The sequence below is a fragment of the Kitasatospora sp. NPDC127067 genome (assembly GCF_042724755.1).
Taxonomy (GTDB): Bacteria; Actinomycetota; Actinomycetes; order Streptomycetales; family Streptomycetaceae; genus Kitasatospora; species Kitasatospora lactacystinica.
Genome location: NZ_JBHXEM010000009.1, coordinates 1 through 115,343, shown reverse-complemented (window position 1 = coordinate 115,343; position 115,343 = coordinate 1). Strand labels below are relative to the sequence as shown.

Below are 115,343 nucleotides of genomic sequence, written 5' to 3'. Positions count from 1 at the left end.
GAATACAGGAGTTCTGCGTTCCCACCATCCGGTCGTGAGCTCCCCGGCGGGCGCCGCACCACCCCGTACGGTGCCACACCGCACCGTACGATCCCGGTCGGCGCGCGCACGGCGAGAAACGCATCCTGATCAATTCCCTGAAATCCTCTCGACTTGCGTCCCGTCGGCAGTGATTTGAACATCGTATACGAACCTATATGCCGGACAGGAGAGCCGGTCCGGGCACCCGGATCCCCCTGTCGAACCCTCCGATCTCCCCTCGGTGTCTCCAATTCCTTGCCTTTCCGACTTGAACAACAGCAGGTCAGAGCCGTGAGACGGTCGTGAGACAGACGCCCGGACAGGTCGCCCCGGCCTGCCGACCGCCCGCGCCCCCTACAGTTCTGCCCTGGCGCCGAGGAAACGGCCTTCACGGGGCGCACACGACGGCGCGCTCGGGACATCGAGTGCGGACCCGATGCCCGACCAGGTCGGATGTCTCCGATTCCGGCCGCGTCCCCATCGGTTTCACCCGTTCCGTGGACCTCCCCGCAGGCCCGATTCGGTGCCGCCATTTCACAATGTCGGTCGATCTCGAATTGGTTAACAGTGCAAAGAAAAAGGTGGAGGCGATTCGCCCAGGGCTGGTTCGCCGCCGCGCTGACCGTGGGGGCGTTGCTCGGGGCGGGGGTCGTTCCGGCGACCGCCGCGGGCGGCGCGGGTGCCGTGGGAACCGGGCCCGGTCAGGGGGCGACAGCGGCCGGTGCGGTTTCCGCCGAGGGGCCGGAGGGCCTCGCGGTCGCCGAGGCACGGCGGACGGGCAAGCCGGTGGACGTCGCGCAGAAGCGGAGCGAGTCCAGTGACACGGTCGCGCAGCCGGACGGACAGCTGGTGACGACGACATACGTCCAGCCGCACTGGGTGCGCCGGGGCGGTACCTGGGTGGACATCGACCCGACCCTCACCGAGCGGCCGGGCGGCGTGGTGGCGGCCAAGGCGGCGACGGCCGAGGTGGAGTTCTCGGGCGGCGGCAGCGGCCGTCCGCTGGTGCGGATGGCCTCCGCGGGCCGGGAGCTGAAGCTCAGCTGGCCCAAGCCGCTGCCCAAGCCCGACCTGAAGGGCAGTACGGCCGAGTACCACTCGGTCCTGCCGGACGTGGACCTGCGGCTGACCGCGACCCGGACCGGGTTCACCCAGGTCCTCGTGGTGCACACCCCGCAGGCCGCGAAGAACCCCGAGCTCGGGCGGCTCCGGCTCGGCCTCCAGGGCGACGGCCTGACGGTCGCCCAGGCCGCGGACGGCTCGATGACGGCCGTCGACAAGGGCGCCGGCGGCACGGTCTTCGAGGCCCCGACCCCGGTGATGTGGGACTCCGCCACCAAGGCGGCGCCGGTCGCCGAGCCCGCGCAGACCTCCCGCCCGCAGGAGCGATCGCTCGCGGCGCAGGCACCCGCCGCCCAGGCACCCGCGGCCCAAGCGCCCGCGGCCCAAGCGCCCGAGGCCCCGTCCCTGGCCGCCCCCGGCGAAGGGGCGACGGTGGCCCGGATCGGCGTGGAGCTGCCGAAGACGCAGGACGGGATGGTCCTCACCCCGGACCGGTCCATGCTGGACGACCCGGGCACGGTCTACCCGGTCATGATCGACCCGGCCTGGAGCACGCCGCACGCCGGCGACTGGGCGGGCGTCTCGCAGTACTGGCACTCGCAGTCGTACTGGCACTTCACCTACAACGGCAAGTACGTCGGCGACTGGGGCGTCGGGTACTGCGGTGACACCTCGCGCTGTCAGCCGCGTGACGTGAAGCGGGCGTTCTTCCAGGTGCCGACCAGCCAGTTCGCCGGGAAGCACATCCTCAGCGCCGAGTTCGTCGCCAACGAGAGCTGGTCCTTCGACTGCACCCACCAGACGCCGGTCGAGCTCTGGAACACCGGCTACATCAGCTCGGGCCTCACCTGGGACAGCCAGAACGGCAGCGGGTTCTGGAACCGCTACCTGCAGACCATCTGGACGGCCAAGGGCTGGAGCGGTGACTGCCCGGCCGGCCAGCTGGAGTTCGGCGGCGACTCGGGCCCGGTCCGCGACCTGGTCCAGGACGCGGCCAACTGGGGCTGGTCGTCCACCACCTTCGGGCTGCGGGCCCGCGACGAGAGCGACCTCTACGGCTGGAAGAAGTTCACCGACGACGCCGCGCTGCGGGTCCGCTACAACGTGCCTCCGCGCCAGACCCCGATGAGCGACCTGACCATGTCGCCCGGCATGTGCGTGTCCACCGGGGTCAAGCTCAACAAGTGGCCCCAGCTCACCGCGAAGGCCGGTGACCCGGACGGCGAGGCGGTCGGCCTCCAGTTCGCCGCCGCCTGGGACGACGGCACCACCGGTTTCCGGCGCCGCTGGTGGTCCACCGGCGCGGAGGGCACCGCGCCCGGCTCCGACACCTTCAAGGCCTCCGGCTCGGCCTTCTCGATCACCCTGCCCGCGCTGCCGGCGCCCGCGAAGGGCCAGTACGGCTGGGAGGTGCGGGCCTGGGACGGCGCCGAGTGGGGGCCGTGGTCCTCGGACGGCGACCCGACCGACTGCTACTTCTCCGTCGACACCACCGCGCCCGACGGCCCCGCCATCACGTCCTCGTCCTACCCGGGCTCCTCGGACGCCACCGCCGCCCTGCCCTGGACCGACGGCGTCGGCCGCTACGGAAGCTTCACCGTCAGGTCGAAGGCCACCGACGTGGCCAAGTACCAGTGGGTGGTGGACGGCACGGCCCTGACCAACGAGGTGGCCGTCAGCGGCGGCGCGGCCGCCACGGTGAACCTTCTGCCGGAGAAACCCGGCCTGCACACCCTCACCGCCCGCGCGATCGACGGCTCGGGCAACGCCTCGCAGCCCGAGACGTACTACTTCAACGTCCTGGCCGGCCAGCCGCAGCGCGCCGGGTGGTCCATGGACGACGCCTCCGGCACCAGGCTGACCGGCACGGGCGGCGGGTCCGACGCCGCGCTGGGCTCCGGCGCGAGCCCGCAGTCCCCCGGGCACCTGGGCGACGCCCTGGCCTTCGACGCCACGGCCAACGGCTACGCGAGCACCCAGGGCGCGGTGCTCGACACCGCCAGGAGCTTCACCGTCTCGGCCTGGGTGAAGCTCGCCAACGCCGACCGCAACCGCTCGGCGGTCTCGCAGTCCGGGTCGTACATGCCCGGCTTCAGCCTCGGCGTGCGCAACGGCGGCTGGGCCTTCGAGACGGTCAGCACGGACGACGTCGGCTACGGCTACCAACTGGCCGGCGCCACCGGTCCGGCGGCGCTGAACCAGTGGACGCACCTGACCGGCGTGTACGACGCCGCGGCCAGGACCGTGATGCTGTACGTCAACGGCGTGCCGGCCGGTGCGCCGGTGGCCGCCCCGGCCTCCTGGTCGGCCCGGGGGTCGCTGGAGCTCGGCCGGATGCGCTACCGCGGCGGCTACAACGACCCGTGGTCGGGCGCGCTGGACGAGGTGAAGGTGTGGGACCGCGCGCTGTCCGCGAGCGAGGCCACCGACGTGGCGGCCGACCGGCAGCTCGCCACCGGCCTCCCGGCCAAGGCGGTCTGGCACCTCGACGGCAACGCCCGCACCGCACCCGGCGCGTCGGAGTCCGACGACCTCACGGTCTCCGGCGCGGCGCAGCTCGGCATCCCCGGCGTCGCCGACAAGGCGATCCGCCTGGACGGCACCAGCGGCTACGCCCGCACCGCGCGGCCGGTGGTCGACGGGACGAGGAGCTTCTCCGTCTCCAGCTGGGTGCGACTGCCCAAGCTCGCCGACGGCGACACCGCCGCGCGCGTGGTGCTCGACCAGATCGGGGCCCACAACAACGAGTTCTCGCTCTACTACTCGGCCTACAGCAAGAAGTGGATCTTCGGGCGCTACAAGGAGGACAGCGCCGCCGACACCCTGGTGCGCGCCGTCCAGCCGGTCTGCACGGGGCCGGTCAACGGCATCCCCTGCTTCGGCCCGAACGAGGGCCAGTGGACGCACCTGCTCGGCGTCTCCGACGCCACCGCGCAGAAGCTGCGCCTGTACATCAACGGGACGCTGGTCGGTGAGACGGACTACGTCCAGACCACGCCCTGGCCCGCCCCCGGCCCGGTGCAGATCGGCGCCATCAGCCGGGAAGGCAGGAACGGCGACTTCTTCGACGGCGACATCGACGACGTCCGCCTCTACGACCGGGTGGTGACCGCCACCGAGGCCGCCGACCTGGTCAAGCAGCGCCCACAGCTGGTGGGCCGCTGGCGACTCGACACCGCGGCCGGCTCTCCGCTCGTCTCGCCGGACGAGAACAGCACCGCCTCCGGAGCGCAGTTCGGCGACGGCGCGAGGACCAACCCGGGCGGCGGGCTCCTCCTCACGCCCGGCACACTCCAGCTGGACGGCGTCAAGGGCTACGCGCAGAGCGCCACCACCCCGCTGCACGCCGACCAGAGCTTCACCCTCGCCGCGTGGGCGGACACCGCCGGCGTCCCGACCCGGGACATGACGGTGCTCTCCCAGGCGGGCGCCAACGGCGACGCGGTCACCCTGCGCTGGCACTACCTGAAGGACGATCCGGCCACCGGCGCCCACCTGGGCGAGTGGCAGGCCGAGGTGAACACCGGCGACGGCGCCACCACCGGCCGCACCGTGGTCGCCCACTCCCCCGCCACGAGCGTGCTGGAGAACTGGACCCACCTCGCGGTGACGTACGACGCCCTGGCGGGACAGCTGTCGCTGTACGTCAACGGGCAGCCGGAGAACCAGCTCTGCACCAGCGGCGACTCCTGTGTCTCGCGGACCTCGTGGGGCCCGGCCAGGCGGCCCTTCGACGCGGGCCCGGGCCTGCAGTTCGGGCGGGCCAGGACGGGTGCCGGCACCTGGGGCGAGTACTTCTCCGGCGAGCTGGACGACGTCTGGTCCTACCAGGGGATCCTGAGTGCGGCTCAGATCGCCAGGCTCGCGGACTACAACACCGAGATCCCGACGACCACCGGTCCCTGACCGGTCCGGGAGCCCGGGCCGGGCGGCCGCACGGCCGCCCGGCCCGCGCCCTGCGTTCCACCGTGTTCCGACCACCGCTTCACCGAAAGGGGAACTCCGCCGTGAGGCAACACCTTCCGCGCGCCGTCATGGGCATCCTGCTCGTGGCGCTCGTGATCGCCTTCCTGCCCGGCACCCGGGCCACCGCCGCGAGCTGGACCAGCCACTGCGCCGTCGGCGGCTTCTGCCTCTACGACCAGAACGGCGGCCAGGGCGCCGAGCTCGCCAACGACCCCCGGGTCCCCGTCCAGGGCGTCGACCCCGCCTGGAACGACCGGGCCCGCTCGGTGGACAACCAGTCCGCCTACTGGGCCTGCCTCTACGCCGACAGCGCCTACGGCGGCACCCTCCAGGCCGTCCGGCCCGGCGGCCAGGCCGACCTCGCCGACCTCGGCACCCACCTGGACGGCAAGGTCACCTCCGTCAAGGGCGCCAAGTCCAAGGCCGGCTGCTTCACCGGCTACGAGCGCTGCGAGACCGGCCGGCTCTGCCTGTTCGCGGAGGAGGGCGGCCGCGGCGCGATGACCTCCCTCACGGAGGACGAGGTCCGCGACTACGGCGCCGAGTGGAACGACCGCACGGTCTCCGTCTTCAACCACACCGCCAAGCACGCCTGCTTCTACCCGGACAACGGGCTCACCGGCTCCTGGACCGCCAACGGCTCCACCTACCGGGCCTTCGTCGTCCTCAGCGGCGACAGCACCTTCGTCCCCGCGCCCTACGCCGGCACGCTCAGCTCCGACCGTCTGGTCGTCGCCGCCAACGGCCGCCCCGCCACCGACTTCTGCTGAACCGGGAGCCCCCTCATGAAGCACACCCTCGTCCGGCGGGCCGCCGCGATCCGGACCGCCACCGCCCTCGGCCTGGCGGCCTCCGTCCTCGCCGTCCCCGGCAGCGGCCTGGCCGGCGCGGCGACCGGCGACACCAACCCGGGCGACATCGTCCTGGGCGCCATCACCCTCGCCCAGGCCGCGGCCACCACGCCCTTCCCCGGGATCACCCGCACCGTCTACCAGGACGCCGACCGCACGTGGACGGTCAACGTCATGGACATCGACCCGAACCGGGCCCCGATCACCTTCGACGGCTCGATCGGGCAGGGCATGTACACCACGCAGACCGTCCAGGAGATGCTGGAGCAGACCACCGGCGTGACCAGCCGTCGCCCCTACCTCGGGGTCAACGGCGGCTACTTCGACGACGGCGTGGTCCTGGACCAGACCGACCGGATCTACCTCGGCGACCTCGGCGGCACCTCGATGCGGAACGGGCGGCTGCTCAGCGAGGCCGGTGGAGGCCGCTACGCCTACGACCCCGTCACCGGCAAGGCCGTCGGGCTGCGCCCCGCCAACTCCGTGCTGATGCTGCAGAACGGCCGCCCGTACATCACCGAGCTCGGCACCGCGCTCACCGTGCGGCTCTCCGACGACGCCACCGTCAGCCGCAAGGTCGACGGCGTCAACCGGCTCCCCGGCCGGGCCGGCCACTGCCTGCGCAACACCGACCCCGCCAACACGGACGTGACGGTCGCCGACGGCGTCTGCTTCGACCCGTCGGAGATCGTCGAGTTCACCCCCGAGTTCGGGGCGAGGACGCCGGCCGCCGACCTGCTCAAGCAGACCGCCACCACCACGGACGACGACCCGGGCGTCGAGGTGCTGTTCAACGCGGCGGGCGTCGCCACCGCCTGCTTCCGCCCCGGCGCCACCGCCGGCGGCATCGTCTCCGACGCCCCACGCGGCGGTCACGACGTGCCGCCCGGCGGACGGGCCCTGGAGGGCACCGGCGACGGCGCGGCCTGGCTCTGGGACAACGCCTGCGCCGGCAAGCCGGTCACCCTGCACACGGTGATCACCGACACCCGCTTCGGCGACACCGTCGCCGACACCTGGTTCGGCCGCGCCCCGGCCGGCGCCGTCGAGCGGCCGATCGACCCGGCGATGTACGCCACCCCCGTCGGCGACGTCCTGATCCGCGACGCCTCGGTCGTCTACCAGGTGCCCGGTGACACCGCACGGGCCTGGCGCACCGCCGGCGGCGCGGACGGCTTCGGCCACCTCTTCTTCGTCACCGTCGAGGGACAGAAGGGCGGCCCCGCGCCCCTCGCCGCCGGGGCCACCCGCAGCGAGCTCGCCCAGCTGCTCAAGGCGCTCAACCTGGTCGACGCCGTCAACATGGACGGCGGCGGCTCGACCACCCTCAACCTGCGCGACCAGAACGGCAGCGAACCGCCCGTCACCACCACCACGGACTCCGCGCCGCGTCACGTCGCCGACACCGTGTACGCCGCGGTCGGCGGCTACGGCCTCGCCAAGTAGGCCCGCACCCCGGCCCGCCCCGGCCCTCTCGTCGGCCCTGCCCTCTCGTCGGCCCGGCCGGCGGGAGGGCCACTCGCCACCCCGGCGCGCTGGTCTACGTGGTCGAGCAGAACACCGCCAACTACCCCCACTACTGCGACACCTCACAGCCCTACGGCTGCCCGGCCGGCCAGGCCGCGTACTACGGGCGCGGCCCCATCCAGCTGAGCTGGAACTTCAACTACAAGGCGGCCGGCGACGCCCTCCGCATCGACCTGCTGCGCAACCCCAACCTGGTGCAGACCGACCCGGCCATCGCCTGGAAGACCGCGCTCTGGTACTGGAACACCCAGAACGGGCCGGGCACCATGACCCCCCACAACGCGATCGTCAACGGCTACGGCTTCGGCGAGACCATCCGCAGCATCAACGGCTCACTGGAGTGCAACGGCGGCAACCCCGCACAGGTACAGAGCCGGATCAACGCCTACCAGCGCTTCACCCAACTGCTCGGCACCGTACCGGGCAACAACCTGAGCTGCTGAACACCGAGGCCCATCGGGGCCTGGCCGGTCCGCGGGAAGCGGCCGGGAGGCGGCCCACGGTCGGCGTCCTTCGTCCTGGGCTCTCTCAGGCTAACCCGACATAGCAGGATGTCTCACTCAAGGCTGGCATAGAGGGGAGCAGGAAGGGCGGCCGGGGAATGCTTCGCCCACCGCCCCAACTCACCGCTGCTTGGGCTTGAGCCCCGCCGGCGCCCAGTACCGCGCCCGCCGCGAACACGGAAACTGGCACGCCGCCGCCCAACACCATCTCTTCAACCGCCTGCTCGGACAGCTCCACCACTGCTGCCTCCAGCACCACGAACGGTTCGACGAGAACACTGTCTTTCCCGTACCAGCTCTCATCGCGGTCGCGGCTTGACCAGCTGCTTCGCCGAGAGTGGTCACAGCCTCGGTCGTTGACACCCCGGTGAGGCAGACTGCCCGCCATGACAACCGCTGATCCCGACGTCCCTACCTCCTGGAGCCGCATCGGCACCTGGCTCACTGTGCACACCCGACGAGGCCCAGCGAGACCAGCGCCGGATGCCGCCCGCCTGGACGCGTTCGAGGCAGACCTCGGCCTGCCCCTGCCCGCCGACCTGCGCGCCTGGTGGCTGCTGCCCGACGTCACCGCGAGCCACTGGATTCCGGACGCGTTCGCCCCGGTCTCGCTGGACGAGGCCCTGGAGACTCACGAGATCTGGCTCCTGGTCGCCGAGCAGGAAGGCGACTCGTTCGACGAGAACGGTCAGCCCGAGAGCCGTTACCAGCGGGAGTTCATGCCGATCGCGTTGAGCCCCGGCGGCGACGGACTGATTGTCGACCTCCGCCCCAGTGACACCCACGGCGCGGTACTCCTCTGGGACCACGAGACGTGGAATCTGGACGTTCCCCAGTGGGACTCGGTGACTTCGATGCTCAAGGACATCGCCCACGCGCTGGAGGCCGGGACGCCGGTGTTGGTGAGCCACGCAGCCCTCGGCGGCTCCCAAGAACCCGGTACCGCCACAATCGACGCCCCACTCGATCTCGCCTGGCTACCCACCACTCCAGACCGCTGATCAAACCCGTCCGCTTGACGCCTAACCACGTGCGACGTCTGCGGTGGCTCAGGTTGGGTGAGTCGGTCCTGGCGATTTCGCCTCACTCAACCTGCAGCAGGGGCTGGTGTCAGCATGGTTGGACCCAGCTACGCCAAGCGAATCCCACTCCGGCCAAGACCATCAGCACCAAGCACAGCCTGACCGTCCTGCCATTGCTGTTGATGGCGTGTCGGACGAGACCCCAGAAGTTCGCCACTGTCCTCACCTCTCCTGTCAGCCGAAAGTCGCTCAGGTGAACACGGTCGCGAACGATCTGTGACTTCCATGGTGTACACGTCCGACAGATTCTCGGCCGACTGGGGGCTGGACTGCGTCGATGGCTCAGGTCGAGTAGGACTGGATCGCCTTCGGCGAGACCAGACCACTGGCATGCGGTCACGCAGGGAGTTGGAGAGGGTGAGTCGGCCGCGGTTTCGAGCGGCACGACGCGGGGCCGCAGGGCCAGGGCGACCTGCCCCAGCAGCTTGCACCGGGTTCCCGCGACGATCTCGTCGTCCGCCGCTGCCACCAGATCCACCAGCGGGCCACTGGCCGCGCAGACACCACGACGTCGAGATCCGGCACTCCGACGAAGAGCGCGTCCGGCGAGGAGAGAGCCTCCGTATCCACCTTCACCGGGCCGCTCCGCGAAGCCTTCACGACCTGATGGGCGCCTTCAAAGCGCTGGCGAAAGCATTGCCGACCGGTTTCGGCCGCCCCGATCACCAGTACCTTCAAGTCCCCGGCCATGGCTGTGGCAGCACCTCGAGCGCCCCCGTTTTCGAACGCTGCCCAACCGGCCATCGCCGTACGAGCCATCACCTGGCCTCGTCACCGACGCCGTCCGAGAAGTGGACGGCGTCGGCAATGGCTGAGAACAGCGAGTTAGTGGTTGTTGTGACATCCTCCCCCGGCCGGCCGGGCCCGCGGGCTCAGGTGGCGTGTTCGTGCGACCGCCCGAGGGAGTTCCACCACGTGTCACGGCTATGCCGATGACGTGGCCCCGATCCGGATCGGGGCCACGTCACGGCCGACCCGGCCACCGCGCCCCGCCGGTCATGGCGCGGTCGGCCGCGGCCTGCACGGCGTCGAGGTCCTCGGCGATCTCCGCACCGGCGACGGCGTCCGGCAGTTCGTCCTCCATGTACCGCAGGGGGCGGTGGCGCAGGCCCAGGACGGCCCAGGCGATCAGCAGCAGTCCGCAGGTGACGAGGAGCAGGCCGGTGCCGCGGCCCGGCCCGGTGCCGAGGGCTCGGCCCACGGTGCCTGCCAGCGCCCCTCCCGGGTTCAGCAGGCCGGAGAAGTACCCGGCGAGGGGCGGGGCGGTGAGGAAGGCCAGCGGGGTCATGGCGACGGCGAGCATCTGGTTGGTGGCGAGCACCCGGCCCTGGAGCTCCGGGCCGACCTTGAGCTGGATGATGGCCAGCCAGTGCGCGTTGAGGATGCTCATGGACGCCCACCAGACGAACGCGCCCACGGCCGCCACCGTCACCGACGGACGCAGGCCGACCAGGACGACGCCCAGGCCGACGCCGCTCACGAACCCCACCATGCCGGTCGCCCGCCGCGCGGTGCCGCCCCAGAGCGCCACGATCAGGCTGCCCGCCACGGCACCCGCGCCGCCGACCGTGGTGACCACGCCCACCGCCGTGGTGCCGCTGAAGGAGAGCACGCTCGGGACCGTCAGCGTCACCGCGAGGGTGCCCAGGTAGTTCTCCACCATGAAGAACACGATCATGATCATCAGCGGACGCCGCCGGATCAGGAACCGCCAGCCGCCGACGACGGTCCGGGCGAAGGATTCCTTCTGCCGCCGGAAGAGCCGGTCGGGGAAGCGCACCCACAGCAGCGCGGCCACGCCGACGAGGAACGACGCGACGTCCACGGCCACCACCCAGGGCAGGCCGACCAGCCCGATCAGCGCGCCGCCGGCCAGCGGGGCGATCAGCGTCCCCAGTCCGGCACCGAGGTTGGCCAGCCCGTTGGCCTGCACCAGGTACGGCTTGGGGACGAGCTGGGCGACGGCGGCCAGGTAGGCCGGTCGCCGGAACGCGGTCACCAGCGACATGACGCCCACGATCAGACCGACCTGCCAGAGCGCCAGGCTGCCGCTCCACAGCGCGGCCACCAGGGACACCGTGGCGGTCGCGGAGACGGCGTCGCAGGTGAGCATGACCCGGCGGCGGTCGATCCGGTCCGCCACCGCGCCGCCCAGCGGCGCCGCGACGATCGCCGGGAGCATGGCGAGCATGCTGATCAGCGCGTAGTCGAGGACCCGCCCGCTGCGCTGGTAGGCCCAGACGCCGAGGGCGAACGAGGTCAGCGCGCTGCCGATCAGCGAGACGGTCTGGCCCGCGGCGACGACGTAGAACTTCCTGAGGTCGTGTCGCGCCGTCCGGCCGACGACCGTGACGTCGGCGATCGGCTCCGGCAGCAGGCCACCGGCCCAGGCACCGAGCCGCTCGCCGACCAGCGCGGCGAGCTGGGCGGCCTGGTGCTTGAGGAAGTAGTGGCCCGCTCTGGGGAGGGTGGCCAGCTCCACCCGGTCGGCGAAGGCTCCCCACTCCGTGAACCGCTCCTCGTAGAGCTCGGTGGACCGGTCGCGTTCGCCGATCACGCAGAGCACCGGGGCCCGTAGCCTGCGGGCGTCCGCCCTGGTCAGTTCACCGGTGAACCAGCCCTGCGCCTGGTCCACGTCGTGCCGCAGGGCGCGCAGCATGGTCCGCTGTGCCGCTTCGGCCGCTTCCCCGTCGCCGTCGCCGTCGTCCATGCCGCCGAGGGTGCGCAGGAAGTCCCGGTAGGCCCGGTCCGACGTCCAGCGGGTGGCCGGGAACCTGCTGCGCAGCCAGGTCGACAGACGCCCCGGCAGCCGCGCACCGGGAAAACTCCCGCCGACCAGCAGGCCCGTCACCGGGACACCTTCGGCTTCCAGACGCAGCGCCAGTTCGGTGGCCGCGGCCGAGCCGACGCAGTGGCCGTACACCGCCACCGGGCCGACCCGGCCGCCCGTCCCCGGGGCCGGGCGGGCCGCCTCGGCCAGCTCGGCGACGACCCGGTCGATCAGCACGGTGAGCGGGAGCAGCGGCTCGTCCGGCCGCGCCGGGTCGTGTCCCGGCGGTTCCACCGCCAGTACGGCCGCGCCGGGGATCGCCTTGGCCAGTTCCGTGGCGAGCGGACCGTAGGCGGCGGCCGAACCGCCGCCGTAGGGGAGGCACACCACGGTGACGGTCGGGAGCCGGCCGGGCGGGGGGCCCGCCAGCCGGTGCAGCAGGCGGCGCTCACCGTCGGGCCCGTCCGCCTGTGCCGCGTCGAGGAACGCGGCCAGCTCGCGCACGGTCGGCCGGGTGAACAGGTCGATCACCCGTAGCGTCGGGTCGATCGCCCGGACGGCGCGCACGGCCCGGAAGGAGTCCCCGCCCAGGGCGAAGAAGTCGTCGTCGATGCCGATGCCGTCGGGGGCGTCCAGGTCGAGGACCTGCGCCCAGGCCTGTGCGACGCGCAGCTCGGTCGGCGTGCCCGGGGCGATGTGCTCGGTACTCGCCGCCGGCTCGGGGGCGGGCAGGGCCGACCTGTCCACCTTTCCGTTGGGGTTGAGCGGCAGCGCGGGGAGCACGACGATCGCCGAGGGCACCATGTAGTCGGGCAGTCGCTCGCGCAACGCCGTGCGCACGAGCGCGACGTCCACGCCGGATGCCGGCGCCGCGGGGGTCACCCAGGCGGCGAGCCGCCTGGCATGGGCCTCGCCGACCGGCAGCACCACCGCTTCGGCGATCTCGGGCAGGTCGCGCAGCGCGGCGGCCACCTCGCCCGGTTCCACCCGGAAGCCGCGGATCTTGACCTGGTCGTCGATCCGGCCGAGGAACTCGAACAGTCCGGCCGTGGTCAGCCGGACCCGGTCCCCGGAGCGGTAGCACCGCGCGGTGCCGGTCACCGGGTCGGGGACGAAGCGCTCGTCGGTGAGGTCGGGGCGGCCGAAGTACCCGCGCGCCACGCTCGGCCCGCCGATCCACAGCTCGCCGGGCACCCCGGCGGGCAGCGGCCGGCCGCCGGAGTCGACCACATAGCAGTCCACGTCGGCCAGTGGGCGACCGATCGGAACCGTCCCCGAACGCCGGGCCGGCGGGGTCTCCTCCACGGCGCAGCCGAGCACGGACACCGTGGTCTCGGTGGGGCCGTAGTGCACCTGCACGGACAGCTCGGGCCGCGCGGCGCGGATCCTGGCCACCAGGTCCCAGGAGCAGGCCTCTCCCGCGAGGATGAGCAGCTTGCGGGGCAGCACGCGGCCGAGGTCCCCGTGGGCGGCGAGCAGTTCGAGGTGGCTCGGCACCATCTTGACCGCGTCGACCGGGTGCGCCTCCAGGTACTCCCCGTACGCCTCCGGGTCGGTGGCCACCTCGCGGTCCACCAGGTGCACCGTGCCGCCGGTGGCCAGCGCGCCGAAGAGGTTGGTCATGCCGAGGTCCGCCGCGTGGGTCGACACCAGGGCGAACGCGCCCCCCTCGACACCGCAGCCGGTCAGTCGCTCCGTCACCGCGTGCAGGTAGTGCACGATCTGCCGGTGCTCGACGGTGACGCCCTTGGGGCGGCCGGTCGAGCCCGAGGTGAAGACCAGGTAGGCCGGCGCGGTCGGATCGACGGCCACGCCCGGTGCTCCGCCGGGCTGTTCCGGTGGCGTACCCGGGGCGGGCGGATCGTCGAGGATCAGCAGCTCCGCGGGGGTGCCCGCAAGGTCCGTACCGCGCCCCGGGAGGCGCCGCGCGAACTCCCGTTCCGCGAGGACGACTCGCGCACCCGCCGGCGACAGGATGTCGGCCAGCCGGTCGTCCGGGTACGCGGGGTCGAGCGGCAGGTAGATGGCGCCGGCTTTGAGGGTGGCGAGCAGGGCGACCACGAGCGGTGTCCGGCGGTCGGCCAGGACGGCGACCGGTTCCCGCGGTCCGACTCCGGCCGCGAGCAGCCGGTGCGCGAGCCGGTTCGCCCGCCGGTCCAGCTGTCCGTAGGTGAGTTCACCGTCGGGGCCCACGACGGCCGTCGCGTCGGGCCGTTCGGCCGCCCAGCGCTCGACCAGACCGTGCAGCGGCTGCTCCAGGTCGAACTGCCGGCGCGGCCCGGACAGCAGCGGTCCGTCCACCGGTTCCACGGCCACCTCGCGCACGGGGCGGTCGAGATCGGACAGCACGCCGTCCAGCAGGACCGCGTACCACTCGGTGATCCGCTGCGCGGTGTGCCGCTCGAAGAGGTCGGTGCGGTAGATCAGCGACCCCTCGTAGGTGTCGCCGGTGCCGTTCGAGGAGGTGGCCGCGAACGCCAGGTTCAGTTCGTACTTGGCCGTTGTCGCCGGCGGTGCGAAGACCCTCGCCGTCAGGCCCGGGAAGCGCGGCGCCACCGCCGGGGTGTCGATCACGTTGAGGAGGACCTGGAAGATCGGCGTGGTGGAGAGGTCGCGAGCCGGGCGCAGCCGGTCCACGATCCGCTCGAACGGGACCTCGGTGCGGGCGAAGGCCTCCAGCGCCGCGTCGCGCACTCGGGTCAGCAGCTCCCGGCCGCTCGGCCCGCCCGACAGGTCGGTCCGCATGGTCAGGGTGTTGATGAAGAAGCCGATGGTGTGCTCGGTGTCGGGGTGCCGTCGTCCCGCCTCGGGCACGCCGACCGGCACGTCGTCGACGCCCGACAGCCGGGCCAGCAGCTCCTGCCAGACCGCGAGGAGCACCATGAACGGCGTGCAGCCGGTCTCGGCGGCCCGCCCGCGCACCTTGGCGGTCAGGGCGGCCGGAAGGATCACCGGCACTTCCGCGCCCGTCCGTTCCGCGATCGGTGGGCGGGGCAGGTCGGTGGGCAGGTCCAGGACCGGCTCCAGACCGGACAGCGCGTGGACCCACCAGGCCAGGTCGGTCTCCGCGCGGTCCCCGTCCTCCGGCCGCAGGGAGAGCCAGTGCGCGTAGTCCGCGTACTGGACCGGTGGCGGTGCGGGAGACTCGGCCAGCCCGAGCCGCGCCGAGTACAGTGCCGCCAGTTCCGCCACCGCCACCGTCCTCGACCAGGCGTCGAAGGCGATGTGGTGGACCGTCAGTGCCAGGACGTGCTCGTCGGTGCCGAGCCGGAGCAGCACCGCCCGCAGGGGCGGTTCCACTGCCAGGTCGAACGGCCTGCGCAGGTCCTCGATCAGGCGGCGGTCCAGCGACTCCCGCTCGCCCGGCCCGGTCAGATCGGCCTCGGCCAGCGGTACCGCGTCCGCCGGGCCTGCCACTGCCACCGGCTCGCCGTCGGTCTCGACGATCAGGCTCCGAAGGACCTGGTGCCTCTCGGCGAGATCCCGCACCGCCCCCAGCAGCGCCGCACGGTCCAGGGGTCCGTGCAGGTGCAGGGCGACCGGGATGTGGTACGCGGTGCTCTCCGGATCCAGCTGGGTGAGGAACCACAGCCGGGTCTGTGCGGCCGACAGCGGGGCCGGGGCGCCCGCGTCCGGCCGGGCGGGTATCGCCGGGGTGCCGCGGACCGCGGTGCGGCGGGCTGAGGCGAGCCGGGCACGCAGCGCGTTGGTGAGCCGGGGATCCCGCCGCTCGGCGGACACCTCGGTCATGCGGCACCGCCGCCGGTGACGGAGGCCGGGCGGGCGGATTCGGCATGGTCGGCAGGGTCGGCCCATTCGGCGAGGTCCGCCGATTCGGCGAGGTCGGCCAGCAGCAGGGCCTCCAGCGCGGCGGCGAAGTCGGCCAGGACCGGGTGCTCGAACAGCAGGCGCACCGGCAGCGCGAAGTCCAGCGCCGCCATCAGCCGCCCCGCGACCCGGGTGGCCGCCAGCGAATGCCCGCCGAGCGCGAAGAAGTCGTCGTGCGCACCGACCTCGGTGGCCCCGAGCACGGTCTCCCACACCTCGGCCACCAGCAGCTCGGCATCGGTGCGCGGGGCGATCCGTTCGCGGCCGGTTTCGCGACCGGGCGCCGGGAGGGCGCCCCGGTTCACCTTGCCCGAGGCCGTCAGGGGCAGGGCGTCGAGCACGACCCACCGCCGGGGCACCATGTGGTCCGGGAGACGGGTGTGCAGGCGCTCCTCCACCGCGGGCGTGCCGAAGGCGTCCGCGGTCGCCGCCGAGGGGCCCACCGCGAGGTAGCCGACCAGGTGGGCGTCGGCTCCGTCGCCGAGGACCACGACGGCCGCGTCCACGACCGCGGGCTCCGCGCGCAGGGCGGTCTCGATCTCGCCGAGTTCGATCCGGTGGCCGCGCAGCTTCACCTGCTGGTCGCGGCGGCCCAGGAAGTCGAGGGTGCCTCCGCCGGTCTCCGGCCGGGGGGACCCCCATGGCCGCCAGCGGGCCAGATCACCGGTCCGGTAGCGCCGTCCGCCCGGCGCGAACGGATCCGCGGTGAACGCCGCCGCGGTCGCCTCGGGCCGGTTCCGGTAGCCCCGGGCGACGCCCGCACCGCCGATCCACAGCTCTCCGGTGACTCCCGGCGGCACCAGCCGGCCCATGGCGTCCAGCACGTAGGCCGTCTCCCCGGCCAAGGGGCGGCCGATCGGCACCGCCTCGCCGACCGGCGTCCCCACCTGCGCCACGGTCGAGTAGACCGTGCTCTCGGTGGGCCCGTAGGCGTTCCACAATTCGCCTGTCCGCGCCAGGAGTTCGCGCGCCAGTCCGGGGTCCATCGGCTCGCCGATGCTGACGACGCGCACCCCTGGGGCCGACCACTCGGCGGCGACCAGCATCCGAAGCGTGGTCGGCGTGGCGGTCATCAACGTCACCCCGGCCCGGTCGATGAACCGCGCGACGGCATACCCGTCGACAGCGGCCTTGCGGTCCAGCATCGCCAGCCGGAGTCCGCAGGCCAGGCTGACCCAGAGTTCGAACCCGAACACGTCGAAGGCCGGTGACGTGAGACCCAGCATCACGTCGTCGGGCCGGACGCCCGGCCTGATCCGCATCGCGGCCACGAACGCCGCCAGGCTCGCGTGAGTGACCTCCACGCCCTTGGGCCGGCCGGTCGAACCGGAGGTGTACAGCACGTACGCCAGATCCTCGGGCGCCGCCTCGGGCAGCCTCGTGGGTCCGGGGTCGGGCAGGCCGCCCAGGTCGAGGACGCCGACGCCGACCGATTCGCCGAGCTCGCCGGCCAGCGCGAGGGTCTCCTCGGCGGCGACGACGACGGTTGCCCCGGAGTCGGCGAGTTGGCCGCGCAGCCGTTCGGTGGGCTGGTCCGGTTCCAGGGGAACGTAGGCCGCACCGGCTCGCAGGACGCCGAGCAGGGCGGCGGGCAGGTACCGGTCGCGGGGAAGGCAGACCCCCACGGTGAATGCCGCCGCCGGTCCTGCCGCGGGCTCGGCCGCTCTCCTCGCGAGCAGGGCCGCGGCCACTCGCCGGGACCGTTCGGCCAGTTCCGCGTAGGTGAGTTCGCCGGCCGAGTCGGAGGCGGCCACCGAGGTCGGCCGCTGGGCGGCCTGGTCGAGAACGGCCGCCACCACGGTCCGCGGACCGCCGGCCGGCAGCGGGACTCCGGTGCCGGCGGCGAGCAGAGCGGCCTTCTCCGCTCCGCTCACCAGCTCCAGGGCCGACAGCGGAAGGTCCGGATCGGCCGCCGCGGCGCGCAGGACCCGGAGCAGCCGGTCGGCGAACGCCTCGGCGTCGGCCGGGCCGAACCGGTCCACGTCGTACTCGATCTGGAGCTCGGGCCCCCGCGCCGTCTCGTTGACGAACACGGTCAGCGCCGCCTGCGTCCCGCCGCTGCTCACCTCGCCGAGCAGCTCCAGACGGACGCCGTCGTGCTCCACCGCCACCGGGAGGCCGGCCGGCTGGAGCGAGAGCACGACCGGGGTGCCGATCGTTCCCCGGGGGTGTTCGACGCCGGCCGCCTCGAAGGCGTCCTGCACGGTGAACCCCGGATGGTCCATGACGCGGGCAGTCGTGGCGGAGGCACGGCCGACGGCGCTCCGGAAGGACAGTCCCTCCGCCAGCCTCAGCCTGATCGGCATGATGCCGACCAGTGGCCCGACGACCGCCTCCAGCTCGGGGTGCGCCCGGTGCGCCACGGCTGCGCCCAGGACGACGTCGGACCGGCCGGTGAGGCCGGCGACCAGCACACCGAGCGCCGTCAGGAACGTCGAGAACGGAGTGGATCCGCAGTCGGCCGCGAGCTCGCGCAGCATCGCCGCCGTCTCGGCGTCGAGGGGACGGGCCAGCCGTTCGCCGACCAGTCGACCGGGGCCGGCGGGCTCGGCGCGCCCGGCGGGCCCGGCGGAGAGGAGGTCGTGCGGCGGGACGGCGTCCGCCAGCTCCCGGGCCCAGAAGGCCCGCAACCCCTCGACCCGGTCGGGCCTGGCGGCCAGCGCGCGCTCGTGCAGCGCGATGTCGCCGACCTGTACGGGCGGCGGCGTGATGTCCGGGCCGCTGCCCGACCCGTGGTCCGCCCCACCACCCGGGATGCCGACCAGCTCCGACATCAGGACGCCGATCGACCAGCCGTCGAACGCCACGTGGTCGGTCACGACGACCAGTTCGGCGGTGTCGTCGTCGAGCCGGAGCAGGGTGGCCCTGAGGAGCGGTGTCTCGGTGGCGAGGTCGAACGCGTGGCCCGCGGCCGCCCGAGTCAGCTCGGCCGCCCGGCTCACCCGCTCCGCCTCGGGCAATCCCCTGAGATCGTGCTCCTCGAACGGCACCGGGGCCGGCGGGCGGACCATCGCGACCGGTTCGTCGTCCGCTCCCTGACCCGAGGCGTCCACCACGACGCCGGCCGGCACGACGCTGCGCAACACCTCGTGCCGCTCGACCACCGCGTCCAGCGCGGCCCGTAGCCGCGCCGTGCCCGGCAGTCCGCGCAGGCCCAGTCGGAAGGCGATGGTCGTGGCGCGCTCGGCGGAACTGACCTGCCGCAGCAGCCACATCCCCTGCTGCGCGGACGTCAGCGGGTACGTGTCCCGCCCTGTGTGACGGACCAGCGCGGGCTCCGGCCCGGTGCCCGAGCCGTCGGCCGACCGGGCTCGCAGCAGCGAGGCGAGTCCGGCGACGGTGGGCGCGGCGAGGAAGCCCGCCAGCGGGACGGTCGTTCCGAAGTCGCGGCCCAGGACGGCACAGACGCGAGCGGCCGCCAGGGAGTGGCCGCCGAGCGCGCCGAAGTCGTCGTGGATGCCGACATCCGCCAGACCGAGGACACCGGCGACGACCTCCGCGATCCGCTGCTCGGTGTCGGAGCGCGGGGCCACGTACTCGGTGTCGACCCCGCGGCCGAACTCCACCGCGGCCAGTGCGGCGCGATCGGCCTTGCCGGTCGGACCGACGGGCAGGCGGTCGAGGACGGCGATCCGGGACGGCACCAGGTGGTCCGGCAGCCTGTCCCGGAGCCAGGCACGCAGCCGCGCCTCGGTGAGCGTCCGGTCGGCCGACTCCGCGTAGGCCAACAGCTGCCGGGTGCCGTCCGAGTCGGCCGGCGCCAGCACCACGGCGTGCTGGACGGCCGGGTGTCCCGCGAGCGTCGCCTGGACCTCGCCCGGCTCGATCCGGAAGCCGCGGACCTTCACCTGGTCGTCGACCCGCCCGGCGAAGTGGTGGAGCCCGTCCGCCCGCCGGACCAGGTCGCCGGTCCGGTAGTGCCGGACTCCGGCCGCATCCGTGACGAACCGTTCGGCCGTCAGCTCCGGCCGGGCCAGATAGCCCCTGCTGACCAGCGGACCGGACACCCAGAGTTCCCCGACCTCGCCGTCGCCGAGCGGGTTCCCGGCGCTGTCACGTATCGAGAGGCCGCTCTGCACGTAGGGCGACCCGATCGGCGGCTCCCCCCGCCCGGCCCTGGGCACCTCGTGGGTCACGCAGCTGACGGTGCATTCGGTCGGGCCGTAGCTCTGGACGACCCGTCGTACGCCGACGTTGGCGTAGATCCGGTCCGCCAGGGCCCGGGTGAGCGGTTCCCCGCCCGCGCGGACGGTGCGCACGCCCGGCGGCAGCGGCTCACGCACGAGCGCGGCCAGCACGGACGGCGTCCCGTAGACCATCGTGACCTGGTCCCGCGCGGGCAGGGCAGGCAGCGCGAGCAGGTTCTCGGCCAGGATCACCGTCCCGCCGCCGAGCAGCGGGAGGAACAACTGGGTCACCGACGGGTCGAAACAGACGGACGTCGCGGCCAGCATCCCGCGGAGTTCGCCGGCCGAGTACACGGACGACTCCCACCGCAGCAGGGCCGTCACGTTGCGGTGCTCGACCACCACGCCCTTGGGCCGGCCGGTCGAGCCCGAGGTGTACATCACGTACGCGGCGTCCGTCGGCTCGCCGGAAATGTCGAGGGCGGCGCGGTCGTCCGCGCCCGGGACCACCGTCTCGACGAGCAGCAGGTCGACGCCGGCGGCCCGGCGGACGTTCCCGTGGCGCCCGAGGACGGCCGACGAGGAGACCAGGTGGGAGATCCCGGCGTCCGTGGCGATGAACTCCAGGCGGTCCGCCGGGTGGGCCGGATCCAGCGGCACGTAGGCCGCACCGGCCTTCCAGACCCCCAGCAGCGCCGGGATCAGCCACTCGTCGCGGTCCAGGCAGACCCCCACCAGCGAACCCCGCCCGACGCCCAGGCGGCGCAGCTCGCGGGCCACGGCGGCGGCCCTGCGGTCGAGCTCCGAGTACGTGGTCCGGACCGACTGCGCCACCACGGCGATGTGGTCCGGGGTCCGTCTCGCCTGTTCCTCGAAAGCCCGATGAACCCGGCCGGTTTCGGACATGCTCGCCGACGTCACTGTCGATCCCCCTCATGAACGTGCCACTGCACCGGAGCCACGTCCGTCGGGTTTTCGGTGCAAACGCCTTTTGAGCGCTGGTCAGTTGTCATTGCCGATGCTGTGTGCGGGCTGATGCCGAGTACGGTCGGGCAGCCCAGGAAAGGTCGGCTCGAAGGCGTTTCGGGACGGGCCTCCAGCGACGCGCCCACCGTACTTGCCGTCTCCGGTGGGGTCCATAGCTGTGATCGGCTTGTCAGCCGGTCCCCCCTCGACCGGGACGCCGACCGCGATCCCGCCGGTGTCGATCCCGCACGCTTCACAAGGAGCGTGCGGGATCGACGGGTTGGCGTGGGATCAGCCGGCGAAACGCCAGATGTGGTCGTCGTAGCCGTCGTGGACGCCGCCGTGCCACGAACTGTCGTAGCAGGGGTAGACGGTCAGGGGCAGGTCGTTGGCCCGGTCACTTCCGTCGCCGGCCCAGCCGGCCACGTCCAGGCAGAGGCCGTTCCGGTAGTTGACGATCTCGTAGCCCCCGTTGCCGACCACGTCGACGAGGTACCACTCCTGGTTGTCGTTCGCGGGGTCGGAGTTGCAGGTGTAGACGGACACGGGGGCGCCGGCCGGGGCGGCGCCGTAGTCGGGCAGGTCGAGGCAGTAGCCGCTCTTGGAGTTGGCGAACCGGTACAGGGGCCGCCCGTCGACGGTGCGGGTCTGCTCCAGGTTCCACATCTGGTTGTCGTACACGCCGTAGCTGCAGTTGTACTGGCCGACCCGGGTGTCGAGCGGGTTCCAGCCGTAGCCCGGCAGGTCGGCGCACTTCCCCGTGGTGACGTTCTCGAGCGCAACGGTTTGCAGGTACGTGGCCGCATGCGCGTTGGACGCGAAGGAGAGCGGGAGCAGCGCCGCGACACCGGCGACGGCAAGAAAGCGGGCGGCTTTGGGCATCGGCATGAGGATTCCCCCATCGTGGGCGGTTTGGGCGGGAATTCCGTGCGTGTATCGCCTGGCTCCGACAGAGCTGCGATCGGGCACGAGGATAGGGGGGTCGAATGCGGCGCGAACCGTCAAGGATTCGATTACGGCCGAAAATGATTGCGCGACCGAAAGGCGCCGGTGATCCGGGTCAATAGAGGTGAGCGGCCCGGGCAGATCCTGACGGGGAATCAGGAGACGTCGTAGCCGGCGGCGTCCGCCCCTGACGCCGGTCCGGCGCCGGTCCGCGGACACGGGATACTTCCGGTGATCATCGAACTGGTGGTCACCGGTGGGACGAGGAGGGGGAGGCATGGCGGGGTTCGTCGAAGTGGATGTGGTCGAGGCACTGGCGCGCGGTGGGGCCGAGGCGCAGGACCGGGTCCTGGAGGAGCGGTCGGCGGAGGTGGCCGACGAGATGGCCAACGGGTTCGCCCGCCGGCATCCGGAGTTCGCGGCGAGGTCCGGATTCGCCCGCTGGCAGCTGGTGGCGCTCGCGGCCGGGGCGGTCTGCGTCCTGGCGGCGGTGGTGGTCGCGCCCATGGTCGCGCTCCTGCTGCTGACGACACTGGCGACGGCCTACAGCCTGCTGCACGCGGTGGTCGCGGTGGCCGGGCTGCTGAGCGGCGGACGCCGCGGGACCCCGGAGGAACCGCCGCTCGCGGACGCGGACCTCCCGTTCTACACCGTGGTGGTGCCCGCCTACCGGGAGGCCGGGGTGATCGGTGCCCTGGTCCGGCACCTGGCCGCGCTGGACTACCCGCCGGACCGGCTGGAGGTGCTCGTCCTGGTGGAACGGCACGACCCCGACACGATCCGGGCGGTGCTCGCCGCCGATCCGCCCGCCTTCGTCCGGATCGTGCGCCTGCCGCCCGGTCCTCCGCAGACGAAGCCCCGGGCCGTGAACCTGGGGCTGATGCTGGCCCGCGGCGAGCTTCTGGTGATCTTCGATGCCGAGGACCGGCCGGACCCCCTCCAACTGCGCCGCGTCGCCGCCCGGTTCGCCTCGGCCGACGACCGGCTGGCCTGCGTCCAGGCACAACTGCTCTTCCACAACGCCGAGGTGAACTGGCTGACCCGGCAGTTCGCCATGGAGTACGCCCTGCGTTTCCGGTTCTCGATGCCCGGGCTGGTGCGGCTCGGCATGCCGATCCCCCTCGGCGGCACCAGCAACCACTTCCGCACCGACACCCTCCGCACGCTCGGCGGCTGGGACGCCTGGAACGTCACCGAGGACGCCGACCTCGGCATGCGCTGCGCGGCGCTCGGCTACCGCACCGAGATGACCGAGACGGTGACCTGGGAGGAGGCCCTCGACGTGCCGGGGCCGTTCGTCCGCCAGCGCACCCGGTGGTTCAAGGGCTTCCTGATGACGGCGATCGTGCACACCCGCCGCCCACTCCGGACCCTGCGCCGGTTCCGCGCCTCGGGGCTGCTCGTGCTGCTCGGCGTGGTCGCGAGCGCCCCGGTGACCGCCCTGGTCCTGCCGGTGACGGCCGCCCTCACCGTGCTCGCCGTGTCGGGCCTGTTCGCGTCGTCGTTCGGTGCCGGGCTACTGGCACCGGTGCTGGTCGCCCAGGGGGTGTCGATCGTCGCGCGGGTCGGCATCACCTTCGCGGCCGCCCGGCGGGCCGACCTGAGCGGGTGGCCCGCGGTCTTCGCCCCGCTCTACTCGGTGCTGTGGTCGATCGCGGCCTGGCGGGCGGTCCACCAGCTGGCGTTCTCCCCGTTCAGCTGGGAGAAGACCCCGCACGTCGGCCAGGGGCACGCCGACGGCCGGCCGACCGGTGTCGCCGGCGAACCGGCCGACGGCGTCTCGTCGACGGCCTGACGGGTTCCGGGAACGCCCCGCTCGCCCGGTCGGCGCATTCGCCCCGCCGACCGGGCCCGCCGACCGGACCGGCCGGGGTCGCCGTCGACGCGCCCACCCCACGGGTGCCCGCGTCCGGCCGTGCCGGTCCGCCTCCGGAGGGCACCGGCACCGTAGGGTCCTCTCCCAGGAGACGGGGCCGACCGGTCGCGCGGACCGGGGCGCCACGACGGCGCCGGGCCACGGCACGGACGAGCAGGGACGAGACGAAGGGAAGCTCACGTGCGACAGCGCAGTCTGCGGGACCTCCGGGTGTCGGCCATCGGCCTCGGCTGCATGGGGATGTCCGCCTTCTACGGCACGGCCGACCAGGACGAGGCCACCGCGACCATCCGGCACGCCCTCGACCTCGGCATCACCTTCCTCGACACGGCACAGGTCTACGGACCGCTCACCAACGAGTCCCTGGTCGGCGAGGCCGTGCGGGGACACCGCGACGAGTACGTGATCGCCACGAAGTTCAACTACCGGATGGACGGCGCCGTACCGGGCGACATGTCGACCGTGGGCCGCCAGGACGGCTCCGCCGAACACGTCCGCGAATCCGTCCACGGTTCACTCGCGCGGCTCGGCACCGACCGCATCGACCTGTACTACCAGCACCGGGTCGACCCGAACGTGCCCATCGAGGAGACCGTCGGCGCCCTCGGCGAACTGGTCGCCGAGGGCAAGGTCCGCCACATCGGGCTGAGCGAGGCGAGCGCGGAGACCATCCGCCGCGCCCACGCCGTCCACCCGGTCACCGCCGTCCAGAGCGAGTACTCGCTCTGGACGCGGGACGTGGAGGCCGAGGTGCTCCCCGCCTGCCGGGAACTCGGCATCGGCTTCGTGCCGTACTCCCCGCTCGGCCGCGGCTTCCTCGCGGGCCGTTTCAGCTCCCCGGACGAGCTGGACCAGGACGACTTCCGCCGCACCAACCCGCGCTTCACCAGGGCCAATCTGGCGGCCAACCTCAAGCTCGCGGAGAAGGTGAACGAGATCGCCGCGGAGAAGGACGTCACCCCGGCCCAGCTGGCGATCGCCTGGGTCCTGGCCCGCGGCGAGGACCTCGTGCCGATCCCCGGCACCAAGCGCCGCACCTACCTGGACCAGAACGCGGGCGCCGTCGACGTCGAGCTCACCGCGGACGACCTGGCCCGCATCGACGCCGAACTGCCCGAAGTGGCGGGCGAACGCTACGACGAGGACGGCATGCGGGCGGTGAACCGCTGACCGACCGGCCCGACGGCACGGTGTTGAGGGCCGCAGCCGTGACGGAACGGTTACCGTACGGCTGCGAATCATGTCGGCGGCGACTAGGCTTGAATCAAGCCCAGTGGTTCCTGGGATCATCCGCCCCCATTGCCTCCACTGCATTCTGCGTGCGCGCGGCACGTCTTCACTGATTCTAAAAGCTCCCCAAGCATAGAGATTGTGACAGACGGGAGAGCCTCATGCTTATTGTTGTCATGACGTGCATGGCAGTTGTCCTGATAGGCCTCATGGTCCGCTTTTCGCGACCTGCCTATGCCGATCTTAAGTGCGGTGACGCACCCATGTACTTCGACGGCGGACTCGTCGTCACGTGGTCGGGGCCCGCCCCCAAAGAGGCACGGGTGAGGGTGGCGAACGGCGACATCTTCGAGCGGGTCGAGCAGGCCACCGGGCCGGGGATTCCGTCGGACTACCCCGAGAAGTATCTGAAGAACCTTCGCACGTCCGAGGTGTTCAACGCCTGCACCGCATGGACTCCCGACGAGCTGGTGCGCTGGCAGGGACGCCATGGAATCGAGATGGAGCCCGAAGCCCTGAGCGTCTACGACAGCTACCTCAAGGACGGCAATACCATCTTCATGGCGCTGGTGGACCATCCGAGCGTCACTGATCCGGGATCATTCGTGGCCTGCAGCCTGGTACTCCAGCGCGCCGTGATCGTCTACAACGGCGGGCGTCAGGACCTGTTCCTTCGCTCGTATTTCCACAGTGCGCGGGAAGACTCGTCAGAGTTTGTCAACTTCGCACCTGGCGGCAGTGTTCACTACTCATTCAAGACCGATACCGTGTGGTTCCCTCTGGAACTGACCCGGTTCATCTCCGAGCCGGCCTCGTACGTCGAGCTGGATATCGTCACTTCCGAGGGATTCGACGAGGGCCTTCTTCCGACTCCGTTCTCGGCGCGAGAAAGCGGCTATGCACTTCTGGGGGACATCAAGTACCAGGTGAGGCGGGCCTCGGCTGTCCTCAGCATCGGAGATCAACATCACGCCATCCCCGACTTCAGGCTAAAACTTGGCCGTTGAAATTCCACGCCTGCCTCGCCGAGGAATCGCGGGGCAGGCCTTCCGACGGCCAGCTGGGGGAACGACCAGTGCACCCTGCCGAGATCATATACCTGACCGGATTGGCGCTGGCAGTCATTGCCGTGACTTCGCTGACCTATTTCGTTCGGATAGCAACGGAGTCCATGGCGCCGACACTAATTGTCGACGACCGTCTCCTGGTCGTCCGGAGGCCGGTACTGACGCGGCACTGTCCCGCTCGCGGCCAGGTTGTCGTCTTCACCTCCGGTACCGACGGGCGCAGGATGGTCAAGCGAGTCGCCGCCACAGGAGGGGACAGCGTTCTTGTCGGCGGCAGCGCCCGGGCAGACGGCTCGATCGACAACGGGACGCGGGTCGACGTACCCCTGGACGGAATTTTCGTACTGGGAGACAACCGAAGGGTTTCACGGGACTCACGAGAATACGGGTGCATCAGTTCGCGGCAGGTAGCAGGCCGGGCCGTACTCGTCGTATGGCCGCCACGTCGATTGCGGGTAGTCCGGTGACAGCCGAAGTTCGCCGTACAAGACCGTACGCGGGAACGGACTCCACCGGGCGGGGTGCGGGTGCGCACGGCCCGGTGGAGTCCGGCCGCTACCGCGTCAGCAGCTTCTCCAGGACGTCCGCCCCCTTTGACGCGCCGCCCGCCCCGCGCACGATCCGGCTCAGGGCCGCCGCCCCGGGGCGGCAGGACCGGACGTCCTGGACGGCGTCGCGCAGGCCCTGCACGGTCGGCTCGGCGAGCGTCCTGCCGACCCGCAGCTCCTCCGCCCGCCGGGCGATCGCCCGCTGTTCCGGGATCTGCGGCACCGCCACGAAGGGCACCCCGTGGTAGAGAGACTCCATCGCCGAGTTCATCCCGGCGTGACTCAGGAACACCTCGGTGTGTCGCAGCACCGCCACCTGCGGCACGTGCGCGTGCACTTCGACGTTCGCCGGGATCGGGCCCAGCGACTCCTGGTCCAGCCCGCCCACCGCCATGACCACCTGCCAGTCGCTGTCCCCGAACGCCTCGATGCAGGTCCGGTAGAACTCGGGCCGGTCGTTGAAGACGGTTCCCAGCGATATCAGCAGCACCGGGGCCTGCGACCGGGGGCTCCACTCCTCAGCGGTCTGCCGGCTGCTCAGCGACGGCCCCACGAAGTGGAAGCGCTCGTCGAAGGTGTCCCCCGACATCTGGAACTCGCGGGGGATGAACACCAGGCTCGTCGGGGCCACGTGGCCGAACATCAGGTTCGGGTCCTCGAGGAAGGTGTGGCCCTGCGCGAACTTCCCCATGTCCTGAATCGCGGCCACCAGCCGGGGGTTGGTGTGGTCGAAGTCGGCCGGTAAGTACACCTGCGCCGCCGAGAAGGACTCGTTCTCCGCGAAGGTCGGTACCAGGGAGACCTCCCGCACCTGGAGCAGGTTCGCCAGCATCCTCCCGGTGAAGGTCACCGAGTCGTAGCACACCGCGTCCGGCGGGTCGGCCGAGAAGTGCCCGGCCAGGACGGGGAAGGAGGCACGCGCGTCGTCGAGGTAGTACTCCATCGTCACGGCGAGCTGTTCCGCCGTGAACTCGCCCCGCGCCGCCATGTCGGGCGGCAGCTGCGAGGGCAGGGTCACCGGCGACGCCCCGGCGGCGAAGGCGGCGTCCATGGTGGCCGGTCCCGTGGCGTAGCTGACCCGGTGACCGCGCCGGACCAGCTCCTCGACCAGCGGCAGGGTCGGGTTCACATGCCCGGACGCGGGCGCGCTCACGAAGGCGAAATGGGCCATCAGCTCTCCCCCAGGATGACCGGCAGAGTCTTGTGCCCGTTGGTGAAGAAGGAACCCAGCGGCTCGAGTTCGGACGACGGGACGGCCAGCCGCAGCCGGGGGAACCGGGAGAACAGCGCGGACAGCGCCGTCGTCGCCTCCAGCTTCGCCAGGGGGCTGCCGAGGCAGTAGTGCACGCCGTGCCCGAAGGTGAGGTGGTCGGCCCGCGACTGCCGGGTGACGGAGAAGTCCTCCGCGTCGGCCCCGTGCTGCGCCGGGTCGCGGCCGGCCGCGCCGTAGGACAGCAGGATCGCCTCGCCCTTGCGGATCCGCACGCCGTCCGCGGAGATGTCCTCCACGGCGTACCGCAGCGGCAGGTTCGGCACCGGCGCCTGCCAGCGCAGGGTCTCGTCCACCACGTCCTCCCACGTGCTGGTCCCGGACCGGACCAGGGCGAGCTGGGACGGGTGCGTGGCCAGCGCGTGGACGGCGTGGTCGAGCAGGTTGACCGTCGTCTCGAAGCCGGCGGAGATGGTCAGCAGCAGGGTGTCCAGCAGTTCCCGCTCGGACAGTCGTGTGCCGTCCGCCTCCTGCGCGACGATCAGGTCGCTGGTCATGTCGTCGCCGGGGTCGCGCCGTTTGGCGGCGACGAGCTCCTTGAGCAGCATGTACAGCTCGCCGGAGGCGGCCTGCACGCCCGCCGGGTCCGCGTCGAGGCTGAACACCGCGTCCACCAGCCGCCGCAGGTCCGCGCCCGTCTGCGCGGTCAGCCCGAACAGTTCGGTGATGACCTGGATCGGCAGCGGGAACGCGAACCGTGCGCGCAGGTCGACCGGCTGCCCCGGCGGCACCGTGGCCAGGTCGGCGATCAGGCCGGCCGTGACCTCCTCGATGCGCGGCCGCATCCCTTCGATGCGGCGCGGGGTGAACGCCTTGGCCACCAGGCTGCGCAGCCTGGTGTGGTCGGCCCCGTGGGCGGTGAACATGTTCTGCATCGCGACCCACATGATCAGCGGCCAGTCCGGCGGGATGTCGCCGTCGCGCCACATGGGCCAGTGCTTGTTCGCGTCCTTGGAGACCTTCGGGTCGAGCAGCAGCTTCTTCGCCAGGTCGTGCCCGGTGACGGCCCAGGCCGACACGCCACCGGGCAGTTCGACGGGCGTGGCCGGGCCGCGCTCGCGCAAGGCGGCGGCCTCGCCGAAGATGTCGCCGCCCGAGGGGTCGATGACGTACGCGTCGGCGGGCGGGGCCTGCGCGCGCACCGGCTCGGTGAAGGTGGTGGTCGTACGGGGCTTGGGCGGCTCGGTGACCTCCAGCAGGGTCGCGGTGAACCGCGAGCCCATGCCGAGGCCGATCGACATGATGGTGTCGCCGGGGTTGAGGGTCTCGTCGTGCAGCAGGTGGTCGATGCCGAGCAGTTGGTCGCACGGCCCGACGTGGCCGAGCTCGCGCAGCATCGGCCAGGTGGTGCGGCCCAGGTCGATGCCGAGCGGCTCCAGCACGACGACCTCCAGTTGGGCCAGGCCCAGACCGGTGACGACGAACCTGGTGATGTCGGCGACGCCGACGCCGGCCTCCTTGGCGGCCTGCTCGACCGCGGTGACCAGTGCCCCGCTCATCAGCGTCAGATACGGGGCCAGGCCGGTGACCTCGATCGGCGTACGGTTGCGGTGGCCCTCGGGGTCCGGGATCGTCGGGGTGGCGAGGACCTCCATCTGGGTCGCGGAGCTGTTGGCGGTCGCCACCAGCCGCGCCCGGCCGCCCTCGCGGTTGAGCACGGCCGCGACCGCACCGTCGGCCAGGAAGATCCCGATGGTGGGCTGCCAGCGTTCCCACCGCGGCGGCAGGAACCGGGCGGTGGCCGTGACCAGGGTCGCGGTCGCGGCCGGGTCGGCCACCAGGTGCGCGGCGGCGGACTGCAGCGCGGCCGAGCCGCCGTTGCTGGTCGCCTCGACCTCGTAGACGAGGGCGTGGCCGAGGCCGAGGACGCGCTGCAGGTGGCAGGAGGACGCCATGTGGTCCTGGTGGTCCATCTGGGCGTAGGCGGCCATGGAGATGTCGGCGCCGCTGAGGCCGGACTCGCGCAGGGCTCCGATCGCCGCGTGCACGGCCATCGCGTGCTCGGTGACGTCGTCGGAGCGGGTGAACGACACGAAGTCCGACAGCGCGAGCAGCCGCCGCATGGTCGTGGTGTCCGGCACGGCCTGCGTCGCGGGCGTGCGGGGCGGCAGATATCGCCCCGTTCCGCCGATGTAGACGTTGTCCCAGATCATGCGTAGTCCTTTCCCCTGAGTGCGGACAACCCGGCCCCGTATCCGCTGAAGTCGAGGAGCCATGTGCTGATGGCCAGCGCCGTGGCCGCGGAGTGCTCCTCCAGTACGGTGAAGTGGTCGCCCGAGACGGTGAGCACTTCCTGGACGGTGGTGGACAGCCGGGGCCACGAGCGCTTCCCGGTACCCACCAGCAGCACCGGCGCGGTGACGGGCTCCGGGGGGCCGGCCAGATCGAGGTAACGGCCCATGGCCACCAGCCGGTCGTCGTCGACCGGCTGGACCTGGTGGCCGGCGTCGAGCATGCCGGTGAGCACACCCGGCAGGTCGTCGGGGTAGCCGTCGATGAGCACCACGGCGCTGGGCCGGGCCCCCCGCCGCTCCAGTTCCCCGGCGGTCGCCAGCGCCAGCCACGCGCCCACCGAACGGCCGACCAGCACCGGCGCGGCGACGGCCGACGCGGCCTCGGCGAGTGCCTGGACCAGGACGTCGGCGTCCACGGGCAGCGGGTCGCCGGCGAAGCCCGGCAGGGTGACCGCCGTGACGTCGCGGACGGCCTCCAGCGCCGCGGCGAACCGCCCGTACTCCTCGATGCCGCTGGACGCCAGCGCGGACGGCAGGCAGACCAGCGACGGCTGGAGGAAACCGGCCGCGAGGGCGACCGCCTCGGCCTTGGGCGCGTCGGTGGCCGGGCTCAGCCGGGACGCCGTGGCCAGCAGGTCGAGGCCGTCCTGCGCGCGGCCGACGTCGACGGCCTTGCGCAGCAGGCGCTCCATCGGCCCGGCGACCCGGTTCTCCGGCGAGCACAGCTGCCCGTAGAGGTGGTTGACGAGCTGTTCGGGCGTCGGGAAGTCGAAGACGAGGGTCGCCGGGAGCTGGAGCCCGGTGGCCGCGTTGAGCTGGTTGCGCAGCTCGATGGCGGTCAGCGAGTCGACGCCGTGGTCGCGGAACAGCTGACGCGGGTCGTCGATCCCGCCGGGGGCCATCCCGAGGATGCTCGCGCTGTGCGTGACGACCAGGTCGAGCAGCAGGGCGCGCTGCTCGGCCTCGGGCAGGGCTTCGAGCCTGGCCCGCAGGCCGCCGGGGCCGGCCGCCGGGGCCGGCGCGCGCCGCGGCCGGACGAGCCCGCGCAGCAGCGCGGGCGGGGTTTCGATCGCCGCGAGGTCGAGGCGGACCGGCACCAGCGCCGGGCGTTCGCCGGACAGGGCGGTGTCGAACAGGTCGAGGGCCTGCTCGGTGGCCAGCGGCAGCATCCCGGTCCTCGCCAGCCGGCGGTGGTCGGCCTCGGTCAGGTTCCCGGTGATGCCGCTGGACTCGGCCCACTGGCCCCAGGCCAGGGAGGTGGTCGGCAGACCGCGCGCGTGCCGGTGCTCGGCGAGCGCGTCGAGGAACGCGTTCGCGGCGGCGTAGTTGGCCTGCCCGGGGGCGCCGAACACCCCGGACGCCGAGGAGAACAGCACGAACGCCCGCAGGTCCAGGTGCTCGGTGGCCTCGTGCAGGTGCCACGCGGCATCGGATTTCGGGCGCAGTGCCGTGTCGATCTGCTCCGGTGTCATCGATCCCACCACGGCGTCGTCCACGACCCCGGCGGCGTGCACGACGACCCGCAGGTCGGGGATCGAGGCGACGAGATCCCTCAGTGCCCCGCGGTCACCGGCGTCGCAGGCGACCACGGTGAGGGCGGCGCCCAGCTCCTGCCGGAGCCCGGGCGGCTCGACGCCACGGCGGCCGGCGAGCACCACGTGCGGGGCGCCGTGCCGCGCGACCAGGTGCCGGGCGACCAGGACGCCGAGGGTGCCGGTGCCGCCGGTGATCAGCACGGTGCCGTCCAGGGGCGCACCGTCCAGGGGCCCGGCCGGCCCGGTCGGGGCGGCCCTCACCAGCCTCGGCACGAGGGCGGTTCCGTCGCGCAACCGGATCTCGGGCTCACCGTCGCTCACGGCGGCGCGCACCGCGGCGGGGATCGCCCGTCGTGAGGCGGCCGTGCCGTCGTGCCGGACGGTCAGGATCCGCCCGGGGTTCTCGCTGTGCACGCTGCGCAGGAAGCCGCGGGCGGCGGCCGAGGCCAGGTCGTCGCCGGTGAGGACCACGAGCCGGTCCGGCGTGTCGGTGGCCAGGAACTCCCGGACCCTGCCGAGCAGTTCCCGGGTCACCGCGTGGGCGGCCGCGACCGGCTCGCCCTCGCCGACGACCTCGTGGAGGACCGTCTCCGTGTCCGGGCCGTCCGGTGCCGCCATCGGGATCCAGTCAACGGCGAACAGCGTGTTCGGCCGGCGCCCGGCCCCGTGACCCGCCGCTTCGACGGGCCGCAGGACGATCTCGTCGATGCTCACGACCGGCGTCCCGGCGGTGTCGGTGATCCGCACCGCGCAGGTGTCCGGCCCGGTCGGGTGCAGCACCACGCGGACCGTCGCGGCCGACCCGGTGACCGACACACCGGAGAACGAGAAGGGCAGCCGCGCCGGGCTGCCGCCGGCGCCGCCGTCCTCGGCCGCGAGGCCGGCGAGCAGGGTCAGCGGCTGTATGGCGGCGTCCAGGAGCGCGGGGTGGACCCGGTAACCGGTGAGCTGAGCGGCGTCCGCCGGGAAGCTCACCTCGGCGTGCAGGTCCTCGCCGTGCCGCCGGATGCCGGTGAGCCCCTGGAAGGTCGGCCCGTAGTCGTAGCCGGCTTCGGCGAGCCGGTCGTAGAGCGAGCCGATGTCGATCGGCGCGGCCTCGCTGTCGTCCGCCCCGGGCACGGCCGTCCGGTCGGCCCGTGTCGCCCGGTCCGCCGGCGGACTGAGCACGCCGGTCGCGTGGCGGGTCCACTCGTCGGGCTCGGCGGCGGTGCGGGAGTGGACGGTGACGGGCCGGCGTCCGGTGTCGTCGGGCGCGCCCACGGTGACCTGCACGTGCACACCGTCGCGCTCGGACAGCACGAGCGGCGTCTCCAGGACCAGCTCGGACAGTACGGGGCTGGCCGTGTGCTCGCCGGCGTGGACGGCCATGTCCACGAACGCCATCGCGGGCAGCAGCGTCGAACCGAGCACGGTGTGCTCGGCCAGCCATGGGTGGGCGGACGCGGAGAGCCTCCCGGTCAGCACCACGCCCTGCCCGTCGGGGAGCTTCACCAGGGACCGCAGCAGCGGGTGGTCGGGCGTGTCGAGGCCCTCCGACGGGGTGGTGGGCCGGAGCCAGTAGTGCTGGTGCTGGAAAGCGTACGAAGGCACCCGCACGTCCGACGTCCCCGCCGTCGTGGTCGTGGTCGCGGTCGCGGGTGGCGTCCAGCGCACCGCGCCGTCCGCCCACAACCGCCCCAGCCCCGCGAACAACCGCTCCGGAGAATCAGCACCACGGCGCATCAACCCGTTCCCCACCAGCAACGGATGCGGACCCACCTCCACGAACCCCGTGACACCCTGACCCGCCAACCACTCCAGGGCGTCCGCGAACCGGACCGGCTCCCGCACCTGCCGCACCCAGTACCCCGGCTCCCCCATCTCCACCGGACGCCCGGCCACCGTCGAAACCACCGGGATCACCGGCTCACCGAACGACAGACCCGCCGCCACCTCGCCCACTTCCTCCAGCACTGGATCCATCCGCGCCGAATGGAACGCGCGACCGACCTCCAACCGCCGCACCCGGCGCCCACGGCCACGCCACACCTCAGCGACCACCTCGACCGCAGCCTCGTCGCCCGACACCACCACCGCGTCCGGCGCGTTGACCGCGGCCACCTCGGCCCCCGGCACCAGCGACCCCAGCACCTCCTCCGCCGACGCCCGGAGCGACACCATCGCCCCACCACCGGGCAACGCCTGCATCAGCCGGCCACGCGCGCCCACCAGCACACACGCGTCCTCCAGGCCCAAGATCCCCGCCACATGGGCCGCCGCCACCTCACCGACCGAGTGCCCCACCACGAAGTCCGGCCGCACACCCAGCCACTCCACCAACCGGAACAGCGCCACTTCCAGCGCGAACACCCCGCCCTGGGTGAACTCCGTCTCCCCGAGTACGCCTTCCTCGTCCTCGAACAGCGCCCCCACCGGCAACCCCAGCAACCCGCACACCTCGTCCAACACCCGCGCGAACACCGGGAACTCGCGATACAGACCCCGCCCCATCCCCACCCACTGACCACCCTGACCGGAGAACACGAACGCCGACCGGCCCGAGTCGCGGGCCTCGCCGGTCACCAGCCCGGGATGCGCCTCCCCGCGCACCAGGGCCGCCAGTGCCTCCGGTCCGGTCACCATGGCCCGGTGGGCGAACCGGGTCCGCGCGGCGAGCGCGGCGCCGATTCCGTCCGCGTCGGAGGCCTTGGCCGCGTACGCCTGCAGCCTGCGGGCCTGGGCCCGGAGCGCCTGCTCGGACTTGGCCGACAGCAGCCACGGCACTGGCACCACGGCTGCGGGCGCGGGCGCGGAAGCGGCAGGGGACTCGGGCGACGTCTCCTCGGCCGGGTCCGGTGCCGGTGCCTCCAGGATCACGTGCGCGTTCGTACCGCTGATGCCGAATGCCGACACGCCGGCACGGCGGGGACGCCCCGTCTCCGGCCACGGCCGGGCCTCGGTGAGCAGTGAGACCTGGCCCGCCGACCAGTCGACGTGGGAGGTCGGCGCGTCGACATGCAGCGTCGGCGGCAACTGCCCGTGCCGCATCGCCATCACCATTTTGATCACACCCGCCACACCGGCCGCCGCCTGGGTGTGGCCGATGTTCGACTTCACCGACCCCAGCCACAACGGCTCCCCCCGGTCCCGGCCATAGGTCGCCAGCAGCGCCTGCGCCTCAATGGGGTCGCCGAGAGTGGTACCGGTGCCGTGCGCCTCCACCGCGTCCACCTCGGACGGCTCCAACCCGGCATTCGCCAACGCCTGGCGGATGACGCGTTCCTGCGACGGACCGTTCGGCGCGGTCAACCCGTTCGACGCCCCGTCCTGATTCACCGCGCTTCCCGCGACGACCGCCAGCACCCGGTGACCGTTACGACGGGCGTCGGACAGGCGTTCCAGCAGCACCAAGCCGGCGCCCTCACCCCACGCCGTACCGTCAGCGGCCTCGGCGAACGCCTTCACCCGCCCATCGGCCGCAAGCCCCCGCTGGCGGGAGAAGTCGATGAAGGCGGCGGGTGTCGCCATGACCGTCACACCACCGGCCAGGGCCAGTGAGCACTCCCCCGAGCGCAGCGCCTGCGCCGCCAGGTGGATCGCCACCAGCGACGACGAGCACGCCGTGTCCACCGACACCGCCGGACCCTCCAGCCCCAGCAGGTACGACACCCGCCCGGAGGTCACACTCGTCGCCGTGCCCGTCGAGAGGTAGCCCTCCAGGTCGGGCGGCTGTGCCCCGGCGCCATAGCCCGAGGACCAGATGCCGGTGAACACGCCCGTCCGGCTGCCCCGCAACGACGTCGGATCGATCCCCGCGTCCTCGAAGGTCTCCCACACCGTCTCCAGCAACACCCGCTGCTGCGGATCCATCGCCAACGCCTCACGCGGCGAGATCCCGAAGAACCCGGCATCGAAGTCGCCGGCGGCGTCGAGGAAGCCGCCCCACCGCGTGTACGACCTCCCCGGACCACCGGCCGGGTCGTAGATACGACCCACATCCCACCCACGGTCCGACGGGAAGTCCCCCACGGCGTCCACCCCACCCGACACCAGACGCCACAGCTCCTGGGCCGAGCCCACCCCACCTGGGTACCGGGCCCCCAACCCCACGACCACGACGGGGTCGTCCGACACCGGAACCCCGACCGGCACGGGTGAGGCAGGGGCCCGGCGCCGGGCGCCGACCAGGAGGTCCCGCAGGTGGCCGGCCAGCGCGTCGGGGGTCGGGTGGTCGAAGACCATCGTCGCGGGCAGCCGTACCCCGGCGACCGCGGACAGGCGGTTGCGCAGTTCCACCGCGGTGAGCGAATCGAAGCCCAGGTCCTTGAAGGCCCGCTCGGCGCTGACCGCCGCGGTGTCGGTGTGGCCGAGGACCGCGGCTGTCTGGCCGGTGACCAGTTCCAGGACACGGCTGTGCTGCTCGGTCTCGGGCAGGGCCGCCAGTTCCCTGCCCAGGCCCGGCCGGTCCGTACGCCGGGCGGGCCGGGTACGGGTGAGGCGGCTGAGCAGGGGGCGGCCGGCCGCCGCCGACAGATCGAGGTGTGCGGGGACCAGCGCGGGATCGGCGGCGCCCAGGGCCAGGTCGAACAGTGCCAGCGCCTGGTCCGTGGGCATCGGCAGCACGCCGGCGCGGGCGAGGCGCTTGCGGTCGGTGTCGGTGAGGTGTTCGGTCAGCCCGCTGGCCTCGGCCCATTGTCCCCAGGCCAGCGACACGGCCGGCAGGCCCAGAGCACGCCGGTGCACGGCGAGGGCGTCCAGGAAGGCATTCGCGGCGGCATAGTTCGCCTGGCCCGGGCCGCCCAGCACACCGGCGGCGGACGAGAAGAGCACGAATGCGCTCAGGCCGAGGTCTTTCGTCAGCTCGTGCAGGTGCCAGGCGGCGTCGGCCTTGGGCCGCAGCACCTGGTCGATCCGGCCGGGCGTGAGGGATTCGACGACGCCGTCGTCGAGCACACCGGCGGCGTGGACGACCGCGGTCAGCGGGTGCGCGGCCGGGATCGAGTCCAGTACGGCCGCCAGCGCGTCCCGGTCGGCCACGTCGCAGGCCACCACCTCGGCGTCGAAGTCCACCTCCGCCGCGGTCCTGCCGAGCAGGAGCAGGTGCCGGATGCCGTGCCGCTCGCGCAGGTGCCGGGCGACGAGGCGGCCCAGTGTTCCGGTGCCTCCGGTGATCAGCACGGTGCCGTTCGGGTCGAGCGGGCCGGGTGCCGCGGCCGCTTCGGCCCGTACCAGGCGGGCGGCGTGGGCGGCGCCGTCGCGGACGACGAGCTGCGGTTCGTCCCCCGCGACGAGGACGCGGTCGTCGGTGTCGACGAGCACGAACCGGTCGGGGTGTTCCGCCTGGGCCGCGCGGACCAGGCCCCAGACGACGCTGGACGGCAGGTCGACGGGGTCCGGCCCGACCGCCCCGCGGGTCACGACGGCCAGCCGGCCGTCCCCGTCGCGCAGGAAGTCCTGGAGCACGCCCAGCGTCTCGGCGGCGACGGTGTGCGCGGCCGCCACGGGGTCTCCCGCCGGGGGCGTGACGTGGTGGACGGCCGGGGGTTCGCCGGTGGTCTCGACGGGCACCCAGTCGAGGCGGAAGAGCTGGTCGGTCCCGGCGACCGCCATGCCCGGCGGCCGGTGGCGCACGGTCAGCGCGTCGATCACCGCCAGCGGCCCGGATTCGTCGGCGAGCGCGACCCGGAAGGTGTCGGTGCCGGTGGGTGTGAGGCGGACCCGGGCCGTGGAGCCGGCTTTCCGCATCGACACCCCGGCGAAGGAGAACGGCAGGCGGCCGGCCGCCAGCAGGGTCAGCGGCTGGAGCGCGGCGTCGAGCAGCGCGGGGTGGAGACCGAAGCGGTCGCGGGTGTCGGCGGGCAGCGCCACCTCGGCAAAGAGCTCGTCGCCCTGCCGCCGGATCTCGCGTACGCCCGCGAACACCGGCCCGTACTCGTAGCCCTGGGCGGCGAGGGTGTCGTAGAAGTCGGTCAGGTCGACGGGCTCACCGGCCGGCTGCCAGGGCTCGCCGGTGTCGTACGGGTGGGGGCGGCCGCCGGTCGCCAGCATGCCGGTGGCGTGCCGCAGCCAGGTGCCGCCCGTCCGGGAGTGCACGGTGACGGGGCGTCGACCCGTCCCGTCCGGTGCGCCGACGACGACCTGGACCGGCACGGAACCGTCGTCCGGCAGGATCATGGGGGCTTCCAGCACCAGTTCGTCCAGGACGTCGCAGCCGGTCTGCCGTCCGGCGTGCAGGACGAGTTCGACGAACACGGTGCCGGGCAGCAGCACGGAGCCCAGGACGACGTGGTCGGCCAGCCATGGGCTGGTAGCCGCCGAGAGCCGCCCCGTGAGCAGGACGCTCCGGTCCCCGGCCAGTTCGACGACGGCCCCGAGCAGCGAGTGCCCGGCCGAGTCCAGTCCCGCCGCCGACACGTCACCCTTCGGGGCGGCGGGGTTCAACCAGTACGGCCGGTGCTGGAAGGCGTACGTCGGCAGCGGGACGTGGTGGGGCTCGCCGGGAAGGACTGGCGTCCAGTCGACGGCCACGCCTTGCGTGTGCAGGCGCGCCAGGGCGAGGTGGAATTCCTGCCTGCCGCTGCCGCGGCGCAGCGTGCCGGTCACAACACCGTCCATCACCGGCACCAGTACGGGGTGCGGGCTGACCTCCACGAACACGCCGTGCCGGTCCTGCGTCAGGGCCTCGACGGCGAGGTCGAAGCGTACGGGTTCGCGGAGGTTGCGGTACCAGTAGTCGGCGTCGAGGGCGGAGGTGTCGACCGGCTCGCCGGTGACCGTGGAGCAGAACGGGATCACCGCCGGGTGGGGCGTGATGCCGGCGAGGTCGGTGAGCAGTTGCTCGCGGATCGCCTCGACCTGGACGGAGTGGGCGGCGTAGTCGACGGGCAGGCGGCGGGCGCGGATGCCGTCGGCCTCACAGGCCGCCAGCAGTTCGTCCAGCGCGTCCGGATCGCCCGACACCACCACGCTGTCCGCCGAGTTGACCACCGCCACGGTCAGCCGGTTGTCCCAGCGGGCCAGGAACTCGGCGGCCCGCTCATGCCCGAGGCCTATGGAAACCATGCCGCCGTGTCCGGCCAGGGCGACCAGGGCCTTGCTGCGCAGGGCGACCACCTTGGCCGCGTCCTCCAGCGACAGCGCCCCCGCCACGCACGCCGCCGCGATCTCCCCCTGCGAATGCCCGACCACCGCATCAGGCTCCACACCATGGGCACGCCACAACTCCGCCAGCGCCACCATCACCGCGAACAGAGCGGGCTGCACCACATCCACCCGCTCCAGCGAGCCACCACCGACCAGCACCTCGATCAACGACCAGTCGGTGTACGGCGCCAACGCCGCGTCACACGCATCGATCGCCTTCCGGAACACCGGCTCCGAGCCGTACAGCTCCCCACCCATCCCCACCCACTGCGCACCCTGCCCCGGAAACACGAACACCGACCGACCCGGCGAACCGGCCACACCCGTGATGACGCGGGGGTCTCCGTCGGCGAGGGCGGCCAGTTCCGCCATGAGGTCGGTCCGGGTACTGCCCACCAGGGCCGCCCGGTGGGAGAGCATGGTGCGGGTGGTGGCGAGGGCCCGGCCGATCGCGGCCGACCGGAGTCCGGGGTGGGCGGTGAGGTGGTCCGCGAGCCGTCGGGCCTGGGCGCGGAGGGCGTCGTCCGTCTTGCCGGACAGCAGCCACACGGTGGGCTCCGCGGAGTCGTCCGCGGCGGGTTGTTCGGGGGTTTCTTCCGGGAACTGTTCGATGACGACGTGGGCGTTGGTGCCGCTGGCCCCGAAGGCCGAGATGCCCGCGCGGCGGGGACGCACCGTCTCCGGCCACGGCCGGGCCTCGGTCAGCAGCCGGATGTCACCGGTGTCCCACTCGACATGCGGCGTGGGCTCCTGGACGTGCAGCGTCGGCGGCAGTTCGGCGTGCCGCATCGCCATGACCATCTTGATCACACCGGCCACACCGGCCGCCGCCTGGGTGTGGCCGATGTTCGACTTCACCGACCCCAGCCACAACGGCTCGTCCCGCCCCTGACCGTAGGTCGCCAGGAGTGCCTGAGCCTCGATGGGATCGCCGAGCGTCGTCCCCGTACCGTGCGCCTCCACCGCATCCACCTCGGACGGCTCCAACCCGGCGTTCGCCAACGCCTGGCGGATCACCCGCTCCTGGGAGGGACCGTTGGGCGCGGTCAGCCCGTTGGACGCCCCGTCCTGATTGACCGCCGAACCCCGCACCACCGCCAGCACCCGGTGACCGTTGCGACGGGCGTCCGACAACCGCTCCAGCAGCACCAACCCCGCACCCTCACCCCACGCCGTACCGTCGGCCGTCGACGAGAAGGGCTTGCACCGGCCGTCAGGGGCCAGGGCGCGCTGGCGGGAGAACTCCGTGAACTGCAGAGGGGTCACGCTCACGGTCACCCCTCCGGCCAGGGCGAGTGTGCACTCCCCCGAGCGCAGTGCCTGCGCGGCGAGGTGGATCGCCATCAGTGACGAGGAGCAGGCGGAGTCGACGGACACGGCCTGGCCCTGGAGGCCCAGCAGGTACGAGACCCGGCCGGAGGTGATGCTCGGCGAGATGCCGGTGGCGAGGTAGCCCTCGGTGTCGGGCGGTGCCTGGTCGGGGCTGCCGACGTAGCCGGAGGACCAGATGCCGGTGAACACGCCCGTCCGGCTGCCCCGCAACGACGTCGGATCGATCCCCGCGTCCTCGAACGTCTCCCACGCGGTCTCCAGCAGCACCCGCTGCTGCGGATCCATCGCCAACGCCTCACGCGGCGAGATCCCGAAGAAATCGGCATCGAACCCCGCCGCGTCCGCGAGGAAACCACCCGACCGCGTATACGACGTCCCGGGATGATCCGCGTCCGGATGGAACAACCCCTCGACGTCCCACCCCCGATCGCCCGGAAACCCCCCGATCGCGTCCACCCCACCCGACACCAGGCCCCACAACTCCTCCGGCGATCCCACTCCACCCGGCAACCGGCACCCCATGCCCACGATCACCACCGGATCAGCCGACACCGGAACCCCGGCCGGCACCACCGACACCACACCCTTTGCCGCACCGGAGAGTTCGGCCGTGAGGTGGTCCGCGAGGTCGGCAGGGGTGGGGTGGTCGAAGACGAGGGTCGCGGGCAGCCGCAGGCCGGTGGCGCCGGCGAGGCGGTTGCGCAGTTCCACGGAGGTCAGGGAATCGAAGCCGAGGTCGCGGAAGGCGAGTCCGGGGGCGATCGCGGCGGCGTCGGAGTGGCCGAGGACGGTGGCGGTGTGGGCGGCGACCAGGGACAGCAGGTCCGACGCGGGGGCCTTCGGCGTCGGCAGGGTCTGCGGCATCGAGAGGTCGGCCGTGGTCAGCGCGGGACGTCCGGCAGCCAGAGCGGTGTCGAACATGGCCAGGGCGCGTTCGGTGCCGATGGGGCGGATGCCCTTGCGGGCGAGGCGTTGGCGGTCGGCCGCGGTGAGGTGGGCGGTCATGCCGCTGGCCTCCGCCCAGTAGCCCCAGGCCATCGACACGGCGGGCAGTCCGAGGGTCTGCCGGTGTGCGGCGAACGCGTCGAGGTAGGAGTTCGCGGCCGCGTAGCCGGCCTGGCCGGCGTTGCCGAGTACACCCGCGGCCGCGGAGAACAGCACGAAGGCGGCGAGGTGGTGCTCGCGGGTCAGCTCGTGCAGGTGCCAGGCGCCGTCGACCTTGGGACGCAGCACCCGGTCGAGCTGCTCTGCGGTCAGCCGTTCCATGACGGTGTCGTCGAGGACGCCGGCCGCGTGGACGACGGCGGTGAGCGGATGCTCGGCCGGGATCGAGTCCAGTACGGCCGCCAGCGCCTCCCGGTCCGCGACGTCACAGGCCACGACCCGCACGGCGACGTCCCCTTGCGGCTCCAGGTGCGGCACCGCGCCGCCGCCGCGGCTGACGAGCAGCAGGTGCCGTACCCCGTAGCGGGACACCAGGTGCCGGGCGACGGCCTGGCCGAGGGTGCCGGTGCCGCCGGTGATCAGCACGGTGCCGTCGGGGTCGATCGGCCGGGGGACGGTGAGGACGATCTTGCCGATGTGGCGGGCCTGGCTCATCAGCCGGAAGGAGGAGACGGCCTGGCGGAGGTCCGCGGCGGTGACCGGCAGCGGCTCCAGTGTCCCGTCGGCGACCATCGCCACGACCCTGGAGAGGATGTCGCCCTGCCGCGCGGGGTCGACGTCGTTGAGGTCGAAGGCCCGGTAGATCAGGCCCTCGGGTGAGCGGACGTCCGTCCTGCCCAGCTCGACGAACCGTCCGCCGTCGGCGAGCAGCCGCAGGGAGGCGTCGGTGAGTTCTCCCGCGAGCGAGTTGAGGACGACGTCCATGGCCGGGAACCGGTCGGCGAACCGGGTGTCGCGGGACGAACCGATGTGGTCGTCCGCCAGTCCGAGGCGCCGCAGGGTGTCCCACTTGGCGGGGCTCGCGGTGGCGAAGACCTCCGCGCCGCTGTTCAGGGCCAACTGGATGGCGGCCATGCCCACACCGCCCGCGCCGGAGTGGACCAGGACCCGGTCGCCGGGGCGCAGTTCGCCGAGGTCGAACAGCCCGTACCAGGCGGTGGTGAACGCGATGGGCACCGACGCCGCCTCGGTGAAGCTCCAGCCGTCGGGGATCGCCGTCAGGAGCCGGTGGTCGGCGACCGCGCGCGGCCCGAAGGCGCCGGGCATCATTCCCGTGACGCGGTCGCCGGGCCGCCAGGCCGTGACGCCGGGGCCGACCTCGATGACGGTGCCGGCCCCTTCGCCGCCCAACGGGGGCCGGTCCGGGTACATGCCGAGGGTGATGAGCACGTCGCGGAAGTTCAGGCCGGCCGCGCGTACGGCGACCCGTACCTGTCCGGGTTCCAGCGCGGCCTCCTGCCAGGACAGCAGGGCCAGGTCGTCCAGTTGCCCGGTGCCGGACTCGCTCAGCCGGTACGCGCCGTCGGGGGCGGCCGGTTCCGGCGCGTACCTGGCCTGCCGCGGCACGAGGACGCCTTCCTGGCGCAGGGCCAGTTCGGGTTCGTCGCCGGCTGTCATGGCGGCCCGGACCGCGTCCTCCTCGGACGCGTCGCCCATGTCGACCAGGACGAACCGGCCGGGGTGCTCGGCGGCGGCGCTGCGGACCAGGCCGCGTACGGCCGCGCCGGCCACGCCGCGGGTCAGGACGGCCAGGCGTGCGGCCGCCCGTTCCGGCTGCTCGGCCAGGAAGTCCTGGACGAGCGCGCGGGCCCGCTGGACGAGGGCGTGCACGGAGTCCGCGTCGGCTTCCGCGGCGAGTACCGGGCTCGGCACCACCTCGGTCGGTGGGCCCGCGGTGTGGGGCACCCACTGGGTGTGCAGCACCGTGGCCCGGGCCTCGGCGGCCGGACGGACGGTCAGCGCGGTGATGTCCGCGACCGGGTTGCCGGACAGGTCGGTCAGTGTCGCGCGGTAGGTGTCGGTGCCCGTGCGGGCCAGGTGGACCCGGGCGGACGACACACCGGTGGTGTGCACGGCGACGCCGGAGAAGGAGAACGGCAGCCGGACCCGGGTGTCGGGGCTGAGCAGGATCAGCGGCTGGAGTGCGGCGTCGAGGAGCGCGGGGTGGATGCCGAAGCGGGCGCCGTCGGGGACGGACACCTCGGCGTACAGTTCGTCCTCGCCCTGCCACAACTCCCGCACGCCCCGGAACGCGGGTCCGTACTGGTATCCGAGTCCGGCGAGGAAGGCGTAGAACCCTTCGGGGTCCACGGGTTCGGCGTTCCTCGCGGGCGGCCAGTCGAGGCGACCGGCCGTCACCTGGCCGCCGAGGGTTCCGGACGCGTGGCGGACCCAGCCGTCGCCGCCCTTGGAGTGCACGGTGACCGGGCTGCGGCCGGCGTCGTCCGGGGCGCCGACCGAGACCTGGATGTCCGTGGGTGTGTCCGAGAGCGCGAGGGGCAGGTGCAGGACGAGGTCGTCAAGGGTCCTGCCGGCCGGGGTGGCGAGTTCGAGGAAGGCGGTGCCGGGCAGCAGGACCGTACCGTCGACGGCGTGGTCGGCCAGCCAGGGGTGGGTGCGGGTGGAGACGCGGCCGCTGTGCACGGTGCCCCCGTCGGGCAGTTCGACCGTGGTGCCCGCCAGCGGGTGCCCGGTGCCGTGGTCGCCGGCCGCGGGGGTGAGCCAGTAGGTGCTGCGCTGGAAGGCGTAGTGCGGCAGCCTGACGCCGTGCGGGCGGTCGTGCGGCCAGGTCACGGCGACGCCCTGGACGTGGAGGCGGGCCAGGGCGGTGTGGAATTCCCCGATGGCGCCGTGGTCGCGGCGCAGGGTGCCGGTCGCCACGCCGTCCAGGTCCTGCACCAGCACCGGGTGCGGGCTGACTTCCACGAACACCTCGTGGCCGTCGGCGGTGAGCCGGGCGGTGGCCAGGTCGAACCGTACGGGTTCGCGGAGGTTGCGGTACCAGTAGTCGGCGTCGAGGGCGGAGGTGTCGACCGGCTCGCCGGTGACCGTGGAATAGAACGGAATCGCCGCCGGCCGGGGCCGGATGTCCGCGAGGTCGGTCAGGAGCTGCTCGCGGATCGCCTCGACCTGCGCCGAGTGCGCCGCGTAGTCGACGGGGATGGCGCGGGCGCGTATGCCGTCCCTGGTGCAGGCTGCCAGCAGTTCGTCCAGGGCCCCGGGTTCGCCGGACACGACGACGGTCGAGGCGGAGTTGACCACCGCGACGGTGATCCGGTCGCCCCAGGGGCTCAGGTAGCCGGCGGCGACGTCCGCGGACAGCGCGACCGAGACCATGCCGCCGTGTCCGGCCAGGGCGACCAGAGCCTTGCTGCGCAGCGCGACCGCCTTGGCCGCGTCCTCCAACGACAACGCCCCCACCGCGTACGCCGCCGCGATCTCCCCCTGCGAATGCCCGACGACCGCATCAGGCTCCACACCATGGGCACGCCACAACTCCGCCAGCGCCACCATCACCGCGAACAGGGCGGGCTGCACCACATCCACCCGCTCCAGCGAACCACCGCCGGTCAACACCTCCACCAACGACCAGTCCGTGTACGGCGCCAACGCCGCGTCACACGCATCGATCGCCTCCCGGAACACCGGCTCCGAGCCGTACAGCTCCCCACCCATACCGACCCACTGCGCACCCTGCCCCGGGAACACGAACACCGACCGACCCAACGGACGGGCGGTCCCGGTGACCAGCCCCGGCGCCGTGCCGCCCTCCGCCAGGGCCTCCAGGGCCGCGGCGGTGCCCACCACCACGGCCCGGTGCTCGAACACGGCGCGGGCGGCCAGAGCGCCCCCGACCGCCGCCGGGCCCACCTCGGGATGCACGGCGGTGAAGGCGCCCAGCCGACGCGCCTGCTCCCGCAACGCCGCCTCGGACCTGGCCGACAGCGGCCAGAGGACCTGGTCGTCCGCGCGGCCCCGGGGGGAGGGTGCGGCGGAGTCGGCCTCGGCGGGCTGTTCGAGGATGCTCTGCTCGATAATGACGTGGGCGTTGGTGCCGCTGATGCCGAAGGCGGAGACGGCGGCCCGCCGTGGCCGCCCGGTCCCGGGCCAGGCGACCGGTTCGGTGAGCAGGCGGACCGCGCCGGAGGCCCAGTCGACGTGCGGGGTGGGCGCGTCCACGTGGAGGGTCCGCGGCAGTTCGCCGTGCCGCATCGCCATGATCATCTTGATCAGGCCGGCCACGCCGGCGGCGGCCTGGGTGTGGCCGATATTGGACTTCACCGAGCCCAGCCACAGCGGCTCGCCCCGGTCCCGACCGTAGGTGGCCAGCAGCGCCTGGGCCTCGATGGGGTCGCCGAGGGTGGTGCCGGTGCCGTGGGCCTCCACCGCGTCCACGTCCGCCGCCGACAGCCCCGCGTTGGCGAGGGCCTGACGGATCACCCGCTCCTGGGAGGGGCCGTTCGGCGCGGTCAGGCCGTTGGAGGCGCCGTCCTGGTTGGTGGCAGAGCCCCGGACGACCGCCAGCACCTCGTGGCCGTTGCGGCGGGCGTCGGACAGGCGTTCCAGCAGCAACAGGCCCGCGCCCTCGGCCCAGCCCGCCCCGTCGGCCGCGGCGGCGAAGGACTTGCTGCGGCCGTCGGGCGCGCTCGCCCCCTGCCGGGACATCCCGGTGAACAGCGTGGGTGCCGCGTTGACGGTGACGCCGCCGACCAGCGCCAAGGAGCACTCTCCCGAGCGCAGCGCCTGAGCGGCCAGGTGCAGGGCCACCAGGGACGACGAGCAGCCGGTGTCCAGGGACAGTGCCGGGCCGAGCAGGCCCAGCTGGTACGCCAGCCGGCCGGACCCCACGCTCGACGCGGTGCCGGTGACCTGGTAGCCCTCCAGGTCGTCGGGGACCGGCCCGGCGGCGTAGCCGGTGGACCACATGCCGGTGAACACGCCGGTGGGTGTGCCCTCCAGCGTGGTCGGGTCGATACCGGCGTACTCGATGGTCTCCCACGCGGTCTCCAGCAGGATGCGCTGCTGCGGGTCCATGGCGAGCGCCTCGCGGGGCGATATCCCGAAGAACGCCGCGTCGAAGTCGCCAGCGGCGTCGAGGAAGCCGCCCTGGGACGTGCTCGACGTGCGGGGACGGCTTCCCGTCGGGTCGTACAGGCGGTCGATGTCCCATCCCCGGTCGGCCGGGAAGTCGCCGACCGCGTCCACGCCGTCCGCGACCAGCCGCCACAGGTCCTCGGGGGTGCCGACGCCTCCGGGGTAGCGGCAGCCCATGCCGATGACCGCGATCGGCTCGTCCGTCGCGGCCGGGGCCGGGGCCTGCGGCGCGTCCTGCTCGCCGGACTCGCCGGACAGGTGGGCGGCCAGCCGTGCCGGGGTGGGGTGGTCGAAGACGAGGGTGGCGGGCAGTTTCACCCCGAGCGCGGCGGTCAGGCGGTTGCGCAGTTCCACCGCGGTCAGTGAGTCGAAACCCAGGTCCTTGAACGCCTGCCGGGGGTCGAGCCGCTCGGGGGTGGCGTGTCCCAGCACCCCGGCGACGTGGGTGGTGACCAGCTCCAGCAGGTCGGTGCCGCCAGCGGGGGGCACGGGTCGGGGAGCCTGCGGCCGGCTGTGGGCCTCGGGCAGGTCCCGCAGCAGCCGGCTCGGCCGCGCGTGGGTGTAGGCGCGGGCGAACTGTGCCCAGTCGGCCTCGGTGACGACCGCGAGGGCCTCGTCGTGGTCGAGGACGTCCTGCAGCGCGTCGAGTGCGCGGCCCGGGTCCAGTTCGCCGAGGCCGAGCAGGGTGCGCTGGCGCTGCACGGGCTCCAGGGCCGCCATGCCGCCTTCGGCCCAGATGCCCCACGCGACGGAGGTCGTGGCGCGGCCCTGGGCGCGGTGCTGTGCGGCCAGGGCGTCGAGGAAGGCGTTGCCGGCGGCGTAGGCCGCGCCGTGGCCGTCGCCCCACACGCCCGCGGTGGAGGAGAACAGGACGAAGGCGTCGAGGTCCGGCAGGAGTTCCGCCAGGTTCGCCGCCCCGGCGACCTTGGCCATGACGACCTCGGCGAACTCCGCCGGTGTCGTGTCGGCCAGCCTGGTCGCCCTGATCACGCCGGCGGTGTGGAAGACCGCGCGGATGTCGCCGACGCGCTCGACGAGGTCCCGCAGGGCGTCCCGGTCGGCCACGTCGCACGCCGCCACGGTCACCCGCGCCCCGGCTGCCTCCAGTTCGTCGCGCAGGCCGGCTGCGCCGGGTGCGTCGGGGCCGCGGCGGGCGGCCAGCACGATGTGCTCCGCGCCCTGCCGCGCGAGGCGGCGGGCCACGTGTCCGCCGAGCGCGCCGGTGCCGCCGGTGACCAGCACCGTGCCCCGCGGCCGCCAGGACCGCGCGGCCGGGCCCGACGAGGCCCTGCGGCGCAGCCGCTTGGCGAAGCGCCGGGTGCCGCGGATCGCCACCTGGTCCTCGCCCGTGCCGGCGAGCACGACGAGCAGCGCGTTCACGCTCTCCTCGTCGGGCACGGCGGGAAGGTCGACCAGGCCGCCCCAGCCGTGCGGGAACTCCAGCGCCGCGGACGCGCCGGTACCCCACGCCAGGGCCTGGGCCGGGCTGGTGACCGGGTCGGTGCCCGAGGTGCTCACGGCGCCGCTGGTCGCGCACCACAGCGGGACGGCCGCCGTCCTCACCGGGTCCAGGCTGCGCGCCGGGTCCAGGGTGCGGACCAGATCCAGGGTGCGGACCAGGCCCGCCGGGAGCACCGGGTGGTCGGGGTGCGGCTCCTCGTCCAGCGCCAGCAGCGACAGCACACCGTCCGGCCCGGGCCGGGCGTCCCCGGTGTCGGCCACGTCCCAGGTGTCGGCCACCGCGAAGCCCCGTTCGCGCAGGGCCTCGGCCCACGGGTGCCCGGTCGTGGCCAGGACGAGCCAGCGATCCGGGTCCACCGGGACCGCGGTACCGCTCGTCGGCGCCCACGCCACCTCGTACCGCCAGTCGTCACGGGGCACCGGCGGGGTCGCGGTCACCCAGTAGGGCTCGCGCTGGAAGGCGTACGTGGGCAGGTCCGCCCCGGGTGCGGTGCGGGGCAGGACCGGGGTCCAGTCGACGTCGGCTCCGGCGGCGTAGAGGCGTCCCGCCGCGGCGAGGAACTCGGTGAGCCCGCCGTGATCGCGGCGCAGTGTTCCGGTGGCGGCGACATCCAGCGCGGGCACCAGCACCGGGTGCGGGCCGACCTCCAGGAACAGGTCGTGGCCGTCGGCGGTGAGCCGGGCGGTGGCCAGGTCGAACCGTACGGGTTCGCGGAGGTTGCGGTACCAGTAGCCGGCGTCGAGGGCGGAGGTATCGACCGGCTCGCCGGTGACCGTGGAGTAGAACGGGATCGCCGCCGAGTGGGGCGTGATGCCGGCCAGTTCGGTGAGCAGCTGCTCGCGGATCGCCTCGACCTGCGCGGAGTGGGCGGCGTAGTTGACGGGCAGGCGGCGGGCGCGGATGCCGTCGGCCTCGCAGGCGGCCAGCAGTTCGTCCAGCACGTCGGGGCCGCCGGACACCACGACCGCCGCGGGTCCGTTCACCACGGCGGTGGTCAGCCGCTCGCCCCAACGGGCCAGGTAGCCGGCAGCCTGTTCGACGGACAGCGCGAGGGACACCATGCCGCCCCGGTCGGCGATGACGGCCAGTGCCCTGGACCGTAACGCCACGACCTTGGCGGCGTCCCGCAGCGACAGCGCGCCGGCGACGTACGCGGCGGCGATCTCCGCCTGGGAGTGGCCGACCACGGCGTCCGGCTGCACGCCGTAGGACCGCCACAGGTCGGCCAGCGCCACCATGACGGCGAACAGGGCCGGCTGCACCACGTCGACGCGGTCCAGCGAGCCGTGGCGCAGTTCGTCGACCAGCGACCAGTCGGTGTACGGGGCCAGGGCGGCGGCGCAGGCGTCGATGCCGGCGCGGAAGACCTCGGACTGCTCGTACAGGTCACGGCCCATGCCCGCCCACTGCGCCCCCTGTCCGGGGAAGACGAACACGGTCCCGCCGGTACGGGCCGGCAGGCCCGGCAGTCCCGGCGGGAGCGCGGCCAGGCCGGACAGCAGGTCGTCCCGGTCGGCGCCGACCACCGCGGCCCGGTACTCGAACCGGGTGCGGGCGGCCAGTGCGCGGCTGATCGCGGCGGCCGGGACGTCGGGGTGGGCGGTCGCGTACGCGTGCAGCCGCTCGGCCTGGGCGCGCAGCGCGGCGTCGGTCTTCGCGGACAGCAGCCAGGCGGTGGGGGCGGCCCGGCCGGCGGGTTCGGGAAGGTGGCCGGGGTCCGGGTCGGAGGACTGCTCGATGATCAGGTGGGCGTTGGTGCCGCTGATGCCGAAGGCCGAGATGCCGGCGCGGCGCAGGTGCTCGTGCTCCGGCCACGGCCGGGCCTCGGTGAGCAGCCGGACGCCGCCGGAGGCCCAGTCGACGTGCGGGGAGGGGGCGTCCACGTGGAGGGTTCGCGGCAGTTCGCCGTGCCGCATCGCCATGACCATCTTGATCACACCGGCCACGCCGGCGGCGGCCTGGGTGTGGCCGATGTTCGACTTCACCGACCCCAGCCACAACGGCTCGTCCCGGTCCTGACCGTAGGCGGCCAGCAGGGCGTGGGCCTCGATGGGATCGCCCAGAGTGGTGCCGGTGCCGTGGGCTTCCACCGCGTCCACCTCGGACGGCTCCAACCCGGCATTGGCGAGGGCCTGACGGATGACGCGTTCCTGGGAGGGGCCGTTGGGCGCGGTCAGGCCGTTGGACGCGCCGTCCTGGTTGACCGCGCTTCCCGCGACGACCGCCAGCACCCGGTGACCGTTGCGGCGGGCGTCCGACAGACGTTCCAGCAGCAGCAGGCCGGCGCCCTCGGCCCAGCTGGTGCCGTCGGCCGCGGCGGCGAAGGGCTTGCTGCGGCCGTCCGCCGCGAGGCCGTGATGGCGGGAGAACTCGGTGAAGCCCAGCGGTGTCGCCATGACCGTGACACCGCCGGCGAGCGCCAGCGAGCACTCGCCCGCGCGCAGGGCCTGGGCGGCCAGGTGGACGGCGACCAGGGACGACGAGCAGGCGGTGTCCACGGACAGCGCCGGACCGCGCAGCCCGAGGTGGTAGGCGACCCGGCCGGACGTGACGCTGGTCGCGACGCCGGTGAACAGGTAGCCCTCCAGGTCCTCCGGCAGGCCCGGCCCGGTCGCGTAGCCGGACGACCAGACGCCGGTGAACACGCCGGTGTGGCCGCCGCGCAGCGAGGCCGGGTCGATCCCGGCGTGCTCGAACGTCTCCCAGGCCGTCTCCAGCACGAGCCGCTGCTGCGGGTCCATGGCGAGCGCCTCGCGGGGCGAGATGCCGAAGAACGGAGCGTCGAAGCCGGCCACCGCCTCCAGGAACCCGCCCCGGGTGGTGTACGTGGTGCCCGCGCCGCGCAGTTCCGGGTCGTACAGGCCGCCCAGGTCCCAGCCGCGGTCGTCCGGGAAGTCGCCGATCGCGTCCACGCCCTCCGCGACGAGCCGCCACAGGTCGTCCGGCGAAGCCACCCCGCCGGGGAAGCGGCAGCCCATCCCCACGATGACGACCGGGTCGTCGTGGGCGGCCGGGGCAGCGGAGGTGGCGGGGGCCGGCCGGTCGCCGGGGCCCGTGCGCAGCCAGTCGATCAGCTCCGCGGGCGTCGGGTGGTCGAAGACGAGACCGGAGGGAAGTTGCCGATCCAGGACGCCCGCCAGGCGGTTGCGCAGTTCGAGCCCGGTGACCGAGTCGAAGCCGAGGTCCTTGAAGGTGAGCGCGGGATCGATGTCCGCGGGGTTCTCGTGGCCCAGCACGAGCGCGATCTGCGCGGTGACCACGGCGGCCGCGTCGACCGTGTCGCCCGACTCGGGGTCGCCCGTGTCCGTGCCGCCCGCCCCGGTGTCGCGGGTCTCCGGGCCGCCGTCCGGCCGGCCGGGCGCGGCGGTCTCCGCCGCGTGCGTCCCCGGGCCGGCCGGGGTCCGTCCGCTCTGCCCGGCCGTCGCTTCGGGCAGCCAGTACGAACGACGTTGGAAGGCGTACGTGGGCAGGTCGACCGGCGCGGCCTCGGCGACGGCCGGGGACCAGTCGACCGGCACGCCGGCCACGAACAGCCGGGACAGCGCGGTCAGGAAGACGTCCGGCCCGCCCCGGTCACGGCCCAGCGTGCCGGTGGCGACGCCGGGCGCGCCGGTCCGCTCGCGGGCCTGTTCCAGGATCTGTTCGAGGGCGGGCAGCAGCACCGGGTGCGGGCTGACCTCGACCACGACGTCGTGCCCGTCCGCCAGCAGTGCGGCGGTGGCCAGGTCGAAGCGGACCGGCTCGCGCACGTTGCGGTACCAGTAGCCGGCGTCGAGCTGCGTGGTGTCGTCGAGGAGGCCGCCGGTGACCGCGGAGTAGTACGGGATGGTGCCCTGCCGCGGCCGCACACCGTCCAGTTCGGTGTGCAGCCGCTCGCGGATCGCCTCGACGTGCGCGGAATGGGAGGCGTAGTCCACCGGGACGACGCGTGCGCGGACACCGTCCGCCGCGCAGGACTCGACCAGTTCGGACAGGGCCTGCGTGTCGCCGGACACCACGACCGAGCCGGTGGCGTTGACCACGGCGACCGTCAGCGCGCCGCCCCAGCGCGACACGTAGTCCTCGGCCCGCTCGGCGGACAGGGCCACGGACACCATGCCGCCCCGGCCGGTCAGCGCCACCAGCGCGCGGCTGCGCAGTGCCACGATCCGGGCCGCGTCGGACAGCGACAGCGCGCCCGCGACGTACGCCGCGGCGATCTCGCCCTGCGAGTGCCCGACCACCGCGTCGGGCTCGACACCGAAGGAGCGCCACAGTGCGGCCAGGGACACCATCACCGCGAACAGGGCGGGCTGCACGACGTCAACGCGGTCGAGCGGGGCGCCGTCCAGGACATCGGCCAGGGACCAGTCGGTGTACGGGGCCAGGGCCTGGGCGCACTCGTCCATGGCGGCCCGGAAGGCGGGGTACGCGGCGTACAGCTCCCGGCCCATGCCGACCCACTGCGCGCCCTGGCCGGGGAACACGAAGACGGTACGGCCCGGGGTGCCGGCCCGCCCGGCGGCGACCTGGACGGAGTCGAGCAGGACCGCGCGGTGCGCGAACCGGGTTCTGGTGGTGGCCAGCGCGTGCGCGACCTCGGCGCCGGTCAGGTCCGGGTGGCTGCGCACGTGTTCGCGCAGGCGCTCGATCTGCGCCCGTAGCGCCTGCTTGGTCCGCGCCGTCACGATCCACGGCGCCGGCCGGACCTCAGGGGCGGGCCGCCGGGCCGGCGGCGCGGCCGCATCGGGCGCCTGCTCGACGATCACGTGCGCGTTGGTGCCGCCCATGCCGAACGACGACACGCCGGCGAGCAGGGGCGCGTCCGGCCGCGGCCAGGGGGTCGGAGCGGTCTGGACCCGCAGCGCCAGTGCGTCGAGAGGGATGCCGGGGTTGGGGGTTTCGTGGTTCAGGCTCGGCGGCAGTGCGCGGTGGTACACGCTGAGGACAGCCTTGAGCAGACCGACGATGCCCGCGGCGCCTTCCAGGTGGCCGACGTTCGTCTTGGCGGATCCGACCCGCAGGGCGCTGTCGGCGTCGCCGGACTCGGCCGGGTCGCGGTAGGCCGCCGCGAGGGCGGCGGCCTCGATGGGGTCGCCGACAGCGGTGCCGGTGCCGTGCAGCTCCACGTACTGCACATCCGCGGGACGCACGCCGGCGCGGGCCAGTGCCTCGCGGATGACCTGTTCCTGGGCCTGCGCGCTGGGCACGGTCAGGCTCTGTGTGGCGCCGTCGTTGTTGACCGCGCTGCCCCGGATGACACCGTAGACGCGGTCCCCGTCGGCCAGGGCCCGGTCCAGCGGTTTCAGGACGAGGAAGGCGCCGCCCTCGCCGCGGACGAAGCCGTTGGCCCGGGCGTCGAAGGTGAAGCAGCGGTCGTCCGGGGACAGGCCGCCGAACTCCGCCGCTCCCTCCTCGCGGGCGGCGGTCAGGTTGAGGTTCACCCCGCCGGCCAGGGCGAGCGCCGACTCGCCGCGGCGCAGGCTCTCGACCGCCAGATGCACCGCGACCAGCGCCGACGACTGGGCTGTGTCGACCGTCATGCTCGGTCCGCGCACACCGAGGAAGTGCGAGACGCGGTTGGCGATGACGCCCCGGTTGGTGCCGGTCAGCGTGTGCGGCGTGATGTGACCGGGGTAGGCCAGGGACGTGTAGTCCTCCCACATCGAGCCGACGAACACCCCCGTCGGACCGCCCGTCAGCGTGCTCGGCACGATCCGGGCGTCCTCCAGGGCCTCCCAGGCGAGTTCGAGCATGAGCCGCTGCTGCGGGTCCATGCCGGCGGCCTCACGGGGGGACACACCGAAGAACGCCGCGTCGAAGCCGTCCACCCGGTCCAGGTAGCCGCCGTGCCGTACGCCCTGCCGGCCCGCGGGCGGCGCGGTGATCGCGTCGGCCCCGTCGCACAGCAGTCGCCAGAACGCCTCCGGATCCGGGGCTTTCGGCAACCTGCCCGCCATTCCGATGACGGCGACACGATCAGCGTCCGAATCCAGGGGGAAGCGCATCACATCGACACCTCGTGAGCCGGGGAATGAAGGAAGGCTGGGTGTTTCCGTAGCAGCCCGATGGTGCGGCTCCGGCCACGCAGGCGGCCGGATCATCGAGCGCGCGGGCAGCCCGGCGACCCGGTGGTATCCGACCCCGGACTCGACCGCGCTTCGTGCGCCTGGATCAGTGGAGCGGTCCCTCGAAAGCGACAGCGTTGGCGACGCTCTCCGAGGAAGATGCACTGGTGAGCTGAGCGTGGGGGCCGAGGCGATGATCGCCCCGCCGCGCAGACGAGCATGGCAGCAACATCACGCCGTCGCCATAGGCCATGCGGAGGCTGTCTCAAACGAGGCACATCACAACGTCATATGCCTGCATGACCAAGGCACCGTGGCGAAATCCGTCCCGTGCCCCATGAAACGCGTCGATTCTTAAGGACGGCCCGTCGCAGTATCCGCCGGCGGACCCGCCGGCGAATCTGCCGGTGAACCTGCCGGTTCGGTCACGGTAGTTCGTCCACGCCCTGAACCGCCACGACCGGGCCGGGTTCATGGGCACCGTCGACGCCGCCGGTGACAACGCCCTAGAATCCCATTCGCACTCGCGCAGAAGAACGTCCTCGGCCGCCATCCGGCCACCCGGGAAGACCCCCGCACGGCGATCACCACCCGGATCGAGCGAACCGACCACCGGCGCCACCGACAGCTCCGGATGAACCGTTTGACCCCCTCGACTTCGAGACGATCGCGAAGCGCCACCGCCCCCGGCGGCACACAACCCAGCTGTCACCGATCCGTGCGTCGGTCCCGGCCGTTCGCGCCCGGCACCCGGTGCCCGGACCTGGTGACATCCAGTCAGGAGGCAGCGATGCGAGCCACGTTCCCCCTCACCACACCACACCACCTCGACAACGAGCCCGAAGCCGAGGCCCTGCTCGCGCAGGCTCCGGTCGTCCTCGCGTCGATGGGTACGGCGGACGTCTGGCTCGCCCTCTCCTACAAGGCGGTACGCCAGGTCCTGAGCGACAGCCGGTTCAGCCGGGAGGCGGCCACACTTCCGGGCAGCCCGCTGAAACTGTCCGTCGCCACCGACCCGTTACTGGTCTCCAGCCTGGACGGCGAGCGCCACGCCCGCCTGCGCAAGCTGATGTCGCAGGCGTTCAGCCCGCGCATGGTCGATCAGCTCGAACCACGCGTGCAGTCCATCGCGGACTCCCTGCTCGACTCCCTCGATCCAACCGCGGATCTTGTGGCAGGCCTCTGCGCTCCACTGCCGTTGATGGTCATCTGCGAGCTGCTCGGCGTGCCCTACTCCGAGGCGGAGGCCATCCGCAGGTGGACCAGGCGGCTGTTCGTCACGAACATCACTCCGGACGAACTTCGGGCCGCACAGGGCGAGATGCAGGACTGGCTCGCCGATCTGGTGCGTCAGAAGCGGGCGCAGCCGGACAACGGGCTGATCTCGGCGATGGTCGCCGCCAACGACGAGGGCGACCACCTCACCGAACCCGAGCTGCTGGCCAACCTCGAAGGCCTGCTGATCGCCGGCCACGAGACGACCGTCAACCAGCTGGGCAACTCGTTCCTGACCCTGCTGCGCCACCCGGACCAACTCGCGCTGCTGCGGTCGTCACCGGACCTGATCGGACCGGCGGTCGACGAACTACTGCGCTACAGCAGGCTCTTCACCTCGGCCGAGGTCCGGGTCACGACCGAGCCCGTCGATCTGGAGGGCGTCGAACTGGGGGCGGGCGAACCGGTGTTGCCGGTCATCGTCGCGGCCAACCGCGACCCCGGCGTGTACCCGGATCCCGGCCGCTTCGACATCACGCGCGAAGGACCGGCAGCGCACCTCGCCTTCGGGCACGGGCCGCACTTCTGCCTCGGCGCGATATTGGCCCGCCGGGAGATGCGGGTGGCGATCGGGTCCGTGGTGAAACGGTATCCGGGACTGCGCCTCGCCGTTGACGAATCCGAGCTCACCTACGTACCGGAACTGGTCTTCCGCGGCCTGCAGGCGTTGCCGGTCACCTGGTGACCCGTGGCCCCTCGCACCGCAGGCGCGGAAACCGGTCGGGGCACGGCACGACCGACGGGCCTTCCACCGCCCGTGGGTCGAGCCCGCCCTGGGCCCGAAGGACCGGTCACCGCTGGGCGGTTTCGTTGGGATCAAGGTGGGGGTGAGGGATGGACGGTGCTTCCCCGGTGGCACCCTGGAGCGATGCGATCCGGAACCGACATCACCGAGGACGGTCTGCGGCAGCTGCTCAACGCGTGGGATCCGATCGGCGTCGCCGACGAGGTGCAGGACGAGTACGACTGCATGCTCGCTCCTCTCCTCCAGCGGCTCCGGGGCGGTGCCGACCAGACGGAGATCGGCGAGTTCCTGCGGCACGAGCTGGAGGATCACTTCGGTTTCGTCCCTCTGCCGTCAGAGCCGGAAGCGACGGCTGCCCGGCTGATGTCCTGGTGGACAGCCGCCCGCACGGCCGACGGCACCGGCTGCGAACTGACCTGGATCGGCTCGGTGGAGCCGGGGCCGGGTGGGTGAGGCCCGGCGGGCAGCAGTAGGGTGCGGCGCTGACGGATTGATCATGTGTCGGCAGACGGGCACAGCGCGCGTGAGGAACTCGGCGTGAGGTACGGAGATCAGGAGCGCCTGCGGCGGGCCCCCTACCGGGAGGGGCCCCATCAGCCGCAGCAGCCGGGTGGTGTCCCGCTGTGGCAGCGGTTCCGGGGCGAGGAGTGGCCGACCCTGCGGGAGGTGCTGGCGCCCGTGCGGCGGACGGTCGGGGGCTGGGTCCTGGTGCCGCTGATGTTCTGCCTGTGGCCGTTGCTGGTGTTCCTGGGGCTCTACCCGATGGCCAGGACGGCGCGGCGGCAGGCGCGGCGGGTGTTCGCGGTGCCGGGGCCGCCGGGGATCACCGACGAGGCGGTGCTGCGGGTGCAGCGGATCCGGGGGTGGCTGGCGCTCGCGGCGGCGTTCTGGGTCCTTGTGGTGTACGGGTCGTCGGACGACTGGGGCCGGCTCGACGAGCAGTTCGAGATCCGGCTGGCGGTCACGCCGGTGCTGGTGCTGGTGACCACGCCGGTGGTGGTCGGGGTCCTGTTCCGGCTCGCCGGGCCGGCCGCCCGACCGGCCATGCGGGCGCAGGTGCGGCCTGCGGTGCTGATGGCCCTGAAGTACGTTGGCGCGTGCACGGCGGTTCCGGCTCTGCTGTGGCTGGCCTCGCAGGCGCGGGGGTCGGTCCAGGGCCTGTTCCTCGGGCCGCTGTTCGACCTGCTGGTCATGACGGCGCCGATCTGGGTGCTGATGTTCGTGGCCTTCGCCTCACCGACGGTGGCCCGTACGGCATTCACCATGGACCGGGTGCACGCGACGTTCCCGCCCATCCTCACCGGCATCGTGGTCTGGGAGCTCGCCGGGATCGGGCTGCTGTTCGGCGGCCTGCCGCCCGGCCCGCCGCCCGTGCAGCTGTGCGCCGTGGTCGGCGGACCCGCGACGGTGACGGCGGTGGCCTGGTGGGAGGTGCACCGGCTCCGTACACGCTTCGGGGTCTCCTTGCGCGGGCGGGCGACGGCCGCGAACGGACGGTAGCCCGACCCCGTTCGGGAGGTGTGCCCCTGCCCCAGCCGGCCCGCGCGCCCGCGCCCCTCGACTCCTGCTGCACCGCTGCACCGCTGCACCCGGCCCGGGCTCCGGCGACGGAGGAGGAGGCTTCGACGCGCCGGTCCGGGTGGTCCTCCGCGCCACCACGGGGGCGCCTCGCACGGGGGCGCCCCGCCGCCGAGGGACGCGACGCCGCCGCCGAGGGGCGCTGGCCCCTGCCCGGCATGCAGGCGCGGAGCAGCCGGCCTCCTCTGTCCGGCATGCGATCACCAGTCTCCTGCCACGCTCCCTCCCGGTCTCCTCCCCACCCGTTGACGGCCCTTCGGGAAAGCGCTTACCGTCGTCCCGCCCGGCCCCCACCTCCAGGGAGGACCTCCCCTCGTGCCCGCCGCACCGAACCCCGCCCTGCTCTCCCGCCGCCGCCTGCTGCAACTCGCCGCCATCGGTACCACCGCCCTCACACTCGGCACCCTCCCCACCCCCGCCACGGCCGCGGCCGACGCCTACGACACCCTCCGCCTCCGCTGGCGCGACCTGCTCACCGGCACCGGCTTCGACCCGGCAACCGCCCCCTACGCCACCACCCTCGCCGCCCTGGGCGACCGGGCCCGCACCCAGCTCCAGGCCATGGCCCCGGCCTCCACCTCCCTCTGGCCGGACCTCCCCCTGGGCACCAACTCGGCGAACGTCACCGCCTCCCACACCCGCCTGCGCACCATGGCCATGGCCTGGGCGCAGCCCGGCACCGGTCTGACCGGTGACCAGACCCTCGCCACCGCGATCACCACCGGCCTGAACCACCTCAACACCACCCCCGGCGCCTACACCCCCACGGCCACCGCCTACGGCAACTGGTGGGACTGGCAGATCGGCACCCCGCAGGCCCTCCTCGACATCTGCGTCCTGGTCCACGACCTCCTGACGCCCACCCGGCTCTCCGCCCTGCTCGCCGCCGTGGACCGCCAGGTCCCCGACTCCCAGGTGTCGAGCTACACCGGCACCAGCACGGGCGGCAACCGGGTGGACCTCTGCCGCGTCCTGGCCCTGCGCGGCGTGCTGGGTCGCACCTCCGCCAAGCTCACCACCGCCACCACCGCGCTCTCCCCGGTCTTCCCGTACGTACTGACCGGTGACGGCCTGTACGCCGACGGCTCCTTCGTGCAGCACACCTGGGTGCCGTACACCGGCTCCTACGGCGAGGTGCTGCTCGGCGGCCTGAGCAGGCTCTTCGCCCTGCTGGCCGGTTCCGCCTGGCAGATCTCCGACCCGTCCCGGCAGAACGTCTTCGACGCCGTCACCGACGCCTACGCGCCCTTCCTCTACAACGGCCTGGTGATGGACTCCGTCAGCGGGCGGGCCGTCAGCCGGGGCCGCCAGAGCGGCGACCAGTTCCAGCTCCAGCAGGACGACCACACCCGGGGCCACACCCTGATCGGCCACATCCTCCGCCTCGCCGACTCCGGTGCCGCCCCGGCCGCCCAGTCCGCCGCCTGGCGCTCCGCCGTGAAGGGCTGGCTCACCCGTGACTACTACCTCCCCTACCTCTCCAACGCCTACCTCGACGTCCCCGAGCTCGCCCGCGCCCAGGCGCTCCTGAACTCCGCCACCGCCGCCTCCCCCGAGCCGCTCGGCGCCCGGGTGTTCGCGATGGACCGCACCGTGGTCCGTCGCTCCGGCTGGGCCGCCTCGCTCAGCCTCTGCTCCGCCCGCACCACCTTCTACGAGACCGGCAACGGCGAGCACCTGCGCGGCTGGCACACCAACAACGGCATGCTCTCCTGGTGGGGTGCCACCTCCGGCAACGGCCAGTACTCGGACGCCTTCTGGCCCACCGTGGACCCGTACCGCCTCCCCGGCACCACCGTCTCGGCCAAGCCGCTCGCCGACGCCGCCGGCGGCGCCTGGGGCGCACCCCGCCCGGACTCCACCTGGGCCGGCGGCGCCACCGACGGCACCTACGCCGCCGTCGGCCAGGACCTGCGCGGCCTCTCCTCCACCCTGACCGGACGCAAGTCCTGGTTCCTGCTGGACGATTCGGTGGTCTGTCTCGGTGCGGGCATCGGCTGCACCGACGGCACCCCGGTGGAGACCGTCGTCGACAACCGCAACCTCGGCCCCGCAGGCACCCACGCCCTCACCGTGGACGGCGCCGCCCAGCCCACCACCCTCGGCTGGTCCCAGCGCTTCGACGGCGCCCGCGCCGTCGCCGTCGCGGGCTTCGGCGGCTACGTCCTGCCCGCCGGCACCACCCTCCAGGCGAAGCGCGAGGCCCGCACCGGCAGCTGGCACGACATCAACACCAACGGCTCCACCGAGCAGCTCACCCGCCGCTACCTCACCCTCTGGTTCGACCACGGCACCGACCCCACCGACGCCGGGTACGAGTACCAGCTGCTGCCCGGCGCGACCGCCGCGACCACCGCGGCCCGGGCGGCCGCCCCCACAGTCACCACCCTCGCCAACTCCCGTACGGTTCAGGCGATATCCGACTCCGCCTCGGGTGTGACGGCCGCCAACTTCTTCGCCGCCGGCACGGCCGGGCCGCTCTCCGCCTCCGCCCCCTGCTCGGTGCTGGTCCGCGACACCGCCAGCACCCGCACCGTCACCGTCGCCGACCCGTCCCGCCGGGCCGCCACCGTCACGGTCACCCTCGCCGGCACGGGCCGCCCCACCGCGGCCGCCGAAGGCGTCAGCGTGCTCTCCACCGAGGACACGGTCACCCTCCTGGTGGAGCTCGGCGGCACCCAGGGCGCCGGCCGCACCATCACCCTCACCACCGCCTCCGGCGCCCCGGCGGCCGCCACCGCGACCCTGCTCGACCCCACTCAGGACAGCTTCGTCCGCGACGGCTCCTACGCCACCACCAACTACGGCACCGCCACCACCCTGACGGTCAAGAACACCGATACCACCGACAGCGGCTTCAGCCGCCGCGCCCTCTTCACCTTCGACACCACCGCCGTCCCCGGCACCGTCCGCCGCGCCGTCCTCTGGGTCCACGGCGCGGCCGCCGACTCCGGCGGCACCCTCGCCACCCTCCAGGCCTTCACCACCGCCCCCACCCCCTGGACCGAACTCGCCGTCACCTGGGCCAACGCCCCCTCCCTGGCCCAACCCCTCGGCATCGGCCGGATCTCCACCACTCCCGACTGGATCCCCCTCGACGTCACCTCCGCCATCACCCCGGACAATCCCACCCTCGCCCTGGCCCTCTTCCAGCCCCTCGCCACCGTCGGCCTCGCCGTCAACCTCGACGCCCGCAGCCACACCGCCTTCCATCCCGTCCTGGAGGTGATCAGCTCCTGACCGGCCACCGCCGCACCGGGGGGTGTCATGAATTCGGTGGCCGCCCTGATCAGGGGAGACACTGAGGAGTTCGCTGCCGGATCACCTGATCGAGCCGGTTCCTGGCGGATCGGTCTCGTCGGGGCCGGGATCGGCCGATGCCTCGGACGTGGGTCCGAGGGCGATCCGCGAGAGAGGGCCTGGCGGCAGGCCGGCCCGCAAGTGCGGAGCGGGCGCGGTGCAGGGCGGCCGGTGGTGGCCTGATCGTTCGCCGGTTTCACCGCCGGGACCTCCGGGCTGGTGCGGGCCTCGGCCCGGCCGTCGCCGGGGGTGCCGGTCGGCGGAGTCGGCGCCGGCGCCACCTGCCGTCCGTGCCCCCGGCGCGACCGGCTGCGGGGCCGGTTCCCGGGCCGGTCGGCCGGCCCGGGAAAGGGGTCAGCCCTCGTTGCCCTGTTCGTCCTCGGGCGAGAACCGCAGGCGGGTGGCGGCCGCCGCGCACCGAGGGCCAGCAGCACGACGGAGATCCACAGGCCGGCCAGGTGGTTGCCGGTGCTCTCCTCGGCCCAGCCCATGACGTAGGAGCCGACGAAGCCACCGGTCATGCCGGGCAGGAAGTGGACGACGGAGTAGAGCGCCACCTGATGCGTCCAGTCGGCGAAGATCGCGATGGGCATCTGCTTGTCGCGCAGCACCGTCAGCAGGGAACCGCAGCTGGTCCCGGCGGCCTTGGCACCGTCCTGCTGCTCGCGAGTCGCCGCCTCGCCGACCAGCGCCGCCTCCTTGGCGGTCGGCCACGGGGCCGCGGCCGGGCCGTCCGGGAGGTACTTGAGGACGACGAAGGCCAGGAGAACGCAGGGAAGGCCCTCGATGACGAACATCCACTGCCGGCCGTGCCAGCCCCCTCACGCGGACGGCCGACGGTTCAGCGGTGCTCGGGGTTCTCGAAGTCGAAGCGGCAGCCGGCGTCCCACTCGGAGCGCTGGTTGCCGTGGGCGGGGATGCCGCCGGCGTCCTTGAGCATCCTGGCCAGGTGGAGCTGGTTCCACGTCATGAAGGTGGTGTTGCGGTTGGTGAAGTCGTTCTCCGGGCCACCGGAACCCTCGTCCAGGTAGGACGGGCCGGGGCCCGCCTCGCCGACCCAGCCCGCGTCGGCCTGGGGCGGGACGGTGTAGCCCAGGTGCTGGAGGCTGTAGAGGACGTTCATCGCGCAGTGCTTGGCGCCGTCCTCGTTGCCGGTGATCAGGCAGCCGCCGACCCGGCCGTAGTAGGCGTACTGGCCCTCGGAGTTGAGGATCGACGAGCAGGCGTAGAGCCGCTCGATGACCTTCTTCATCACGGAGGAGTTGTCGCCCAGCCACACAGGTCCAGCCAGCGTAAGGATGTCGGCGGCCATCACCTGGGAGTAGATCACCGGCCACTCGTCGGTCTCCCAGCCGTGCTCCGTCATGTCCGGCCAGACCCCCGTGGCGATGTCGATGTCCACCGCCCGCAGGACGTCGACCGCGACGCCCTGGCGTTCCAGGATGCCGGTGCTGACGTCGATCAGGCCCTGGGTGTGGCTGCGCTCCGGGGAGCGCTTCAGCGTGCAGTTGATCACGAGGGCGCGCAGGTCGGCGTACGACGTCGGCGTGTCCGGCACGGGGTCCTCCCTCGGTCCGTCGGGGAGACCGGTCGGGTCGCGGACTCCCGGCACAGCTCACCAGCCCGACGGGGCGGACGCGCGCGCGGTTGGGCCGGTTGCCTGACGACACGCCGACCGGTGCGCCGGGCAGTCGCGGACGAAGCGGGCCTGGCACCCGTGTGCGGCGTCAGTGCCCGGGGTGGCGGCCGCCGTCCGGGAGGCAGAGGTGAACGGTGTGCCGAGGGTCGGTGGGGAACGAGTGGTCGAGCTTCCAGCCCTGTTCGGCCGCCACCCGCAGGACGGCTGCGGCGCCCGCACCCCGGTAGTGCCGGGCCCGGACGGCGACCCGGCGCAGGACCCGGCCCGTCCCGTCGAAGCGGTAGTGGTTCCTGCTGCGTTCGCGCGCCAGCTCGGCCCGGAAACGTTTCCGCAGGTGTTTCCGCAGATGGCGCACGTAGGCGTTCGGGCTGCGGTGGAGTTCCAGGAGGCTCACCCTCGGCACGAGCACGAGGGTGAGCAGGGGAACCACCACCCGGCAGCGCATCGGGCCCCACGGTGTTCCGGGCTCGGGCGGTGGTCCGGACGGATCGGGCACACCGGTCGGCACGGGAGGTGGCAGGAGGCGGTAGAAGTGCAGTTGTCCCTGCACCGCCCTGCTCTTCCCCCAGTCCGTCGACCAGTCGTGCCGCCCGGCCAGCTCCTCGACCCGCAGCGGGGTCAGCCCACGGTAGTGGTGGCGTTCGAGACCCGTGACGGCCCGGCGCACGCCGCTTGGCGGCAGCTCGGCCGGTCTCCAGCCGCTGGTCCGCTCGGCGGCGGCGAAACGGTTCCGCAGGAGCTCGTCGGTGAACCGCTCCCACTCCTCGGGCCTGCCGTTCCACTCGACGCGCAGGCGGCGCCAGGAGATCCCGGCTGCCGACAGCCCCGCCAGGGTGTCGGCCAGGTCGGCGGCATCGGGACCGCCGCCGCCGACGGAGCCTCCCCAGAACGCCAGGACCATCCAGCCGATCACGAGCAGGAGTCCCAGCGGGAGGTAGAGGAACTGCAGGACGAACTGTGTCACCAGGCCGGCCCGTGACCGGCGCGGCGCCGCCCGCTGGGCGGGGGTCGTCCACGGTCGGACCGGAACGCCGGTCCGGGACGCGCCCGGTCCGTCCGAACCGCGCGGCATGGCTGAAGGCATCGGACACCGTCCCCCTCGGTCGCGTGCTGCCTGGATCGGCTCTGCCCGCTCCGTGGGGCGCCAACCTCTCTGTGACGCAATCGAGTTCTGGTCACGGCCAGGCGGCCCGCGCCCTCGGATCGCCCTCGGAGGCTCGGCTCAGGACCGGGCGGCGCGGCGGATGATGAGCATGTCCTGGGTGTGGCCGATGGCGAAGCCGCCGGTGGGGAGGGCGAAGTGGTCCTGGACGTAGGCGGCCAGGGCCGTGCGGGAGGGGCGGGGGTCGAGGGTGGCCAGGTCGGCGACGTTGATCATGAACTCGGCGACGTCCACGGCCGCGGTGAGGTCGGGCGCGCGGTAGTGGAGGTCGAGGGTTTCGAGGGCGTAGCCGTGCTCGGGGTGGAGCTCGCGCACGCGGTCGGCGAGCGGGCGGAGGTCGTAGCGGACGCCGGTGAAGTGCGCGGCCATCCGCATGCAGGGGCTCTCCGGGTTCTGCAGCACGACCAGGAGGGTGCCGCCGGGGGCCGTCCAGTCCAGGGCGCGGTTGACGGTGCGGAGCCAGTCCGCCTCGGGCACGTAGTAGAGCACGTGGGAGAGGTGGACGAGGTCGGCCCGCTCGGGCGGGTCGGCCCGGTCGAGCGGGTCCGGGAGGACCAGGGCGTCGGGGCAGGCCACGGCGAGCTTCTCGCGCATCGCGGCGCTGGGTTCCACCGCGATCGTGCGGTCGAAGGAGCGGCTCAGGTAGGCGGTGGTGCGGCCGTCGCCCGCGCCGAGGTCGAGCAGGACCCGGCGGTGCGGCAGGGTGGCCACGATCTCGCCCAGCCGGTCGTGGGTGATCGGCTTCTCGTCCGTTCCGGCGAGGAACAGTTCGAACGCCCGGCGGTAGTCGGCGCCCGTCACGTCCAGCACCCGGACCGGGTCCTCGTCCTTCGTCCTCGTCTCCACCGCTCGGCCTCCCCTGTTGACGTTGTGTCGGGTCGCGTCATTGGACCCCGGTGGCGCGGTCCGGTGATGCAGGGACGTTCCTGCCCGCGTGTCGGCCCAGGTCCTTCGGCACCCGGGGACCCGCCGTTTAATCGGTGGCCCGGGCTCGGCGGCGGCTCCTACAGTGTCGGCCGGATCAAGAACGCCCAGGGAGCAGGACATGCGTGTGCACTACCCCCGGACGCCGCATCTGCCCTGGTCACCGGGCGCCGCGGCGGACGACGTACGGACCGGGGACCTGTCCGCGCTGGCCGGCGCCGAGGTCGTCGTCACCGAGAAGCTCGACGGCGAGAACACCACGCTCTACCGCGACGGCCTGCACGCCCGCTCGCTGGACTCCGCCCACCACCCCTCCCGCGCCTGGGTGAAGGGCCTCCAGGGCCGGATCGCCCCGCGCATCCCGGAGGGCTGGCGGATCTGCGGCGAGAACCTGTTCGCCCGGCATTCGATCCCGTACACCGACCTGGAGAGCTGGTTCTACGGCTTCTCGGTCTGGACGGGCGGCGAACCCAACCGCCACGACGACGGCCACGACGACGGCCGCGACAACGGCGGGGACGACGGCGGGGACCACTGCCTGGACTGGGACGACACCGTCCGCTTCCTGCGCCGCCTCGGCATCCCCGTCCCGCGGGTGCTGTGGCGCGGCCGCTACGACGAACGGGCCCTGCGCGCCCTGCGGTTGGACCTCGACCGGCAGGAGGGCTACGTGGTGCGGACGGTCCGGGGCTTCTCCCGGGCCGAGTTCGGCGAGCGGGTCGCCAAGTGGGTCCGCCCGCGGCACGTACGCACCGACACCCACTGGATGCACGCCGCCGTGGTGGAGAACGGGCTCGGCCCGGGTGCCGCGCTCTGGGCCGTGCGCTCCGGTGCGCTGCCCGAACCGGCCGCCCTCGCGGCCGCCCTGGAACTTCCCGAACTCACCTGCCCGCCCGATGAGTTGGCCGAGGTGTCGGCCCGGCTGGACGAACTGGGCCGGGGCGGGGACGCCCGGCTGGCCGGTGTGCTCGCCACCGCGCTGCGCACCGCCCGCCGGCAGTCGCTGGCGCCGCGGCTGGCCGGGCCGCTCGGCCTGCCGCTGGCCCGGCGGGTCGCCGACCTGGTCGGGCTGCACCCGGCCCTCCAGCAGCCGTACCCGGACGCGGAGCGCCGAGCCGGGCTGGTCCGGCTCTCGGCCGCCGCCGACCTCGGGGTGCTGCACGCCGTCGCCGCGACCGCCGCCCCCGGACGGGCGGAGCGCGAGCAGGTCGCCTGGTCCGCGCTGCACGCCGAGGACGCCGGGCTGCTCGACGGGGCGCCGCTCGCCCGGTTGCGGGCCGGGCTGCGCGAGGCGCTGGCCGGACTGGACCGCGACGCCGCCGACCGCTGCTGGGCCCAGGCCCGCGAGGCGTACGCCCTCGGCCGGATCGCCACCGCCGAGGAGGCCGTGGCGGCCACCTGGCGCTGGCGCGACGGCCGCTTCCCCCGGCTGGTCCACCTGTGCGGCCCCTCCGGCAGCGGCAAGAGCAGCTTCGCCGCCGGGCTCACCGGCGTGACCGCCCGGATCGCGCTGGACGACCTGCGCGCCGCCCGGGGCTCGCGCGCCGACCAGCGCGACAACGCCGAGGTGCTGCGCGAGGGACTGGCCCGCCTGGATGCCGCCCTGTGCACCCCGGGCGACGGCGAGGCGGCCACCGCGGTCTGGGACGCCACCTCGCTCAACCGCCAGCAACGCTCCCACGTCCACGCCGTCGCCCAGCGCCGCGACGCCCTGATCACCCAGGTGGTCCTGGCGGTCGGCGCGGAGGAGCTGGTCCGCCGCAATGCCGTCCGCCCGCACCCGGTGCCCGAAGCGGTGCTCACCGCGCAGCTGCACCGCTTCGGACCGCCCTACCCCGGCCAGGCGCACCGCACCTGGTACGTGGGCCCCGGTGGCATCGTGGAGGACACGGCGGGCACCCTCGACGAGGAGGAGGAGTGATGCGCCCCATCGAACAGGTCTGCCAGCGCATCCGCTGGGACGCCCGCTTCGACCCGGCCCGGTTCACGCTGGGCGTGCGCCAGCGCGACGACCGCACCGAGCGCGTCCCGCTGGAGGCCTTCGCCGCCTCGGGCGAGATCCCCTGGCACCGGGTGCACTGGGTCGAGGCCGACGGCGTACGGGTCTGGGACCGCGCCTCGGGCGTGGACCTGCTCGACTCCACCGAGGCCGGGCACCGCACCGACCCGCCCCTGCTGCACTCACCCTTCTTCACCGCGACCGTCCCGCACGCCTGGCATCCGGGCGGCGGCTGGCGGCCCGCCGGGACCGGCCCGGACACCCGGGTGGCCACCGGCGTCCCGGCGGCCACGGACGTCCCGGCGGCCACCGGCCTGCGCGTGGTCACCTGGAACACCCTGTGGGACCGCTACGACGCCGACCGGATCGCCACCGCCCGCCGCAGGCCCCTGCTGCTCGCCGCCCTGGAGGCCGCCGACGCCGACGTCATCGCCCTCCAGGAGGTCGAGCCCGCCCTGGTCGCCGTGCTGCTGGCGGCCCCCTGGATCCGCGCCGGGTACACCCTGGGCGCCGACCCGCTCGGGCCGGACGTCGACGACCACGGCCTGCTGCTGCTCAGCCGGCTGCCGGTGGCCGCGGCCGGGCGGCACGCGCTGGGCCCGCACAAGGCCGTCGCCGCCCTCTCGGTACGGACCGGCGGCACGCCGCTGACCGTCGCCGCCGTCCACCTCAGCAGCGACCACTCGCCGGACGGCGCCGCCCGCCGCCAGGCCGAACTCTCCCGACTGGCCGAGGGGTTGGCCGGCGTCGAGGGCGAACTGCTGCTGCTCGGGGACTTCAACGACGGCCGCTCCGGCCCGGCCGGCCCGGCCGTCGCGCTCGGCCTGCGGGACGCCTGGACCCAGGTGCACGGACCGGCCGACGACACCCCCACCTTCGACCCGACGGCCAACCCGCTCGCCGCGGTCTCCTCGCTGACCGGCCGCCCGGGCCGCCTGGACCGCGTCCTGCACCGCGCCGACGGCACCCGCGCCACCGCGGCCGTCCTGCTCGGCGACCGTCCGGCCGGGGACGGGCTCCTCCCCTCCGACCACTACGGCGTGGCCGTGGACCTCGCGCTCGACGGCGAGGACCCGGACAACGGCCCGCCGGACGTCCTCGACGCCGCACCCACCGCCCGCACCGCCGTCGCCTGGCTGCCGCCCGAGGAGCTGTGGCCGCCGATCCAGCGCCTGCGCGAGGCCTACGACCCGCAGCTGCGCCGCTGGCCCCCGCACGTCAACCTGCTGTTCGGCTTCGTCCCGGAGTCCGAGTTCGACCGCGCCCTGCCGCTGCTCGGTGCGGCCGTCGCCGAGACGGCACCGTTCACCGCGCGGCTGGAGGGCGTGCACACCTTCGGGCACCGCGAGGACGCCACCGTCTGGCTGGACCCGGCCGCCGGCTCGCCCGCGCCCTGGGCGGCGCTGCGGCACGCGCTGGAGCGGCGCTTCCCGCGTTGCCACGGCCGGGCAGGGGGCTTCACCCCGCACCTGACCCTCGGGCGCAGCGACGACCCGCAGCCGGTGGCCGCCGACTGCGCGGCCCGGCTCCCCGGGGCCTCGGCCCGGGTCGGCGAGCTGGTGGTGCTCTCCCGCCGGGGCTCCGAGCCGATGCGGCCGCGCGCGGTGGTCTCGCTGGGGACGGGCGAGGTGCGGCCGGTGCCCGAGCAGCCGATCGCCTCGCCGGCCCCGGAGCCGCCTCAACGCACCTCCACCGCCCGGGCATTGGCCCGGCGCATCGCGGCGGCCCTGCCCGAGGGCGTGGTGCACACCGTCGGCTCCCGGCGGCTCGGCTGCCAGCTGGACGGGGCCGACCTGGACCTGGTGGCGGCGCTGCCCGGCCCCGCCGATCTGCCCGCCGTCCACGCCCGGGTGGCGGCCGCGCTGCCGGGGGCCCGCGGGCTGCGCGAGGTGCGCGGCGCCCGGGTGCCGGGGCTGCGGCTGACCGCCGACGGCCTGGCGGTGGACCTCGTGGTGGTCTTCACCGGCGCGCTCGACCCGGCCCGAGCCGTCGAGCACCGTAGGGAGTTGGGTGGGGCCGAGGCCGTCGCGCTGAGCGCGGTCACGGACGCCGAGGCGATCCTGACGGCACTCGGCGACCGGCACACCCGCTTCGTCCGGCTGGCCCGCCAGGTCAAGGCCTGGGCCCGGGCGCGCGGCCTGGACTCCGCGCCGTTCGGCCAACTCCCCTCGCTCGCCTGGTCGGTGCTGGCCGCCCGGACGGTCCTGGAGGCGACCGGCAGCCCCGAGGAGGAGCTCTTCCGGCGCTTCACCGAGACCTGGGCGGGCTGGGACTGGCGCCGGCCCGTCGCCCTCACCGGCGACCCGCTGCCGGCCTCCCCGGGCCCGCTCACCGTCCTCACCCCCTCCGCCCCGGTCCGCAGCTGCACCACCCAGGTCGGCGCCGACGCCCGCGATCTGCTCAGCGAGGAGCTCTACCGCGCCTGGGAACTGACCACCGAGGCCGCCGAGGCCGCCGAGACCGGGGAGGCCACCGACGCCGGGGAAGCCGCCAAAGCCCGGGAAGCCGGCGATCAGACCGGGACGGCCGCCGGAAACCCGTGGCCCGCCCTGCTCGCCGCTCCCCCGCTGCACCGCCGGCACGCCGCCTGGGCCGTGGTCGGCACCGACGAGGAGTCACTCGGCCTCGTCCGGGGCCGCATCCGCGCCCTGCTGACCGCCCTGGAGGACGCGGGGGCCACCCGGCTGCACGCCTGGCCCCACCCGTACCGGACGGCCGACGGCCGCGTCCACCTCCCGATCGGCCTCGGCCCCGAGCCGCTCTCCGCCGCCCGGCTCGCCCCGCTCGCCAGGGCGTGGTCCCGCACCCTGCCCGGCGTCCGGGTCGAGCACCTCGACGGCGGCGCCGTCCCCACCCCGGTCCGCCAACCGTCCGACTGAACCGCCCGACCCGCCCGACCCGCCGAAGCGTCCCGATCGACCCGACCACGCCCTCCCACCGGACGACCCCCACCCGCCGAACGACACCGATCTGCCGAACCACCCCTGCCCATCGGGCTCTTCTGGACAATCGCCCCCGAAATTTGCCACGGTGAGCACCAGCGGCCCAGCCATCGATCATGCGGCCGAAGCCCCATGGGAGCTCCCCGTGCCCTCCGCCGACTTCCCCGCGTTCTACCTCGGACAGAGCGTCTTCTCCGACCCCGGCGCCCACCTCCCCCGCTACGCCGATCTCCCCAAGGACCCCCGCCGACTCGCCCGGATCGCCCGGAACCTGATCATCCATCGCCTCGAAGGCTGGCTGTTCCACCACCCCATCCCGGCGAACCGGCTCCACCACGACGCCGAGACCCGCTACCTCGACGACATCCTGCACCTGATCACCGACCGCGACCCGGCCCCGCTCAGCCATCCCCGGGCGCCCGCCGACCGCTTCGTCGGCGTCTGCCGGGACCTGGCGCTGCTGCACTGCTCCTTCCTGCGCCACGTCGGCATCCCCGCCCGGTTGCGCTGCGGTTTCGCCGGCTACCTCGGCCCGGACGGCTTCCACTGCGACCACGTGGCCACCGAGTACTGGGACGACCGGCGGGGCTGGCTGCTCGCCGACCCGCAGCTGGCCGACCCGAAGGTCGCCGCCGCCTGGCGGGTGGACTTCGACCCGATGGACGTCCCGCGCGACCGCTTCCTGGTCGCCGGCCGGGCCTGGCGCACGATCCGCTCCGACCGGGCGGCCGCCGGCTCCTTCGGCGTCCACCCGCCCGAGGAGGGCCCGCTCAACGGCGCGTGGTTCGTCGCCCACTCCACCCGGCTCGACCTCGCGGCCCTGAACAAGGTCGAGACGCTCCTCTGGGACACCTGGGGCACCGACTCCACCAACACGCCCCACGCCCCGTACGACGAGGTGGCCCATCTGACCGTCGGTCCGGTCGACGTCTCCGCCGTCCGCCGCCTCTTCGCCGAGCACGACGCCCTGCGCACTCCGAAGACGGTCCTGTCCCTGGCCCCGTTCAACGGCCCCCGCGAGGTCACCCTGCGCTGACCGCCCCGGCCCCCTCGACCCTCCTGGCGGAGCAGGCCGCCCCTACGCCCCGACCTGCTGGTAGAGCGTCACCAGGAGGCCGTACACCGGCTCGCCCTCCGCGTCCTCCTCCGTCTCGTCGACCAGTCCGGCCAGCGTCTCGACGAGCCGCGCCGCCTTGGCCGGGCTGAGCCGGAGGTGGCGCAGTGCCAGGAGGTGGTCGACGGGCGAGCGGTCCAACTCCTGGGCGACGGCGCCGAACAGCGCGGCCGTACCCTCTACCTGCGGTTCGGCGACGAAGAAGCGATCGGCGGTCCGCCGGTAGTACTTCTCGGTGCCGCCGCGCACCCGTCGCGTTCCCGCGTCCTGGACCAGCCCCGCCTCGCCCAGCACCCTGAGGTGGTGCGAGACGCTGCCCTTGTTCACCCCGAGCTGCGCGGCGAGCCGGCTGATCGTCGACGGACGGCTGCTCAGGGCGAAGAGCAGGCGTTGGCGCAGGGGGTGGGCGAGCGCGGCGTGCTGCAGCGGCGCGCTGATCCGCTGGACGGTCTCGTCCGGTCGGTGACTCACCTGATCAAGCGTTAAGTACGTTTGACGCTTTGGCAAGTCGCTGGTCTACTGCCTCTCCATGACCTCCACCACATCGCCGTCCGCCCTGGACACCTTCACCGTCGTCGAGTCGATAGCCGACCTGGTCTGCGAGAACTACGTCTTCCCCGACGTCGCCCGGCAACTGGCGGACCTGCTGAGGCGACGGAGCGCCGAGGGCGCCTACCGGACCGAATCCGCCCAGGAGTTGTCCGAAGCGGTCACCGCGGACCTGCGGTCCGTCAACGGCGACCTGCACCTGGGCCTCAAGTACCACGCCGTGCCGGTGCCGCCGGAGCCGGGTGCGGCGGTACTCGCCATGGTGCGCAGGGAGTTCGACACCTTCCTGAACGGCGTTCCCCGCGTGGAACTCCTCGACCACGGCGTCGCGGTCCTGGAGATCGGACCCAAGCTGTTCCCGCTGGACTGGGCGGCACCGCCGCTGACCGCGGCGCTCTCCCTGGTGGCCCCCGCCCGCGCCCTCATCCTGGACCTGCGCCGCAACACCGGTGGCGACCCGAACACGGTCGCCTTCGTCTGCGCCTACCTGCTCGACGGCCGCACCCACCTGAACACCATGTTCTCGCGGAAGGACGAGGTGGGCGCACAGTCCTGGACGCCCCCCTTCGTCCCCGGCACCCGCTTCGGCGGCAGCAAGCCGATCTACGTACTGACGAGCGCGGACACCTTCTCCGGGGGCGAGGAACTCGCCTACGACCTGCAGCAGCTCGGGCGCGCCGAGGTCGTCGGGGAGGTCACCCGCGGCGGCGCCCACCCGCGCGAGGGCTGGACGGTGCACCCGCACCTGGAGCTGAGCGTGCCCTTCGCCCGCGCGGTCAACCCGGTCTCGGGCACCAACTGGGAGGGCATCGGCGTCCAGCCCGACGTCCCTTGTGACGCCGAGACGGCGCTCGACCGCGCCCTCTCCCTGGCCGCGGCGCGCCTGGCGTAGCCCTGGGCCAGTCGGTAGCCACGTAGCGAGTCCTGTGGCCGGCAAGCGTGTCCGGCCGCAGGCGTCCTGACGATCCGACATGAAGATCTGAAATTTTTATTGCGCAATTTTTCCTTCAGATCTATCGTCGACGCATGCCCGAGAAGCCCCGGCCCGACCGGATCACCGACCTGTCCCGCCTGAAGGCGTTCACCAACCCGCTGCGGATGCAGCTCTACCGGCTGCTCTACGCCTCCGGCAGCGCGACCGCCTCCCAGCTCGCCGAGCAGGTCGACCAGGCTCCGTCCCTGGTCAGCTACCACCTGCGCAAGCTCGCCGAGCAGGGCTTCGTCACCGCGGCGAGCGCCCGGAGCACCGACGGCCGGGAGCGGTGGTGGGAGGTCGCCTCCGAGGAGGGCTGGGGCTTCCGCGAGTCCGACCTCGCCGGCACGCCCGAGGGCGCGGCCGTCGTCGACGCGGTGACCAAGGGCCTGGTCGACTCCCGCTCCGCCCAGTACCGCGCCTACCTCGACCGGAGTGCCGCCTGGGGCAAGGAGTGGACCGACGCGGCCTTCACCTCCGAGTGGCTGCTCGACCTCACCGCCGCCGAACTCACCGAGATGGAACAGGAGTTGCAGGCCCTGGCCCGGCGCTGGCGGGAACGCGGCAAGGCCGCCGGGGCGGCCGGCGACACCGCGGGCCGCGAGCACGTGTCCGTCCACCTGTACGGGTTCCCCTTCCGCCCCTGACGCCGGCACAGGCCGGCCCCGAGCACCGGCGCAGGCCGGCCCCCGGCCGCCGGCGCCGCCGTGTCCCGACCTCCGGAGTCCCCCATGGTCCTCACGGAACCGCCCCTCTCCCGCCGGGCCGCCGCGCCGCCCGCCCACCGCGACGGCAACGTGCTGCGCTGGCTCACCGCCTACACCGCCTCGCTGATCGGCGACAGCGTGTACTTCGCCGCCCTCGGCTGGTCCGCCCAGCGGTCCGCCGGCCCCACCGAGGTCGGCCTGGTCATGGCCGCCGGCGCCGCCCCGCGCGCCTTGCTCATGCTCGGCGGCGGGGTCCTGGCCGACCGGCTCGACCCGCGCCGGGTGGTCCTCGGCAGCGACGCCGTGCGCTGTCTGCTCATCCTCGCGGTGGCCGCCGGCATCGCCCTGACCACGCCCGCGCTCTGGCTGCTGGTCGCGGTGGCGCTCCTCTTCGGCGCCGTGGACGCCCTGTTCGTCCCCGCCGTCGGCGCCCTCCCGCCCCGGATCACCGGCCCGGACCAGCTGGCCCGGGTCACCGGCCTGCGCTCGCTGTCGATGCGCCTCGCCCAGATCGCCGGACCGCCGCTCGGCGGCCTGGCCATGGGCCTGGGCGGCCCGGCCGCCGCCTTCGCCGTCGCCGGTCTGCTCTTCGCGCTCTCCCTGCCGCTCCTGCTCTCCGTCCGGATCAGTCCGCTCGAAGCCCCTCCGGGTGACACCCCGTCCGGGGCCGGCACACCGCCCCGGCCCGGCACCGCGCGCGCCGAGCTCCTCGACGGGCTGCGCTACATCCGCCACCACCGCCTGATCGGCCCGCTGGTCGTGGCCGGGGCGGTCTGCGAACTCGGCCTCGCCGGCACTCTCAACGTCGGCATGGTGCTGCTCAACGCCGAGCGCGGCTGGGGCCCCTCCGGTTACGGCTGGATCGTCGGCTGCTTCGGCGCCGGGGCCGCCGCGAGTGCCGCGCTGCTCGCCGTCGCCGGGCGGCTCCCCCGGGCCGGCCTGACCATGGCCGGCAGCCTGCTCGCGGGCAGCGTCGGCGCGGCGGCCATGGCGCTCGTACCGCAGCTGTGGGCCGCCGCCGTCCTCGCCGCCCTGGTCGGTCTGAGCGCGGGCGTCTTCGGGAGCCTGGACAGCACTCTCATCCAGACCGCCGCCGACCCCGCCTACCTGGGCCGGGTCACCTCCGTCGTGATGCTCACCATGGTCGGTCTCGCCCCGCTCGCCTACCCGCTGGTCGGCGCCGCCGTCGGGGCCTGGGGCACCGCCCCGGTCTTCGTCGGCTGCGGCGCCCTCTCCTGCCTCGGCGCCGCCCTCGCCCTCGCCTCCCCCGCCGTCCGCCGCGCGGAACTCCCCCGCACCGAACTCCCCCGCGCGGCCTCCCGCTGAGCCCCCAGCACCGGGCGCGGACGCCGGCCCGGCAGACCCGGCCGACCCGTCACCAGGTGACCGGGAGCGCCTCGACGCCGTAGACCGTCGACCCCTCGCGGAAGCGGAGCTCGGCCTCGGGGACGGCGAGCCGCAGGGTCGGGAAGCGCCGCAGCAGGGCCGGCAGGGCCACCTTCAGTTCCAGCCGGGCCAGTTGCTGGCCGAGGCACTGGTGGGCGCCGAAGCCGAAGGACAGCTGGGCGACCGGACGGCGGCGCAGGTCGAGGTCGTCCGGTCGCTCGGCGACGAGTTCGGGGTCGCGGTTCGCGGTCAGCGGGGAGAGCAGGACGTGCTCGCCCTCGGCGATCCGGTGGCCGTTGACCTCGACGTCGGCCACGGCGGTGCGCAGGAGCGGTGCGGGGATGGCGAGATGGCGCAGCAGTTCCTCCACCGCCGGGCCGGTGGCCCCGGGGTCGTCACGGAGGACGGCGAGCTGGTCCGGGTGGCGGAGCAGCGCCAGCACGCTCAGGGCGAGCTGGGTCGCGGTGGTCTCGTGTCCGCCGACCAGGAGGGTGGTGCCGAAGCCGATGAGCTCCTCGTCGGTGAGCTCCGCGCCGTGCTGCCGCACCACCGCGCCCAGCACGCCGTCCCCGGGGGTGGCCCGGTTGCGAGCCACGATGTCCGCCATGGCCGCGTTCAACTCGGCCGAAGAGGCGATCAGTTGACCGGCGTCGGCGGTTCCGTCCATGATCACCCGGGAGCAGCGCTGGAACATCGCCCTGGTCCCGTACGGGACGTCGAGCAGTTCGCAGATCGCCAGCGAGGGGATGGGCAGGGCGAAGGCCTCGACCAGGTCGACGGCCGGGCCCTGCTCCGCCATCGCGTCGAGGTGCTCGGAGACGATCGTCTCGATCGCGGGCCGCAGCCGCTCGACCCGGTGGACGGTGAAGCTGCCGGTGAGCATCCGGCGCAGACGGCTGTGCTCCTCGCCGCTGTAGGCGGGCAGGAAGCCCGGGTGGTTGAACAGGGTGCGCGGCAGCGACGGGTCGATGCCGTTGCCCGTCACCAGGCGCTCGTCCGCGAAGGCGGCCCGGACGTCGCCGTACCCGGTGATGACGACGGCGTCGATCTCGCCGCGCACCGGGTGGGTCACGCGCAGCCGCGGCAGGCCGTCCTCCTCGCGCATCCGGCGGAGGTCCGGCGACGGGTCGAACGGGCAGGTCCGGTCCCGTTCGGAGGCGACGAAGGACGCCGAGCGGTGGTCGGGCATGGTGCGGGCTCCTCAGCTGGATCGATCCGGGGCGCGGTCGTGCGACGGAAGGCGGGAGACGAGAGGCAGGAGGCGGGAGACGGTGGCCTACCCGTGGTACCGGGTGGAGGCGTGGTGCCAGTCGTACGCGCCGCGGATGGTGGTCTGCAGCGCCTCGGTGCAGTAGCGCTGCAGCAGGTCGCGTTCGGCCGGGTCGAGGTGGCCCGTCGCCGTGCTGCCGAGCAGGGCCCGGTGGGCACCGGTGAACAGCTCCAGGGCCTCGCCGCGGCGGCGCAGCGCCCGGTCGACCGCCTGCGGCCGGGAGAGCCCGTGGTCCCGTTCCAGGCAGAGCACCAGGTTGTTCTGCTCCCCCAGGGCCGCGTCCTTCTCCAGGGAGACGATGTCGTTGTCGCAGATGATGAAGGTCTTCGTCATCTCGCGCATGACGGACAGGTGCGGCAGCGCGTACAGGTGGTCGGGCAGGACGCAGGAGGACAGCCGCTCGGCGAGGTCGACGACCGGTGCCACTCCGATGGTGTGGCGCCGGACCCGCAGGTAGGTGCTCAGCGGCATGGGCGCACCGGACTGCCGGCTGCGCGCCTCGTGGACGTGGTGGTCGAGGTAGGAGGACCAGTGGGCCGCCGAGCGCCGGATCCAGTCCTCGGGCATGCCGTGGCAGCTGCGTCGTCGCATGTCGGCGAAGGCGGCGGCCGGCGGCAGCGGGGAGGCCTGGCCGGTGACGCCCTCCTGGACGAGTCCGACGAGGTGGCGGACCCGCTCGGGCGAGCCGCCCCACTGTTCGTCGAGCGCGTCGTCGAACAGGAAGTACCAGCTCTGCTGGTCGACGCCGATGTCCAGTTCGCTCCCGGTCGCGTTCGGATAGAACATGGCCGCGATCAGCGGGAACTGGCCCTTGAGGTGGTGGGCCCGCTCCGCTTCCGTGGACAGGAAGCCGAAGGAGCGCGGCCAGGCGAGGTGGCGGTCGTGGGCGGCCCGGAAGTCCGGGCTGATCCGGCGGGGGAAGGGGAGCTGGTCGAGGGCCGGGGCCTCCGGGTCCGGGGAGAGGATCTCTGCCGTGGTTGTCATGGTGTGGCGCACCTCCGGGGACGGGGCCGGGTCAGGGCCGTACGGGACGGGGCCGGTTCAGTCGGCCGGCCAGGGTGAGACGCGCATGGGCAGCGCGTTGGGCCGGATCAGCGCGTGGACCACCGGCCGGACCCGGTGCCCCTCGGCCGGGCGCGGCCGCCACCGGGAGACGATCGAGCGCAGGACGACCAGCATCTCGGTCATCGCGAAGTGGTCCCCGATGCACTTCCGGTTGCCGAGGGCGAACGGGACGTAGGCGCCCGGCGGCAGGTCCTTCTCGGGGCGGTCGAGCCACCGGTCCGGGTGGAACCGCAGCGGGTCCGGGTAGTGGGCCGGGTCCCGGTGCATCGTCAGCGCGCTGTAGATCAGCTCGGCGCCCTGCGGGAGGTCGACCCCGCAGACCCGCACCGGTTCCAGGGCACGCCGCATCAGCAGCCAGCTGGGCTGGTGGAGCCGGAGCACCTCGCGGAGGAACCGCTCGGTGAACGGGAGCGTCGCCGCGCCGGGCAGGGCGCCGGCGGGCAGGGCTTCGCACTCGGCCCTGATCCGCTCGGTGAGCTCCGGGCGCCGTCCGATCTCGTGGAGCGCCCAGGCCAGGGTGGTGGACGTGGTCTCGGCGCCGGCCATGAGCAGGGACAGCAGCTCGTCGCGGGCCTCCACGTCGGTCATTCCCTGTGGGTTGCCCGGGGTTCCGGCGAACATGATCGAGAGCAGGTCGCCGCCGGCGGCCGGGTCCTGGCGGGCCTGCCGGACGGCGGTGTCCGCGAGTTCGCGCAGTGCCGCCGCCGCGGCCAGGTACCTGCGGTGCCCCAGCACGCGTGAGGACGCGATCGGAGCGGGCAGGACGGTGCCCACGAAGACCCCGCGCATCACCGTGGTCAACTGCTCGGCGACGCGTTCCCCGAGCTCGGCCACGGCCGCGGCGCCGTCCGGGCGTTCGGTGCTGAACAGGGTCGACACGAGCATGACCGTCATCATCCGGCGCAGCACCAGGTCCATGGCGATCACCTGGCCCGGGCGCCAGGACGACACCTGCTCCTCGGCGATGTCGGTCATCGTGCCGACGCTCGCGGCGATGCTGTCCCGGTGGAAGGCCGGCTGGAGCGCGCGCCGTTGGCGGAGGTGGAAATCCCGCTCGGAGGTGATGATGCCGTTCCCGATGAATGGCCGCGCGACGTCGAACAGCAGTCCTTTGCCGAACTTCCTGCTCTGCTTCAGGAGAACGTCGTGGACGGCCTCCGGTGAGTTCAGGACGAACACCGGACGATTCCCGAGGAATATCCTGACGATGTCGCCCCGGGCCCTGACCGACTGCAGGAACTCCACCCGCTGGACGGCCAGCTGCGGCAGGTGGCCGAGCAGCGGGAAGCGCCCCGGCGCCACGGGGGCCGCCACGGGAGCGGTGGTGGAACGCACAGCCCCGCACCTCCCTGAAGTCTCGGATCGAAAATCCGCCCGACATTGGAACGTTCACTCGCTCGCGGTGCACGGTGATCATCGTCCGCCGGATCGGGAGAGGTCAAGGGACCGGCCGAAAATGCACCGCCGGAGTGATTTTGAGCCGAACGGCGCGAATTCCCCCACCTCCCCGTGTGTTTCAGGCCACCCGTCCCGGATTGGACCGGGACGCGGTCCGCGCCCCGCCGTTAGCCTCGGGCGCACCGCCCGGTCGATCAACGGAGAATCGTCATGCACCCCGAACTCGCCGCCGATCTCGGCCGGTTGCCGGAGCTCCTGGAGGAGACCCGGCAGCGTGCGCTCGCCTTCCTGGAGACCCTCGACGAACGGCCCGCGATCGGACGGGCCGGCGCGGAGCAGGGCGGCGCCGAGCAGGGCGGCGCGGAGACCGCCGGCGCGGAGACCGCTGGTGCGAAGAACGCCGGCGCGGAGACCGCCGGCGCGCCGCTCGCCGAGGAGGGCGGCGGAGTGCGGGCCGCCCTGGCGGAGTTCGCGCAGCGCTGGGAGCCGCGGCTGTCGGCGAGTGCCGGGCCGCGCTACTTCGGGTTCGTGACCGGCGGGGCGACGCCGGCGGCGCTCGCGGGCGACTGGCTGACCTCGGCCGTGGACCAGAACTCCAACTCCTCGCTGGATCCGGCCGGTCAGCAGCTGGAGCGGGAGACGGTCGGGTGGCTGCGCGAGCTGTTCGGGCTCTCGGCGGCGCACCGCGGCACCTTCGTGAGCGGCGCGACGATGTCGAACACGGTGGGGCTGGCGATCGCCCGCGAGTGGCTGGGCGAGCGGCTCGGCGTGGACGTCGCCGAGGACGGGGTCGGCGCGCTGGGCCCGGTCCCGGTGCTGTCGGGCAGTGCGCACTCCAGCGTCGCCAAGGCACTGTCGGTGCTGGGCCTGGGCCGGACGGCGCTGCGGACGGTGCCCGTCCTGCCGGGCCGGGAGGCGGTGGACGTGGCCGCGCTGGAGCGGGCACTGACCGAGGCTCAGGGGCCGTGCATCGTGGTGGCCAACGCCGGGACGGTCAACACCGTCGACTTCGACGACCTGCGCGCGATCGCCGCGCTGCGCGAGCGGTACGGGTTCTGGCTGCACGTGGACGCCGCGTTCGGCGCCTTCGCCGCGCTGTCGCCGGAGCACGCGGAGCTGGTGGCGGGGCTGGACCTCGCCGACTCGGTCTGCGTCGACCTGCACAAGTGGCTCAACGTGCCCTACGACAGCGCCGTGCAGTTCACCCGCCGCCCGGACCTCCAGGCCCGGGTCTTCCAGAACGCCGCCGCCTACCTCGGCCCTCTGAGCGAGCACCCGGACCTGGTCCACCTCACGCCGGAGAACTCCCACCGGCTGCGCGCCCTCGCCGCCTGGTTCACCCTGCGGGCGTACGGCCGTTCCGGGCACCGGGAGATCGTGGAGCGCTGCATCGCCGGTGCCCGGGCGCTCGGCGCGGAGGTGGCCCGGATCGAGGGCCTGGAGCTGCTCGCCCCGGTGCGGCTGAACGTCGTCTGCTTCTCGCTGACGGCCGACCCGACCCCGGAGCGGCTGGCCGCACTAGCCGACGGGCTGGCCGGCGAGGCCTTCCTCACCCCCACCCGCTACGCGGGGCGGCCCGCCCTGCGCGCGGCGTTCAGCAACTGGCGCACCACCGAGGCGGACGTCCGGCGGACGGCGCGGGCGCTGGCCCGGGCCGTCCGCGGGCTGACGGCCTGAGCGCGTGCAGCGGACCGCGCCGGGACGGGCCGGGCGGAGTCCGGGGTCAGCTCCGGTTGTGGTCGCCCGTCCCCCCGTCGATCAGCTCGCGCAGGATGTCCATGTGCCCGGTGTGCCGGGCCGTCTCCGTGGTCATGTGGATCAGCACCCAGCGCAGCGAGACGGAGTTCCCCGACCAGGAGGTGCCGAGGTCGTCCAGTGCCAGCTCCCGGATCGTCTCGTCGGCGCCGGCCCGGGCCCGGGCGTAGAAGGCCAGGACGTCCGCCGTCGACTCGTGCGGCTCCACCCGCATGTCGGAGGAGTCGTCGGCGTCGATGTCGAACGGCAGCGGTCCGCTCTCCCGACCGAACGTCTCCCGGAACCAGCCGAGTTCGGCGCCGCCGAGGTGCTTCACCAGCCCCAGCAGATTGGTCCCGGAGGGCGTCATCGGACGGCGCAGCTGCTCGTCGTCCAGCCCCTCCAGCTTCCACAGCACCACATCGCGGTGCCGGTCCAGCGCCGCATGAAGGCTTTCCTTCTCCCCACCCGTGAAGGGCACACGATTGCTCATGCCGGGGACCGTACCAGCCGGCACCGACAGTCCGGCCCTGCGGCCACGGCCCCCGGCCGTCCGGGATCACGGGTGCGCCCCGTCCCCGTACACGCCGCCCGCCCGGTCGGTCAGGCCGGCCATGATCTCCGCGTGGGCGAGGTTCATGAAGTGCAGCGGCCGCCAGCGGGAGCGGTGGTCGGGGTGGTCGCGGAACCGGTCGGCCGTCTCGCACAGCCGCTCCCACCAGATCATGGCGTCCTGGCGCATCCGCTGCGTCCAGCCGGGCTCGTCGTTGCGGCCCTCCAGGACCACCTCCTCCCAGGCCACCAGGACGTCCGAGAGGAAGACGCAGTCGGCGGCGGTGATCTCCGCCAGCCGCTCGGCGGCGAACCGGGCACCGGTGCCCTCGGGTTGGGCCCGGACCAGCTCGCGCATGCGGGCGGCCAGGAAGGCCTGCAGCGGGGTGACGTCGTCGGTGTGGAGGTCGTCGGAGAACTCCAGCAGTTCCACCGGCTTGCGTTCGCGTGCCATCGTGCGGTGTCCCCTCGACTCGGACGGTGCGCATCCGCTGACGGACCGTCACCGTTTTCGCGACCGACCATAGCGGCTCACGCCGGACATCACGGCGGATTCCCGAACCTTCCGCACCGGCCCGCCGGTCCGTGCCATCATGCGCGGCCTCCCGCCCCACCTGCCCGGCGGGCCTCGCCCAGCACGCCCGACGCACCGCACCCCGCCCACCCGGCGGACCTCGCCCAACACGCGTGGCGGACCTTGCCCTCACACCGGTGTGAAGGTCGATGATGCTGCCATGACCGCCACTGCTTTCGACCCGTACGCCCTGCTCGCGCAGAGCCGCCTCGGCGTCCTCGCCACCATCAAGGCGGACGGCCGCCCGCAGCTCTCCCCCGTCATGCCGTTCTACGACCGGGACGCGAACGCCATCCTGATCTCCACCCGGGACGGGCTGGCCAAGACGGCCAACCTGCGCCGGGACCCGCGGGCCAGTCTGGAGGTGACCGGGCCGGACGGCCGCTCCTGGGTCACCGCCGAGGGCGTGGCCACCCTGACCGGACCGGGCACCGACCCCGAGGGGCCGGAGGTCGAGGCGCTGGTGGACTACTACCGCCGCGCCGCCGGGGAGCACCCGGACTGGGCGGAGTACCGCCAGGCGATGGTCTCCGACCGCCGGGTGCTCCTCACCGTCCCGGTCGACCACGTGTACGGCACCCGCATCTGACCGGCTCCGGCCCGGCCGCCGTCACGGGGGAACGGCGGCCGGGCCGGGCCCCGACTCGGGACCGCGGGAGAACTCCCCTCGGCAGCCGGGCGGTTCAGCGCAGTGTCGCGGTGACCACCGTGGCGTCCAGGTCCTCCTCCCGGCTCTCCACCGCTGCCAGCCCGGCCGTCCGGGTCACCGCGAGGGCCGCCGGCGCCTGCCGCTCGCTGGTCTCGAACAGCAGCGACCCGCCGGGCGCCAGCCACCGCGGCGCCTCGGCGACCACCCGCCGCAGCACGTCCAGTCCGTCCGCCCCGCCGTCCAACGCGGGCCGGGCCTCGTGCAGCCGCGCCTCGGGCGGCAGCAGGCCGAGGTCGCCGGTCGGGACGTAGGGGACGTTGGCGATCAGCACGTCCACCCGGCCCGCCAGTTCCGGTGGCACGGCGGCGAACAGGTCGCCCTCGAAGACCCCCGCCGCGGCGCCGGCCAGGTTGCGGCGGGCGCAGCGGACCGCGCCCGGATCGATGTCGGCCGCGTACAGCTCGACCGGGTGCGCGGCCGCGGCCGCCACCGCGGCGCCCAGCGCGCCGCTGCCGCAGCACAGGTCGAGCACCACCGTGCCCGGGGCGGTCAACGCGGTGGCGGCGGAGACCAGGAACTCGCTGCGGCGGCGCGGGACGAAGACGCCCGGGTCGACGGCGATCCGCAGCCCGGCGAACTCGGCCCAGCCGACGACGTGTTCGAGCGGCCGCCCGTCGGCGCGGGAGCGGACCATGGCGGCCAGGTCGGCGGGCGAGGCGGCGGCGGAGAGCAGGATCCGCGCCTCGTCCTCGGCGAACACGCAACCGGCGGCGCGCAGCCGGGAGACCACGGAGGAACGGAGGGAGGCGGAGGAGAAAACCGGCAAGAGAACCCCTTTGGGGGAGGACGGGAGGACTGACGACTCCGTCAGGGCTCCCGCGAGGGCCGACACCTCGTCGGCGCGCCGGCCGCGCTATGCGCGCGGGGCGCCGACGCGGCCGCGCTCCGGGAGCACCCGCTCGGACATTCCGGTAATGGGTCTCACCTCCCTGAGTCGCGGTCATACTCGGCGTCGGCCACCCTACCGCACCGCCGGGCAAGGATGATCGGAATGATTCCGAAGGACCCTGCCACACCTCCGGCAATCCCCTCCGACCGACCACCGGTCGCCGACACTCCCATGACCCCTCGCTCGTCCGAGCGATTCGACAGGTCCACTGACAGTACTTGGCGATAACGGACCGTAGCGGCCGCGCATAGTAACGCCATGACGAGACAATCCTGCGGACCGTCACGGCTTCGCGCCCGAACGGCCCGCCTCATCAGCGCCGCGGCCACCCTCGGTCTGCTCGGCGCCGGCCTCACCGCCCCGCTCGCCCAGGCCGTCGCCCCCGCCCACCACCCCGCCGCGCCGCTGCCGGAGCGGGTCCGGGCCGTGGGCACGCCCCTGCTCCAGGAGACCTTCACCGGAGCCACCGCCGACTCGCGCTTCATCGCCGTCGGCTCCGCCTGCCTCACCGGCGCGGCCCCCGCGACGCCCGGGCCGGGCGACCACCCGCTCGGCGGCTGCCCCACCGCCGAGACCGGCCCGGTGCCACCGCTGAACTCCGCACCGCTCGGCTACCTGCGGATCACCGACGCCGGCAACGACCAGAGCGGCGCGGTGCTCTTCGACCAGGCCCTGCCGGCCGGCAACGGCCTCGACGTGACCTTCGACCAGTGGCAGTACGGCAGCACCACGCCGAACACCCCGGCCGACGGCATCTCCTTCTTCCTCGTGAACGGGGACGTCTCGCTCACCCACCCCGGCGCCTTCGGCGGCAGCCTCGGCTACGCGCAGAAGCTGCCCGACGACAACCCGAACCTCACCTTCCTGCCCGGCGTCGACCGCGGCTACCTGGGCGTCGGTCTCGACGTGCTCGGCAACTACTTCGGCGACTGGGAGCAGCGCGGCAACGGCTGCGCCCAGCGCTCCCCCGCCGGTACGAGCTTCCGCATCCCCGCGCCCGGCGCCAACATGGTCACCGTCCGCGGCCCCGGCGACGGCACCACCGGCTACTGCTTCCTGACCGCGACGACCAGCAACTTCACCACCAACGGCCCCTGGCCCTCCACCCTGCCCGGCACGCTCCAGGGCCCGCTCACCACCCTGCCGCCCGGAGTCACCCCGGACCAGGCGCAGACCCTGCTGGAGCCCTCGCGCCGCCGGGTCAACGTGCACCTGACCCCGGCGCCCTCCCCGGTGCTCACGGTCTCCGTCGACTTCAACGACGGCACCGGCTCGCACCAGGTGCTGCAGACCCCCGCACCCCAGCCGGTGCCCTCGACCTACAAGTTCGGCTTCGCCGGGTCCACCGGCCTGTTCACCGACGTGCACCTGATCCGCAACGTCGTCATCAACACCGACCAGCCACTGCCCGAACTGAACCTGGTCAAGCAGGCGCACGAGCCGCTGCCCGGGCTGATCACGGTGGGCACCCCCGTCCCGTACGACTTCGTGGTCACCAACTCCGGGAACGTGCCGATCACCAACCTGGCCGTCAACGACCCGAAGGTCGGACCGGTCAACTGCCCGGTGAGCACCCTGGCCCCCCGTGACACCGTGACCTGTACGGCGACGTACCTGGTCACCGCCGCCGACGCCGCCCAGGGCCACGTCGCCAACACGGCCCAGGCCACCGGGACCACCGACGGGGGCCCGGTCACCTCGCCACCGGCCTCGGAGAACGTGCCGGTGATCGCGCCACCGGGGATCACCCTCGTCAAGCACGTCGACGCCGCCGAGCCCTTCCACGTCGGCGACACCGTGCCTTACACCTACGTGGTCACCAACACCGGCGGGAGCGAGGTGACCAACCTCGCGCTGACGGACGACAAGGTCACGGGGATCACCTGCGACTCCACCACCCTGGCTCCGGCCGGCAGCCCCGGGGACAGCACCCAGTGCCACGGCAGCTACGTCGTGACGGCCACCGACGCGCAGGCCGGGCAGGTCACCAACCACGCCCACGCCACCGGGACGTCGAACAGCCAGCCGGTCACCTCACCGGAGGCCGATGCCACCGTCACGGTGGTCGGCCCGTCCTCGATCGGTCTGACCAAGCAGGCGGACACCGCCGGCCCCGTCCACGTCGGGGACACCGTGCACTACACCTACACGGTCACCAACACCGGGACGACCACGCTGAACAACCTCGTCGTCGTCGACGACCACGCCCCGCAGGTGACCTGCGACCGGACGACCCTGGACGCCGGAGCGAGCACCCCCTGCCACGGCACCTACACCGTGACCGAGGCCGACCTGCGACTCGGCCACGTCACCAACACCGCCCAGGCGGAGGCCACCGGCCCGCAGGGGCAGACGGTGGTGAGTCCCATCGCCCAGGTCACACTGCAGGTCGTCGGCGTCGCCAGGCTCGACCTGCGGAAGCAGGCCGACAGCGCCGGACCGTTCCACGTCGGCGACACCGTGCCGTACACCTACACGGTCACCAACACCGGGAACACCACGCTGAACAACCTGACCGTCAGCGACGACCACGTCCAAGCGGTGACCTGCGACCGGACCGGCCTGGACGCCGGCGAGAGCACCACCTGCCACGGCAGCTACACCGTGACCGAGGCCGACGCCCAGGCCGGGCACGTCACCAACACCGCCCACGCCAACGGCACCGACCCGCAGGGACAGAACGTCCAGAGCCCGCCGGCCCGGGCCACCGTCCAGGTGGTCACCGCCGGAGAGTCCTCACTGTCCATCACCAAGCGGTCCGACGCCGAGGGGACCGTACACCCGGGTGACACCATCACCTACCTGTACGCGGTGACCAACACCGGGTCGACCACGCTCACCGACGTCACCGTCAGCGACGACCGCGTCCAAGGGGTGACCTGCGAGCAGACCACACTCGCCCCGTGGGAGAGCACCCTGTGCCACGGCACCTACACCGTGACCGAGGAGGACGCCCGGGCGGGCAGCATCACCAACACCGCCCACGCCACCGCCCGCGACCCGGAGGGAGGGACCGTGCAGAGCCCGCCGGCCGAGCTCTGCATCGCCGTCGCGCCCTGCCCGCCGAAGGGCCACGAGCACAAGGGCGGCGGGAGCCACGGCTGCCCGAGCCGCCCGGGCCACCACCCGGCGCCGCCGCAGAGTGACGGCGGCTCCGGCGGACTGCCGGACACCGGCGCTCCAACGGCCTCCGTCATGAGCGCGGGCCTGGGCGGAGCCGGGCTGCTGAGCCTCGGCGGCCTGCTGTTCTTCCGGGCCCGCCACCGCACGGCCGCCCACCGCTCCGCGGTGTGACGGACGCCTACGATCCGCCGTACGACAGCGGTCGGACCGCCCCCGATGCCTTCGGGTACCGGGGGCGGCCCGCTGTCCGAGGGCGGTCCACTGCCCGGCCGGCCGGTCCCCGAACCCTTCCGGCCGGCGCCGCGGCCGCTCCGAAACCCCTTGGACGGCACGGGGACCGGCTTGCTGAAATGGGAGACGGCCACTGTGGGAGTCGAAGGGACGCGGCGATGACCGGGATCAGGCTGCACCTGTCGGTGCGCGGCCTCACCGACGCGGACCTGCCGTCCTGCGGCTGGGTCGGCTCCCCCAAGCACGTGCGCGAGCTGGTCCACCAGATCCGCCGCGCCGAGGCGGGCGAGATCGACTACCTGGCGGTGTGCACACCGGTCGGGCTCCCGGTGGCGGTCGGCGGCATCGACTACACCGTCGAACCCGGAGCCGGCACGCTCTGGCAACTCGGCGTCCACCCGGCCCTGCGGTCCTGCGGAATAGGCACGCTGCTGATCCGCTCCGCCGAGCAGCGGATCGGCGCCCGGGGCCTGACCCGCGCCGAACTCGGCGTCGAGGAGAGCAACCCGCGCGCTCGCGCCCTCTACGAACGCCTGGGCTACCGGGCCTACCGCCGAAAGCTCGACTCCTGGGACGTGGAGGCCGAGGACGGCTCGCTCCAGCGGTACGGGACGATGTGCACGCTGATGCGCAAGGACCTGGCGTGACGCCGGACTTCGCGACGTTCGTCGCCGATGCGACGGCCGACCCGGCCGTCGTCGGGCTCGTCCTCAAGGGCTCCCGGGCCCACGACGGCATGACCACCCGTCACTCCGACCACGACCTCTACGTCATCCTCGCCGACGAGGCGGCGAGCGAGCTGGCCGCACTCGACGGCTACCGCTCCGCGCGGCTCGACCTGGTCGTCACCACCCTCGAACGGTTCCGCCGGCCCGCCGACTGGGAGCGGTACGCCGTCGCCCGTTCCCGGGTGCTGGTCGACCGCCGCGACGGGGAGATCGTGCGAATCGTCGCCGCGATGGGACGGCTCGGCGCCGAGGAGGCGTTCCGGTCCGGCGCCGCCCTGCTGGACGCCTACGCCAACTCGCTCTACCGCTCGGTCAAGAACCACCGCGACGGCAACCCGCTCGCCGGCCACCTCGACGCGGCCGCCGGTGTCGGGTTCCTGCTCGACCTGCTCTTCGCCCTGGACCGCCGACCGCGCCCCTACAACAAGTACCTGGCCTGGGAGCTGCACCGCTTCCCGCTGCCCGGCTGGGACAGCGCCGCGCTGCTGGACACCGTCGCCCGGATCACCGCCACCGGCGAAGTGGCGCCGCAGCAGCGACTCTTCGCCCGGGTCGAGGCGGCGGCCCGGGCCGCCGGCCACGCGGCGGTGCTGGACGCCTGGGGCGAGGACCTGCTCCTGATGCGGCCCCACCCGGACGCCCCGACCCACCGGCCCGTCCGGCCCTGACCGACAGTCCGATCGGGCGAAACGGCCCGGAACGTCCCCTCGGACGGGCCGGTCTCGAACGGCCCGCTCTCAGGCGGGCCGGTCTCGGGCGGACCGGTCTCGGGCGGGCCGGTCTCGGGCGGGCCGCTCTCAGGCGGGCCGCGGGGCCGACGGCCTGGTGCGGTAGCCGCCGACCGTGCCCGGACGCACCAGACAGGGCAGCAGCCAGTCCCAGAGGGCGCCGACCCTGCGGGCACGCTCCTCGGCTGGGCAACCGTCCGCGAACACCACCTCCAGACCGCAGGCGGCGGTCACCACCAGGGTCTCCGGGCCGAGGCCGCCCGCGCGGTCGCGCAGCTCGCCCGCGCGGCGGGCACCGGCCAGCAGGTCGCGCACCACCCCCGCCCAGACGCTGTGGAAACCGCGGATGTCGGCGAAGGCCGGCTGCCTGGAATCGGCCGTGGCGGGCCCGGCCGTGGCGGGCCCCGACGTGGTGGGCGCGGACGTGGTGGGCGCGCTCTGCCAGCCGGCGTCCTCGCGGCCGAGGCGGAAGGCCGCTCGGATCACCGGGTCCGCCCCGAGGGCGTCGACCAGCCAGTACCCCGCGTCGATCAACCCCTGGAGCGGGGAGGAAGCCGCACGCAGCTCCGCGCACGCCGACCGCAGCGAGCGCTCGGCCTGACCGGACACCGCTCTGGCCAGCTCCTCCTTGGAGGCGAAGTGGAAGTACAGCGCCCCCTTCGTCACCCCGGCGGCCGCGGCGATCTCGCCGAGGGTGGCACCGGCGTAGCCGCGGCGGTCGAACAGTACCGCCCCCGCCTCCACCAGCCGCCCGCGCGTCCGTTCCGACCTCTCCTGGACCACCCGTCCCACAACCCCTCACAACGACAAGCAGGTTCCGACCGGACCGCGACCGCCCCAGGACGGGCGCCGCGGCCTCCGACGGCCGTCCGCGGCCGGTTCCACCGATGCGGCACCGGCTGCGGACGACCGTCGGGTTCACCCGACCCGGCTGAACCGGGCCGTCGCCCCCGGTCCGGCGGCCACGCCCGCACCGGCGGGCTCGCGCTCCGTCGCACGATCCGCCGCACGCTCCGGCCCGGCGAGCAGGATGGAGCGCTGCAGCCGCCGCAGTCCGACCGAGGGCTCCATGCCCAACTCCCTTACCAGGGTGTTCCGCAGGCGCTGGTACGCCTCCAGCGCCTCGCCCCGGCGGCCGGAGCGGTGCAGCGCGATCATGTACTGGCCGTGCAGGCTCTCGTGGGTGCGGTAGCGGTCCACGAGCACGGTGAGTTCGGCCAGCAGCACCCGGTGCCGGCCGAGTCGCAGGTCGGCCTCGATCCGCTGGTCCAGTGCGCAGAGCCTGGTCTCCTCCAACCGCCTGGCCTCGACGGCGAGTTGGCCGCCGACCGGGACATCGGCGAAGGCCGATCCGCGCCACAGCCCGAGGGCCTCGCCGAGCAGCCGGGCCGCCGCCGGGTAGTCCTCGCCGTCCATCGCCCGGTAGCCCGTTCCGGCCAGCCGCTCGAACTCCCGCAGGTCCGTCAGCCCTGCGCCGCTGTTCAGCATGTAACCGCCCGGCGAGGTCACCAGGACGTCCTTGGCGCAGGCCACCCCCCTCGCCGCACCGGCCGCGGCGAGCGCCCGGTCGATGAGGTCGCGCAGTTGGAGCACGTACGTCTGCACGGTGGTGCGCGCGCTGCGCGGCGGACGGCCGGACCACAGCTCGTCGGCCAGCACCCCGGCCGGCACCACCTGGTCCGCCCGCAGCGCCAGCAGGCCCAACACTTGCCGCGGCTTCGGCGCCGACGGCACCACCGACACCCCGCACACCCGGACGTCCAGCGTCCCGAGCACCCGAATTTCCACGATGACCACCCCAATCACACGGAACGCCGCAGCCCCCTTCGCCACGGCCGGCACCCGGGTCGACACCCTGGGTCAGCTGTCACCAAGTCAAAAACAGGACGCGCGGTTTGTCAATACAAAACCGAACGTGCTGTTTGTTTTGCTGGCGCCGCTCCGTTCCGTCACCCCTGGCGCGGCTTCCGCGACACTGCGCGACCCGGTCCGACTCCGGGCCCGACTCCACGCCCGACTCCGGGCCCGACTCCGGGCCGGGCCCGGGCAAAGCAAAGGCGGCGCCGGACCCCCATGGTCCCGTCGCCGCCGGTTTCGCCTTCCCCCGCCCGGATCCCCGCAGGCAGGAGCTCCGATGAGCCGCCGTCAGCCCACGCCGACCTCCGTCTGCGCCTCGACACGCGCCGAACCCGCCGCACCGCCGTCCGGCACACCGTCCGGGCCTCCGCCCTCCGCGGCCGCACGGGCCGCCGCGGCCTCGGCCACCACCTGGGCCCCGCGGTTCGGCCCCATCCGCAGCGAACCGAGCACGCCCGGAACGGCGATGCTCGGCATCAGGTGCTGGTACAGCGCGGACACCCGCAGCTCCAGGTCCGACCGGCCGCAGAGCTTCTGGGACTGGATCTGCACCCCGGTCCACGCGGCGACGAGCAGCCAGGCGGTGTCCGCCGGAACGACGTGCGGGAGCAGCTCCCCGCGCTCGCCGGCCGCGACCAGCAGCGCCTCGAACCGGTTGATCCAGCCGGGGATGGCACCGCCACCGAGGTCGTCGAAGAGGTCCTGCCCGAGCGACAGCCGGGCACCCGCGCTGAGCAGCGGGTCACGCGGCATCAGGTACGCCACCACCATCCCGGTGTCCACGAACTCCTGGAGCTTGCAGCTCCGTTCCGGAACTCCGTCCTGGACGAACTGCTCCTCCACCACGCCCTGCGCCAGATCCCGCTTCGAGGCGAAATGGAAATACACCGCACCGCGCGTCACACCGGCCCGGGAGACCACCTCGCCGATGGTCGCGCCCTCGTACCCGAACTCGTCGAAGACCGAGGCCGCCGCCTCCAGGATCAGCCGACGTGTCCGGAGCGCCCGTTCCTGCCGTACCACCGAAACCACCCCGCCCTGAGCTCCCGGAAAACAAAACCAAACACCCCGTATCTTAGCTTCGCCTCACCCACGACCGACAAGACGATGTCGATGAATCCCGCCAACCACTCCCTCTCTCCACGACCCGTCAGACCCCACCGTCCCGTTGGTGGCGAGAGACCTCGACCGCCCCGAGGGTTCGAGGTCCGACACCCCACCCCCTCCCCCTGAAAACCGAACGAACGGTTTCTTCCCGACGTTCGTCTCCGTACATCCGTACAGACGTGACCTCCGAGACGGGCCGGTCGTTGCACCGGGTCTGCGGGAATCCTCGACGGAAGCGGGTGCACATGGGCCTCGGCCTGGGCGTGGTGGTGCTGACGATGGGCGACCGGCCCAGGGAACTGGGCGCGCTCCTCGACTCGGTGGCCGCCCAGGAGGGCGAGGCCGCCCGGGTCGTGGTGATCGGGCAGGGTGCCAGGCTGCCGCCGCTCCCGCCCTGGGCGGACGCGGTGGAACCGCCGAAGAACCTCGGCATCCCCGGCGGCCGCAGCCTCGGCGTCCGGCGACTGCGCGAACTCGGCGGCGTGGACGTGGTGCTGAACCTGGACGACGACGGCCTGCTGCCGCGCACCGACACCTTCCGGCTGGTCCGGGAGGCCTTCGAGCGGGAACAGCGCCTCGGCGTGGTCGGCTTCCGGGTCGCGGACGCGACGGGGCACACCCGGCGCCGCCACGTCCCCCGTCCGGGCCGCTCCGGCGTGCTGCGGTCCGGCGTGCTGCGCTCCGGCGAGGTCACCGCCTTCCTGGGCGGCGGCCACGCGATCCGGATGAGCGCCATCGACCGGGTCGGCGGCTTCCCGGCGCGGTTCTTCTACGCCCACGAGGAGACGGACTTCGCCTGGCGCGTCCTCGACGCGGGCTGGTCGATCCGCTACCGGGCCGACCTGCTGCTCCAGCACCCGCGCACCGACCCGGCCCGGCCCGCCGCCCACAACCGGGTCCGGCCGGCCGAACGCCGGCTGCCCGCCGCCCTGGTGCCGCCCTACCCGGCCTCCTGGTCACTGCACACCCTCACCCGCCGACCACCCGCGGCCGGGCTGCGCGCCTGGTGGTCCGGCTTCCTGGAGGGCGTCCGCACCCCGTCCCCGCCCCGACTCCCGATGCGCTGGGCCACGGTGTGGCGGATGACCCGGCTGGGCCACCCCCCGGTGTTCTGACAGCCGGAGACCGTGCGGCGGGTCCCGGCACACGGCCGCCGCGGTCCCGGCCGCACCTGAGCACCAGTGACGAAACGTGAGAAGTCGAACCCTCCGACTTCTCGCGCAACACCCTCAGGACACCCGGTCGCCGCAGGCTCAGCCGCCCGCTCCGCTGTCGGCGGGGTCGTCCAGGGGCCAGGTGTCGCGGTCGCGGACGTGGTCGTAGGCGGGGAGTTCGCCGGCCAGGACGTCGAAGTGGAGCAGCGGGGCCCACAGTGCGCGGTCGCCGACCACGTACAGGCGGCGCTTGGCGCGGCTGGCCGCGACGTTCAGGAGGTGCGGGGAGCCGGCCGCCCAGGCGCGGGCGCCGGGGCGGCCCGCGCCGAGCAGCAGGATGACGACGTCGGCCTCCTTGCCCTGGGCCTTGTGGACGGTGGCGCAGCGCTCGTCGAGGAGTTCGGCGGTCCATCCGGGGAGCCCGCGGCAGGTCTCGCGGGCTTCGGCGACGAGGGCGCGGAAGGGCGCGATGATCCGCAGGCGTTCGACGGTGACGCCGTGACGGTCGAGCCGTCCCAGGAGGAAGGCGAGGGCGCGGCGGTCGCGGTCGCCCCAGGGGGCGTCGGCCGGGCGGTCGGGGTCCGGGGTGTCGAGCCAGCGGCTGGGGAGGAGGCCGTCGTGGTCGGGGTCGGGGAAGGGCTGGGGGTGGGTGCCGTGGACCATGAGGCCGCCGTACGCGACCTCGTTGCTGACGGTGAACATGGGCTCCTCGCAGCGGCGGTGGACGCGCAGCGGTGAGCCCACCCAGACCGTTTCGTCCTCCGCGCCGGTGGGGGCGGGCAGGTAGGTGCCGTAGCGGTTGACCCGGTCGGCGACGGCCTGCGCGGAGGTCGCGGAGGGCAGCCATTCCTCGTCGACGCCGTAGGCCAGCAGGAGCCTGCGCTGCAGGGCGGTCGGCATGGTGACGACGGGTTCCAGCTGGAGCGGGTCGCCGACGAGGACGGCGCGGCGGGCGCGCCAGAGGGCGCCGACGGCGGCCTGCGGGGTGGCCTGGCCGGCCTCGTCGACGAGGATCCAGCCGATGGAGCCGCGGCCGAGGCGGGCGAACATGCTGCCGATCGAGGAGAAGGTGGTGGAGACGACCGGGACGAGGAGGAAGAGGGTCTGCCAGGCCTGCAGGACCTGCTCGTCGGGGACGGGTCCGCCACCGCCCGCCATGAGTTCCACGAGGACCTGGAGGTTGCCGCGGATCCGCTTGGCCGTGTTGGCGACCAGGGCGCGGTGCAGGTCGAGGGCGCGCAGGAACAGGTCGCTGCGGGCGGTGCTCCAGGCCTCGTCGGCCCACGGGGCGCCGAGTTCCTGCGCGTGGTCGCCGAGTTGCGGCCAGTCGAGGGGCAGCGAGGGGAGAGCGGCTGCGGCGGCGCGCAGGGCCCGGTGGGCGGCGTCGAGTTCGGCACCGGCGGCCTCCAGGTCGCGCCGGGCGGACCGGGCCTCGTACCGGGCCTGCTCGACCTCCGCCCGGGCCGCCGACTCCGCGGCCCGGGCGGCGTCCTGGTGGACGCGGGCGCGGGCGGCGCCGGTCTCGGCCTCGGTGACGGCGGCGGTGGTGCGGGCGGTCAGGTCGGCCGCGAGGCCTTCCGCACGGGTGCAGCGGGCGACGTGGTCGTGGGCGTCCTCCAGCGCGGTGCGCTGCTGGACGAGCTGGGCGAGGAGGTCGCTCCGGCTGCGTTCGCGGTGCTCCTCGGCGGCCTGGCGTTCGGCGCCGCTCTGCAGCAGGCGGCGCAGTCCGCCTCGCAGACCCGGCTGCGCGGCGGGGGGCTCGTCGTGGAGGGCCGTCAGGACGTCGACCTGCCGGCGGTGCTGGTCGGCGCGTTCGCGGGCGGCGGCCAGGGTGGCCCGGGCGTCGGCGAGGGCCTCGCGGGCCCGCGGGACGCGCTCGGCCGCGGCCCGGTGCGCGGCTTCGGCGGCGTGGGTGGCGGTGCGGGCCGTCCCGACGGCTGTCACCGCGGCGGCGTGGCGGGCCTCGGCGGCCGCCGCGCGGTCGTCGGCGCGGGCGACGGCGGCACGCAGGGCGTCGAGGCGGGGGTGGACCCGGTCCGCCCGGGAGTCCGCGAGGACGGCGGCGAGGCGGACGCGTTCGGCGCGCAGGCGCTCGACCTCGGCCTGGGCGGCCTGGAAGGCGGCGACGGCCTCGGGCCAGGAGGGGACGGGCTGGGCGGGGGCCTGGACTTCGGGAGCGGGATGGGGAGTTGGGGCGGTGACGGCCGGGGCCGTGACCGCCGGGGCCGTGACCGCCGCCGGGCGACGGTCACGCGGGGCCCGGGCGGGCCTGGGCACACTGGGCGGCACCCAGTCGCCGAGGACGGCGTTCATGCCGCGCAGCGGCGGGAGCCCGGCGTCGGCGCGGGCGGTGGACTCGTCCTCCGGCAGGCGGCCCCACCAGAAGCGCTCGGTGAACCTCGTCCGATTGGTCTTGTTGCCGAGGACGGCGGCGACCAGCCCCCAGGCGGGCGCGCCGCCGAGCAGGGCGGAGGCGAGGTCGGAGAAGTGGTCGGGGCCGTCGTGCCAGTGCGCGTCGAGGGCGTCGGCGCCGGGCAGTTCGGCGGTGATGTTCTCCACCGCGCCGTTGTTGGAGGAGGTGACCACGATCTCGCGGCCGGCGAGCCGCGGGTCGAGGGCGGAGACGAAGCGCGGGTGGACACCATGACGGTCCTTGCCCCGCCAGGCACGGCCGACGAACGCCTCCTCGGGCCTCCGGTAACCGGCCATCACGGCGGCGCGTTCGACCACGAGGGCGGCGACCAGGTCGCGGAGCATGGTGGTCTTGCCGGTGCCGGGCGGGCCGTTGACGGAGAACAGGCCACCGGCGTCGGTGCTCGCGGTGGCGGCCTCCGTGCTTCCGGCCCCGGCCCCGGCGCGGTCCCCGACCCCGGCGCGGTCCGCGAGCATGCGGTTGACCGCGAACTGCTGGCTGAGCGCCAGCGGGTACCGCGACTTGGCAGGCCAGCGTCCGGCGGGGACGAGAGCCGGGTCGACACCGGCCAGGACGGCGAGCCGGTCCTCCCGCAGATCGGTGCGGGCGTCGACCGGGATGTCCCGGCGACCGGTCAGGTAGGCCTCCAGGGCGGGGCCGAGGTCTGCCGCCCGCAGGCCCCCGTCCCCGAGCGCGGCACGGACCCGGGCGAGGTCGGGCGGCAGGAGACTGTTGAGGAACGGCTGCGCGGCGGCAGGCTTGGCCTTCGGGTCGCGCGGGCGGTGCACCAGCCGGCTCCGGACCCGGATCACCCGCGGGTCCAAGTGCTTCTCGACACCGCAGAGATGGGCGATCTGGGCGGTCAGGGCGACGAGGTCGGCGAGCGCGACCGGGCGCGGGCCGGTGTCCTCCGCCGCCTCCGTCTCCGCCGTCTCCTCCGTCGTCTCCTCGGCGGGCGGCTGCGGCGCGGCGGGCGGGGAATCCCCACCCGCGCCCTGCTGGTCCGGGCGACGGGTCGCCGCCCACTCGGCGACGCGCCGCACCAGCGGCTCCGTCGCCCCCTGCACCGCGGCCCCGGCGACCTCACCGAACAGCGCACCGACCGCCGCCACCGCCGCGCCGCCCAGGATCTCCGCGATCAGCTGCTGCCAGCTGCGAACGGCCTCCTCCCCCTCCCCCACCCGCACCGGGTCCGCCAGGAGCCCGGGCCCCGGCGCGTACGGAATCGGCGTGGCGGTCAACCGCCCCACCGCGACCTCGAACGCCTCACCCAACTCCTCGAAGCCGTCCAGCCACCCGGCCGCCGACGGCCCCGGGTCGAACAGCCGGCCCGTCGCCCAACCGCACGCGGAAACCACCGAAGTGTCCTCGACCGGCCGCCCGTGCTCGTCCAGGACGAGGGCGAACATCGCGCTCTTCCCCGACAGCACCAACTCCTCGTCCGGTACCCCCGGATCCGGGTCGGTCCCCTTCGGCAGAACGGCGATCATCGCCTGCCGAAGCAGCTCCAGGTCGTACACCCCGCCGTACACCTCGTGCCGCCACACCATCCCCCGCGGCGCCCGCCGGGCCGCCGTCTCCGGATGCTCCGGCGCCCACGGCAACAACAGCGCGGGCCGACCCGGCGCCGGCGTCACGTCGACGGTGATCGCGTCCGACGCCCGGGGACGGCCGGCCCGGCGCTTCCGCGGCACCTCCGGAATCGGCGGCGGGCTGAACAGCTCGACCGCCCGCCAGCACTCCAGCAGGTCCCCCGCACGCCCGTCCCTGTCCCGCACCCCGTAGCCCCCTGCGTCGAACCAGCGGCTCAAAGCCGCTTCGTGTGCCGATCAACCGGCCGCAGAATCTACCGGACTGCGGGCGGGTAGGCCGAGGGCCCATGTCCCCTCACGGGGCCTCTGACTCATGACACGATGTCCTCGGCACTTTGACGCCTCGGCAATGAAACGGCAAGGTCGCCACATCGCCCCAGCTCACAGAGGGTTCTCCCCGCACACGCGGGGGTCAGCCGTGCTGGAGCTGGGTGGGACGCTGCGGCAGGCGATCCTCCCCGCGCACGCGGGGGGCAGCCGGGGAACGCCGTCCGGGGGCCGCATCGCCGTGGCTTCGTCGCATTTGCGGGGCGGACCTGGTGGCGTCGGTTCCACTCGCCGCCGTACGGCCCCGGACCACGGACGCCGGCTGCGGGATGATCCCGCAGCCGGCGCCGGGCCGTGACGTGCGTGGCGCGACCCGTACCGATGACGCCCGGTCAGGCCGAGATGCCGCAGTACTGCTGCTGTTTGCCGATCACGCGGTAGACGCAGTCGGCCGTCTCGACCAGGCGCAGGACCGCTTCGCGGTTGCGGCTGGTCTCGCGGCCGATCACCTCGTCGGGCGGGTAGAAGCCGCCGCCGCTGCCGCTCTCGCCGGGGTACATCTCGAAGGTGTAGGCGAAGATCCGGTGGGCGCCCCACAGCCAGTCGTCGATCGCCCCGTCGGTGATGTAGAGGTCGCTCGACTGTTCGGGTGTGTAGCCGTTGGTGGCGGCCATGCCGCGGCCGAGGGTGGCGAAGGTGTTGTACTCGTCGGCGGTCATGCCGGTGGCGGTTTCGGCGGTGGTCCAGCCGAACGGCCAGAGGACCAGTTCGCTGTAGGTGTGGAAGTCGATGGCGGCGGTGATCTGCTGCTTGCCGTCGACGACCCGGCTGCGGACGAAGTCGGCGACGACCTTGGTCTCCTTGGCGGACTCCGGTGCGCTGCCCCGGTACGTCTCGTTGGAGGTGGAGCCGGAGGAGCCGCCGCAGCAGCCCCACTTGTAGTTCCAGTTGCGGTTGAGGTCGGTGCCGACGCTGTTGCTGCCGCTGTTGGGCTGGCGGTCCTTGCGCCAGCTGCGGTAGCGGCCGGTGGCGATGTCGTACTCGCCGCCGTCCGGGTTGAGGTCGGGGATCACCCAGATCTCGCGGCTGTTGACGGCGTTGGCGATGCGGCTGTCGGTGGCGTACTTGTCGCCGAACTCGTGCAGCAGGTAGAGCGCCATCTCGACGGTGAGGTGTTCGCGGGCGTGCTGGTGGGCGGTGAACAGCACCTCGGGTTCGTTCTCGTCGGTGCCGACGTTGTCGCTGATCTTCACCGCGACGATCGGGCGGCCCTCGTAGGAAGTGCCGATGACGCGCTTGCTCATGATGTCCGGGTGGGCGGCGACCACCGCGTCGATGTCGGCGGTGGCCTCGGCGTAGTTGTGGTAGCCGGAGTCGACCTGCGGGAAGTCGTACAGCGGGCCGGCCAGGCCTTCGTCGCCGGGTTCGGCGGCGTAGCGGGGGCCGGGCAGTGCGACGGGCGACCAGCCGAGCGCCCGCAGCCGGGCGGCTTCGGCGGGGGTGGCGGTGACCACCACCGCTTCGGGCAGGACGGCGTCGACGGAGACGCCGGTGGCGGCGACGGCGGTGCGTTCGGCGACGGTGCGGGGACCGTCGAGTCGATACTGCCGTGCGGTGTCGCTGCCGAGGCCGGTGCCGATGCCGGTGTCGATACCGGTGTCGATGCCGAAACCCGTGACGGGCGCGGGCGTCAGCGGGCGGTCGGGGGCGGCCCGGGCGGTGAGCGGGGTGGCGAGGGCGAGTGCCAGCAGCACGGCGGTGGCTGCGGCGGGCTTCCCTCGGCGGGGCAGTCGCATGACTGTCCTCCTGTGGGGTCCGTGGGGGCGGAACTGTGGAGGAGGTGCGGCGCGCGCCAGCTTGATGGTCCGCCAGTGTCATGGGTTCGTCAAGGCGTTGGAGAGTCCGGACCGGACCGCGGATCGGCCCGCGCGACTCAGGAGGCCGGACGGGTCCCACAGGTCGCCAGGCTGCACCAGCGACGCCGGCCGCTCGCGTCCAGGAAGAGCCAGCCGCAGCCGGTGCTGGGGCAGCGGCGGACGGTGAACCGGCGCGGGTCGGCGAGCAGTTCGCCGGCCGCGCGGGCGGCGGCGTACAGCGGCAGTCGCAGGCCGGCCGACGGTGGCAGTCGCCAGTGCGCCAGGCCGTCCTCGCCCCGGGTGAGGACCGCCGACCGCCCGGCCTCCTGCACCACGGTCGCCACCGCCCCGAAGGCGGCGCCGTCCTGCGGGTCGGTCAGGCACGCGTGGAGGGCCGACCGGAACGCGCGGGCGTCGGCGAGCACGCCGGCGGCCTCCGTCGGCTGCTCCGCCGCCCGACGGAGCAGGGCCTCGACGACCGGTCCGTCGGCGAGGTCGTGGTGGCCGGCCCAGACCGCGAGCGTGGGGTAGCCGCGCAGCCAGTCCGACCCGGGGGTCGGCACGCCGGTCGGATCGGCGCCCCAGCCGGCGTAGGTGTTGCAGAACTCCAGCGCCGGATGGCCGCCCGCGCTCCACGGCAGCCACTGATCGCCGACCCGCACCGCGTACAGCGGCGCCGGAGGGCGGTCCAGCCGGGGGTCGGCCCGCAGGATGCGGTCGTGCAGGGCGGCGAGTTCGGCCCCTGGCTCCACTCCGACGCCGTCCACCAGCACGCGCCGGGTGCGACGGTAGAGTGCCAGCGCCTCGACCTGCCGGCCGGCCCGGTAGAGGGCGGTCATCAGGGCGAGGACGAGGCGCTCGCGGGACAGCAGGTCGTCGGCGGGGAAGCCGGACGGGGGCCCGGCGAGCGCGGAGCCGTCGGGCACGGAGCCGTCAGCTGTGGGCGGCCCATCGGTGGCGGGCGCCCCGGCCGAGGGCGCGACCGAAGAAGGTACGACCGAAGAGGGTACGGCCGACAACGGTGCGCCCAAGGAGGGCGCAGCCAGATCGGCGAGCACCTGCTCGTGCCGGCCCATGGCGAGCAGGATCTCGGCCCGCTGCTCCAGGGCGGACAGTCGCAGCTCGGCCAGCCGGCGCCCGAGCCGCCCGCGCAGCGCCTCGTCGACGACGTCCGCGAGCAGCGGCCCGCGCCACAGCGCGAGCGCCCGGTCGTGGCAGCGCAGCCGTTCGCCGGGGTCGCCGGTGGCGGCCGCCCGGGCGGTCAGGTCGAGGAACTCCCGTACGTCGACGCCGTGTTGGCCGGGGACGAGGGCGTACCCGTCGTGCCGGGTCTCGATCACCACCCCGTACGGGCGCAGCCGGGCCCGCAGCCGCCCGACGTACGTGTGGACGGTGCCGCGCGCCGAGCCGGGCGGGTTGCCGCTCCAGAGCAGGTCGATCAGCCGGTCGGTGGTGACGACCCGGCCGTCCTCCAGCAGGAGGACGGCCAGCAGGCACCGCTCCTGACGGCGGCTGCCGGCCAGGACGGGTTCACCCTCGTGGCCGGCCTCGAACGAACCGAGCAGTCGAAACTCCATGGCGGGCCACCTTAGGGCCCGGGCGGCCCGACGAGGAGGCGCGCGCAGGCCACGATCTCCTCACGGTGCCTGCCGACGGCCGGCCGTGACCGGCGATCCGGGCGCGGTCAGGTCCGCGGGTCGCCCCCGCGCGGGCGCAGCGCGGGCGGCTGCCCGGGGCTCGTGGTGAGAATCCGGTCAGGGGTCCCTGCCAGGCTGGGCCCCCGAACGCCCGGCACCTCACCAGAAGGACCGATCATGCGACGAATCCTGTTCAACGCCGCGTCCACCGCGCTGGCAGCCGCCATCACCGTCACCCTGACCGGCCCGGCGGCCGGCGCCGCCGGCAACGCGTCCGGCCCGTCCGGCTCCTCCGCTCCCGTCATCACCTCCGCCGCCGCCGACCCCACCGATCCCGCCGGGGCCGTCACCGGTCGGGGCGGGTGGGAGCCGTGGCCCTCGCCGGTGTTCGACCTCCCGGCCGGCTCCCGCTGCGACTTCCCCGTGCACATGGAGGCCGTCGTCGACGAGGTGCAGCGGCGGGTCCTGGAGTTCGCCCCCGACGGCACCACCGTGCGCCGCGCCGCCTACCGGGGCGCGCTCGTCCTGCGGCTCACCAACACGACCACCGGCGCCTCGTACGACGCGGACGCCGGCGGCCGGTCCGTCGTCGACTACCGCCCCGACACCTCCCAGACCTGGCACGCCCGCGGCCCGATCCTGCTCGGCGTCGGCGCCGGCGCCGGCAACCTGCCCCGCGACCTCTACACCGTCGACGGCGTCTACACCATCGACATCAGCGCGACCGGCTACCGGACGCTGACCTTCGAGCACGGCTCGGCCGAACCGCTCTGCGCGAAGATCGCCTGACCGCGCGCCACGCGCACGGCGCCACCGGCGGGCGGCAGCCCCCACCTTGCCCCTCGGGCCGCGCCACGCCGGGCCGCACCGGCCGACTGGCCCGTCCGGCGCAGCGTGACGCGCGGGACGGGCGGGTTGCTGCGATCTTCGGAGGGCACCCGGCCGCGCCCGACCGCCGGGTCCCGTCGTCCCGAGACCGTGGAGGCCCGGATGTGGCAGGCTCCCCCCGCCCCCGTCAGCCGCGAGTGGCTCCCGGTGCTGGACATGCCGGCGCCCGGTCCGCAGAACCGCTGGACGGTGCTGCTGCGCGCGCTGCTGCTGATCCCCCAGTTCGTGGTGGTGTGGGTGCTGTCGGTGGTGGCGTTCCTGGTCACCGTCGTCGGCTGGTTCGGTGCGCTGGTGCTCGGCCGGCTGCCCGGTTTCGTGGCGGACTACCTCACGGTGTTCATCCCGTACGACACCCGCGTCACCGCGTACATGATGCTCACCGTGGACCGCTATCCGCCGTTCCGGTTCGAGGTCCCCGACTATCCGGCGCAGGTCGGGCTGCGGCCGGGTGAGCTGAACCGGCTCGCCGTGCTGTTCCGTATCTTCCTCGTCATCCCGGCCGCGATCGTGCAGGGCCTGGCGTACGCGGGCTGGTGGACGGTGTCGTTCGTCCTCTGGCTGGTGGTGCTGGTCCTCGGCCGGATGCCGCAGCCGCTGTACGAGGCGACGACCGCGATCCTGCGCTACCGGATGCGTTTCATCTCCTACCTGGTGATGGTCTCGTCCGCCTACCCCAAGCGCCTGTTCGGCGACGAGCCGGGCAGTGAGCCGGCCGGGCCGGCCTCGGCCACCCGCCCGCTGGTCCTGGGCGGCGCCGGGCGCGGCCTGCTCGTCCTCTTCCTGATCCTCGGCCTGGCCTCCTCGGCGACGGGTTCGGTCACCGCCTCGGTGAACTCGGACGACGACAACGACGACGAGGGCTCCCACCCGGCCCAGCACGTCGTCGCGCCCCTGGTGCCGGGCCCCGCCGACCGGGCCCGCGACTCCGGTCGGATCGGCGAGGACGCCCGCGAGTCGTAGGTTCGCCCGATCAGGGGGGCGCGTACGCACCGGCGCGCCGTTGCCGCGTACGCGCCGTCTGATCGAGAGAGCAAGGTTACCGGCGGTATGTGCACGGCTACGTTTGGCATATGACGCACTCTCGACTCCGCCGACTCCTCGTCCGCACAGCCGGGGCCCTCGTGCTCCTGGCCGCGCCCCTCGGGGCGCAGGCCGCCGCCGCGCACAGCCCGGCCGGGGACCGGAGAGCCATCATCACCGCACTCGGCGACGGCGACCGCGACGCACTCCAGCGGTCGGTGGACGCCCAGCTCGCCGCGGGCAAGGGCGGCAAGCAGACCGCCGCCAACGAGATCACCTACCCCGACGGCGCGGTGATGGTGCTCCCGCTGCCCGGGCAGGCGCAGGCACCGCCGTGGAGCGGCGACCACCGCCGCCGCACCGTCCGGAGCCCGGACTGGAAGAACTGCCCCACCCCGGCCACCGAGCCGTCCTACTACTGCTTCTACGCCGACAGGAACTGGGGCGGCCGCCGGCTCCAGTTCAACCTCTTCCACGAGGACGCCGCCGTGTACTTCACCGACTACGGGTTCCGCGACCAGGCAAGCAGCTGGGTGAACACGGCGCGCGGGCTGGAGGTGATCGTGGACAACGACCCGGGCGACGGCCAGTGGCAGATGCTCTGGAAGGAGCCGGCGGTGTCGCTGTCCGCGTCGGTCGCGTACGACAACATGGCCGACCGGTTCTGGGCGGTCAGGCAGTAGCCACCGGCCGCGCCGCCGGCCACTGGCTACCGGCCGGCGGCCGGGGGTGAGACCGCGCCGACGGGGACCGGCTCCGGCGTGACCGTGATGTAGGTCGGTGCCGGAGCGGTCTGCCGGGAGTCCGCCGCGTACCAGCCGGCGCCGAACGCGACGATGCCCAGCAGAAGGCCCCCGAGGACCAGCGTGAGGATGTGCTGCTTCATGGCCCAAGGGTAGGGGTGGAGCGGCCAACTTCCTTGCAGCCACGGCTCGCTGAGCCCGCCAGCCGTCAACCGGGATTGACGCCCCAACGGGCTCTGCGCGCACCGCAGCACGTCGAACCCGGCGTCACCCACACGAGCGCATTGCGCCGCCCCGCGGAATCGATCTGCTTCGTGTGCGGCAGAAACCCTCCGCGGCGGCACCTCCGTCGACGCCCGCACCCACACCAGGAGACCCATCATGCGACTGGCCCTGTCCCTCCGCGCCGTCCTCGCCGTCCTCGCGCTGGTCGGCGGGACGGTGGTGGTGACCGCGACCCCGGCCACCGCGGCGACCTGCCCGCACAGCGACTCGCCCAAGATCGACGGTGCGGAGGCCACCTGGACCCTGAAGTGCAAGAAGGTCGAGGGAGTCGAGTCGCTGTACGTCGACGGGTGGGTGGAGGACACCCGGGCCGACGGGATGTGCGCGACGGTCACGATCGCCGCCGACAGCAAGAGCTACCCGGAGGAGGTGCAGGCCTGCGGCTCCGGGACGCGTGAGCAGATCCACAAGTTCTACACCGGCCGGAGCGCCACGGTGAAGCTCAGCGTGCGCTGATGACCGGTTGACCGGCCGGGGCGGGCCGACGGCCTGAGCCGACGGGCCCGCCCCGGCCGGGTCGGGTCGCGCCAGTCAGGTCAGCTCACTCCAAGCCAGGTCAGGCCGGGCCGGGCCGGGCCGGGCCGGGCCAGGTCAGGTCAGGTCAGGTCAGGTCAGGAAGCGTCGGGCCCGGAGGGCAGCACGGCCACGGCCTCCACCTCCACGAGCTGTTCGTCGTACCCGAGCACCGTGACGCCGAGCAGGGTGCTCGGGGCGTCGTGCTCCCCCATGTAGGCGCGGTAGACGTTCCACACCTTCACCAGGTCGGCCTGGTCGCCGGAGGCCACGTACACGGTCGTCCGGGCGATGTCGGTGAGGGCCGCGCCGTTGTCCTCCAGCACGGCTATCAGGTTCCGCATCACCTGGTGGGCCTGGCCCTCGAAGTCGCCCACGGCGACCGTCCGGCCCTCCTCGTCCAGCGGGCAGGCCCCGGCCAGCCAGAGCGAGCGGGCCGGGGCGTCGACCTCCGCCGCGTAGGCGTAGTCCACTGCCCCGGTCAGCCGCGTGGAGCGGATCAGCTTGACGGCTCTGCTCATGTGGTCCTCCGACGATCCCGACCGAACGTTCGCGCCCATCGTTGGCGTCTCCTGAACGACCGTCAAACCATTTACCCGCGAACCCCCCTCCGTTTCGGGGCTCTTGCGTCGGCGATTCACCGTTGCGGGTGATGGCGGACCGGCCCGCCGCAGCGGAATCCTGGTGGGTGCCTGCCCGGGCACCACGCCCCGGGCGCCCAGCCACCTCCAGCACCGGGAGGCACCGCCATGGAGCCCCAACCGTCCGACCGTGACCAGACCTCCGGCGTCCGTCGGCGCCGCATGCTCGGCCTCGCGCTCGGGGCGGGTCTCGTCCCGGCGCTCGGCCCGGCCGCCCAGGCCGCGTCCGACGCCCCGCCCGGGACGGCCCGGTCGCTGCCCGCGGCCGCGCTGGGCCGCCGGGTCGCCGACGTGGCCGCGAGCCAGCTCGGCGTGCCGTACGCCTGGGGCGGCGGCGACCGGCTGGGCGCGAGCCTCGGTTTCTGCGACGAGGAGAACGGCTGGCTGAACGGCGTGTGCATGGGCGAGAGGACGGTCGGCTTCGACTGCAGCGGCCTCTCGCTCTACTGCTGGTACCGGGCCAGCCACGGCACCGTCGAGCTCGGGCACTACACCGTCGCGCAGTTCAACCTCGGTGCCCCGGTGGAACGCGACGCGCTCGCCCCGGGCGACCTGCTGTTCTTCTCCCGCCCCGACGCCCCCCTGCACCACGTCGGGATCCACGTCGGCGAGGGCGCGATGATCCACGCCGAGCGGACGGGCACCCTGGTCGCCCGGGTCGAGAACGTGCTCGACGTGCCGCGCTGGGCGGGCGAGTTCGCCGGCGCCCGCCGCCCGGGGCAACCCTCGGCCTGACACGAACGGCCTGAAGCGGACGCCCCGACGCGACCGGCCCGACGCGACCGGCCCGACGCGACCGACCCCACGCGGCCGACCCCACACCCGCCCCACGGTCACAGGCCGCCGCGCCACTCCCCCGTCCCGTGGTGCACCCGCAGCAGCAGTTCCTGCAGCACCTGCCGCTCCCCCGCGTCCAGCGGCGCGAGCACGGCGTCCTGCACCGCCCGCGCCTGCGCCTCCAGGTCGGCGAGCAGCGCCCGTCCGGCATCGGTGACCGAGACCGAGACCCTCCGCCGGTCGGCCTGGTCCCTGGCGCGTTCGACGTACCCGGCGGCGGCGAGCCGGTCGGCGACCTTGGCCAGGTCGCTCGGGTCGATGGCCAGCCGCCGCACCAGGTCCCGCTGGGCCTGCGGGCCGAAGTCGGCGAGTGCGGCCAGCACCGCCATGTCCCAGAGCCGCAGGCCACGTTCGGCCAGCCGCTCGGCGAGCCGGCCGCGCGCCGCCTTGCCGATCCGGGAGAGCAGGTAGGTGCTGAGGTCCAGCAGGGTCGGGGGGAGTTCGGAGGCGGGGTGCGGGTTCTCGGAGGCCATGGCGGCAGTCTAGGGTCTCTCCCTATAGTGGGTGCCACCCATCAATTCGGGAACCGCCGGAACCGCCCCCGCACCACCCCCGCGCAGCCGCTCTCTCCACCCCTGGCCAAGGGCGCGCCCGAGGGCCCGTACGCCAACTGGGACCTCGCCGACCGCACCTGCCTGGCCCTCTTCGACCGATCCGCGATGGCCGCGGCCCTCGGCGTCGCCGAGCTCCCCGCCCACCCCGCCGCACCCTCGCAGGACACCGCGATGCTGGTCCTCCGGGTGGACGACGTGGACGGCGCACTCGGCCTCTGCCTGCGCCACGGCGGCACCCCCGTCACCCCGCCGACCGACCGCCCGGAGTGGGGCCCCACCCTGTGCAGCGCCCATCTGCGCGACCCGGACGGCCAGGTGATCGAGCTCCAGTCCTACTGACCGGCCCCCGCCGCACGGGGCTTGCGCCTCGTGCGGCGCGGTCGGCCGGCGGACCGCCCCGACCGGGCCTACTCCATCGGCAGCGACGGGTGGCCCGCCGGCCCGTAGGCCTCGAATCCTCCTCCGGCCTGCGCGAGTTGATCGGCCCGGAAGTCCGAGGAGCAGGCCCGCCCGAGAGCCTGCGAGGCGGCGTCGGCGCCCGGGACGTGCCCGAGCACCGCGGCACAGTACTGGACGGCGGGGCTGGGCAGCGGGCGGAGCTCGGCCGAGCCTGCCGGGGTGGCGGCCACCGCTCCGGCGAGGGCGAGACAGCCGGCCAGAGCGGGAACGGCGAAGCCGTGTGGGACGCGCATCGGGAGTACCTCCGTACGGGTGGGGACAGCGGCGGCCGCGGACTCGGCCGCCCGGCCCATTCGACGGGCGGCCGCCGCCCTCGGCCCGACCGACACACCGCACACCGCACTAGTCGTACGTATGCCACGGACGGCCCCACCGAGGCCCCGCGGGCGGGCGTCCGGGGCCGGGCCCTACGGCCGCCGGGAGGCGTCCTCCGCCCACAGTTCCGCGTCGCACGCCGCCACCAGCGCGCCGATCCGCGCCCACGCCTCCTCGGCCGGCAGCGGCTCCAGCCGTCGGCCGTCCCGCAGCCGCAGCGCGACCCGGTCGTCCACGGCCTCCTTCGCCCCGATCACCGCCTGGTACGGCACCAGCCGGGCCTCGCGGATCCGGGCGCCCAGGGTTCCGTGCTCGGGCCCGGCGACCTCGGCGCGCAGGCCGAGGTCCAGGCAGCGCTGCCGGAACCGTTCGGCCTGCGGCAGTTCGGCCTCGGAGACGGGCAACAGCATCACCTGGACGGGCGCGAGCCAGGCCGGGAACGCGCCGCCGTACAGCTCGATCAGGTGGGCGACCACCCGCTCGACGCTGCCGATCACGCTGCGGTGCACCATCACCGGGCGGTGCTTGGCGCCGTCCGCGCCGATGTAGTGCAGGTTGAACCGCTCCGGCTGGTGGAAGTCGATCTGCACGGTGGAGAGGGTGAACTCACGGCCGGCGCCGTCGGCGATCTGCACGTCGATCTTGGGCCCGTAGAACGCCGCCTCGCCCTCCGCCGCCTCGAACGGCACCCCGGAGCGCTCCAGCACCTCGGTGAGCAGTGCGACGGCGCGCTCCCAGAGCGCCGGGTCCGCCACGTACTTGCCGCCCGCGCCGGGCAGCGAGAGCCGGTAGCGGACCGGGACGACGCCCAGTGCCCGGTGCGCCTCGCGGATCAGCTCCAGTGCGGCGACGGCCTCGTCGGCCGCCTGCTCCGGGGTGCAGAAGATGTGGGCGTCGTTCAGCTGGATCGCCCGGACCCTGGTCAGCCCGCCCAGCACCCCGGACAGCTCGGAGCGGTACATGCCGCCCAACTCCGCCATGCGCAGCGGCAGTTCCCGGTAGCTGTGGGAGCGTGAGCGGTAGATCAGCGCGTGGTGCGGACAGAGGCTGGGGCGCAGCACCATCTCCTCGGCGCCCAGTTCCATGGGCGGGAACATGTCCTCGCGGTAGTGCGCCCAGTGGCCGGAGATCTCGTACAGCTCGCGTTTGCCGAGCACCGGGGAGTAGACGTGGCGGTAGCCGGCCCGGCGCTCGCGGCCGCGGATGAACTCCTCCAGGGAGTGCCGGATCGCGGCGCCGTCGGGGAGCCAGTACGGCAGGCCGGAGCCCATCAGCGGGTCGGTGTCGAACAGGTCGAGTTCGCGGCCGAGCTTGCGGTGGTCGCGCATCGGGCGGTCGTGCAGGTCGTGGTCGTGCAGGTCGTGGTCGTGCGGGGGGCGGCCGTTCATGGCGGTGGTCTCCACTCGGGTGGGCGGGCGAGTGGGTCCGGGAACGGCGAAGCCCCGGGGCACTCGCCCCGGGGCTTCGAACTGGGTCAGCAGTCAGCGCGCCGGGACTCTCTCCGGCGTCGTCGTGGCGAGTGCAGCGCGCTTCATGCGTTCCACGGTAGCAGCTCCGCACTGTCGGCGGTGATCTTTTCTCCCGGGCCGGAGCCCGGCGGTTCAGAAGAGCGTCACGCACCCGCGCGCGGCCAGCGCCGCCAGCAGCCGGCCCGGCGGCCGCACCTCGTTCCACCGCAGGTCCAGCTTCTCCAGCGCGGGCAGCGCGCCCGGATCGGTCAGCCAGTCGGGCAGTTCGGTGATCCGGTTGCCGCGCAGGTCGAGGCGGCGCAGCTGCGGGAGCCCGGCGAGCGCGGCGGGCAGTTCGGTGAGGGCGTTCTCCCGGAGCTCCAGCTCGCGCAGCCCGGCGAGCCGACCGACCGAATCCGGCAGATCGGTCAACTCGTTCCCGCGCAGCCAGAGTTCGCGCAGTTCGCCGAGTTCGCCGATCGCCTCCGGCAGAGCGGTGAGCCGGTTGTGCTGCGCGCGCAGCTCGATCAGCGAGGCCAAGTCGCCAATAGTGGAAGGGAGTTCGTTGAGTTGGTTCTCGCCGACGTTGAGGTAGCGCAGCGAGGTGAGCCGTCCGAGCGCCTCGGGCAGGGCGGTCAGCGCGTTGTCGTGCAGGTAGAGGAAGTCCCGGAGGCCGGTGAGGTCGCAGAGCTCGGCGGGCAGCGCGGTGAGCCGGTTGTGCCCGAGGTCGAGGGTCCGCAGAGAACTCAACCGACCGATACCGGACGGGAGTTCACTGATGCCGGTATCGGCGAGGATGAGCACGGTCAGCTCGGTGCGGTCCCACACCTCGGCCGGTACCTCGTCGAGCGGCCGACGCCAGAGGTTGAGCGTCACATCGGCCGGCCCCAGCATGTCCGTCGCACCCGCCATGTCCGTCGCACCCACCATGTCCGTCGTACCCACCATGTCCGTAGCACCCACCGCTTCCGTCGTACCCACCATGTCCGTCATGCCTGCGCCGCCCGGTCCGGGCCGATGCGGAAATCCGCGAGCTGTCGGCCGTACCACCGGTCGGTCGGCCCGGTGCCCGTCATCCCCAGGCGCCGGCAGACGGCCGCCGACCGGGTGTTGTCCGGGGCCAGCACGGCGCGGATCTCGGTCAGGCCGTCGGCGAAGCCCTTGGCCAGGACGGCCCGGGCGGCCTCGGTGGTCAGCACCGTCCCCGCGCCGTCTTTCGTCCCCGCCGCCACGCGTGCCCCTTTCCGATGCGGATGATGCGTGGCATCACCGTACGCAGTCGGGCCGCCGAGCGGAACTCCGGCGTCCCGGACGCGGTCCGCTCAGCGGGCGCCGGCGTGGAACAGCCCGTCCACGACCTGGTGGAGGAGCTCCTCCGGGAACTCGGCGAGCTCGCCGCGGGCCTCCTCGGTCAGCCGCATCGCGGTGGCGCCCTCGTGCAGGATGACCAGCAGCCGGGCGAGGTCGCGCGGACGGACCCGCGAGGTGGGCTCCGTGGCCTCCTCGATCAGCCCCACCAGCCCGTCGATCAGCCGGGCCTCGTGCTCGGCGAGGCCGCGGGCGACCTCCGGGTGGCGGGCCGCGTGCAGGGTGAACTCCATGGAGAGCAGGAACCAGCCCTCGTCCTCCTGCCGCCGTTGGGCCAGTTCGCGCAGCAGCCGGGACGGGAGGTCCCGGCCCGGCACGGTGCCGACGAAGGCGGACCGCAGGTCGGCGAGCAGCTTGTCGATCTGCTGGTCGTAGAGGGCGAGGAACAGCTGTTCCTTGTCCGGATAGTTGGAGTAGAACGCGCCTCGCGTCAGCCCGGCTCGGGCGACGATGTCGCGGATCGAGGTGGCGTGGAAGCCGTGTTCGGTGAACAGGGCGAGGGCGCTGTCGTTCAGGGCGGCGACGGTCAGCGGGCGCCGCTTCGTGGGTGACTTGGGCACGGACTGCGGTCCTCGGCTCTCGTTCTTCGCTCGTCGGTGCCGCCGGGCGGCCCCGGCCCAGTCTACGGGCGGGTCGCTGTGCCGGGCCGCGACCTCGGGACGCGGGTCAGGTCGCGGGCGGGAGTTGGGACGCGGCCACCAGCCCGGCCACCGTCCGGAGCCTGGCGAAGTACTCGCGGCAGTACTGCTCGTCGATCAGGGGCACGACCTTGTCGAGGTCGGCGATGCGGTGCCAGAGGTCGGAGATGCTGCGGTGGTCGAATCCGCCGCCCTGTTCCCGGAGCACGGCGGAGGCGACGGCGTCCTCCAGGAGGATCAGGCACACCCCCGCGATGTCCACCCCGAGGAAGCTCCTGGGGAACGGCGCCCGCCGGTGCTCCTCCCACAGCCGGTCGAGCCGCGCCCGGGCCGACTCCTCGTCCGTGGCCCCGCCGGTCGCGTCCGCCGCCACGGGCGGGCGGAGGAGCGCGGACACGGCGTCGAAGACCGGGCGCACCAGCTGGACGGCCCGCTCCGGGGGCACGGCGCCGGTCGTCACGGCGCCCCGCGCGAGCTTGTCGCGCAGTCGCAGGCTTTCCTCGATCTCGGTGACGAACCCGGGCCCGAGGAGCCCTTCGGCGGCGGCCCGTCCGATCAGCTCCCGGAGCGGCTCCTCGACGGCCAGTCGTTCGACGAGGACCTGTTCCAGGGCGAACAGCGCGTGGGTGACGGCGACGGTGGCGAACTCGTACCGGTAGTAGGAGTGCCGGATGAGCTCCCTGGAGGTCTCCAGCGCGCCCATGACGCCCATCGCGGCTCCGGCGGGCACCTCCAGACCGGCGACCAGGTCCTGCATCCCCGGATAGTCCGGGGCGACGGACCAGGCACGGGGATCCTGGGCAGGGGACAGCGGCGAGGGGATCACCGGTGCATTCTCACGGCCGACGGAGGCCGGTGCCACCGGTTTTCCCCGCGCACCCGCCGACGGGCGGTCACCTGCCCGTCGGCGGGCACCCGGGCCGGCCGGCGCCGTGTCAGGCGGCCGCGGCGCCGCCTCCCGTGCCGTAGTCGTAGAAGCCGCGCCCGGCCTTGACGCCGAGCCGGCCGTCCCCGACGTACTCCTCCAGCAGTTCGCGCGGGCCGGTGGGAAGGCCGGGACGCTCGGCGGCGTAGTGCTCCTCGATGTCGAGGACGACGTCCAGGCCGACCTGGTCCATCGCGCGGAACGGGCCGCCGCGCAGGCCGGTGTTGACGGACCACATGGCGTCCACCTCCTCGGCGGTGGCGACGCCCTCGGCGACCACCGCGAGGGACTCGCGCTTGATGGCCGCCCAGATGCGGTTGAAGATGAAGCCGGTGCTCTCCTTGCGCGCCTCGAACGGGAACAGTCCGTGGCGCGGGAGTTCGGCCAGCAGCAGGTCGATGACGGCCCGGTCGGTGCGGCCGCTGGACATCACGTCCACCGCGTTCTGGGTGGGCGGCATGTAGAAGTGGACGTTGACCAGGCGCTCCGGCTCCCGCACGCAGTCGACGAAGCGGCTGGTCGGGTAGGACGAGGAGTTGCTGCCGAGGATCGCGTCCGGGTCGGCGGTACGGTCGAGGTCGGCGAAGACCCGCTCCTTGAGCTCCGGGCGCTCGGGCACCGCCTCGATCACCAGCCAGGCGCCGCGCAGCGCCTCGGCGAGGTCACCGCCGACGGCGACGCTACCGGGTACTCCCCCGTCGACCTCGGCGGCGACAGCGGGCAGGTGCTCCTCGACGTAGCCGCGGGCGGCCGCGAGCTGCTCGGCCGAGGGGTCGTAGATCCGGACCTCCCCGCCACCGGTGGCGAACATCAGGGCGATGCGGCGCCCGAGGGTGCCGGCTCCGACGACGGCGACGGGGCGCCCGGCGGGGTTGGGAACGGTGAACGGCATCGAGATCACTTCCTTGGTCGTGCTGCGTTCCGAGGGGTGGTGGCGCGCGGGGCTTCCGCCCGCTTGCGCAGCCACTCCCATCGGATGCATGGTGTATCCGATACACATGGTATCCGTTTGAGGAGACCGAGCAACCCACCACCGAGAAGGAGCCCCCGATGCGCCCCGACCAGGTCGTCCGTCACGCCACCACCCCGCTCACCGCCCCCGTCTACCCGCCCCGCGTCACCCGCTTCACCGACCGGGAGTACCTGAACGTCGTCTACCGGACCGACCCGGAGGCGCTGCGCACGGTCGTCCCCGAACCACTGGAGATCGACGAGCCGCTGGTCCGCTTCGAGGTCATGAAGATGGGCGAGGTCGACGGCTTCGGCCCGTACGTCGAGGCCGGGCAGGTCGTCCCGGTCCGCTACGGGGACGAGGAGGGCGAGTACCTGCACGCCATGTACCTCGACAACTTCGCCGCCACCGCCGCGGGCCGGGAGCTGAGCGCCTACCCCAAGGTGATGGGCAGCCCCCGCCTCTTCACCGAGGCCGGCGCCCTGGTCGGCACCCTCGACCACGGCAACCAGCGGGTCGCCACCGCGACCATGGCCTACAAGTGGCAGCCGTTGGACCCGGCCGAGGCGCGCGAGCAGATCACCGTGCCCACGTACGGGGTGAAGATCGTCCCCGACTACACCGGCGGCCTGCGGGTCTGCGACCTGGTCCGCACCCGGATCACCGACGTCACCGTCAAGGAGGCCTGGACCGGCCCCGCCCGGCTGCAGCTCTCCGCGCACGTCATGGCGCCACTGGCGGACCTGCCGGTCCTGGAGGTCGTCTCGGCCAGCCACATCCTCACCGACCTCACCCTCGCCCCCGCCGTACCCGTCCACGACTACCTGGCCGAGCGGCGCAGCGCGGCCTGAAGCGCGGGAGCCCCGGTCGACGAGTACCGGACGACGAGCGCCGGGCGACGGACGCCCGGCCCCGGGCCGTGGGCCTCCCGACGGCGGAAACGGCACCGCTCCGGCCCGCCCGCACGGTCGAGGACCCGCGCGGACGAGCCGGAGCGGTGGAACCGCGCCGCGGCAGGCGGTCAGCCCAGCCTCGGCGCCATGGCGGCCGGCCCCTGCACCGTCGGGCCCTGCGCCGCCGGGCCTGCCGCCTTCCCCGTCCCCGCCCCCGTCCCCGTCCCGGTGCCCGTCCCGCAGAAGGCCTGCTCCAGGAAGCCGGCCTCCGCCTGCATCTGCGCGACGGCCTGCGCCTGGTCGCCGCGCGGAGTGACGGACAGCGACACCTGCCGGTCGCCCGAGCTCCACAGCTGGGTGCTGTACCCGGGCACCGAGCCGTCGTGCCCGTAGACCGGACCGCAGGAGAGCTGCCAGCCGGCCAGCCCGAGCCCGTAGCCCAGCCCGGTCGGCATGCCCTCGATCACGATCGGGGTCGTCGTGGTCATCTCCTTCAGCAGCGCCGACGGCAGCAGCCGGCCGCCCAGCAGGGCCTTCTCGAAGCGGTTCAGGTCACTCAGGGTGGAGATCACCTCCCCTGCCGAGTTCGCCCAGGTGACGCTCGCCACCGTCACGTCCCGGTCGCTGCGGTCCTCCGGGCCGGGGCCCTCGGACAACGTCCAGTAGCCGTGCGCGTGCGGGCCCCGGATGCCGGTGGCCGTACCCGGGAAGTACGTGCCGGTCAGGCCGAGCGGGCGCAGGATGCGCGCGGTGGCCTCCTGGGCGTAGCCGCGCCCGGTCACCTTTTCGATGATCATGCCGAGCAGGGTGTAGTTGACGTTGGAGTAGCCGTACCCGGTGCCCGGCGGGAACTTGGGCGCGTGCGCCGCCGAGGAGGCCACCACCCGGGCCGGGGTGATGTGCCGGGTCAGGCCGCCCTGGTCCAGCCAGTTCCGGACGACCGCCGGGTCGGCCCAGTCGGGGAAGACCCCGCCCTTCTCGTTGGTGGGGTCCCAGAGTCCGGAGCGGTGGCTGAGCAGCTGACGGACGGTGATGCGGTCGCCGTTCGGGACCAGCCCGGGCAGGTGCCGCTCGACCGGGTCGTCCAGGCCGATCCGCCCCTCCCCGACCAGTTGCAGCACCGTGGTGGCGATGAACACCTTGGTGACGCTGCCGACCCGGAACCGCCCGTCCGTGCGCAGCGGTGCGCCGGTGGCCAGGTCGGAGACGCCGGACGCCCCGCGCCAGGCGCCGTTCCCGTCCCGGACCTCCGCGATCGCCCCGACGGCGCCGGCGTCGGTCAGCGCCCGCAGAGCCGCCGCCCGCGGGTCGCCGGGGCCCGGCCGTCCGTCGGCGGCCTCGGCCGCACCCGCCGGGACCAGCGGCCCGGCCAGTGCCAGACAGACCGCCCCCACCAGCGCGGAGACAAACGTACGACGTGCCATGCGACCCCACCTTCGCCGTCGGCGAGCACTCCCTCGCCCTCGACGCCCAGCCTCGCCGCAGCGCTGACGGTCGGTCATCCCCCGCCGGAAGGAGCCGGTCGTACACCCGCCAACGGAGGGCCTCCGCCGGAAGGCGGAGACCCTCCTGCGGTCGCGCCTACCGGGCCGGGGCCGGGCGGACCGGGTGCTTGCTCAGGATGGACACCCGGTTGAAGGAGTTGATGGCGATCGAGACCCAGACCACCGCGGAGATCTCCTCGTCGCTCAGCACCTCGCGCGCCACACCGTACGCGGCCTCCTGGAGTGCCGCGTCCGCCGGGGAGGTGGTCGCTTCGGCCAGCCCGAGCGCGGCCCGCTCCCGGTCGGCGAACACCTCGGTGTCGCGCCAGGCCGCGAGCACGCCGAGGCGCTGGGCGGTCTCGCCCTCGCGGATCGCGGCCCTGGTGTGCACGTGCAGGCAGTAGGCGCAGCCGTTGATCTGCGACACCCGGAGGTTGACCAGCTCGATCAGCCGGCGGTCCAGCCCGGCCTCGGCCGCGACCTCGCGCGCCGCCTCGGCGGCGGCGAGCAGCGCCTTGTACGCCTGGGGGCTCTGCTTGTCGATGAACACCCGCCGGTCCGTCGGAACCACCGTCACATCACTCACCTGGAATCCTTAGGCTGGTCGCACTGTCGCCCGCCACTCTGCCATGGCATGATAGTTGAATATAGAACTAATCACCATCTGGGAGGGACCCCCGTGAGCACCGCCGAGACCGACCTCGTCGAAACGCCCGCCGCCGACCCGCGGGTGGAGGTCCTGCCCGCCCGGGACGTCCCGCTCGGCGGCCCGCGCGCGATGACCGTGCGCCGCACCCTCCCGCAGCGCTCCCGCACCATGATCGGCGCCTGGTGCTTCGTCGACCACTACGGGCCCGACGACGTCGCCGGCACCGGCGGCATGGACGTCGCCCCGCACCCCCACACCGGGCTGCAGACCGTGAGCTGGCTGTTCACCGGCGAGATCGAGCACCGCGACAGCCTCGGCGTCCACGCCTACGTCCGGCCCGGCGAGGTCAACCTGATGACCTCCGGCCGCGGCATCGCCCACTCCGAGGTCTCCACCCCGGCCACCACCGTCCTGCACGGCGTGCAGCTGTGGGTCGCCCTGCCCGAGGAGCACCGGCACACCGGGCGCGACTTCCGCCACCACGCCCCCGCCCCGGTCGCCCTGGACGGCGGCGAGGCACGGGTCTTCCTCGGCACCCTCGCCGGCGACACCTCCCCCGTCCCCACCTTCACCCCGCTGCTCGGCGCCGAGCTGACCCTGCGCCCGCACGCCGTCGTCACCCTCGACGTCGACCCCGCCTTCGAACACGGCCTGCTCGTCGACAGCGGCGAGGTCCGCCTCCTCGACACCCCGCTGCGCCCCGCCGAACTCGGCTACGTCGCCCCCGGCAGCCGCACGCTCACCCTCACCAACACCGGCGGGACCGACGCCCGCCTGGTGCTGCTCGGCGGCACGCCGTTCGAGGAGCGGATCGTCATGTGGTGGAACTTCATCGGGCGCACCCACGAGGACATCGTCCAGGCCCGCGACGAGTGGCAGGCCGCCGCCGACCGCTTCGGCGCCGTCCAGGGCTACCCGGGCGACCGCCTCCCCGCCCCCGAGCTCCCCGGCACCCCGCTCAAGCCCCGCGGACGCACCCGCTGACCTGCGCGTTACGCGATCGGGGGTGCGGCGGCCGGGCCCACCGCACCCCCGAGCCGGAGCCGCCCTGCGCTCACCTCGAAGTAGCGCTGTCGCCACTCGCTTCCGCACTCGACGCGTGACACCGTTCGACCGTCCGCGACAGCGCCTGACAGGACCAATGTTGACTCAATAGGCGTCGTTGCCAGACCATGTGAGATGCCAACGATCCTGCGGGAAAGCGTGCCGCCGGCGGCGTAGCGGTTGCTGCGGCGGATGTCCCTTTCTGGAACGGCAAAGCCGACATCTGGCCGTCTTCCGAGGCGAGTGGCTTTCAGACTGTGGGCCGGGCGCCGCCGCTGAGCGCTGCGCGCCGGCCAGCACGGCAGCCGCCCAGGGGGCCGGCATCTACCAGGTCAGGAGCAGTCGCACAAGGATCCCGGAGGACGTCTCGACTCGCGCAGCCAGGCCGGTCGAGACCGGCACGTTGGGTCGTACTGCGGTCGGCGTGTAGAGGTCGGTCTCGATCTCGGGTGTCGTGAGGGTTACGAGGAGGGAGGGCATAGGCGAGTGGCTGACCAAAGCGGTCGGATCTGCCGTTGAACCTCGTCAACGTCCTCGCGCACGAACTCGGCTGCACGCCGGCCGAGGCACTCCCCCGGCGGTGATCGCCCCGCACGACCGCGTCATGTTCCGCTTCCTTCACCTCCGGAACGCACCGCCCCCACCCTCGACACCCCGGCCCGGCGGCACCTCGACGACCTGGGCACCTGGGATCCGCGGCAACATCCCCCGGGGCACTGCCACCCGGCGCTACCGACCCCGACGGCCGCCCCACGATCCCGTGGTCCGGCCGCCCGAGCGACACCGCCGCCGGGCCCCCGCCGAGGTGACACCACGGGCCGGCCCCGGGAACCACGCGCGGACGGCGAACTCCCGGAACCGGCCCACGACTCCACCGGATGCCGGGCTCAGCGATCGGCCTGGAAGCCGTTGATCTTGCTCAACGAACCGTAGCTGCCGTCCTCGTAGACCGGCTGCATCTGGACGTCCCCGATGATCTGGAACAGCTTCTTCGCCGGGTCCGCAGCGGTCGGGTTGCAGTTCGGGTACCCGACGTACCAGTAGATGCTGGCCACCCCGTCCCCCTGCACCGGCGGCGAGACCGTGGTGTAGAAAGTCAC

Annotated in this window: 67 protein-coding genes and 2 pseudogenes; 34 read left to right on the top strand and 35 right to left on the bottom strand. The window is 73.6% G+C overall.

What is annotated here, in order from left to right; genetic code table 11:
* Window positions 1–807: 807 nt before the first annotated feature.
* The 6 genes and pseudogenes from ACFWJ4_RS06225 (at window position 808) to ACFWJ4_RS06200 (ending at window position 8,931) form a co-directional block, all read left to right on the top strand.
* Window positions 808–4,989, top strand: coding sequence for a LamG domain-containing protein (locus tag ACFWJ4_RS06225; protein ID WP_380539806.1), 4,182 nt, complete (start codon window positions 808–810; stop codon window positions 4,987–4,989).
* Window positions 4,990–5,090: 101 nt separating this feature from the next.
* Window positions 5,091–5,819, top strand: a complete 729-nt coding sequence (locus ACFWJ4_RS06220; protein WP_380539805.1) for a peptidase inhibitor family I36 protein — start codon at window positions 5,091–5,093, stop codon at window positions 5,817–5,819.
* Window positions 5,820–5,834: 15 nt separating this feature from the next.
* Window positions 5,835–7,346, top strand: coding sequence for a phosphodiester glycosidase family protein (locus ACFWJ4_RS06215; protein WP_380539804.1), 1,512 nt, complete (start codon window positions 5,835–5,837; stop codon window positions 7,344–7,346).
* A 71-nt stretch (window positions 7,347–7,417) separates the two neighbouring features.
* Window positions 7,418–7,870 (top strand): annotated as a pseudogene (locus ACFWJ4_RS06210) (chitinase); the annotation flags it as partial.
* 205 nt (window positions 7,871–8,075) lie between these two features.
* Window positions 8,076–8,249: pseudogene (locus tag ACFWJ4_RS06205) on the top strand (IS110 family transposase); the annotation flags it as partial.
* Window positions 8,250–8,316: 67 nt separating this feature from the next.
* Window positions 8,317–8,931, top strand: a complete 615-nt coding sequence (locus tag ACFWJ4_RS06200; RefSeq protein WP_380539803.1) for an SMI1/KNR4 family protein — start codon at window positions 8,317–8,319, stop codon at window positions 8,929–8,931.
* A 1,045-nt stretch (window positions 8,932–9,976) separates the two neighbouring features.
* Here the strand turns inward: ACFWJ4_RS06200 and ACFWJ4_RS06195 are convergent.
* From ACFWJ4_RS06195 to ACFWJ4_RS06185, 3 genes are all read right to left on the bottom strand, one after another.
* Window positions 9,977–15,532 carry an amino acid adenylation domain-containing protein gene (locus tag ACFWJ4_RS06195; protein ID WP_380539800.1) on the bottom strand — a complete coding sequence of 1,852 codons (5,556 nt, stop codon included), beginning with the start codon at window positions 15,530–15,532 and terminating at the stop codon, window positions 9,977–9,979.
* Window positions 15,529–20,643 (bottom strand): amino acid adenylation domain-containing protein, encoded by a 5,115-nt coding sequence (locus ACFWJ4_RS06190; protein WP_380539797.1) that lies wholly within the window; start codon window positions 20,641–20,643, stop codon window positions 15,529–15,531. The genes ACFWJ4_RS06195 and ACFWJ4_RS06190 overlap by 4 nt, the downstream gene beginning before the upstream one ends.
* A gap of 351 nt (window positions 20,644–20,994) precedes the next feature.
* The gene (locus tag ACFWJ4_RS06185; RefSeq protein WP_380539794.1) at window positions 20,995–21,585 is read right to left on the bottom strand and encodes an RICIN domain-containing protein; all 591 of its coding nucleotides are present in this window, start codon (window positions 21,583–21,585) and stop codon (window positions 20,995–20,997) included.
* Window positions 21,586–21,925: 340 nt separating this feature from the next.
* Here ACFWJ4_RS06185 and ACFWJ4_RS06180 point away from each other — a divergent pair, with 340 nt between their 5' ends.
* From ACFWJ4_RS06180 to lepB, 4 genes are all read left to right on the top strand, one after another.
* Window positions 21,926–23,443, top strand: coding sequence for a glycosyltransferase (locus tag ACFWJ4_RS06180; protein WP_380539791.1), 1,518 nt, complete (start codon window positions 21,926–21,928; stop codon window positions 23,441–23,443).
* 261 nt (window positions 23,444–23,704) lie between these two features.
* Window positions 23,705–24,694, top strand: coding sequence for an aldo/keto reductase (locus ACFWJ4_RS06175; RefSeq protein ID WP_380539788.1), 990 nt, complete (start codon window positions 23,705–23,707; stop codon window positions 24,692–24,694).
* 245 nt (window positions 24,695–24,939) lie between these two features.
* Complete coding sequence (locus ACFWJ4_RS06170; RefSeq protein ID WP_380539785.1) at window positions 24,940–25,761, top strand: hypothetical protein; 822 nt, start codon at window positions 24,940–24,942, stop codon at window positions 25,759–25,761.
* 68 nt (window positions 25,762–25,829) lie between these two features.
* Entirely contained in the window at window positions 25,830–26,288 is a 459-nt protein-coding gene (gene lepB, locus ACFWJ4_RS06165) for a signal peptidase I (RefSeq protein WP_380539849.1), read from the top strand.
* Window positions 26,289–26,376: 88 nt separating this feature from the next.
* On the opposite strand, the gene ACFWJ4_RS06160 is transcribed toward lepB, so the two are convergent.
* From ACFWJ4_RS06160 to ACFWJ4_RS06150, 3 genes are read right to left on the bottom strand one after another with little or no spacing between them, the layout of a single operon-like run.
* On the bottom strand, window positions 26,377–27,540 hold the full coding sequence (locus ACFWJ4_RS06160) for a macrolide family glycosyltransferase (protein WP_380539782.1): 1,164 nt from the start codon (window positions 27,538–27,540) through the stop codon (window positions 26,377–26,379).
* The gene (locus tag ACFWJ4_RS06155) at window positions 27,540–29,792 is read right to left on the bottom strand and encodes a cytochrome P450 (protein WP_380539779.1); all 2,253 of its coding nucleotides are present in this window, start codon (window positions 29,790–29,792) and stop codon (window positions 27,540–27,542) included. Before ACFWJ4_RS06155 ends, ACFWJ4_RS06160 begins: the two co-directional genes overlap by 1 nt.
* The gene (locus ACFWJ4_RS06150; RefSeq protein WP_380539776.1) at window positions 29,789–53,350 is read right to left on the bottom strand and encodes an SDR family NAD(P)-dependent oxidoreductase; all 23,562 of its coding nucleotides are present in this window, start codon (window positions 53,348–53,350) and stop codon (window positions 29,789–29,791) included. Before ACFWJ4_RS06150 ends, ACFWJ4_RS06155 begins: the two co-directional genes overlap by 4 nt.
* 850 nt (window positions 53,351–54,200) lie before the next feature.
* On the opposite strand from ACFWJ4_RS06150, the gene ACFWJ4_RS06145 reads away from it, so the two are divergent.
* From ACFWJ4_RS06145 to ACFWJ4_RS06130, 4 genes are all read left to right on the top strand, one after another.
* Window positions 54,201–55,370 (top strand): cytochrome P450, encoded by a 1,170-nt coding sequence (locus ACFWJ4_RS06145; protein ID WP_380539773.1) that lies wholly within the window; start codon window positions 54,201–54,203, stop codon window positions 55,368–55,370.
* A gap of 183 nt (window positions 55,371–55,553) precedes the next feature.
* Window positions 55,554–55,883, top strand: a complete 330-nt coding sequence (locus tag ACFWJ4_RS06140) for a hypothetical protein (protein WP_380539770.1) — start codon at window positions 55,554–55,556, stop codon at window positions 55,881–55,883.
* An 84-nt stretch (window positions 55,884–55,967) separates the two neighbouring features.
* Window positions 55,968–56,930, top strand: a complete 963-nt coding sequence (locus ACFWJ4_RS06135) for a hypothetical protein (RefSeq protein ID WP_380539767.1) — start codon at window positions 55,968–55,970, stop codon at window positions 56,928–56,930.
* 393 nt (window positions 56,931–57,323) lie between these two features.
* Window positions 57,324–60,248, top strand: coding sequence for a polysaccharide lyase family 8 super-sandwich domain-containing protein (locus ACFWJ4_RS06130; RefSeq protein WP_380539764.1), 2,925 nt, complete (start codon window positions 57,324–57,326; stop codon window positions 60,246–60,248).
* Window positions 60,249–61,149: 901 nt separating this feature from the next.
* Here the strand turns inward: ACFWJ4_RS06130 and ACFWJ4_RS06125 are convergent.
* The 3 genes from ACFWJ4_RS06125 to ACFWJ4_RS06115 all read right to left on the bottom strand — a co-directional run bounded on the left by ACFWJ4_RS06125 (window position 61,150) and on the right by ACFWJ4_RS06115 (window position 63,955).
* The gene (locus ACFWJ4_RS06125) at window positions 61,150–61,866 is read right to left on the bottom strand and encodes a flavodoxin family protein (RefSeq protein WP_380539761.1); all 717 of its coding nucleotides are present in this window, start codon (window positions 61,864–61,866) and stop codon (window positions 61,150–61,152) included.
* A 169-nt stretch (window positions 61,867–62,035) separates the two neighbouring features.
* Window positions 62,036–62,911: a hypothetical protein gene (locus ACFWJ4_RS06120; RefSeq protein ID WP_380539758.1), complete on the bottom strand. Its 876-nt coding sequence runs from the start codon at window positions 62,909–62,911 to the stop codon at window positions 62,036–62,038.
* A 258-nt stretch (window positions 62,912–63,169) separates the two neighbouring features.
* On the bottom strand, window positions 63,170–63,955 hold the full coding sequence (locus ACFWJ4_RS06115; protein WP_380539755.1) for a class I SAM-dependent methyltransferase: 786 nt from the start codon (window positions 63,953–63,955) through the stop codon (window positions 63,170–63,172).
* Window positions 63,956–64,154: 199 nt separating this feature from the next.
* On the opposite strand from ACFWJ4_RS06115, the gene ACFWJ4_RS06110 reads away from it, so the two are divergent.
* From ACFWJ4_RS06110 to ACFWJ4_RS06100, 3 genes are all read left to right on the top strand, one after another.
* Complete coding sequence (locus tag ACFWJ4_RS06110; protein ID WP_380539752.1) at window positions 64,155–65,954, top strand: RNA ligase family protein; 1,800 nt, start codon at window positions 64,155–64,157, stop codon at window positions 65,952–65,954.
* Window positions 65,954–68,911, top strand: a complete 2,958-nt coding sequence (locus ACFWJ4_RS06105; RefSeq protein ID WP_380539749.1) for an RNA repair domain-containing protein — start codon at window positions 65,954–65,956, stop codon at window positions 68,909–68,911. The genes ACFWJ4_RS06110 and ACFWJ4_RS06105 overlap by 1 nt, the downstream gene beginning before the upstream one ends.
* Window positions 68,912–69,119: 208 nt before the next feature.
* A complete protein-coding gene (locus ACFWJ4_RS06100; protein ID WP_380539746.1) occupies window positions 69,120–70,010 on the top strand; it encodes a transglutaminase-like domain-containing protein in 891 nt (296 codons plus the stop codon).
* A 42-nt stretch (window positions 70,011–70,052) separates the two neighbouring features.
* Here the strand turns inward: ACFWJ4_RS06100 and ACFWJ4_RS06095 are convergent, their stop codons facing one another.
* Window positions 70,053–70,559: an ArsR/SmtB family transcription factor gene (locus ACFWJ4_RS06095; protein WP_380539743.1), complete on the bottom strand. Its 507-nt coding sequence runs from the start codon at window positions 70,557–70,559 to the stop codon at window positions 70,053–70,055.
* 58 nt (window positions 70,560–70,617) lie between these two features.
* Between ACFWJ4_RS06095 and ACFWJ4_RS06090 the strand changes: the two genes are divergently transcribed.
* From ACFWJ4_RS06090 to ACFWJ4_RS06080, 3 genes are all read left to right on the top strand, one after another.
* Window positions 70,618–71,529, top strand: coding sequence for a S41 family peptidase (locus ACFWJ4_RS06090; protein WP_380539740.1), 912 nt, complete (start codon window positions 70,618–70,620; stop codon window positions 71,527–71,529).
* 134 nt (window positions 71,530–71,663) lie between these two features.
* Window positions 71,664–72,257: an ArsR/SmtB family transcription factor gene (locus ACFWJ4_RS06085; RefSeq protein ID WP_380539737.1), complete on the top strand. Its 594-nt coding sequence runs from the start codon at window positions 71,664–71,666 to the stop codon at window positions 72,255–72,257.
* 84 nt (window positions 72,258–72,341) lie between these two features.
* Complete coding sequence (locus ACFWJ4_RS06080; protein WP_380539734.1) at window positions 72,342–73,643, top strand: MFS transporter; 1,302 nt, start codon at window positions 72,342–72,344, stop codon at window positions 73,641–73,643.
* Window positions 73,644–73,692: 49 nt separating this feature from the next.
* On the opposite strand, the gene ACFWJ4_RS06075 is transcribed toward ACFWJ4_RS06080, so the two are convergent.
* The 3 genes from ACFWJ4_RS06075 to ACFWJ4_RS06065 all read right to left on the bottom strand — a co-directional run bounded on the left by ACFWJ4_RS06075 (window position 73,693) and on the right by ACFWJ4_RS06065 (window position 77,373).
* Entirely contained in the window at window positions 73,693–74,892 is a 1,200-nt protein-coding gene (locus ACFWJ4_RS06075; protein ID WP_380539731.1) for a cytochrome P450, read from the bottom strand.
* Between the two features lie 87 nt (window positions 74,893–74,979).
* The gene (locus tag ACFWJ4_RS06070) at window positions 74,980–75,957 is read right to left on the bottom strand and encodes a pentalenene synthase (protein WP_380539729.1); all 978 of its coding nucleotides are present in this window, start codon (window positions 75,955–75,957) and stop codon (window positions 74,980–74,982) included.
* A gap of 57 nt (window positions 75,958–76,014) precedes the next feature.
* Window positions 76,015–77,373 carry a cytochrome P450 gene (locus ACFWJ4_RS06065; protein ID WP_380539726.1) on the bottom strand — a complete coding sequence of 453 codons (1,359 nt, stop codon included), beginning with the start codon at window positions 77,371–77,373 and terminating at the stop codon, window positions 76,015–76,017.
* A 273-nt stretch (window positions 77,374–77,646) separates the two neighbouring features.
* On the opposite strand from ACFWJ4_RS06065, the gene ACFWJ4_RS06060 reads away from it, so the two are divergent.
* Window positions 77,647–79,113 (top strand): pyridoxal phosphate-dependent decarboxylase family protein, encoded by a 1,467-nt coding sequence (locus ACFWJ4_RS06060; protein ID WP_380539723.1) that lies wholly within the window; start codon window positions 77,647–77,649, stop codon window positions 79,111–79,113.
* 46 nt (window positions 79,114–79,159) lie between these two features.
* Here the strand turns inward: ACFWJ4_RS06060 and ACFWJ4_RS06055 are convergent, their stop codons facing one another.
* Together ACFWJ4_RS06055 and ACFWJ4_RS06050 are read right to left on the bottom strand one after the other, a co-directional pair.
* The gene (locus ACFWJ4_RS06055; protein ID WP_380539721.1) at window positions 79,160–79,663 is read right to left on the bottom strand and encodes a DinB family protein; all 504 of its coding nucleotides are present in this window, start codon (window positions 79,661–79,663) and stop codon (window positions 79,160–79,162) included.
* A gap of 66 nt (window positions 79,664–79,729) precedes the next feature.
* Complete coding sequence (locus ACFWJ4_RS06050) at window positions 79,730–80,176, bottom strand: hypothetical protein (RefSeq protein WP_359897175.1); 447 nt, start codon at window positions 80,174–80,176, stop codon at window positions 79,730–79,732.
* A 280-nt stretch (window positions 80,177–80,456) separates the two neighbouring features.
* On the opposite strand from ACFWJ4_RS06050, the gene ACFWJ4_RS06045 reads away from it, so the two are divergent.
* The gene (locus tag ACFWJ4_RS06045; protein WP_380539719.1) at window positions 80,457–80,885 is read left to right on the top strand and encodes a PPOX class F420-dependent oxidoreductase; all 429 of its coding nucleotides are present in this window, start codon (window positions 80,457–80,459) and stop codon (window positions 80,883–80,885) included.
* 94 nt (window positions 80,886–80,979) lie between these two features.
* Here ACFWJ4_RS06045 and ACFWJ4_RS06040 read toward each other — a convergent pair whose 3' ends face one another.
* A complete protein-coding gene (locus ACFWJ4_RS06040) occupies window positions 80,980–81,771 on the bottom strand; it encodes a putative protein N(5)-glutamine methyltransferase (protein WP_380539716.1) in 792 nt (263 codons plus the stop codon).
* Between the two features lie 381 nt (window positions 81,772–82,152).
* Between ACFWJ4_RS06040 and ACFWJ4_RS06035 the strand changes: the two genes are divergently transcribed.
* From ACFWJ4_RS06035 to ACFWJ4_RS06025, 3 genes are all read left to right on the top strand, one after another.
* Complete coding sequence (locus ACFWJ4_RS06035) at window positions 82,153–85,188, top strand: hypothetical protein (protein WP_380539713.1); 3,036 nt, start codon at window positions 82,153–82,155, stop codon at window positions 85,186–85,188.
* Window positions 85,189–85,406: 218 nt separating this feature from the next.
* Window positions 85,407–85,895: a GNAT family N-acetyltransferase gene (locus ACFWJ4_RS06030; protein ID WP_380539710.1), complete on the top strand. Its 489-nt coding sequence runs from the start codon at window positions 85,407–85,409 to the stop codon at window positions 85,893–85,895.
* On the top strand, window positions 85,892–86,644 hold the full coding sequence (locus tag ACFWJ4_RS06025; protein ID WP_380539708.1) for a hypothetical protein: 753 nt from the start codon (window positions 85,892–85,894) through the stop codon (window positions 86,642–86,644). Before ACFWJ4_RS06030 ends, ACFWJ4_RS06025 begins: the two co-directional genes overlap by 4 nt.
* 129 nt (window positions 86,645–86,773) lie before the next feature.
* On the opposite strand, the gene ACFWJ4_RS06020 is transcribed toward ACFWJ4_RS06025, so the two are convergent.
* From ACFWJ4_RS06020 to ACFWJ4_RS06010, 3 genes are all read right to left on the bottom strand, one after another.
* Window positions 86,774–87,487, bottom strand: a complete 714-nt coding sequence (locus ACFWJ4_RS06020) for a ScbR family autoregulator-binding transcription factor (RefSeq protein WP_380539705.1) — start codon at window positions 87,485–87,487, stop codon at window positions 86,774–86,776.
* A 135-nt stretch (window positions 87,488–87,622) separates the two neighbouring features.
* Window positions 87,623–88,492, bottom strand: coding sequence for a BTAD domain-containing putative transcriptional regulator (locus tag ACFWJ4_RS06015; RefSeq protein ID WP_380539702.1), 870 nt, complete (start codon window positions 88,490–88,492; stop codon window positions 87,623–87,625).
* Between the two features lie 357 nt (window positions 88,493–88,849).
* The gene (locus ACFWJ4_RS06010) at window positions 88,850–89,584 is read right to left on the bottom strand and encodes a ScbR family autoregulator-binding transcription factor (RefSeq protein ID WP_380539699.1); all 735 of its coding nucleotides are present in this window, start codon (window positions 89,582–89,584) and stop codon (window positions 88,850–88,852) included.
* Between the two features lie 329 nt (window positions 89,585–89,913).
* Here ACFWJ4_RS06010 and ACFWJ4_RS06005 point away from each other — a divergent pair, with 329 nt between their 5' ends.
* Complete coding sequence (locus ACFWJ4_RS06005; protein WP_380539696.1) at window positions 89,914–90,783, top strand: glycosyltransferase family 2 protein; 870 nt, start codon at window positions 89,914–89,916, stop codon at window positions 90,781–90,783.
* 138 nt (window positions 90,784–90,921) lie between these two features.
* On the opposite strand, the gene ACFWJ4_RS06000 is transcribed toward ACFWJ4_RS06005, so the two are convergent.
* The 3 genes from ACFWJ4_RS06000 to ACFWJ4_RS05990 form a co-directional block, all read right to left on the bottom strand.
* A complete protein-coding gene (locus ACFWJ4_RS06000; RefSeq protein WP_380539693.1) occupies window positions 90,922–95,046 on the bottom strand; it encodes an AAA domain-containing protein in 4,125 nt (1,374 codons plus the stop codon).
* Between the two features lie 440 nt (window positions 95,047–95,486).
* Entirely contained in the window at window positions 95,487–96,890 is a 1,404-nt protein-coding gene (locus ACFWJ4_RS05995; RefSeq protein WP_380539690.1) for a M14 family metallopeptidase, read from the bottom strand.
* Between the two features lie 137 nt (window positions 96,891–97,027).
* A complete protein-coding gene (locus ACFWJ4_RS05990) occupies window positions 97,028–98,527 on the bottom strand; it encodes a BTAD domain-containing putative transcriptional regulator (protein ID WP_380539687.1) in 1,500 nt (499 codons plus the stop codon).
* A 237-nt stretch (window positions 98,528–98,764) separates the two neighbouring features.
* On the opposite strand from ACFWJ4_RS05990, the gene ACFWJ4_RS05985 reads away from it, so the two are divergent.
* The 3 genes from ACFWJ4_RS05985 (at window position 98,765) to ACFWJ4_RS05975 (ending at window position 101,178) form a co-directional block, all read left to right on the top strand.
* Entirely contained in the window at window positions 98,765–99,376 is a 612-nt protein-coding gene (locus ACFWJ4_RS05985; RefSeq protein WP_380539684.1) for a hypothetical protein, read from the top strand.
* Window positions 99,377–99,577: 201 nt separating this feature from the next.
* Window positions 99,578–100,435 carry a DUF4389 domain-containing protein gene (locus tag ACFWJ4_RS05980; protein WP_380539681.1) on the top strand — a complete coding sequence of 286 codons (858 nt, stop codon included), beginning with the start codon at window positions 99,578–99,580 and terminating at the stop codon, window positions 100,433–100,435.
* A 110-nt stretch (window positions 100,436–100,545) separates the two neighbouring features.
* Window positions 100,546–101,178, top strand: a complete 633-nt coding sequence (locus ACFWJ4_RS05975) for a peptidase inhibitor family I36 protein (protein WP_380539679.1) — start codon at window positions 100,546–100,548, stop codon at window positions 101,176–101,178.
* Window positions 101,179–101,204: 26 nt separating this feature from the next.
* On the opposite strand, the gene ACFWJ4_RS05970 is transcribed toward ACFWJ4_RS05975, so the two are convergent.
* Complete coding sequence (locus tag ACFWJ4_RS05970; RefSeq protein WP_380539676.1) at window positions 101,205–101,381, bottom strand: hypothetical protein; 177 nt, start codon at window positions 101,379–101,381, stop codon at window positions 101,205–101,207.
* 238 nt (window positions 101,382–101,619) lie between these two features.
* On the opposite strand from ACFWJ4_RS05970, the gene ACFWJ4_RS05965 reads away from it, so the two are divergent.
* Window positions 101,620–101,979, top strand: a complete 360-nt coding sequence (locus ACFWJ4_RS05965) for a hypothetical protein (RefSeq protein ID WP_380350973.1) — start codon at window positions 101,620–101,622, stop codon at window positions 101,977–101,979.
* 155 nt (window positions 101,980–102,134) lie between these two features.
* Here the strand turns inward: ACFWJ4_RS05965 and ACFWJ4_RS05960 are convergent, their stop codons facing one another.
* Window positions 102,135–102,557, bottom strand: coding sequence for a RidA family protein (locus ACFWJ4_RS05960; protein ID WP_380539673.1), 423 nt, complete (start codon window positions 102,555–102,557; stop codon window positions 102,135–102,137).
* Window positions 102,558–102,785: 228 nt separating this feature from the next.
* On the opposite strand from ACFWJ4_RS05960, the gene ACFWJ4_RS05955 reads away from it, so the two are divergent.
* Window positions 102,786–103,412 carry a C40 family peptidase gene (locus ACFWJ4_RS05955; RefSeq protein ID WP_380539670.1) on the top strand — a complete coding sequence of 209 codons (627 nt, stop codon included), beginning with the start codon at window positions 102,786–102,788 and terminating at the stop codon, window positions 103,410–103,412.
* Window positions 103,413–103,510: 98 nt separating this feature from the next.
* Here the strand turns inward: ACFWJ4_RS05955 and ACFWJ4_RS05950 are convergent, their stop codons facing one another.
* Window positions 103,511–103,987, bottom strand: coding sequence for a MarR family winged helix-turn-helix transcriptional regulator (locus ACFWJ4_RS05950; protein ID WP_380539667.1), 477 nt, complete (start codon window positions 103,985–103,987; stop codon window positions 103,511–103,513).
* A gap of 27 nt (window positions 103,988–104,014) precedes the next feature.
* Between ACFWJ4_RS05950 and ACFWJ4_RS05945 the strand changes: the two genes are divergently transcribed.
* The gene (locus tag ACFWJ4_RS05945) at window positions 104,015–104,407 is read left to right on the top strand and encodes a VOC family protein (protein WP_380539664.1); all 393 of its coding nucleotides are present in this window, start codon (window positions 104,015–104,017) and stop codon (window positions 104,405–104,407) included.
* Between the two features lie 68 nt (window positions 104,408–104,475).
* Here the strand turns inward: ACFWJ4_RS05945 and ACFWJ4_RS05940 are convergent, their stop codons facing one another.
* The 7 genes from ACFWJ4_RS05940 to ACFWJ4_RS05910 all read right to left on the bottom strand — a co-directional run bounded on the left by ACFWJ4_RS05940 (window position 104,476) and on the right by ACFWJ4_RS05910 (window position 110,113).
* Window positions 104,476–104,760: a hypothetical protein gene (locus ACFWJ4_RS05940; RefSeq protein ID WP_359901390.1), complete on the bottom strand. Its 285-nt coding sequence runs from the start codon at window positions 104,758–104,760 to the stop codon at window positions 104,476–104,478.
* Window positions 104,761–104,934: 174 nt separating this feature from the next.
* A complete protein-coding gene (gene thrS / locus ACFWJ4_RS05935) occupies window positions 104,935–106,230 on the bottom strand; it encodes a threonine--tRNA ligase (RefSeq protein WP_380539661.1) in 1,296 nt (431 codons plus the stop codon).
* Between the two features lie 213 nt (window positions 106,231–106,443).
* Window positions 106,444–107,202 (bottom strand): leucine-rich repeat domain-containing protein, encoded by a 759-nt coding sequence (locus ACFWJ4_RS05930; protein ID WP_380539846.1) that lies wholly within the window; start codon window positions 107,200–107,202, stop codon window positions 106,444–106,446.
* A 77-nt stretch (window positions 107,203–107,279) separates the two neighbouring features.
* A complete protein-coding gene (locus tag ACFWJ4_RS05925) occupies window positions 107,280–107,522 on the bottom strand; it encodes a GNAT family N-acetyltransferase (protein WP_380539658.1) in 243 nt (80 codons plus the stop codon).
* A gap of 90 nt (window positions 107,523–107,612) precedes the next feature.
* Window positions 107,613–108,218, bottom strand: a complete 606-nt coding sequence (locus ACFWJ4_RS05920; RefSeq protein WP_380539655.1) for a TetR/AcrR family transcriptional regulator — start codon at window positions 108,216–108,218, stop codon at window positions 107,613–107,615.
* Window positions 108,219–108,324: 106 nt separating this feature from the next.
* A complete protein-coding gene (locus tag ACFWJ4_RS05915) occupies window positions 108,325–109,053 on the bottom strand; it encodes a hypothetical protein (RefSeq protein WP_380539653.1) in 729 nt (242 codons plus the stop codon).
* Between the two features lie 178 nt (window positions 109,054–109,231).
* Entirely contained in the window at window positions 109,232–110,113 is an 882-nt protein-coding gene (locus ACFWJ4_RS05910) for a 3-hydroxyacyl-CoA dehydrogenase family protein (protein WP_380539650.1), read from the bottom strand.
* Between the two features lie 158 nt (window positions 110,114–110,271).
* Here ACFWJ4_RS05910 and ACFWJ4_RS05905 point away from each other — a divergent pair, with 158 nt between their 5' ends.
* Window positions 110,272–111,024 (top strand): acetoacetate decarboxylase, encoded by a 753-nt coding sequence (locus tag ACFWJ4_RS05905; protein ID WP_380350990.1) that lies wholly within the window; start codon window positions 110,272–110,274, stop codon window positions 111,022–111,024.
* 170 nt (window positions 111,025–111,194) lie between these two features.
* On the opposite strand, the gene ACFWJ4_RS05900 is transcribed toward ACFWJ4_RS05905, so the two are convergent.
* Window positions 111,195–112,490: a serine hydrolase domain-containing protein gene (locus ACFWJ4_RS05900; RefSeq protein WP_380539647.1), complete on the bottom strand. Its 1,296-nt coding sequence runs from the start codon at window positions 112,488–112,490 to the stop codon at window positions 111,195–111,197.
* 157 nt (window positions 112,491–112,647) lie between these two features.
* Window positions 112,648–113,136: a carboxymuconolactone decarboxylase family protein gene (locus ACFWJ4_RS05895; protein WP_359901367.1), complete on the bottom strand. Its 489-nt coding sequence runs from the start codon at window positions 113,134–113,136 to the stop codon at window positions 112,648–112,650.
* 93 nt (window positions 113,137–113,229) lie between these two features.
* On the opposite strand from ACFWJ4_RS05895, the gene ACFWJ4_RS05890 reads away from it, so the two are divergent.
* The gene (locus tag ACFWJ4_RS05890) at window positions 113,230–114,183 is read left to right on the top strand and encodes a pirin family protein (RefSeq protein ID WP_380539644.1); all 954 of its coding nucleotides are present in this window, start codon (window positions 113,230–113,232) and stop codon (window positions 114,181–114,183) included.
* 947 nt (window positions 114,184–115,130) lie between these two features.
* On the opposite strand, the gene ACFWJ4_RS05885 is transcribed toward ACFWJ4_RS05890, so the two are convergent.
* A partial coding sequence (locus tag ACFWJ4_RS05885; RefSeq protein ID WP_380539641.1) for a hypothetical protein occupies window positions 115,131–115,343 on the bottom strand: 213 nt, incomplete at its 5' end.

Bases quoted from the DNA above. Each gene is read 5' to 3' on its own strand.
- ACFWJ4_RS06215 (WP_380539804.1), top strand. From the start codon at position 5,835: ATGAAGCACACCCTCGTCCGGCGGGCCGCCGCGATCCGGACCGCCACC.
- ACFWJ4_RS06200 (WP_380539803.1), top strand. From the start codon at position 8,317: ATGACAACCGCTGATCCCGACGTCCCTACCTCCTGGAGCCGCATCGGC.
- ACFWJ4_RS06195 (WP_380539800.1), bottom strand. From the start codon at position 15,532: ATGACCGAGGTGTCCGCCGAGCGGCGGGATCCCCGGCTCACCAACGCG.
- ACFWJ4_RS06190 (WP_380539797.1), bottom strand. From the start codon at position 20,643: ATGTCCGAAACCGGCCGGGTTCATCGGGCTTTCGAGGAACAGGCGAGA.
- ACFWJ4_RS06185 (WP_380539794.1), bottom strand. From the start codon at position 21,585: ATGCCCAAAGCCGCCCGCTTTCTTGCCGTCGCCGGTGTCGCGGCGCTG.
- ACFWJ4_RS06180 (WP_380539791.1), top strand. From the start codon at position 21,926: ATGGCGGGGTTCGTCGAAGTGGATGTGGTCGAGGCACTGGCGCGCGGT.
- ACFWJ4_RS06170 (WP_380539785.1), top strand. From the start codon at position 24,940: ATGGCAGTTGTCCTGATAGGCCTCATGGTCCGCTTTTCGCGACCTGCC.
- ACFWJ4_RS06160 (WP_380539782.1), bottom strand. From the start codon at position 27,540: ATGGCCCATTTCGCCTTCGTGAGCGCGCCCGCGTCCGGGCATGTGAAC.
- ACFWJ4_RS06155 (WP_380539779.1), bottom strand. From the start codon at position 29,792: ATGATCTGGGACAACGTCTACATCGGCGGAACGGGGCGATATCTGCCG.
- ACFWJ4_RS06150 (WP_380539776.1), bottom strand. From the start codon at position 53,350: ATGCGCTTCCCCCTGGATTCGGACGCTGATCGTGTCGCCGTCATCGGA.
- ACFWJ4_RS06145 (WP_380539773.1), top strand. From the start codon at position 54,201: ATGCGAGCCACGTTCCCCCTCACCACACCACACCACCTCGACAACGAG.
- ACFWJ4_RS06140 (WP_380539770.1), top strand. From the start codon at position 55,554: ATGCGATCCGGAACCGACATCACCGAGGACGGTCTGCGGCAGCTGCTC.
- ACFWJ4_RS06110 (WP_380539752.1), top strand. From the start codon at position 64,155: ATGCGTGTGCACTACCCCCGGACGCCGCATCTGCCCTGGTCACCGGGC.
- ACFWJ4_RS06105 (WP_380539749.1), top strand. From the start codon at position 65,954: ATGCGCCCCATCGAACAGGTCTGCCAGCGCATCCGCTGGGACGCCCGC.
- ACFWJ4_RS06090 (WP_380539740.1), top strand. From the start codon at position 70,618: ATGACCTCCACCACATCGCCGTCCGCCCTGGACACCTTCACCGTCGTC.
- ACFWJ4_RS06085 (WP_380539737.1), top strand. From the start codon at position 71,664: ATGCCCGAGAAGCCCCGGCCCGACCGGATCACCGACCTGTCCCGCCTG.
- ACFWJ4_RS06080 (WP_380539734.1), top strand. From the start codon at position 72,342: ATGGTCCTCACGGAACCGCCCCTCTCCCGCCGGGCCGCCGCGCCGCCC.
- ACFWJ4_RS06075 (WP_380539731.1), bottom strand. From the start codon at position 74,892: ATGCCCGACCACCGCTCGGCGTCCTTCGTCGCCTCCGAACGGGACCGG.
- ACFWJ4_RS06070 (WP_380539729.1), bottom strand. From the start codon at position 75,957: ATGACAACCACGGCAGAGATCCTCTCCCCGGACCCGGAGGCCCCGGCC.
- ACFWJ4_RS06060 (WP_380539723.1), top strand. From the start codon at position 77,647: ATGCACCCCGAACTCGCCGCCGATCTCGGCCGGTTGCCGGAGCTCCTG.
- ACFWJ4_RS06055 (WP_380539721.1), bottom strand. From the start codon at position 79,663: ATGAGCAATCGTGTGCCCTTCACGGGTGGGGAGAAGGAAAGCCTTCAT.
- ACFWJ4_RS06050 (WP_359897175.1), bottom strand. From the start codon at position 80,176: ATGGCACGCGAACGCAAGCCGGTGGAACTGCTGGAGTTCTCCGACGAC.
- ACFWJ4_RS06045 (WP_380539719.1), top strand. From the start codon at position 80,457: ATGACCGCCACTGCTTTCGACCCGTACGCCCTGCTCGCGCAGAGCCGC.
- ACFWJ4_RS06035 (WP_380539713.1), top strand. From the start codon at position 82,153: ATGACGAGACAATCCTGCGGACCGTCACGGCTTCGCGCCCGAACGGCC.
- ACFWJ4_RS06030 (WP_380539710.1), top strand. From the start codon at position 85,407: ATGACCGGGATCAGGCTGCACCTGTCGGTGCGCGGCCTCACCGACGCG.
- ACFWJ4_RS06005 (WP_380539696.1), top strand. From the start codon at position 89,914: ATGGGCCTCGGCCTGGGCGTGGTGGTGCTGACGATGGGCGACCGGCCC.
- ACFWJ4_RS05995 (WP_380539690.1), bottom strand. From the start codon at position 96,890: ATGCGACTGCCCCGCCGAGGGAAGCCCGCCGCAGCCACCGCCGTGCTG.
- ACFWJ4_RS05990 (WP_380539687.1), bottom strand. From the start codon at position 98,527: ATGGAGTTTCGACTGCTCGGTTCGTTCGAGGCCGGCCACGAGGGTGAA.
- ACFWJ4_RS05985 (WP_380539684.1), top strand. From the start codon at position 98,765: ATGCGACGAATCCTGTTCAACGCCGCGTCCACCGCGCTGGCAGCCGCC.
- ACFWJ4_RS05980 (WP_380539681.1), top strand. From the start codon at position 99,578: ATGTGGCAGGCTCCCCCCGCCCCCGTCAGCCGCGAGTGGCTCCCGGTG.
- ACFWJ4_RS05975 (WP_380539679.1), top strand. From the start codon at position 100,546: ATGACGCACTCTCGACTCCGCCGACTCCTCGTCCGCACAGCCGGGGCC.
- ACFWJ4_RS05970 (WP_380539676.1), bottom strand. From the start codon at position 101,381: ATGAAGCAGCACATCCTCACGCTGGTCCTCGGGGGCCTTCTGCTGGGC.
- ACFWJ4_RS05965 (WP_380350973.1), top strand. From the start codon at position 101,620: ATGCGACTGGCCCTGTCCCTCCGCGCCGTCCTCGCCGTCCTCGCGCTG.
- ACFWJ4_RS05960 (WP_380539673.1), bottom strand. From the start codon at position 102,557: ATGAGCAGAGCCGTCAAGCTGATCCGCTCCACGCGGCTGACCGGGGCA.
- ACFWJ4_RS05955 (WP_380539670.1), top strand. From the start codon at position 102,786: ATGGAGCCCCAACCGTCCGACCGTGACCAGACCTCCGGCGTCCGTCGG.
- ACFWJ4_RS05950 (WP_380539667.1), bottom strand. From the start codon at position 103,987: ATGGCCTCCGAGAACCCGCACCCCGCCTCCGAACTCCCCCCGACCCTG.
- ACFWJ4_RS05940 (WP_359901390.1), bottom strand. From the start codon at position 104,760: ATGCGCGTCCCACACGGCTTCGCCGTTCCCGCTCTGGCCGGCTGTCTC.
- thrS (WP_380539661.1), bottom strand. From the start codon at position 106,230: ATGAACGGCCGCCCCCCGCACGACCACGACCTGCACGACCACGACCTG.
- ACFWJ4_RS05930 (WP_380539846.1), bottom strand. From the start codon at position 107,202: ATGGCGGGTGCGACGGACATGCTGGGGCCGGCCGATGTGACGCTCAAC.
- ACFWJ4_RS05915 (WP_380539653.1), bottom strand. From the start codon at position 109,053: ATGCAGGACCTGGTCGCCGGTCTGGAGGTGCCCGCCGGAGCCGCGATG.
- ACFWJ4_RS05910 (WP_380539650.1), bottom strand. From the start codon at position 110,113: ATGCCGTTCACCGTTCCCAACCCCGCCGGGCGCCCCGTCGCCGTCGTC.
- ACFWJ4_RS05905 (WP_380350990.1), top strand. From the start codon at position 110,272: ATGCGCCCCGACCAGGTCGTCCGTCACGCCACCACCCCGCTCACCGCC.
- ACFWJ4_RS05900 (WP_380539647.1), bottom strand. From the start codon at position 112,490: ATGGCACGTCGTACGTTTGTCTCCGCGCTGGTGGGGGCGGTCTGTCTG.